Source organism: Mesorhizobium sp. M0590 (assembly GCF_040320905.1).
Classification (GTDB): domain Bacteria; phylum Pseudomonadota; class Alphaproteobacteria; order Rhizobiales; family Rhizobiaceae; genus Mesorhizobium.
Genome location: NZ_JAMYQN010000017.1, coordinates 1 through 115,343 on the forward strand (window position 1 = coordinate 1; position 115,343 = coordinate 115,343).

Annotated in this window: 101 protein-coding genes and 2 pseudogenes (1 of these 103 running past the window's edge); 47 read left to right on the forward strand and 56 right to left on the reverse strand. The window is 60.1% G+C overall.

Annotated features, from left to right (window positions below; genetic code table 11):
- Positions 1–433: 433 nt before the first annotated feature.
- Positions 434–1,615: a M20 family metallopeptidase gene (locus NKI52_RS24525; RefSeq protein ID WP_352700017.1), complete on the reverse strand. Its 1,182-nt coding sequence runs from the start codon at positions 1,613–1,615 to the stop codon at positions 434–436.
- Positions 1,616–1,829: 214 nt separating this feature from the next.
- Here NKI52_RS24525 and NKI52_RS24530 point away from each other — a divergent pair, with 214 nt between their 5' ends.
- Positions 1,830–1,970 carry a hypothetical protein gene (locus tag NKI52_RS24530; RefSeq protein ID WP_352700019.1) on the forward strand — a complete coding sequence of 47 codons (141 nt, stop codon included), beginning with the start codon at positions 1,830–1,832 and terminating at the stop codon, positions 1,968–1,970.
- 413 nt (positions 1,971–2,383) lie between these two features.
- Here NKI52_RS24530 and NKI52_RS24535 read toward each other — a convergent pair whose 3' ends face one another.
- From NKI52_RS24535 to NKI52_RS24550, 4 genes are all read right to left on the reverse strand, one after another.
- Entirely contained in the window at positions 2,384–3,313 is a 930-nt protein-coding gene (locus NKI52_RS24535; protein WP_352700021.1) for an electron transfer flavoprotein subunit alpha/FixB family protein, read from the reverse strand.
- A 20-nt stretch (positions 3,314–3,333) separates the two neighbouring features.
- Positions 3,334–4,083 (reverse strand): electron transfer flavoprotein subunit beta/FixA family protein, encoded by a 750-nt coding sequence (locus tag NKI52_RS24540; RefSeq protein ID WP_352700023.1) that lies wholly within the window; start codon positions 4,081–4,083, stop codon positions 3,334–3,336.
- Positions 4,084–4,192: 109 nt separating this feature from the next.
- The gene (gene purU, locus NKI52_RS24545) at positions 4,193–5,044 is read right to left on the reverse strand and encodes a formyltetrahydrofolate deformylase (protein ID WP_352700164.1); all 852 of its coding nucleotides are present in this window, start codon (positions 5,042–5,044) and stop codon (positions 4,193–4,195) included.
- Between the two features lie 419 nt (positions 5,045–5,463).
- Positions 5,464–8,013 carry a GcvT family protein gene (locus NKI52_RS24550; protein ID WP_352700025.1) on the reverse strand — a complete coding sequence of 850 codons (2,550 nt, stop codon included), beginning with the start codon at positions 8,011–8,013 and terminating at the stop codon, positions 5,464–5,466.
- Positions 8,014–8,239: 226 nt separating this feature from the next.
- Here NKI52_RS24550 and NKI52_RS24555 point away from each other — a divergent pair, with 226 nt between their 5' ends.
- Positions 8,240–9,661 carry an aldehyde dehydrogenase family protein gene (locus NKI52_RS24555; protein ID WP_352700027.1) on the forward strand — a complete coding sequence of 474 codons (1,422 nt, stop codon included), beginning with the start codon at positions 8,240–8,242 and terminating at the stop codon, positions 9,659–9,661.
- A 467-nt stretch (positions 9,662–10,128) separates the two neighbouring features.
- Here NKI52_RS24555 and NKI52_RS24560 read toward each other — a convergent pair whose 3' ends face one another.
- From NKI52_RS24560 to NKI52_RS24600, 9 genes are all read right to left on the reverse strand, one after another.
- On the reverse strand, positions 10,129–10,887 hold the full coding sequence (locus tag NKI52_RS24560; RefSeq protein ID WP_352700029.1) for a maleate cis-trans isomerase family protein: 759 nt from the start codon (positions 10,885–10,887) through the stop codon (positions 10,129–10,131).
- A gap of 141 nt (positions 10,888–11,028) precedes the next feature.
- Positions 11,029–11,499, reverse strand: a complete 471-nt coding sequence (locus NKI52_RS24565; protein WP_352672519.1) for an Lrp/AsnC family transcriptional regulator — start codon at positions 11,497–11,499, stop codon at positions 11,029–11,031.
- Positions 11,500–11,563: 64 nt separating this feature from the next.
- Positions 11,564–12,607, reverse strand: a complete 1,044-nt coding sequence (locus NKI52_RS24570; RefSeq protein ID WP_352700031.1) for a M20 family metallopeptidase — start codon at positions 12,605–12,607, stop codon at positions 11,564–11,566.
- A gap of 66 nt (positions 12,608–12,673) precedes the next feature.
- Entirely contained in the window at positions 12,674–13,855 is a 1,182-nt protein-coding gene (locus NKI52_RS24575) for a M24 family metallopeptidase (protein ID WP_352700033.1), read from the reverse strand.
- A 30-nt stretch (positions 13,856–13,885) separates the two neighbouring features.
- A complete protein-coding gene (locus NKI52_RS24580; RefSeq protein WP_352700035.1) occupies positions 13,886–14,851 on the reverse strand; it encodes a glycine betaine ABC transporter substrate-binding protein in 966 nt (321 codons plus the stop codon).
- The gene (locus NKI52_RS24585; protein ID WP_352700037.1) at positions 14,848–16,359 is read right to left on the reverse strand and encodes an ABC transporter permease; all 1,512 of its coding nucleotides are present in this window, start codon (positions 16,357–16,359) and stop codon (positions 14,848–14,850) included. The genes NKI52_RS24580 and NKI52_RS24585 overlap by 4 nt, the downstream gene beginning before the upstream one ends.
- Before the next feature lies 1 nt (position 16,360).
- Positions 16,361–17,491: a quaternary amine ABC transporter ATP-binding protein gene (locus tag NKI52_RS24590; protein WP_352700039.1), complete on the reverse strand. Its 1,131-nt coding sequence runs from the start codon at positions 17,489–17,491 to the stop codon at positions 16,361–16,363.
- A 742-nt stretch (positions 17,492–18,233) separates the two neighbouring features.
- Positions 18,234–18,692, reverse strand: coding sequence for a hypothetical protein (locus NKI52_RS24595; RefSeq protein WP_352700041.1), 459 nt, complete (start codon positions 18,690–18,692; stop codon positions 18,234–18,236).
- Positions 18,693–18,818: 126 nt separating this feature from the next.
- Positions 18,819–19,418 carry a hypothetical protein gene (locus NKI52_RS24600; RefSeq protein WP_352700042.1) on the reverse strand — a complete coding sequence of 200 codons (600 nt, stop codon included), beginning with the start codon at positions 19,416–19,418 and terminating at the stop codon, positions 18,819–18,821.
- 97 nt (positions 19,419–19,515) lie between these two features.
- Here NKI52_RS24600 and NKI52_RS24605 point away from each other — a divergent pair, with 97 nt between their 5' ends.
- A complete protein-coding gene (locus tag NKI52_RS24605; RefSeq protein WP_352700044.1) occupies positions 19,516–20,088 on the forward strand; it encodes a helix-turn-helix domain-containing protein in 573 nt (190 codons plus the stop codon).
- A gap of 111 nt (positions 20,089–20,199) precedes the next feature.
- On the opposite strand, the gene NKI52_RS24610 is transcribed toward NKI52_RS24605, so the two are convergent.
- The 4 genes from NKI52_RS24610 to NKI52_RS24625 form a co-directional block, all read right to left on the reverse strand.
- Positions 20,200–21,432: a sensor histidine kinase gene (locus NKI52_RS24610; RefSeq protein WP_352700046.1), complete on the reverse strand. Its 1,233-nt coding sequence runs from the start codon at positions 21,430–21,432 to the stop codon at positions 20,200–20,202.
- A gap of 80 nt (positions 21,433–21,512) precedes the next feature.
- Positions 21,513–22,058 (reverse strand): putative pterin-binding protein, encoded by a 546-nt coding sequence (locus NKI52_RS24615; RefSeq protein ID WP_352700048.1) that lies wholly within the window; start codon positions 22,056–22,058, stop codon positions 21,513–21,515.
- Positions 22,048–22,740: an FkbM family methyltransferase gene (locus NKI52_RS24620; protein WP_502897794.1), complete on the reverse strand. Its 693-nt coding sequence runs from the start codon at positions 22,738–22,740 to the stop codon at positions 22,048–22,050. The genes NKI52_RS24615 and NKI52_RS24620 overlap by 11 nt, the downstream gene beginning before the upstream one ends.
- A gap of 13 nt (positions 22,741–22,753) precedes the next feature.
- Positions 22,754–23,383, reverse strand: coding sequence for a response regulator (locus NKI52_RS24625; protein WP_352700050.1), 630 nt, complete (start codon positions 23,381–23,383; stop codon positions 22,754–22,756).
- Positions 23,384–23,524: 141 nt separating this feature from the next.
- Here NKI52_RS24625 and NKI52_RS24630 point away from each other — a divergent pair, with 141 nt between their 5' ends.
- On the forward strand, positions 23,525–23,869 hold the full coding sequence (locus tag NKI52_RS24630; RefSeq protein ID WP_352700052.1) for an SPFH domain-containing protein: 345 nt from the start codon (positions 23,525–23,527) through the stop codon (positions 23,867–23,869).
- Here the strand turns inward: NKI52_RS24630 and NKI52_RS24635 are convergent.
- Genes NKI52_RS24635 through NKI52_RS24645 form a run of 3 tightly spaced genes read right to left on the reverse strand, consistent with a single transcriptional unit; the run spans position 23,866 to position 25,174 of the window.
- Entirely contained in the window at positions 23,866–24,030 is a 165-nt protein-coding gene (locus NKI52_RS24635) for a hypothetical protein (protein ID WP_352700054.1), read from the reverse strand. The genes NKI52_RS24630 and NKI52_RS24635 overlap by 4 nt on opposite strands.
- Positions 24,027–24,575 (reverse strand): thermonuclease family protein, encoded by a 549-nt coding sequence (locus NKI52_RS24640; protein ID WP_352700056.1) that lies wholly within the window; start codon positions 24,573–24,575, stop codon positions 24,027–24,029. Before NKI52_RS24640 ends, NKI52_RS24635 begins: the two co-directional genes overlap by 4 nt.
- Positions 24,572–25,174: a hypothetical protein gene (locus NKI52_RS24645; RefSeq protein WP_352700058.1), complete on the reverse strand. Its 603-nt coding sequence runs from the start codon at positions 25,172–25,174 to the stop codon at positions 24,572–24,574. Before NKI52_RS24645 ends, NKI52_RS24640 begins: the two co-directional genes overlap by 4 nt.
- Before the next feature lie 129 nt (positions 25,175–25,303).
- Between NKI52_RS24645 and NKI52_RS24650 the strand changes: the two genes are divergently transcribed.
- Genes NKI52_RS24650 through NKI52_RS24675 form a run of 6 tightly spaced genes read left to right on the forward strand, consistent with a single transcriptional unit; the run spans position 25,304 to position 30,817 of the window.
- Entirely contained in the window at positions 25,304–25,912 is a 609-nt protein-coding gene (locus NKI52_RS24650; protein ID WP_352700059.1) for a lytic transglycosylase domain-containing protein, read from the forward strand.
- Between the two features lie 12 nt (positions 25,913–25,924).
- The gene (locus NKI52_RS24655; protein ID WP_352700061.1) at positions 25,925–26,239 is read left to right on the forward strand and encodes a TrbC/VirB2 family type IV secretion system protein; all 315 of its coding nucleotides are present in this window, start codon (positions 25,925–25,927) and stop codon (positions 26,237–26,239) included.
- A gap of 3 nt (positions 26,240–26,242) precedes the next feature.
- Positions 26,243–26,536, forward strand: a complete 294-nt coding sequence (locus NKI52_RS24660) for a VirB3 family type IV secretion system protein (protein ID WP_023720449.1) — start codon at positions 26,243–26,245, stop codon at positions 26,534–26,536.
- Positions 26,533–28,935, forward strand: coding sequence for a VirB4 family type IV secretion/conjugal transfer ATPase (locus NKI52_RS24665; protein ID WP_352700063.1), 2,403 nt, complete (start codon positions 26,533–26,535; stop codon positions 28,933–28,935). Before NKI52_RS24660 ends, NKI52_RS24665 begins: the two co-directional genes overlap by 4 nt.
- Positions 28,919–30,073, forward strand: coding sequence for a transglycosylase SLT domain-containing protein (locus tag NKI52_RS24670; RefSeq protein WP_352700065.1), 1,155 nt, complete (start codon positions 28,919–28,921; stop codon positions 30,071–30,073). The genes NKI52_RS24665 and NKI52_RS24670 overlap by 17 nt, the downstream gene beginning before the upstream one ends.
- Before the next feature lie 9 nt (positions 30,074–30,082).
- Positions 30,083–30,817 carry a type IV secretion system protein gene (locus tag NKI52_RS24675; protein ID WP_352700067.1) on the forward strand — a complete coding sequence of 245 codons (735 nt, stop codon included), beginning with the start codon at positions 30,083–30,085 and terminating at the stop codon, positions 30,815–30,817.
- Here NKI52_RS24675 and NKI52_RS24680 read toward each other — a convergent pair.
- Positions 30,814–30,987: a hypothetical protein gene (locus NKI52_RS24680; RefSeq protein ID WP_352700069.1), complete on the reverse strand. Its 174-nt coding sequence runs from the start codon at positions 30,985–30,987 to the stop codon at positions 30,814–30,816. The two genes, NKI52_RS24675 and NKI52_RS24680, sit on opposite strands and share 4 nt — an antisense overlap.
- A gap of 12 nt (positions 30,988–30,999) precedes the next feature.
- Here NKI52_RS24680 and NKI52_RS24685 point away from each other — a divergent pair, with 12 nt between their 5' ends.
- From NKI52_RS24685 to NKI52_RS24715, 7 genes are all read left to right on the forward strand, one after another.
- Positions 31,000–32,043 (forward strand): TrbL/VirB6 family protein, encoded by a 1,044-nt coding sequence (locus NKI52_RS24685; protein WP_352700071.1) that lies wholly within the window; start codon positions 31,000–31,002, stop codon positions 32,041–32,043.
- A 27-nt stretch (positions 32,044–32,070) separates the two neighbouring features.
- The gene (locus NKI52_RS24690; RefSeq protein ID WP_352700073.1) at positions 32,071–32,829 is read left to right on the forward strand and encodes a VirB8 family type IV secretion system protein; all 759 of its coding nucleotides are present in this window, start codon (positions 32,071–32,073) and stop codon (positions 32,827–32,829) included.
- A complete protein-coding gene (locus NKI52_RS24695; RefSeq protein ID WP_352700075.1) occupies positions 32,826–33,623 on the forward strand; it encodes a TrbG/VirB9 family P-type conjugative transfer protein in 798 nt (265 codons plus the stop codon). Before NKI52_RS24690 ends, NKI52_RS24695 begins: the two co-directional genes overlap by 4 nt.
- Positions 33,623–35,086 (forward strand): type IV secretion system protein VirB10, encoded by a 1,464-nt coding sequence (gene virB10, locus NKI52_RS24700; protein ID WP_352700077.1) that lies wholly within the window; start codon positions 33,623–33,625, stop codon positions 35,084–35,086. Before NKI52_RS24695 ends, virB10 begins: the two co-directional genes overlap by 1 nt.
- Positions 35,083–36,108 (forward strand): P-type DNA transfer ATPase VirB11, encoded by a 1,026-nt coding sequence (gene virB11 / locus NKI52_RS24705; protein WP_352700079.1) that lies wholly within the window; start codon positions 35,083–35,085, stop codon positions 36,106–36,108. Before virB10 ends, virB11 begins: the two co-directional genes overlap by 4 nt.
- A 12-nt stretch (positions 36,109–36,120) precedes the next feature.
- The gene (locus NKI52_RS24710) at positions 36,121–38,271 is read left to right on the forward strand and encodes a type IV secretory system conjugative DNA transfer family protein (RefSeq protein ID WP_352700081.1); all 2,151 of its coding nucleotides are present in this window, start codon (positions 36,121–36,123) and stop codon (positions 38,269–38,271) included.
- Between the two features lie 89 nt (positions 38,272–38,360).
- A complete protein-coding gene (locus tag NKI52_RS24715) occupies positions 38,361–39,314 on the forward strand; it encodes an IS481 family transposase (protein ID WP_352700083.1) in 954 nt (317 codons plus the stop codon).
- A 391-nt stretch (positions 39,315–39,705) separates the two neighbouring features.
- Here NKI52_RS24715 and NKI52_RS24720 read toward each other — a convergent pair whose 3' ends face one another.
- The gene (locus tag NKI52_RS24720; RefSeq protein ID WP_352700085.1) at positions 39,706–39,951 is read right to left on the reverse strand and encodes a hypothetical protein; all 246 of its coding nucleotides are present in this window, start codon (positions 39,949–39,951) and stop codon (positions 39,706–39,708) included.
- 84 nt (positions 39,952–40,035) lie between these two features.
- Positions 40,036–40,737 carry a Crp/Fnr family transcriptional regulator gene (locus NKI52_RS24725; RefSeq protein ID WP_352700087.1) on the reverse strand — a complete coding sequence of 234 codons (702 nt, stop codon included), beginning with the start codon at positions 40,735–40,737 and terminating at the stop codon, positions 40,036–40,038.
- Positions 40,738–41,167: 430 nt separating this feature from the next.
- Between NKI52_RS24725 and ligD the strand changes: the two genes are divergently transcribed.
- Both ligD and NKI52_RS24735 read left to right on the forward strand, forming a co-directional pair.
- Positions 41,168–43,066, forward strand: a complete 1,899-nt coding sequence (ligD, locus tag NKI52_RS24730; RefSeq protein ID WP_352700089.1) for a DNA ligase D — start codon at positions 41,168–41,170, stop codon at positions 43,064–43,066.
- Positions 43,067–43,173: 107 nt separating this feature from the next.
- The gene (locus NKI52_RS24735) at positions 43,174–44,835 is read left to right on the forward strand and encodes a DNA polymerase/3'-5' exonuclease PolX (RefSeq protein ID WP_352700166.1); all 1,662 of its coding nucleotides are present in this window, start codon (positions 43,174–43,176) and stop codon (positions 44,833–44,835) included.
- Between the two features lie 264 nt (positions 44,836–45,099).
- On the opposite strand, the gene NKI52_RS24740 is transcribed toward NKI52_RS24735, so the two are convergent.
- Positions 45,100–46,278, reverse strand: a complete 1,179-nt coding sequence (locus tag NKI52_RS24740) for a trans-sulfuration enzyme family protein (RefSeq protein WP_352700091.1) — start codon at positions 46,276–46,278, stop codon at positions 45,100–45,102.
- 40 nt (positions 46,279–46,318) lie between these two features.
- Between NKI52_RS24740 and NKI52_RS24745 the strand changes: the two genes are divergently transcribed.
- Together NKI52_RS24745 and NKI52_RS24750 are read left to right on the forward strand one after the other, a co-directional pair.
- Positions 46,319–46,978 carry a helix-turn-helix domain-containing protein gene (locus NKI52_RS24745; RefSeq protein WP_352700093.1) on the forward strand — a complete coding sequence of 220 codons (660 nt, stop codon included), beginning with the start codon at positions 46,319–46,321 and terminating at the stop codon, positions 46,976–46,978.
- A gap of 35 nt (positions 46,979–47,013) precedes the next feature.
- Positions 47,014–47,655: an FMN-binding negative transcriptional regulator gene (locus NKI52_RS24750; protein WP_352700095.1), complete on the forward strand. Its 642-nt coding sequence runs from the start codon at positions 47,014–47,016 to the stop codon at positions 47,653–47,655.
- Positions 47,656–47,903: 248 nt separating this feature from the next.
- Here NKI52_RS24750 and NKI52_RS24755 read toward each other — a convergent pair whose 3' ends face one another.
- Together NKI52_RS24755 and NKI52_RS24760 are read right to left on the reverse strand one after the other, a co-directional pair.
- Entirely contained in the window at positions 47,904–50,141 is a 2,238-nt protein-coding gene (locus NKI52_RS24755) for a relaxase/mobilization nuclease domain-containing protein (RefSeq protein ID WP_352700097.1), read from the reverse strand.
- A complete protein-coding gene (locus NKI52_RS24760; protein WP_352657815.1) occupies positions 50,138–50,545 on the reverse strand; it encodes a plasmid mobilization protein in 408 nt (135 codons plus the stop codon). Before NKI52_RS24760 ends, NKI52_RS24755 begins: the two co-directional genes overlap by 4 nt.
- A 498-nt stretch (positions 50,546–51,043) precedes the next feature.
- Here NKI52_RS24760 and NKI52_RS24765 point away from each other — a divergent pair, with 498 nt between their 5' ends.
- Positions 51,044–51,724, forward strand: a complete 681-nt coding sequence (locus tag NKI52_RS24765) for a nucleotide-binding protein (protein WP_352700099.1) — start codon at positions 51,044–51,046, stop codon at positions 51,722–51,724.
- A 44-nt stretch (positions 51,725–51,768) separates the two neighbouring features.
- Positions 51,769–52,131 (forward strand): hypothetical protein, encoded by a 363-nt coding sequence (locus NKI52_RS24770; protein WP_352700101.1) that lies wholly within the window; start codon positions 51,769–51,771, stop codon positions 52,129–52,131.
- Positions 52,132–52,249: 118 nt separating this feature from the next.
- Here the strand turns inward: NKI52_RS24770 and NKI52_RS24775 are convergent, their stop codons facing one another.
- From NKI52_RS24775 to NKI52_RS24810, 8 genes are all read right to left on the reverse strand, one after another.
- Positions 52,250–52,591 carry a hypothetical protein gene (locus NKI52_RS24775; protein WP_352700103.1) on the reverse strand — a complete coding sequence of 114 codons (342 nt, stop codon included), beginning with the start codon at positions 52,589–52,591 and terminating at the stop codon, positions 52,250–52,252.
- Between the two features lie 57 nt (positions 52,592–52,648).
- A complete protein-coding gene (locus NKI52_RS24780; protein ID WP_006339490.1) occupies positions 52,649–52,972 on the reverse strand; it encodes a DUF736 domain-containing protein in 324 nt (107 codons plus the stop codon).
- Between the two features lie 700 nt (positions 52,973–53,672).
- On the reverse strand, positions 53,673–54,206 hold the full coding sequence (locus tag NKI52_RS24785; protein ID WP_352700105.1) for a hypothetical protein: 534 nt from the start codon (positions 54,204–54,206) through the stop codon (positions 53,673–53,675).
- 298 nt (positions 54,207–54,504) lie between these two features.
- A complete protein-coding gene (locus tag NKI52_RS24790; protein ID WP_352442715.1) occupies positions 54,505–54,924 on the reverse strand; it encodes a hypothetical protein in 420 nt (139 codons plus the stop codon).
- Positions 54,914–55,174 carry a type II toxin-antitoxin system prevent-host-death family antitoxin gene (locus tag NKI52_RS24795; RefSeq protein ID WP_352443212.1) on the reverse strand — a complete coding sequence of 87 codons (261 nt, stop codon included), beginning with the start codon at positions 55,172–55,174 and terminating at the stop codon, positions 54,914–54,916. Before NKI52_RS24795 ends, NKI52_RS24790 begins: the two co-directional genes overlap by 11 nt.
- A 62-nt stretch (positions 55,175–55,236) precedes the next feature.
- On the reverse strand, positions 55,237–56,178 hold the full coding sequence (locus tag NKI52_RS24800; RefSeq protein WP_352700107.1) for a DUF2493 domain-containing protein: 942 nt from the start codon (positions 56,176–56,178) through the stop codon (positions 55,237–55,239).
- 251 nt (positions 56,179–56,429) lie between these two features.
- Positions 56,430–57,479, reverse strand: coding sequence for a DUF7146 domain-containing protein (locus NKI52_RS24805; RefSeq protein ID WP_352700109.1), 1,050 nt, complete (start codon positions 57,477–57,479; stop codon positions 56,430–56,432).
- Positions 57,480–57,490: 11 nt separating this feature from the next.
- Entirely contained in the window at positions 57,491–62,029 is a 4,539-nt protein-coding gene (locus tag NKI52_RS24810; protein WP_352700111.1) for a strawberry notch-like NTP hydrolase domain-containing protein, read from the reverse strand.
- Positions 62,030–62,214: 185 nt separating this feature from the next.
- Here NKI52_RS24810 and NKI52_RS24815 point away from each other — a divergent pair, with 185 nt between their 5' ends.
- Positions 62,215–63,408: a DUF1173 domain-containing protein gene (locus tag NKI52_RS24815; RefSeq protein WP_352700113.1), complete on the forward strand. Its 1,194-nt coding sequence runs from the start codon at positions 62,215–62,217 to the stop codon at positions 63,406–63,408.
- Positions 63,409–63,444: 36 nt separating this feature from the next.
- Here NKI52_RS24815 and NKI52_RS24820 read toward each other — a convergent pair whose 3' ends face one another.
- Complete coding sequence (locus tag NKI52_RS24820; protein ID WP_352700115.1) at positions 63,445–64,125, reverse strand: transposase; 681 nt, start codon at positions 64,123–64,125, stop codon at positions 63,445–63,447.
- A 227-nt stretch (positions 64,126–64,352) separates the two neighbouring features.
- Between NKI52_RS24820 and NKI52_RS24825 the strand changes: the two genes are divergently transcribed.
- Positions 64,353–64,811: a hypothetical protein gene (locus NKI52_RS24825; RefSeq protein ID WP_352700117.1), complete on the forward strand. Its 459-nt coding sequence runs from the start codon at positions 64,353–64,355 to the stop codon at positions 64,809–64,811.
- 188 nt (positions 64,812–64,999) lie between these two features.
- Here NKI52_RS24825 and NKI52_RS24830 read toward each other — a convergent pair whose 3' ends face one another.
- The 4 genes from NKI52_RS24830 to NKI52_RS24845 form a co-directional block, all read right to left on the reverse strand.
- Entirely contained in the window at positions 65,000–65,635 is a 636-nt protein-coding gene (locus NKI52_RS24830; protein ID WP_352700119.1) for a DUF1419 domain-containing protein, read from the reverse strand.
- A 95-nt stretch (positions 65,636–65,730) separates the two neighbouring features.
- Entirely contained in the window at positions 65,731–66,123 is a 393-nt protein-coding gene (locus tag NKI52_RS24835) for a hypothetical protein (RefSeq protein WP_352700121.1), read from the reverse strand.
- A 116-nt stretch (positions 66,124–66,239) separates the two neighbouring features.
- On the reverse strand, positions 66,240–68,390 hold the full coding sequence (locus tag NKI52_RS24840) for a ParB/RepB/Spo0J family partition protein (protein WP_352700123.1): 2,151 nt from the start codon (positions 68,388–68,390) through the stop codon (positions 66,240–66,242).
- A 322-nt stretch (positions 68,391–68,712) separates the two neighbouring features.
- Complete coding sequence (locus NKI52_RS24845; protein ID WP_352700125.1) at positions 68,713–69,909, reverse strand: DUF932 domain-containing protein; 1,197 nt, start codon at positions 69,907–69,909, stop codon at positions 68,713–68,715.
- Between the two features lie 332 nt (positions 69,910–70,241).
- On the opposite strand from NKI52_RS24845, the gene NKI52_RS24850 reads away from it, so the two are divergent.
- The 3 genes from NKI52_RS24850 (at position 70,242) to NKI52_RS24860 (ending at position 73,033) form a co-directional block, all read left to right on the forward strand.
- On the forward strand, positions 70,242–70,484 hold the full coding sequence (locus NKI52_RS24850; RefSeq protein ID WP_352700127.1) for a DUF982 domain-containing protein: 243 nt from the start codon (positions 70,242–70,244) through the stop codon (positions 70,482–70,484).
- Between the two features lie 99 nt (positions 70,485–70,583).
- Positions 70,584–71,957 (forward strand): IS30 family transposase, encoded by a 1,374-nt coding sequence (locus tag NKI52_RS24855; RefSeq protein WP_352700129.1) that lies wholly within the window; start codon positions 70,584–70,586, stop codon positions 71,955–71,957.
- Between the two features lie 614 nt (positions 71,958–72,571).
- Positions 72,572–73,033 carry a Ros/MucR family transcriptional regulator gene (locus NKI52_RS24860; RefSeq protein ID WP_352700131.1) on the forward strand — a complete coding sequence of 154 codons (462 nt, stop codon included), beginning with the start codon at positions 72,572–72,574 and terminating at the stop codon, positions 73,031–73,033.
- A gap of 252 nt (positions 73,034–73,285) precedes the next feature.
- On the opposite strand, the gene NKI52_RS24865 is transcribed toward NKI52_RS24860, so the two are convergent.
- Positions 73,286–73,498: a cold-shock protein gene (locus NKI52_RS24865; protein ID WP_027038889.1), complete on the reverse strand. Its 213-nt coding sequence runs from the start codon at positions 73,496–73,498 to the stop codon at positions 73,286–73,288.
- A gap of 756 nt (positions 73,499–74,254) precedes the next feature.
- Positions 74,255–75,073: a GGDEF domain-containing protein gene (locus tag NKI52_RS24870; RefSeq protein WP_352700133.1), complete on the reverse strand. Its 819-nt coding sequence runs from the start codon at positions 75,071–75,073 to the stop codon at positions 74,255–74,257.
- Positions 75,074–75,316: 243 nt separating this feature from the next.
- Between NKI52_RS24870 and bioB the strand changes: the two genes are divergently transcribed.
- The 5 genes and pseudogenes from bioB (at position 75,317) to bioZ (ending at position 80,342) form a co-directional block, all read left to right on the forward strand.
- Positions 75,317–76,321, forward strand: coding sequence for a biotin synthase BioB (gene bioB, locus NKI52_RS24875; protein WP_352700135.1), 1,005 nt, complete (start codon positions 75,317–75,319; stop codon positions 76,319–76,321).
- Positions 76,318–77,463 carry an 8-amino-7-oxononanoate synthase gene (locus NKI52_RS24880; RefSeq protein WP_352700137.1) on the forward strand — a complete coding sequence of 382 codons (1,146 nt, stop codon included), beginning with the start codon at positions 76,318–76,320 and terminating at the stop codon, positions 77,461–77,463. The genes bioB and NKI52_RS24880 overlap by 4 nt, the downstream gene beginning before the upstream one ends.
- Positions 77,460–78,100 (forward strand): annotated as a pseudogene (gene bioD, locus NKI52_RS24885) (dethiobiotin synthase). Before NKI52_RS24880 ends, bioD begins: the two are co-directional and overlap by 4 nt.
- Entirely contained in the window at positions 78,097–79,362 is a 1,266-nt protein-coding gene (locus tag NKI52_RS24890; protein ID WP_352700139.1) for an adenosylmethionine--8-amino-7-oxononanoate transaminase, read from the forward strand. Before bioD ends, NKI52_RS24890 begins: the two are co-directional and overlap by 4 nt.
- Positions 79,359–80,342, forward strand: a complete 984-nt coding sequence (gene bioZ, locus NKI52_RS24895; protein ID WP_352700141.1) for a 3-oxopimeloyl-[acyl-carrier-protein] synthase BioZ — start codon at positions 79,359–79,361, stop codon at positions 80,340–80,342. The genes NKI52_RS24890 and bioZ overlap by 4 nt, the downstream gene beginning before the upstream one ends.
- A gap of 400 nt (positions 80,343–80,742) precedes the next feature.
- On the opposite strand, the gene NKI52_RS24900 is transcribed toward bioZ, so the two are convergent.
- Positions 80,743–81,654 carry a DMT family transporter gene (locus NKI52_RS24900; protein ID WP_352700143.1) on the reverse strand — a complete coding sequence of 304 codons (912 nt, stop codon included), beginning with the start codon at positions 81,652–81,654 and terminating at the stop codon, positions 80,743–80,745.
- 136 nt (positions 81,655–81,790) lie between these two features.
- Between NKI52_RS24900 and NKI52_RS24905 the strand changes: the two genes are divergently transcribed.
- A complete protein-coding gene (locus NKI52_RS24905; RefSeq protein ID WP_352700167.1) occupies positions 81,791–82,678 on the forward strand; it encodes a LysR family transcriptional regulator in 888 nt (295 codons plus the stop codon).
- Between the two features lie 286 nt (positions 82,679–82,964).
- Here NKI52_RS24905 and panC read toward each other — a convergent pair whose 3' ends face one another.
- Both panC and panB read right to left on the reverse strand, forming a co-directional pair.
- Positions 82,965–83,858 (reverse strand): pantoate--beta-alanine ligase, encoded by an 894-nt coding sequence (gene panC, locus NKI52_RS24910; RefSeq protein ID WP_352700168.1) that lies wholly within the window; start codon positions 83,856–83,858, stop codon positions 82,965–82,967.
- Between the two features lie 16 nt (positions 83,859–83,874).
- On the reverse strand, positions 83,875–84,699 hold the full coding sequence (panB, locus tag NKI52_RS24915) for a 3-methyl-2-oxobutanoate hydroxymethyltransferase (protein WP_352700144.1): 825 nt from the start codon (positions 84,697–84,699) through the stop codon (positions 83,875–83,877).
- 330 nt (positions 84,700–85,029) lie between these two features.
- Here panB and NKI52_RS24920 point away from each other — a divergent pair, with 330 nt between their 5' ends.
- The 7 genes and pseudogenes from NKI52_RS24920 to NKI52_RS24950 form a co-directional block, all read left to right on the forward strand.
- A complete protein-coding gene (locus NKI52_RS24920; RefSeq protein WP_352700145.1) occupies positions 85,030–85,995 on the forward strand; it encodes an NUDIX hydrolase in 966 nt (321 codons plus the stop codon).
- Between the two features lie 65 nt (positions 85,996–86,060).
- The gene (nadA, locus tag NKI52_RS24925; RefSeq protein ID WP_352700146.1) at positions 86,061–87,035 is read left to right on the forward strand and encodes a quinolinate synthase NadA; all 975 of its coding nucleotides are present in this window, start codon (positions 86,061–86,063) and stop codon (positions 87,033–87,035) included.
- Positions 87,032–88,573: an L-aspartate oxidase gene (locus tag NKI52_RS24930; RefSeq protein WP_352700147.1), complete on the forward strand. Its 1,542-nt coding sequence runs from the start codon at positions 87,032–87,034 to the stop codon at positions 88,571–88,573. The genes nadA and NKI52_RS24930 overlap by 4 nt, the downstream gene beginning before the upstream one ends.
- The gene (gene nadC / locus NKI52_RS24935) at positions 88,573–89,454 is read left to right on the forward strand and encodes a carboxylating nicotinate-nucleotide diphosphorylase (protein WP_352700148.1); all 882 of its coding nucleotides are present in this window, start codon (positions 88,573–88,575) and stop codon (positions 89,452–89,454) included. Before NKI52_RS24930 ends, nadC begins: the two co-directional genes overlap by 1 nt.
- 48 nt (positions 89,455–89,502) lie before the next feature.
- The gene (locus NKI52_RS24940; protein ID WP_023693535.1) at positions 89,503–89,703 is read left to right on the forward strand and encodes a hypothetical protein; all 201 of its coding nucleotides are present in this window, start codon (positions 89,503–89,505) and stop codon (positions 89,701–89,703) included.
- Between the two features lie 92 nt (positions 89,704–89,795).
- Positions 89,796–91,184 (forward strand): NAD-dependent succinate-semialdehyde dehydrogenase, encoded by a 1,389-nt coding sequence (locus NKI52_RS24945; protein ID WP_502897797.1) that lies wholly within the window; start codon positions 89,796–89,798, stop codon positions 91,182–91,184.
- Between the two features lie 544 nt (positions 91,185–91,728).
- A pseudogene (locus NKI52_RS24950) lies at positions 91,729–92,028 on the forward strand (MFS transporter); the annotation flags it as partial.
- A gap of 206 nt (positions 92,029–92,234) precedes the next feature.
- On the opposite strand, the gene NKI52_RS24955 reads toward NKI52_RS24950, so the two are convergent.
- On the reverse strand, positions 92,235–92,759 hold the full coding sequence (locus tag NKI52_RS24955) for a DUF309 domain-containing protein (protein ID WP_352700149.1): 525 nt from the start codon (positions 92,757–92,759) through the stop codon (positions 92,235–92,237).
- A gap of 174 nt (positions 92,760–92,933) precedes the next feature.
- Here NKI52_RS24955 and pmtA point away from each other — a divergent pair, with 174 nt between their 5' ends.
- The 4 genes from pmtA (at position 92,934) to NKI52_RS24975 (ending at position 100,622) form a co-directional block, all read left to right on the forward strand.
- Positions 92,934–93,530 carry a phospholipid N-methyltransferase PmtA gene (pmtA, locus tag NKI52_RS24960; protein ID WP_352700169.1) on the forward strand — a complete coding sequence of 199 codons (597 nt, stop codon included), beginning with the start codon at positions 92,934–92,936 and terminating at the stop codon, positions 93,528–93,530.
- A gap of 1,055 nt (positions 93,531–94,585) precedes the next feature.
- The gene (locus tag NKI52_RS24965; RefSeq protein WP_352634111.1) at positions 94,586–96,664 is read left to right on the forward strand and encodes an ATP-dependent nuclease; all 2,079 of its coding nucleotides are present in this window, start codon (positions 94,586–94,588) and stop codon (positions 96,662–96,664) included.
- On the forward strand, positions 96,657–98,390 hold the full coding sequence (locus tag NKI52_RS24970; protein WP_352634113.1) for a UvrD-helicase domain-containing protein: 1,734 nt from the start codon (positions 96,657–96,659) through the stop codon (positions 98,388–98,390). Before NKI52_RS24965 ends, NKI52_RS24970 begins: the two co-directional genes overlap by 8 nt.
- An 81-nt stretch (positions 98,391–98,471) precedes the next feature.
- Positions 98,472–100,622, forward strand: coding sequence for a KAP family P-loop NTPase fold protein (locus NKI52_RS24975; protein ID WP_352634115.1), 2,151 nt, complete (start codon positions 98,472–98,474; stop codon positions 100,620–100,622).
- Between the two features lie 448 nt (positions 100,623–101,070).
- Here the strand turns inward: NKI52_RS24975 and NKI52_RS24980 are convergent, their stop codons facing one another.
- The 4 genes from NKI52_RS24980 to NKI52_RS24995 all read right to left on the reverse strand — a co-directional run bounded on the left by NKI52_RS24980 (position 101,071) and on the right by NKI52_RS24995 (position 105,760).
- The gene (locus NKI52_RS24980) at positions 101,071–103,308 is read right to left on the reverse strand and encodes a hypothetical protein (protein ID WP_352700150.1); all 2,238 of its coding nucleotides are present in this window, start codon (positions 103,306–103,308) and stop codon (positions 101,071–101,073) included.
- Positions 103,308–104,480 (reverse strand): sensor histidine kinase family protein, encoded by a 1,173-nt coding sequence (locus tag NKI52_RS24985; protein ID WP_352634119.1) that lies wholly within the window; start codon positions 104,478–104,480, stop codon positions 103,308–103,310. Before NKI52_RS24985 ends, NKI52_RS24980 begins: the two co-directional genes overlap by 1 nt.
- A gap of 13 nt (positions 104,481–104,493) precedes the next feature.
- Positions 104,494–105,432, reverse strand: a complete 939-nt coding sequence (gene thyX, locus NKI52_RS24990) for an FAD-dependent thymidylate synthase (protein ID WP_352625086.1) — start codon at positions 105,430–105,432, stop codon at positions 104,494–104,496.
- A 151-nt stretch (positions 105,433–105,583) separates the two neighbouring features.
- Positions 105,584–105,760 carry a hypothetical protein gene (locus tag NKI52_RS24995; protein WP_352625085.1) on the reverse strand — a complete coding sequence of 59 codons (177 nt, stop codon included), beginning with the start codon at positions 105,758–105,760 and terminating at the stop codon, positions 105,584–105,586.
- Between the two features lie 309 nt (positions 105,761–106,069).
- Between NKI52_RS24995 and NKI52_RS25000 the strand changes: the two genes are divergently transcribed.
- Positions 106,070–107,407 (forward strand): DUF4365 domain-containing protein, encoded by a 1,338-nt coding sequence (locus NKI52_RS25000; protein WP_352700151.1) that lies wholly within the window; start codon positions 106,070–106,072, stop codon positions 107,405–107,407.
- A 407-nt stretch (positions 107,408–107,814) separates the two neighbouring features.
- On the opposite strand, the gene NKI52_RS25005 is transcribed toward NKI52_RS25000, so the two are convergent.
- The 6 genes from NKI52_RS25005 to NKI52_RS25030 form a co-directional block, all read right to left on the reverse strand.
- A complete protein-coding gene (locus tag NKI52_RS25005) occupies positions 107,815–110,340 on the reverse strand; it encodes a S8 family serine peptidase (RefSeq protein WP_352700152.1) in 2,526 nt (841 codons plus the stop codon).
- The gene (locus NKI52_RS25010; protein WP_352700153.1) at positions 110,246–111,256 is read right to left on the reverse strand and encodes an AAA family ATPase; all 1,011 of its coding nucleotides are present in this window, start codon (positions 111,254–111,256) and stop codon (positions 110,246–110,248) included. Before NKI52_RS25010 ends, NKI52_RS25005 begins: the two co-directional genes overlap by 95 nt.
- A 127-nt stretch (positions 111,257–111,383) precedes the next feature.
- Positions 111,384–111,599 (reverse strand): hypothetical protein, encoded by a 216-nt coding sequence (locus NKI52_RS25015; protein WP_352700154.1) that lies wholly within the window; start codon positions 111,597–111,599, stop codon positions 111,384–111,386.
- A gap of 36 nt (positions 111,600–111,635) precedes the next feature.
- Positions 111,636–112,631: an RNA polymerase sigma factor gene (locus NKI52_RS25020; protein ID WP_352700155.1), complete on the reverse strand. Its 996-nt coding sequence runs from the start codon at positions 112,629–112,631 to the stop codon at positions 111,636–111,638.
- Between the two features lie 80 nt (positions 112,632–112,711).
- Positions 112,712–113,305: a hypothetical protein gene (locus NKI52_RS25025; RefSeq protein ID WP_352700156.1), complete on the reverse strand. Its 594-nt coding sequence runs from the start codon at positions 113,303–113,305 to the stop codon at positions 112,712–112,714.
- A 373-nt stretch (positions 113,306–113,678) separates the two neighbouring features.
- Positions 113,679–114,818: an RHE_PE00001 family protein gene (locus tag NKI52_RS25030; protein WP_352700157.1), complete on the reverse strand. Its 1,140-nt coding sequence runs from the start codon at positions 114,816–114,818 to the stop codon at positions 113,679–113,681.
- A 194-nt stretch (positions 114,819–115,012) separates the two neighbouring features.
- Between NKI52_RS25030 and NKI52_RS25035 the strand changes: the two genes are divergently transcribed.
- Positions 115,013–115,343, forward strand: the 5' end (the start) of a protein-coding gene (locus tag NKI52_RS25035; protein ID WP_352700158.1) for a hypothetical protein. 767 nt of this gene lie beyond the right edge of the window; only the first 331 of its 1,098 coding nucleotides appear in the window; the start codon lies at positions 115,013–115,015; its stop codon lies off the right edge, out of view.

The window sequence follows — 115,343 nt, forward strand, 5'->3', positions numbered from 1 at the left end:
ACGAGGTTCGCGGAAAAGCGCCCAACAGCGGCCACATCGCCGCTTCAGGCCGCCAAAACCTCATCGCCGTGCATCAAGGCGGCTAGGTTCCAAACAACTTGCGCTGGAGCCTTGCGACATCCTTCTTTTGACTGGCTGATAACCGGAGAGGACGGGTAGACCATCCAGTAGATAGTGACGACGGTGCCGCGCGAGAGGCTGTCGCTCATCTTCGACGACATTGGAGAATGTGCGAGCTGGCGAGCAAAACCAGCGGCTACTGCCGGAAAAAGATCGCCGCAAAGCGGACCGTGGCGACCATCGGCCCCAGAGAGACCTAAAAGCCATCACGGCGACAGCGCGCGAATTATCCACCAATCATGACGAAAACAACTCGCGATCGGTCGCTGCGCAATATTAAAGCCTGCTGCTCTTGTCTACTTGCGCAGTGCTTCTACGGATGAAGGAGTTCCCAACAATACCGGATAGCCAACTCTGTTGTCGGCACCAGAATTTCGTCGGAGACCCCGAAGGTAGGCGTGTGGATGCCGGACTCGTTACCTGGTTCTCGACTGCCAAACCAGAAATAGATCGAAGGCACGCAGCTTGAGTAAAAGCCAAAGTCATCGCTGCCGGTGATTGCCGCTCCTTCAACATACTTTTCGTCCCCCACCGACCGGACAACAAGCCGCTGGAAGTGTTCAACCATCGTGGGATCGTTGACCACGGCAGGGTCGCCCTCTTGAGACGTGAAATCCGCCTTGCCCCGATGCATTGTGGCGACACCCTCGGCTATTTCGCGGACGCGACGGACCAACAGCCGCCGCCGCTCGCGACTAGCTGTGCGGATCGTTCCTGTCATGACAAGCGACGAGCAGATGATGTTCCTCGCTTCACCCCCGTGAATAGTGCCGATCGTTACGATCGCGCGATCGTCAACCGGCATTTCCCGAGAAACCACCTTCTGGACCTCGTTTATGAACGCGCCAGCGATTGCGATCGCATCCACCCCAGCATTCGGCATCGCACCATGGGCCATGGTGCCAATAAACTCGACCTCAAACTTGTCAGCCGAATTCAACACAGCGCCCGCCCGTGCACCATAGGATCCCGCGGGAATATCCGTGTTGACGTGAAACCCAACTGCGGCGTCAAAACCGTCGAGCAGTTTCTCGTTCACAACGGAGCGACCACCGACCGGTTCCTCTTCTTCCGCTGGCTGAAAAAACACGCGCACTCTTCCGGAAAAGTTCTCTCGCATGCGGTGAAAGGCAAGAGCCGTGCCCAAGGCGATCGACCCGTGGATGTCATGGCCGCAAGCGTGCATCACACCAGGCACCTGTGACTTATAGGATAGTTCTTCGCGGCTCTCCTGGATCGGCAAGGCATCAATGTCCCCGCGCAATGCAATCGATCGATTTGCTCCGGTAGCAAGTCCCTGAATGTCCACGTAGACGCCGGTCTTGTGGAACGTCTTCGCTTCGGTCAGGCCGAATTTCTCTAGCGTTTCGACGATCCTTTTTTGCGTCTTCCACTCCTGGTTCGAGAGTTCCGGCTCGCGATGCATGGCGTGACGCATCTCGACCACCGCTTCACACTCGATTTCGGAGAGTAAATTATTGGTAAGAACGTTCATTTTGTCCCGCAATCACTCGTTGCCTTATGCGAATACTAACAATAGCGAAGCAGTGAAAAACGTCGATTTGCGAGTCCCCCACGCAGAGAATCTGCAAAGCGTTGAGAAAAAGCCAGCTGCCCCGGCGGTATGCCGATTGTGGAACACCGGCTTATGTGAGAGTTCATAACCTTGCGACAACAATCTGGACTGGCGGCCCGGCAGCCTTGTTCTGATGCCTGTGCACGCAGCCGCTCGCAACAATGCCCGCGCGCGTCCAAGCTCTGACGAGCCGGTCGGTCTTGCCGTCGTGAATGATATCCATCACTCCATAATCATCGCGCAGTTGATCGACATGGTGCTCGACGGAACGTAGAGTCCTGCAGGCCACCCGCGAGAGCGCACTGATATTTATCTATAAATCAAGAAGAGTCATAATTCGTTTGTACGTCACCGGAAACATCAATTTCGTACTCTATGTTACTGCGGAGAGTGTAGAGGGTCCCGAGCAGTTCGCCCGCCGTTTTTTCTATGAGAAGCCTGACATTAAGGGCAAAGCGCGATGGTGATACTCGACCGTCAAGGCCGGATACGCCGCGCCTGTCGTCGAAGACGCGTCTGATGAAACGAGCCCGCATGTCGGAGCACTTTAAAGATAAATCGCGGCGACGCTGGTCAGACGGCTCGAGATTCATTCAGCATCATGACGAGTGACGACGGTTTGAGACAGCACACCTATCGGCGACCCCATCCGCAGATATAATAAGTGGATAGTCATCGGGGCCGGGGTCAAAGCACCTTTTGCAGTTCCGGCAGGATGTCGAAGAGGTCGCCGACAAGGCCGTAGTCGGCAACCTGGAAGATCGGTGCCTCCTCGTCCTTGTTGATGGCGACGATGACCTTGGAATCCTTCATGCCGGCAAGGTGCTGGATGGCGCCGGAGATGCCGACCGCGATGTAGAGATCGGGAGCGACGACCTTGCCGGTCTGGCCGACCTGCCAGTCATTAGGCGCATAGCCGGCATCGACCGCGGCGCGGGAAGCGCCGACCGCGGCACCGAGCTTGTCGGCGACCGGCAGGATGACCTCCTGGAACTTCTCCGAGGAGCCGAGAGCACGGCCACCCGAGATGATGATCTTGGCCGAGGTCAGTTCCGGGCGATCGGTGTCGGAAAGCTTGTTCTCGACGAAGGACGATAGACAGGGGTCGGCTGCCGCCGAGATAATCTCGACGGCAGCCGCATTGCCTTGGGACGCGACGGGAAATGAGGCGGTGCGCACGGTGATGACCTTCTTGGCGTCGGTCGACTGCACCGTCTGGATGGCGTTGCCGGCGTAGATCGGCCGCTTGAACGTGTCGGGTGACACCACCTCGATGATCTCGGACACCTGCGCGACATCGAGCAGGGCCGCGACGCGCGGCGCGACGTTCTTGCCCGACGAAGTGGCGGGAGCGATGATGGTGTCGTAGCCGCCGGCGAGCGACACGACGAGTGCCGCCGTCGGTTCGGCGAGACACTCGGCAAGCTCGTCGGCTTCGGCGAGCAGCACCTTGCTCACGCCCTTGAGCTTGGCCGCGGCGTCGGCCGCACCCTTGGCGCCCTTGCCGGCCACCAGCACATGCACGTCCGAGCCGATCTGCAGGGCCGCCGACAGCGCCTTGGCGGTCTGGTCGGAAAGGGTGGCGTTGTCGTGCTCGGCGATGAGGAGAATTGCCATTTTATTCGTTCCTTCCGATCTCAGAGCACGCCGGCTTCGTTCTTGAGCTTGTCGACCAGTTCGGCGACGCTCTTGACCTTGACGCCCGCCTTGCGGCCGCCCGGCTCCTCGGTCTTGATCACCTTCAGCCGCGGCTTGACGTCAGCGCCGTAGTCGGCCGGGCTCTTCTCGTCGAGCGGCTTCTTCTTGGCTTTCATGATGTTGGGCAGCGAGGCATAGCGCGGCTGGTTGAGGCGAAGATCCGCGGTGACAATCGCCGGCATCTTCAACTCCACCGTCTGCAGGCCGCCGTCGACCTCGCGCGTCACCTTGGCCTTGTCGCCATCGATGACGACCTTGGAAGCAAAAGTGCCTTGCGCCCAGCCCAGAAGCGCGGCCAGCATCTGGCCGGTCTGGTTCGAATCGTCGTCGATCGCCTGCTTGCCGAGGATGACGAGACCGGGCTGTTCTGCCTCGACCACGCCCTTCAGCACCTTGGCGACACCCAGCGGCTCGGTCTGCTCGTCGGTCTTGACCAGGATGGCGCGGTCGGCACCCATGGCGAGCGCGGTGCGCAAGGTCTCCTGCGCCTGCTGCGGCCCGATCGAGACAACGATGATCTCCTCCGCCTTGCCGGCCTCCTTCAGCCGGATCGCCTCTTCGACCGCGATCTCGTCGAACGGGTTCATCGCCATCTTGACGTTGGCGAGTTCCACCGCCGAGCCATCGGACTTAACGCGAACCTTAACGTTCGCATCCACAACCCGCTTCACGGGCACAAGGATCTTCATCTCATCCATCTAATTGCATTATTCTAATTGCATTATTTTGGTACACCTTCCACGCTAGTGCCATTTGCGTGCAGAGTAACGGAGAGCAGCAGGCCGCCAAACAGACGTCTCAGCCTGGGAAGACGACGGTTGTGGTGCCGTTTACAAGTACCCGATCCTCCAAATGGCATCGTACTGCGGAAGCCAGTACACGCCGCTCTATGTCTCGACCTTTACGCACGAGCGCCTCGGGCGAGTCCGAGTGGCTGATCTGTTCGACATCCTGTGCGATGATTGGACCCTCATCGAGATCCGGAGTCACATAGTGTGCAGTCGCACCGATCATTTTGACCCCGCGCGCATGCGCTTGGTGGTAAGGCTTCGCGCCCTTAAAGCCTGGCAGGAAGCTATGATGAATGTTGATGCAGCGCCCTGATAAAAAAGACGAGAAATCGTCTGACAAGATCTGCATGTAGCGCGCGAGCACAACGAGCTCCGTGCCCGTCTCATCGACGATCCCCTTGATCCTTTCCTCTTGGTCAGACTTCGCATTCTCGATGATTGGAAGATAATGAAAGGGCGCATCTCCGAGATCACCAAAAATTTGGATTGGATGGTTCGAGACAATACCGACCACGTCCATATTCAGTTCACCTATGCGAGTGCGATAGAGCAGATCGACAAGACAGTGATCGAATTTAGATGCCAGCAACAGCACTTTACGTCGCTGATGGCGCGAACGGATCGCCCAGTTCATATTGAAGTGGCGGGCGACCACGCCAAAGGTCTCGAACAGGCTTTTGATCTCAGCGCCCGATGGCACCGTAAACACCACTCGCATGAAGAAGCGGCCTGTTTCGCTGTCCTCAAACTGCGCTGCCTCAACAATATTCGCGCGGTAATTGAAAAGTTCTGCTGTCACACGATTCACGATACCGGGTTGGTCCGAACACATGAGAGTTAGTACAAAGGGGAAATGCATCAACTAGTCGTGCTCCAGGACGAGGCCACAATCCGACAGCTTGCGCGCGATAAATTCCCGCTCAATGCCCGCGTCAAGCAAAATGATCTGAGTGAGCCGTGTCATAGGTAAAAGGGTGAAGGACTGCTGCCCGGTTCTCCACGATGGCGCTTCCTTATTCATGGGTAACCTTTGCAAGTATCTAGCTCGATCTTGGCCGAAATGAGCAGCCGCCCAGTAGTTCCCGTTACCTATATCCGCTAGGGCTGGGCTAAATTCTACGAATCTTGCAGGTCTAAGGATGAAAAGCTGCGTATGGACTGGGCCATCGAAGACGGTTTTCGTACGGCCAGGAGACGGAGCAATGTCTATCTTTCGCGGGGCAAAATCACGACACCTTTGAAATCGAACAAATGCGAATTTCCTGCGAATCAGTTTCCTCACGCTGTGTGCAAAGCGGTGCCCGGAGACACGCAATGGTCATGGCTCGGGACATATAAGGGCTTGGAGTTCATCAGCCCCTTCGTTCTGAGACCCTTCGGATCGAAAAACGCCTGGAGCGAAGCATCCGCGTCGAACAGCTTGCCAGCGATTTCGATCTGCCAGCTTCCCGAGTCGATCCACTCGCGACTGACACCACCAGCGTGGTTGACGTAGCCGAGTCCTATGGATGACCCAAGTGTAAAGCTCCGTACCCCGGAGGAGATGTAGCCGACAATGTCGCCGTTGTAACGAATAAGCTCTTCGCGAAAGAGCATGGGCGTGGGATCCCGCAGCTTGAATGACAGGAGCCGCTTGCAGGGCGTGCCGGCCGCTTTCTGGGCCGCCGTGGCATCCTTGCCTTGGAAACCGCCGGGCTTGGACCAGTCAATCGTAAATCCAAGTCCGGCCTCGAGCAGTGTGTCGACCGGGGTTAGGTCAAGCTCATACTCACGGTATGCACGCTCGGAGCGGAGGTGCTCCAGGGCGTGATAGCCGGCCGGCCTTAGCCCATGCTCGTCCCCGGCCTCCCACAAGATGTCGAAGACGTGCTGGGCCATTTCTGTGGGAATATGGAGCTCCCAGCCCAGTTCTCCGATGTAAGTCAGCCGGTTGGCGATAACCCGTGCGTAACCGACATCGATTTCCTGACTGGTGGCGAACGGAAATGCCTCATTTGAAAGGTCAGTGTCGGTGACTTTGGAAAGGATGTCCCGGGATTTTGGTCCCTGCAGCGACAACACCGCATAGCCCGAGGTAACATCCGTCAGCGTCACGTTCCAGTCGCTAGTAATATGCTTGCGAATCCAGGCGCTGTCGCGTGGATGGACGGTGGCCGACGATATGATGAGGTATTCGGTTTCCGAAAGCCGGTTGACGGTGACATCGGTCTCGATGCCCCCCTTTTCGTTGAGCATGTGCGTGTAGACGAGCTTGCCGACTGGTACGTCGACATTGCCGGCGCAGAGCCATTGCAGAAAGCGGCAGGCGTCTCGGCCTTGGACAAGGTGCTTGCCGAAAGAACTCTGGTCCAGCAGCACCGCATCGGTGCGCGCAGCACGGCATTCTTCAGCGGTGTTCTTGAACCAGTTAGGTTGCTCATACGAATAGACGTTCTCCGTAGGCTGGCCTTCTCCGGCAAACCACATCGGGCGTTCCCAGCCCATGCCCTCACCAAAACTTGCGCCAAGCTTCGCCCAACGATCATGGAGGGCGCTCTTGCGGACCCCGCGTGAGGTTTCTGGCTGATGACTCGGCCAATGCATCTTGTAGTGCAGGCCGAGCACCTCGGCTGTGCGATCGTGCAGGTAGCGCTGGTTGATCTGGAAAGGGTGGAACCGAGCCACGTCGACGAAGCTGATGTCCATCTGAGGCGATTTGGCGACGATCCATTCGGCCAACGCCCTTCCAGCCCCCGCTCCGTACTCGATACCTTCGGAGTTGTAGCCGGCCGAAACAAATAGGTTTTTCAGCCCCGGGACCTCGCCGATCATGAATAGCAAGTCTGGCGTAAAGCTCTCCGGTCCATTGAAGAACTTCGCAATTCCGGCATTGGCAAGGTCGGGCAGGATCTCGATTGCTTTTTTCATAGGCAGCTCGAAATGGTCCCAATCCTCACAGAGTTCGATAAAGGCCGTATCCTTCGGCAGGCGCTCCATCGCGACGGGCTTTCCCCAGGGCTCGAAGGCGCCGATCAGGAGCTTGCCCGCGTCTTCCTTAAGGTACACGTGACCGTCGGTATCGCGCAGGACTGGAAGCGTCGGCCGGATGAAGCCTATCGGTTCAGTGACCACGTAGAAATGCTCGGCGGCGTACAGGGGTACGCGGGCGCCTAACCGCGCTGCCAGGTCACGGGTCCAGAGGCCGCAGGCCAGAACCAAGGTTTCCGCCTCAATGACCCCATGGTCGGTCTGGAGCTGGTAGACACCATCCGGCGTTTGCCAAAGGTCCTTTACCTCTTGGTTCTCGAAAATGCGGACCCCATTCTGCTTGGCACCCGCCGCCAGCGCCATGCAGGTGTCGATCGGGTTCGTCTGCCCATCCCGGGGGATGAATACTGCGCCCTCGATAATCGAAGCGTCGATTGCAGGATAAAGCGCCTTCGCCTCCGCCGGGGAGATCATATGGGCCTCAAGTCCAAAGCTCTTAGCGACCGACGCGTTGCGGGCGGTCTCGTGGAGACGATCCTTGGTCCGTGCGACGCCGAGCGTGCCGTTGCGTTTGAAACCGGTGGCATGGCCTGTTTCGGCCTCAAGGGCATCATAGAGCTCGGCATTGTATTTTGCGATTTCGGTCAGCGAATGTGTGCCACGTGTTTGCATAATCAGGCCGGCCGCATGCCAAGTGGTGCCTGAAGTGAGAGTGTTCCGCTCCAAGAGCGCGACATCTTTCTTGCCCAACTTCGCGAGATGATACGCAACGCTGTTGCCGGCTATGCCGCCTCCTAGAATGACTATCTCGTGATGGCGGGCTGCCAAAGCGCGGGGGCGCACGAATGGAAAATGTGTCATGGAACCCTATGGTTGAATGAAGGAGCAGCTGCAACTGGCGCGCCTTCTGCAAATACCGTGGCAAAACTAGCCGGGTCGCTACGCGTATGTTCCGCGTATTTCTCGTCTAATGGACGTTTTTGCCGCGATGACTGGACGGCATTTGCGGCTATCAGGCGGCATTGGCTCTTAAGATGATGCCGTGCGCTCGCGACAATATCCGTTGTAGAGACCGATGGAGCCCAAGATGTCTGTGACCCGAACCCGCCCATACACCGTGCGGGACCGCCTAGTCGTACTCAGCCCATTCGACGGCGTGCGCGTTGGCGAGGTGGAGGTCGCCCATGCTGGAGAGATCGGGGAGCTTCTCGCTCGAGCACGTCAGGGGGCATGCACCGCGCGGGGTCTGCCCCGGCATAGGCGTGCAGCCATCCTGGAGGGGGCAGCCCGCCTCGTCGAGGATCGCATCGAGGCTTTTGCCCAGTTGATCGTGTCGGAGGCTGGTAAGACAATCGTCCAGGCCAGGAAAGAAGTTCGCCGCTGCATCAACACATTGAAGCTGTCGGCCGACGAAGCCAAGCGGAACGCTGGCGAAGTCGTGCCGTTCGATGCCTATGCTGGCTCCGAAGCCCGACAGGGGTGGTTCACGCGGGAACCCCTCGGCATCATTGTCGCGATCACGCCTTACAATGACCCGCTGAACCTGGTGGCGCACAAGCTCGGGCCCGCGATCGCCGGGGGCAACGCGGTCCTGCTGAAGCCATCCGAGCTCGCTCCGTTGTCTGCCCTCAGAATAATCGAAGCGTTGCATGAAGCAGGCTTGCCGCCGGATGTTGTCACGGCGGCCGTGGGTGGACAGGACCTCGGTGAAGCCCTCGTCCAAGCGCGCGAGGTCCGTATGATTTCCTTCACCGGCGGGTTCGCCACGGGCGAGCGGATTAGCCGTACAGCTGGGCTGAAGAAGCTTACGATGGACCTCGGCGGCAATGCTCCTGTGATCGTGATGGCCGACTGTGACTTCCAGCAGGCCGTCGATGGTTGTATCTCTGGATCATACTGGGCGGCTGGGCAGAACTGCATCGGCGTGCAACGCATCCTCGTCCAGCGACCAATCTACGACCGGTTTGCCAACGCGTTTGTTAACGGCAGTAAACGCCTGAAGGTCGGGGATCCCCTGCTTGAAGACACCGACATCGGGCCGATGATTTCCGCCGAGGCTGCGATGAGAGCGGAAGAACGCGTCGCGGAAGCGATTTCTGCGGGTGCGACCGTGCTTTATGGGAATCAGCGGAGAGGAAGCCTCTACTATCCGACCATCCTCGCGGATACGCCAGTACACTGCCTGTTATGGCAGGAAGAAGTCTTTGCCCCGGTCGTGACCTTGACTGCGTTCGACTCACTCGATGAAGCCATCGCGCTTGCCAACGACACGGAATACAGTCTGCATGCAGGCATCTTCACCAACAGCCTTCCGGACGCCATGAACGCGGCCAGCCGCATCGATGCTGCTGGGCTGATGATCAACGATTCATCGGACTACCGTTTCGATGGCATGCCCTTCGGCGGCTATAAATACGGCAGTATGGGCCGGGAAGGGGTAAGGTTCGCCTACGAGGACATGACGCAGACGAAAGTCGTTTGCATCAACCGCGTGGAGACGCGCGCATGATGCTTCCTATTCTCTTGGAGAGCCCGTTGTGCCTCACGCGCACCCGTTGCAGCTCCGATTGTCGTGAAATCCCCGGCGGAACTGGAGTTGACGACCTTACCTCACGCGACCACCACAGACGGCCGAACGTGCCAAAAGGTCGCCTACCAGTCGGCCACTAATGCGACTGGCATCAGGGTCAGCGAATGGAGCCCAGGTGAGTGGCCCTATGCGATGGCGGAGATGGAATTCTGCCAAATTCTCTCCGGCTGCGGTATTTTCACGGCCAACGGAGAGAGCCCATTCCCCTAAACACCGGGGACGCCATCCTGATGCATCCTGGCACGGTGGGACGCTGGGTCGTGGTGGATGCACTTCCAACGCTGCGCCGTGCATCGTAGTATCCAAAGTCGTTGCCATCAGAGCGGAGTTCCAGACTGCCGGAGGCCACAAATCAGCCGGACGGCATAGGGCACACCCCGCGTTTTTCAGCCCCGCCGTGCGTTCAATAGCTGGCCGAAGCCGGCAATGGGTGCCGCATATCCGGCGAGTCCGAGGGCGTGCCAAGCCATCGCCTGGGTGCTGGACATTACCGGAATACCAAGTTCCTGCTCAAATCGTGCAAGGTGGGGAACAACTGGCATCGCCGTGCATGACAGGAATAGAGCATCAGCAGCTGATTGTTTGACAAGTGCCTTGGCGGCACTGAGGACCTCCTCCACGTCCAGCTCGCAAATCTCGACATCGGTCTTGCAGTCGAAGACGCCATCTGCGGCGACATGGATGCCGGCTCCGGCCAGGAAGGGCAAGAACTTCTGGTGGAAGTCAAATCCATATGGGGTTAGCAAAGCTATACGTTTCGGGTTGAGGTGCTTGAGTGCTTCAATCATCGCGATTCCAGGAGACGTATATTTGACACCTGGACAGGCCTGCTCGAGCTCACGCAGCAGCGTCGGTATGCCGAGCGCGACCGTCCCGCTGGTGCAGCTGAAGGCCAACACGTCGAAACGGTCGCTGGGAGGAAGCGTATTAGCGATTTCTGTAAACGACGTTGGGGTTGTGAACCCGCCACCCGCATGGCTGTAGGCTGTTCTGGTTGTGTAGACAGCGACGTCTTCAGGCATCAGCAGTTGGAAAGCGCCTTCACCCACTTCGTCGGAATTCAAAAGGATGAAGCCGATCCGGGCGCTTACCGCTGCCGGGACAGTTTTCGGCGAAAAGACGATCGTAGATGTCTGAGCGTCCATGTTAGCCCTCTGTCTGAGCAATCCGCAGCGGTGTTTCGCGTGCAGTTTACGACTTGCACCGCGCTGGCAGACGGCGTTTCAGGGGATCGATTCGCGGCCAAACAGCATTGTTGCAGCAGAAAAGCGTGGGCGGCCTTCCGGTCAGTCTGTGGGGATTACGCTTCCGCGTTTGTAGAGCTGCAGACAGACACTTGTGTTGATGCGTTTGATGTTCGGGTTCATCTCAACCATCATTTGGGTGATATGGTCGTACTCCTCGACATCTTTCGCTGTGATAACCACGGTCAGGTCGGATGCTCCTGTGGTGTAGAATGCCTGCTGCACATAGGTCTCCCCCAGCAGCCATTTCTTAAGTTGCCCGAGCAAATCCTTGCGTTCTCGTTCAACCTCGATCGCAGCCAAGAACACTAGCGGACGGCCGACTTTCTTGCCGTCGACCACGGCAACCGTGGCGACTATTACCCCCAAGTCCTTCAGGCGCTTGATGCGACGCTGAACCGCCGAGGCGGACAGGTTCACCTCTTCGGCGATCGTCGACGCTGGAAGCTCGGCGTCCAGCTGGATGATCGCGAGGATTTTTCTATCGTAATCGTCGATGTCTTCAGTACTCAAAAGCTACCCCTGACGGAGCGGAAAAGTGCCCCTCGCGACTTCTAACCGGTGGTGGGATCGTCCGCTAGTACGTCCAAACAAAGACGCACCACCGCGTCTGTGGTTGGAGCCAGTAGGTTGTCCGATGCGCCAAAGGCCGGTGTGTGCAGAAACGACTCGTTGCCGGGCTCCCGGCTGCCGAACCAGCAGGCTCCCCGCGGATTTGGTCGACACGGGCCCTGCCGTTGTGAAGCTGAGCCAGGCCGTGGGCAAGATCTGAGACTCGCCTATTGATCTGCTCCCTTCGCTCGCTCATCCGTGTCCTGATCGTGCCTTCTACAGTCACTTCGGGACAAATGATGTTCGCCGCTTCGCCGCCCCTTATCTTGCCGATCGTGATGACCGTCGCATCCCGGGCTGGGAACTCGCGTGACACAACCTTCTGAACTTCACAGATAAACGCGGCGGCAATGGCGATGGCATCGACGCCCTTGTGCGGCATGGCCCCGTGCGCCATCTCGCCGATGAACGTGATTGAGAACTGGTCCGCTGACTTGCTCACTGCGCCGGGGAGGGCGTTGAAGACGCCGACTGGGAGGTTAGGGTTTATATGGATCCCAATCGCGTGGTCGAAACCGTCGAGCAGGTTTTGGCTCAAGACCGAGCGTCCCCCGACCGGCTCCGCTTCCTCAGCCGGGTGGAAAAAGACACGGACCCTGCCGGAAAAACGGTTCCGCTGACGGTGCAAAGCCAATGCTGTTCCTAGCGCCACCGACGCATGGATCTCATGGCCGCATGCGTGCATGACGCCAGGAACTTGTGAACGAAAAGGGACGTCGTCGCGCGTCCCCTGGATAGGCAAGGCGTCAATGTCGCCCCGAACGGCGATTGACCGCGACAAGCCGTTCGCCTGGCCGAGGATATCCATGTAAAGGCCCGTATTGTGGAAAGGGACGGACCCGCTCAGTCCGTGGCGTTCAAGGATCTCTCGAATTCGAGCTTGCGTTTTCCACTCGCACTTGGAGAGTTCCGGCTTTCGATGCATCGGCTGGCGAAGTTGGGTGATGGCGTCCCGCTCGGCACTGTCGAGCCCCGAGCCAAGACGTTCTGCTGTCAGTGGAGAAACCATGCAGATCTCATGTTTGGAAAAGGTGCCGCACCGCGGTGAGTATGCACGACGGTGCGGCCAACGCCTTCAATTTCGGGAGTAAAGGCGATGTGGAACGTGAGCTAGGCGTTCACCGCCGCTTTCTGTGACCGCAAAGGTCTCCGAAAGCGCGATGCCCTGCTTTTCAAGCCAAAGACCCGATTGGAAGTGGAAGCACATTCCCGCTTCCAACACAGTCTTGTCGCCATCCTGGAGGTTGGCTGTCTTCTCACCCCAATCCGGCGGGTAAGCAATGCCGACCGGATAGCCAACGCGGCTATCTTTGGCCAGATTGTTCTTTCGCAGGACATTCTGCCAGATATTCTCGACCTCTCCGCATGTTATGCCCGGCTTTGCAGCCTCCAGCGCCCGATCGACACCTTCGATGATGACATCGGCAAGTCGGCGCTGTTCCTCAGACGGCTTACCCAACAGGACCGTGCGGGCAAGTGGGCTGTGGTAACGTTTGCGGACTCCCGCCAATTCGAGAACCACCATTTCGTTCTCTGGCATCTCCCGGTCGGTCCAATAGAGATGGCAAGCATGGGCATTCTCACCCACCATCACAAAGGGAAACGCCGCAGGCGAGTCTCCGTAGAGCCCGTCAGTGCCCATGACTGACGTGCGCAGGATGTCGGCTGCCACCTCATAGCTCTTTTTTCCAGCAAGCAGGTTATCTATAGCCTCCTGCATAGCAACCGTGGTGAGTTCGCCGGCCTCTCGCATATAACGGAGCTCCGCAGGCGACTTGGCCAAGCGAACCCAGTTCACCAGACGACGGTTGTCGACGATCTTGGCGTTGGGCAAGCCCGCCAAAATGGTCTGGTGACAACGAGCGGTGTAGTAGTCGACGTCCATTTCAACGCCGATCGTCTGGTCGCCCCATCCCCGGGACTGGATATGCTCACAAAGTGCCTGGAACGGATGGACGTGCTGCTGGTGTAGCATCGTTTCCGGATAGGGCAGCAGGTTCTCCGCCGGAAGGCGGGTGGTGATCTTGAGCGCCGATGTGTCCATCAGGCGACCCAGCCAGAACGGTGCATCTTCGTCCTTGTGCACCAGGAGGACCTGCGGCACGTAGAACGAGAGCGCATCAAGACCCGTTAGGTAATTAATGTTCGCCGGGTCGGTAGAGAGCAAAAGGTCTATACCCGCGCCTTCCATCCGCTGCTTGACCTTGCGAAGGCGCGCCTCGTACTCGTCCGCGTCAAACGGAATTACATATGACATGTGTCTAATCTCTACTTTCTGAATCTGATACTATTTGGCTTTGCCTGCCATCCAGCCGAGGATTTTCGCGTCGTTCTTTGCGACCCAGTCCTTCGCGAAGGTGTCGGGATCAATTTTCTTGGTGCCAACCGCATCAATCCACTGGGCGATTTCAGCCGGATCAACCGTGATGTTGTTGAGGAGTGCGACCAGTTTCGGATCCTTTGCTTCCAGCTCCTTGGCGTAGGCGATGTTGATTGAGATCGGAGCCCAGGCGGTCGTGACCGATGACATCGCAAGCCAGTTCGGGTTCTGGTCGGGCTGTACAACCTTCCACTTCGCCGGGTCATGCGGCGGCTCGTCGAGCATCACCACTTCCTTGCGGGAGAAAGTCGGGTGCGGGGTGTAGCAGATGCCCACCCACGGCGTGTCTGCTCGTATCGCCTGGTCCAAGTCTACAATCGCAAGGCTTTCCTCGACGGTCGTCAGCTCAAACAGGTCGGCATATCCGTAGTCTCGGGCACGGATGAGATCGGTCTTCGAAGAGCTCCAGCCGGCAGGGCCGACCCAAAGTTTCGGCTTGCCACCTGCAGCCGACGTGAATACGTCTGCGATCTCTGGACGGGACAGATCATAGATCGACTTCACGCCGAATTTCTCCTGCGTATGCCGGGTGGTGCACATCCCGGAGAGCGTCTGGAAAGTCAAACTGCCCAGTTTGACAGTTTTCTTTTCCTTGATGTAGGCATTGATCAGGCTGTCATGGTTTGGCGACCAGATTTCTGGCAGAATGTCGATCTCACCTTTATCCATCGAGGCTAGGATAATAGGCAGTGTGCTGTTGACCACTTCGGCAGATGCACCGAAGTATTTTTCCGATATTTCCTTCAATACACTCGACATCGCCTGAAGCGACGGCCAGTTGGAGGATCCGATCTTGATTTTCTCTTGTGCCGAAGCTGGTGCGGCAAACCCCATTGCGACGGCGAGTGCGAGAATTGAAAGCTTGATCTTCATTGGTTTGGACTCCTTTTTCCCTGTATGAGCCGATCTAGGATGATGGCGCAGATCAGCACTGCTACCCCCACCAAGAAACCTTGTCCGACGGACGCGTACTGCAGTGCTTGCAGAACATCCTCACCCAGGCCGCCGGCCCCGATGAGCGAAGCAATCACCACCATCGACAGGCACATCAGGATCGTCTGGTTGACCCCTGCCATGATGGAGGGCATGGCGAGCGGCAGCTCGACCTTCACGAGACTCTGCCAGGGGGTCGCACCGAACGCGACCGCCGCCTCCCGGGTGCTGATCGGAATCTGCTGGAGGCCCAGTGCGGTCAAGCGGGCTACCGGCGGCATACCAAAGATGATCGTGGCCAAGACACCTGGCGTTTTGCCGATTCCGAAGAATGCGATGATCGGCACGAGATAGATGAACGCCGGCATCGTCTGCATTAGATCGAGGATGGGCCGGAATATGCGGTAGGCCCTGGAGCTTTTCCCGCAAAGGATCCCCAACGGAATGCCAATGCTGAGCGCCAACAACGCGGCCGTTCCCAAAAGCGCGATCGTGACCATGCTTTTCTGCCAAAACCCGAAGAGCGCCAGGTAAAGCAACCCTGCCGCAGTGAACGCTGCGGTCCCGGAGCCCGCAAGCAGCCAAGCCGCAAAGACCGCAACCAGGACCGTACAAATCCACGGAAGGCCCTGGAGCAGGCTCTCCACCAACGCGACCAATGTCGAGATGCTGCCCGTGATCGCGTCGAAAATCGACCGTCCCGATTGCGTCAGCGAGGAAAAGAACTGATCGAGCGCGGTCGAGGTGATGCCTGCGATGTCTGAAGTGTTCGACTGGATGGCCAACATACTAGCGAGTTGTGGAACGCGTGTGCCGAAGAGCGCGACGACGTAAATGACCGCTAGCAGTAACGCACAGGCAATGACACGCTGGAAACTGCGTCCCGACGGCGTCGCTCGGTGTCGCCGCCAGCGCATGTACTGGTGCGAATAGAGCCAATCACCTGCCACCGCGAACATCGACCGCAAACCCAGTAGGCCCGCCGCCGCCAATGCGATCAGCATCGTTGCGGCCCGTGCTTTATCATTGGCAAGAGCTCTTTCCCCCGCCGCTGACTGAGCAAGCGATTTCGAAAGCTCCTGCATCTGGTTTGCCGACGTCTCGTTGCCCTTTTGGCGCTCTTCATTCGCCTGGGCGAGACGGGCCTCGCTCAGTTTTTCGAGTGACTGGGCACGGGCTAGATTGTCGCCGCTGAGACCACCGGTGCTCAGGAACACAATTCCGATCACTAAAGCGATCTCAATCAGCCCGGTAAGGAGGAACGTCCCGAACAGACCGCGTGAGGCGGCCCACAATGGGCCTACCGCGGCGGCGGCAAAGTTGGGGCGGAGTCTGGCGCGACTGCCTTTAAAAATGTCCGAGAACTTGGCTTGGTAATAGGTACTGTTGGCACCCGTAAATTCAGCTATTGAACTTGACCAGTCCTGGTCCGTGTATGACCTTGTCATGTCAGCGGACCTCCTTCATCGACGACAGCATCGTCTCAATTGTCACTTTACCCACGGCACGCCCAGATTGATCCACAATCGTAATGTCCGACCGGGTTCGAGCGCCTGTGCCGATGAGCTCCGCTAGAGGGGTTTCGAGAGTGGCGACGGGGGTTTTAGCCGCTAGGGTCAGTTCGTCGGGACTTGCCGGCGTCATCACGTGGCGTGCAGTCAGGATGGGTACTCGGGAGATGCCGCGGACAAATTCTGCGACGTACGCGTCTGCTGGCGAGGTGATGATGTCTGCCGCAGTTCCAATTTGGACGATCGCACCGTCCTTCATAATTGCGATCCGGTCGCCCAGATGAAATGCCTCTTCGAGGTCATGTGTGATGAATAGGGTTGTTTTGCCAAGGTCGCGAGAGAGCGCGAGGAACTGGTCCTGCAGATCCCGCCGGATCAAGGGGTCTAGCGCCCCAAAAGGCTCATCCATCAGCAGGACGGACGGGTCGGCAGCCAGCGCCCGCGCGATGCCCACTCGCTGCCGCATGCCACCAGAGAGCTCTGACGGAACCCGGTCCTCCCAGCCCTTGAGATCCATTCTCTCGATGGCGGCCTGAGCCTTGGCCCAGCGCTGCAGCTTCGGGACCCCCTGCAACTCGAGACCAAAGGCGACGTTGTCCCTGACTGTCCAGTGGGGAAGAAGGGCAAAATCCTGGAAAACCATGCCGACCTGCTTCGACCGGATCGACCGAAGCTGCGCGTTCGTGACCTTGGACATGTCAACGCCATTAAGGCGAATGACCCCGCTGGTCGCATCGATGAGTCGGTTCACGTGGCGGACCAGTGTCGACTTGCCACTGCCGGAAAGACCCATGATCGCGAGGATCTCGCCCTTCCTAATCGAAAAGCTTACATCTTTGACCGCGACGACACATCCGAAGCGGGCAAGAACCTCGTCCTTGCCCAGACCTTCATTGCTAATGGCCGCCATCGCTTCCCGAGCGCGGGTCCCGAAAATCTTCCAGACGTTTGAACAGGACACGACCTCGTCGCGCTTGTCGACGCCCTGGTTGTTCCCGGCCTGTCGCGCCCCTTGATCGAATGTCGAGGAGGCTGATCTGCTGAGCGTAGCATCAGCGAATGTGTTCATAGTCGAATTTGTTCCCCTTATTTGGGTATCAGTATATTGAGCGCTCTGTGCGCTTCTTCCGCGTATTTTATGGAATTTGAGCGGCGAAGCCGCGCAGTTTCCGGACCAAGCGCCGAATCATATCGCCAGCCTCAGAACGGCGTTCGCAGAACGTCTTTGCCGCCCCTTGGTAGAATTAGCAACCGCCTGGAGAGGTCCGGATGCGGCCTCGACCATCTCGCCTAGAAGGTCAGGCCGCGTTCTCCGTCGAGCCAAAAGCCGCGGTACCGGGCGTCTATTAGCCAGGACAGAGCTCTGGTTCATTGCGCTACTCGCCAATTTGCGCAACCGTTCATGAATCCTAAAGGGTGACCGGGTTTGGAGGGTAGGGCTGTACCCGTCGAACACTGGGTACGGCAGTAGTCGTGGTGCTGCTCGTCAAACGCAGTTGCGTGTACATGCAATCTCATGCACGCTTTGGATCTTGGATATTATCGGTACAGAGATAAGTTATTGGTTTCAAACGGAATTTGGCAGTTCCATAATATATCTTATGTATTGGCACTGGTAAGAATGCAGTTGCACCGGGTCGAGGTCTTGTCGAAGCTTATTGCTCAGGTCAATGTTACTTTAGATCACCCTTGATCGCTGATGAAACACCTAGAACGGGAAGACGGTTACGCCGGAGTTTTCTGAAACGCCGATGGCTGGCGCTCGAGGTCAGAACATATCGGTTTTCGCTCGCCTTCCCCTCTCGGCTCACTCACTTGTGCGGCATACAATAGACGCCCTCGGATTCCATGAGTACCGCGCCGCCCTTCAACTCGCTCATTGCGCCGACCCAGGCTTCCGAATAAGTGCGGCTGGCATCCACGGCCGTCAGCCAAAGAACGCGATTGTCAGCCAGTTCGACTTTAACTTCCTGCTGCAAAGGGCTTGCCTGCACGGTCTGTTGATAGTGCCGTTTGATCCTGACATTGCTGGCCGGGAACTCAGCTTCGTTGCTGCCATAGTTCAGCACAAACCTAGTATGGTCCTCGGCCACTGTGCAACTGCCGTCACGCTCACACACGATTTTGGCGGCGGTCTTGCAGTCCCATTTCAGTGAAGCGGGCCACATCGGATTGTCCGCGCTCGATCGCGGCTTGTCGCTCTGGCTAGCCACCGCCAAGCCTGACCATGGGCCCATTATCGCAGTCGACAGGAGCAGCGCCTTCAACACTTATTACCCTTCCCTGATCCAGTATCCGTATTGCTGTCTCGAAGCTATCGCTGGCGTCGGCGTGAATGAACCGGACAGACACGCCTTGTGATCCTGATGGCGACTCATCCTGCGTGATCGCCTGGCTTATGGCATGTTGAGATTGAACCAGCTTTTCTGGCGCATGCCGTTCGCGTCGTCATACTCGATGAACCAGGGCTTTCCGCGCACCGGCCGAGAGATGGTGTAGTAGGTGGAGCCGTTACCAAGGGAATGCCCTCTATCGTTGCCCGTGATCTGGATTTTTGCCGTTACCAACTTACCGTTCATTTCGATTTGGGCCTGTCGAGATCCGTTGTCATGGTCTTGGCCGAGACGACTATTCGTGAAAGTGACGGGCAGCGTGAGCCTGTCGGAGCTGATGCGGCAGATGTTCCGTTCTTGCCCCATTCCGGGCCGGTCGGAATTGGCGCCAACTGCTTGCCAGCCAGATGGACAATCCTCATACTTCTCGAATCTAGCGGCGCTGGAGTTGGCTTGCGGACAGGTCGGCCAGTTAAAACCCGGAGCTTTCATCGCCGCAATCAGCTTGTAGATTGGCGGGTGGCAAGAAGGAGTGCCCTGCCAGTCACCGGACAGACAGAGGAGGACCTGACAGCCCCATTCCGATGCCTGTGATTGGGATGGAAGAGCCGCGGCGCCCGCGACGGCGGCGGCACCCACCAAGAGATATTTCAGTTCGATCATAGCCTTTTCCTCGCTGCGGATTCTGATACTTTACTATGGATCATCCGCGCGGAAAAGGACAGATCGAGAAGGCAGGTTTGTGCGACTACATCGATTTATGAAACGAGACATCGCGGGCGTGGTCGACAACCCGTTGCGTGTCAACATTGCGACAACGCTGGAGCGGGAGAGAGCCAGGCGTGGCCTATCCCATATGCACATGGCCGAGCTGTTCCGGACCGTCGAGGGCGAAAGGCTCGCCTACCGGACCTACATCCAGACCGTGCGACAGAAAAACAATGTCACCCTGACGACGTTGCAAATCATGGCAAGCGGCTTGCATGTGTCAGTTGCGGACTTGCTCGCGGGCGGAAAAAAACTTCCCGAATGGGCGCATCAGTTGGACGAAAATGCAATCCGCATGCGTCTGGCGCACATCATCGACATTGAGCGAAAACGACGCACTTTGCTCCGCTATAAGATGGCCGAGCTCATCGGCGTGGCGGAGGCGACATTCATGAAATTGGAACGCGCAAGCGGCAATATCAGCGTCGACACAATTGCGGCGATCGCCAAGGCGTTGAAACTTGATCCAGCGACGTTCCTCTTTTCCGATAAGGTCCCGCCATCAACTGATCTACCTGTTTCTGACGCACCCGGAGGCGTAGGTTCTCATTTCAGAGTGCCGTGAACTTCCAGCGTCATCATCCGTCTAAGCTGGGCTACACAGAGTGCCTGGCAGGTTTTCGCCGTGTTAGCGCATACCGGTGCAATTCAGGTGAAAATGGAGCAGAGCTGACAATTAGCCGCGCCACGTGTGTACCTTTTTTCGCCCGCGCCTGAGGAACGACTGCCATGAAGTGGCGGCAGTCGAATGCACCGGAATCCTGATCTCTACGGTTGTGCCGGCACCGGGAGCGCTGTTGATGATGAGCCTTCCTTTCAGCGTCGAGACCATCTGGGAACATGCGGTCAGTCCAAGGCCAGTATGATTTCCAGCTCGCGTTGAAAAGAAAGGTGTAGTTGCCTTCACAACGATTGCAGGCGACATGCCTGCGCCGTTGTCCGCCACATCTAGTACGAGGTAATTGCGCAGGAGGAAGGGGCGTCTCTTGACTGTCGCGGAGATGAGAATTGGGGCGTTTCTGGTGCCGGATAGAGCGGCAAGAGCGTTTTCTATCAGCTCATTAACGACCAACCGTAACGGCGTCGCCGGAACAGGTTGCAGACGTGCTTTAGGATCAACCAAAACTTGCACCAAACTGCTGCGATCGTGCGCGAGATCCTCAAGGAGTGGGCCGAGCGCCACGGTGCTGGAATCTTGTGGCGCATAGGCGATCTGAAGGACACTGTTGGTGATCGATTCCAGTTCGGTAGCAGCACTGCGCGCAGCCTCAAGCATTTCGCCGCTCGGCTGCTTGTCTGGTTGTGCGTGCTCAAGGAACAGCCTCAAGGCTGTAACCCGCGATCGGGTCATATGCGCAAAGAGCGAAGCGAACGAGCGCATATGCTGGTCACGGCGATTGGCCAAAGCATAGCGCTGATGGATAACGAGATAAAAGGTGGCACCCAGGCCAAGTGCGATGGCAAAGATGAACCAGTTGCGCGAGGCCGCAATGTCGATGCTGGCGGTCTGCTGCAAGGTGGCACTGTGATCAACGGTAGAGCTGGAAATCTCGTAAATTGACTGTTCCAGCTTGGCCATGTCGGCAATGGCTTGGGTGTAGTTTGTACGCGCTGACACAAGAGGGGCAATTTTCTGTTCGAGCGTTAGGCGAATCCGGCCCAGGAGTTCGGCATCGTGGTCGGGAAAAAAGCGGTTCAGATAGGGCAGGTTTTCCAACTGCGCGACGTTGACGTTCACCAACGCCATTTGTCGATCGATGTCCGCATCAAGCTTGCCCGTCTCCTCGGCAATGCGAAGATAGCCATAGACTCGTATAAGGCGCTCGCGAATCTGTGCCGCGCGCCACTGAATCTCGAAAGTCTGATTGAGGATGGCATCCGTCTCCTGACGGTAGCGGTTCGATTGCATGAATGTCCACGCACTCAGCCCAAGCGCTGCAGCCATACCGAGATACGGCAGAACAGTGAGCAAACGGCCGTTTAAGAACCTCATTGCGTGGCGCGCAGGATGACTGGGAAAAACACCCAGATCGAGTTTCTTGCGGGAACATATGAAGCGGGCAACTGGTCGAAGGGCCAAACAATGAAGATGGGGCCTTTCTCTACCATGCTGATCGGGCGGAAATCCTGGCCCGGCGGGCAATGCGAGCCGGCCTTGTCACTCTCGTTGCAACGACGTTCGATCGCCAGGATCGGATTATAAGACCGGATTTCGTCCATATGAATGTCGGAAACGAAGTTGTCATAGGCGACAACTTTGACCTCCTGCACGGCGGTGACTCCGGCCTTGGCAAGCACATTTGCAAGCAGCGGCCCACGATATTCGATTTTCTCGTTGTCGCTCGTCCAAGGCGTACGCGTGTCATAGGTCTGTTGTGGAAAGTCTGCCCGCAGCTGCTTTACTGAAAAAACGGCGACGGTCTTGCCGCTGGCGTCTTGAACTGACACTTCGTTGGGATCGAGCGGAATATCCTCGGCGGCGCTGGCGAGCGGAAGGGCTACGGCAAACATGACGGCGAGAGCATTACGCAACATCTTCCACATCCTCGTATTCGCGGGGGCCATCGTTCTTGGCGAAGAGGACGCAAGGTCCTCGGGAGCCCCGCGGATCGTAGGCAAATCCCTTTTCTGCTAGGGCAAGGGTGATGTTGCGGATGCCGTCAAGGCCATAGAGGTGGTCGTGCAGCTCAAGAAAGATGCGCTCGACGCCGGGCAGCTCGGCATCCTGCAGAAGTTCTTTCTCAGCTCCTTCAATGTCCATGACGAGGGCGTTTATTCGATGATCGGCGATGAAACGATCGACGTCGGCCGAGACGATCGAAAGTTCGCGCTCATATGGTCCTTGGTCTTTGTCCGTGGAAGACATCCAAAGGTCGCGGCGGACGTAGAAGGTGAAGGACCGCGGCGGGCCTGCTGTGAGGATACCCTGCGAATTTGTGACATTGTCGAGATCGTTGGCCGCTATCACGCGCTTCGCTAGTTCCGCTGTTGCGGGATTTGCTTCAAAAGCCCACACCTGAACGCCGGGGATTTTCGCGATCAGTGCGGTGATGATGCCGATACCGGACCCTAGCTCCAGTACGCGATCGCGCGCCTTGACTGCCCTGAAGATCCACTTCGCTTCCTTCGCCTCATAGCTCTGGCTTTGAAGCGCTCTCCAGATAACCGGCGAAACATCCTGTGGTGCGACAGGAACCTTGATTCCATGGACGATCATGGGCGCAATTGTCTCACAGACCTCGTGGGAGCGGATGGCCTTGCCGCATGAGCTTGGCGCGAGCCTGCTTGTAGTATTTCTCGGCCGAGCCGGCATCAATGGCCAGCCGGTCGGCCATGAGCGAAAAGATCTCCTTGCGTTTCACGCCGGGTTCGCGATGCGCCATCATGTCGATGGCCTCCTGTTCGCGCGGTGTAAGAACAGAAAAGCGATAATCGGGTTTGGTCATGACAACCCGCGACAGGCGCAACGAGAATCCCTTGGTGGAAATATCGTCCAGCACGTCCCTGAACACGCCGGGCGCAAGCCCGGTCTTGCCGAGATAGGCGGCAGCGCCGATTTGCCGGAAGCCATCCGCCTCGCAACGGTTGTCAGAACCGGTGACGACAACATGGACTGCACTGGGTGAAGCCTCGATGATCTTGTCGACGACAGCGACGCGGTCGCCCTGTGAGGTGGGATCAAAACCGGGCAAGCCAGGATCGATCACGACAAGATCGAAATGATTGTTTTGAAGCTCGGCAGTCGCGATGTTCAGCGTCTCCGCTCCCAGGACAATGCATTTTTCGAAGCTTGCTTGCACTTCGTTCATCAGTGCCAGACGCATAAGTGTCTGGTCTTCGACCACCAGGGCACGAAACATTGGAAGCCAATCCCTCTACGCAGGCGCCCACCGCCCCTGTCTCTCAGAATTGGTCGCTTCAAAAAAGGGATGATGTCATCCCTATTTTTCCTCACCTCCCGAGCTACCAGTATGTGACCGATGCACGCCAGGGCGAGGACGATGCCTATTCAACAGGTCTGCAGCAATGGACAGATGGAAGCGGCTGAAGACGTCGCAAAACTGATTGCGGAACATCGTCAGAGGCTCGCTGACCTTGAACGTCTCGGAAAGCGAGCGATGCAGGCCGAGGGTACGGACGCGATCTTGCTGGGTCAAAGGCTGGACGCGGTCATGGCGGAAGAGGCCACGGTGCGAAGGCGTGCTGCCATTGCTCCAGTAGCCACTATCGCGGAAATGAAAATGAAGGCTGCTTACTTCCAACGGCTGACGGCTCATGGCTGGTGCGAGATTGATGTCGACGATTGGCGCGCGTTGCTCGGTTCCTTCACGAAACTGCAGCCCTAAGAAAAGAGCGCCGAAATCCATGAGGCCAGGGTGTTCCAGGCTGCGTACATTCCCGCCGGCAGCAAGATGATTGCGATGAATGCGACAGCATCGCCAATGGCACCGTCAGTCCGTCCTTCCACGGGATAGTAATATTTTTGCCCTTCATCATCGTGTTTCACTGTTTTCTCTCCAACCCTTGGCTCAGCAACAGTTGCACAGGATGCTGAAACGTCGTGCCCCACAAACCCGCACGTTTCATCTTAGCGTTGATTTCCGCGACGAGGTAGTTCTGATTGACGGCTTTGCCCTTTGCTGTCGTCGCGGCAAACGCGTATCCGGTGGCTATGAGCGCTGTGCCGACGTCGATTGTTTCGCCATTGAGCTGCGCACCGCACACGACAAAAACCGCCTTGTCGAGGGCATAGCCGATTGGCTGGCATGTAACCGCCGCGCTATCGAATAGGGCTGCAAGGTGCGCCAGCGAGGTATTGCCGCAATCGATTTTGTTTCCATTTTGCTCTTCGGCTGACGTGCCTCGAAGACATGACTGAACGCCATAGAGGCGGAAAAGGTGATCTCCATCACGCCAGGTATCTCCGGTCAGCAGTTGAGCCGATTTCGATGCCGCTAAGGGCGTTGGCACGGCAGACTCGGATGCATCCTGGGCCTGGGCCGAAGCGCACAAACCAAATGCGGCCAGCACTGCGAAGCTCGCCTGCTTCATTCCTGGAACTGTCCACCGAGGTCGGCCGAATGCTCTAGATCGGGGCGCAGCGACTTGCCGTCCTTGTTGCGTCCGATCGCCGCCATGTCGAAAAAAACCATTTCGTCATCGTCGTAGGCGACGTTGTACGGGTCGTTTGCGTTGCCCGCACCCACGAGAGAGAAACACGACACGGCGTCGGGTTCACCCTTCGTGCTTTGCAGCACAAGTGTTTTGCAAAGCACGACAGATGCGCGATCGTTGTAGATTGCCTCTTCATAGTCCTGCGCGGCCTTCGTGCAGTCCCATTGCTGCGTCTTGTACGTGATCTTCGGTTTGGGGCAGGCCGCAAGGCCGCGCAGCCGGTACGTCACGCCGTTGATGACGCGCTCGGTCGCCGACGGCACCTTAACCGGCGAGATGAGGGCGGCCGCATCGCGCTGAAAAAGCGCGCCTTTACTATCGTAGCGTTCATAGACGAACACCTTCTCGCCCGACTTGGCAAACTGGAGCAGGTAGTGCTCCGACGGCTGCGCAAAGGCACTCGGGGCGTCGGCGCCAGCAGCATAAGCCGCGGTGCCCTGGAGCAGCAAAACCGTGCAAAGGGCCGTCTGTTTCATCGAAATCCGTCCTTGGGGTGCATATCGTGTTGACACTTTACTAGGGCTGCGTGTAGCCATAGTAAAGTGTTAAATTTTGGCGACAGTATGAACACTCGATTCGCTGTGCTCGCGCTGTGCGGCGCCACGATGCCGCTCAATGTGCACGGTCAGGACCTGGCATCAAACCGCGTCGCAGTTGCCTTTGCAACGCCGGCAAAAGCCATTGCCGCAGCCGAGGCGAATAGGCCGGGGGCGTGTAAGACCGGAAATCGGGCTGACGTCTCCCGACTTGTGCGTTCAATCGCACAAGACGAAGGGTTCGACACCGATCTGGCCGAGGCGATTGCATGGGCCGAAAGCGATCTCGGCGCCAGTCAGGGTCCGTCGAAGTCCGGAGCCCTGGGGATCATGCAATTGATGCCGGGCACGGCGACCGATCTCGGCGTGAGCGACCGTTGCGACACAGAGGCAAATGTCCGGGCTGGCCTGCGCTATCTGAAGTCACTCTATGACGAGTTCCAGGATCCGCTCCTGATGCTGGCGGCTTACAACGCCGGGCCCAACAGCGTCTACAAGGCGCAGGGCATTCCGGTAAATCCGGAGACTGCAGAATACATCGTGAAAATACTGAACCGCTGGAAGTTCGGCGGTGTCGTGAAGAAGTCCGCCCTGACCAAATCCGAAATGCTCGCGGCCGCTCCGCCAGCAAGCGAGGAAGCTTGGCAGGATGGTCATGTCATGGATTTCGGCAACTGAAAGGAGCCAAGGGTGGAATACAAGAAAGCGGGCATATTTGCCCTGAAACTGGCCTTGGCCTCGGCGGCCGGAATAGCTCTCGCGCCGGCCACTGCGTATGCCCAGTCGGCGGCTCCGGTTGAAAATGTGCTGGAGTGGTTTGTCGGAGTTCTGCAGGGCAACATAGCGCGCTCATTCGCCATTATCGCGGTCTGTTTTCTTGGTTTCCTCGCCATGACGGGCCGGCTGGCGTGGATGATGGCCTTCTCCATCATCATCGGCATCGCTCTGATCTTTGGCGCCGCCCAGCTGGTGGATGCGGTTCGCGCGACCGCAGGAGGCAGCTGAGGCATGGATGACGAAGAAGTCTATGTCGAGCCGGTCAGCCTGCCACTGACACGCCCCCCGATGAAATGGGGGGTGCGCTATGAGGTTTTTGCTCTGAATGGCATTCTTGCGGTGATCGGCTTCATTGCCACCAGCAGCTTCATGCTCGGCCTTGGCGTATTCGGCGTGGTGCATCTGGTCAGCGCATATCTGTGCCAGCGCGACCCCTATATGTTTCATATTTTCGAGCGGCGCGTCTCCAAACGCGGAGCAGTGGCGAACCTTACTTTTTGGGGCGCGAGGAGCTATTCGCCATGAGCCTCGATGCCGACCTGAAATTTGGCCGTGAGCGCCGCCGTGAGAAGCCCGCGGCGATGCACATCCCCTACCTTCGCCATGTCGATGACGATCTAATCGTGACGAAGAGCGGCTTTCTCGTCGGCGTCATCCAGCTCAGTGGCCTGCCCTTCCAGACGATGGACCAGGCCGAGTTGAACGGCCGCATGTTCAACCGCAACACGACGTTCCGCAATCTCTCGACCTCTCGCTTTGCGGTCTACACAACGATCATCCGCCGCCATGTGACGCCGGGGATCGAAGGCGACTTTGACAATCCTTTCGTGGCCGAGCTCGACGCCCGCTACATGGATGAGCTTGGGGCGAAAAACCTTTTCGTCAACGAAGCGTATCTGACGGTCATACGCCGACCGATGGTCGGCCGCGTCGGCTGGGTGGACAAGGCGCTCAATGCATTCCGCATCAGCACCGCAGGCGAAGAGACCCGCGAAGAGGCGATGGCCGAACTGCATGACATTCTCGAGGGCGTCGTCAAGGATTTTACCGCTTATGGTGCGCGTCTTCTCGGTGTCGTGAAGCGCCGCGACAGCTTCTTTTCCGAGCCTGCGGAATTTTTGGCGAAGATCCTCGCCGGCGGTGGCGACGTGGAAATGCCATTGCCGCGCATGTCCCTTAGCGATGTGCTGCCGACGCGGCAGCTGTTTTTCGGCAAGTCCGCGTTGGAACTTCGCGGACCGGACGCTGGCAAGCTCGGCGCCATGGTGTCGATCAAGGAATACCCTCCGTTCACCGCGCCTGGCTCATTGGACGGTCTCTTGCGCCTGCCGCATGAGTTTGTCCTGACGCAGAGTTTTGCGATCGAAGATCGTGTAACGGCGATGCGCAGGATCAACACCATCGCGAACCAGGTTGAGGGTTCCGACGAGGCAGGCACGACGGTCGAGGAGTCCGTGCACGACGGCGCCGACAAGCTTGCCGGTGGCGAAGTCGTCTTCGGACAACATCACATGAGCGTCATGGCATTGGCACCGGACATGGCTGGGCTCAACCGTGCGCTATCCGACATTACGGCGGAGCTTTCGCGCATGTCGATCGTGCCGGTTCGCGAGACATTGAACACGGAACTGGCCTTCTGGGCGCAGTTGCCGGGAAATTTCAGCTACATCGCGCGACGCGCTTTGATCTCGTCCCTCAATTTCGCCGGCCTTTTTTCAGGACATAATTTCCCGTCCGGCCAATGTGAGCGGCTGCATTGGAAACGGCCCATCGCGTTGCTCGAAACGACCAGCCAGACGGCCTACTATTTCAATTTCCACGTTCACGATGTCGGGCATTTTACGGTGTTCGGCCCGACCGGCTCGGGTAAGACCGTGGTGCTGTCGTTCCTGATGGCGCAGGCCATGCGCATCATGCCGCGGCCGCGATGTGTTTATTTCGACTATATGCGCGGCGCTGAAATTTTCGTTCGGGCGCTCGGCGGTCGCTACGAGGTGATGGAACCTTCTCAGCCGACCGGGTTCGCGCCATTGCAGCTCGAGGATACCGCAGAAAACCGTTCTTTCCTGGAAGATCTGCTCATCTACATCTTGACGCCGGAAGGTGGCGCGCTGGACGTCGCGGAGATGCGCGTCATCAACGCCGCCGTCGACATGATCTACAAGATTTCGCGCGAACAGCGCACCTTCGACCTGCTGCCGGAAGTGCTGCGGGGCTCGCTCATGCCCGGCATGAACGATCTGGCCGCGCGGATACAGCCCTGGCTCGACCCGAAGGACAAGGGCTGGCTTTTCAACAATCCCGTCGATCTGGTCGATTTCTCGAAACCCGTCGTCGGGTTCGACATGACCAAGATCCTTGGTGACCGAAAGCTGCGCTCGGCGGCGTTGCTCTACATCTTCCATCGTCTTGAGGACGTCATCGACGGCTCGCCGATCATGCTCTTCCTCGATGAAGGTTGGAAGCTGCTGGACGATGAGGTTTTCGCCGCTTTCATCAACGAGACGCTGAAGACCATTCGTCGCCGCAACGGCGTGGTCGGCTTTGGCACGCAGACAGCGGAAGACGTCGTCAATTCCTCCATCTCGTCGTCGCTGATCGAGCAAACGAAGACCAACATTTTCTTCCCCAACCCGAAGGCGAGCAAGGAGTCCTACATGGAGCGCTTCTCGCTGACAGCGAAGGAATTCGAGTTCGTGCGCCGAACCGCCAAGGAAACACGCACCTTCCTCGTCAAACATGACAGCGACTCGATCGTCGCCAAGCTCGATTTGTCGGCGATGCCCGATCTCATCAAGGTCTTGTCCTCGAACGAAGCCAACAGCAAGGAATGCGCACGGCTCCGGGAGACCTTCGGCGACGAGCCGGAGATGTGGCTGCCATACTTCTGCGGATGGGAGAACGAGCATGACGAAGCGGGTTAGCATCGCTTGTCTGGCCGTGGCTCTCGCGACGGGAAGCATGAGCGTGGCCGTCGCGCAAATCGCGGTCATCGACGATTCGAACCTCGACAAGCGACAAGAGGACGAGCAGCACAGCAAGAAGTCGGATGAGGCGAAGAAGGACGAAACCGACAAGAAGAAAAGTGTCGTCTGCACCTATTCGAACAAATACCGCTCACAGATGTTTCGCCGGTCGCCGGCCGACGCGTTGCAGCGCGACGCCGGCAACGTAAAGCTAATCCACTATTACGCGCAAAAATACGGCGTGCCAGAAGGCCTGGCGCTCTCCGTCGCCTATCAGGAATCGCGCTTCGACACATGCGCCGGCAGCCACACCGGCGTCAAAGGCGTCATGCAACTGACCAAGGGCACCGGCGAGTCCATGGGACTGGACCGCGACGTGAACGAGCAGAATGTCGAAGGCGGCGTCAAATATCTCGGAATGGGCGTGAAGCAATGCGGGGCGACAAATTACAGCTGTCTCGCCTCCTTCTACAACGGATCGAACGCAGGCGAGCAAAACCAATGGGCCGGCGGCGTCGGCCGTTGGAACAGTTACTTCAACGACTATGTGTCGAGCGGCAAGGCTCCGGCCGCCGCGCCGCCACTATTCTCGATCGTGACGGCCGACGGCGCAGCCGGCGCGGCCCAGGACGCGGCCATGGGCACGGTCAGCAAGGCGGCTGGCAGCCTTGATGCAAGCTCATCGCAGATGGGCGCCAACACTGCGGCGATCGATGCGCTGGCAGGCAACGTTGGCCAGGTGACCGAATACAAGGACGCTTGGGAGCTGAACTCGTCTGCTCGTGGGATCAACGTCGATGTTACCAACCAGTACCTCGCCCAAGGGGGCAACTTCACGGCGTTGCTGGCCCAACTTCTGTCGTTGCAGAACGTTCAGACATCGCAGTCGGCCAAGCTGGTGCAACAGCCGAAGGGCGGTTCTCCAAATCCGTTCTCTTGTGATCCCGCCGAACTGGAACGGTTGAAGATCGATCGCGGCCGGTGGTTACCGTGCGCACGTGAGAACGCGGGGGCAAGCTCAGCCGACAGCCACTCGATAATCATCACCACCGACCCTGCTGGCGCCGCCAGCGTGATCGATTCTCTACAGCAATAGGAGGCTGACATGAAGAAATGCGCGATTGCTGCCGGCATGGCGCTTTGGACGAGTGCGGGCTTTGCACAGATTGCGGTCATCGATGGCGCCAATCTCGATGTCGCCCGCAAGAATGCGGACAACACCAACTCCATCATGGACTCCAACAAGGATATCCTGAAAAAGAGCGAGGAGATCCTGCAGGCTCTCAGCGGCAGTCGTGACGGTTCGCTCGGCATCGGACAAATGGGCCTTGGCGGCAACCTGTCGATCGCCCAGGCTCCGTCGTTCGGATCGATCCTGAACGGCGGGGCTCTTTCGTTTGGTGGCCTGTCGCCCGAAATCCAGAAAATCGCCGGCGCGATCATCAACGGGCTGCAGCTAGTGAAGCAACTCCAGCAGATTGCCGGCAAGGAGACGAGCGCCGTCAACACGGCCTATGGCGGCAGCGTCAATGTGGCTTCGCTGCTAAGCGCATTGACCTCGCAGGCTTCCCAGGGCGTTACCCAGCGCCAACAGTCATTGCAGTCCGCGAGTGGGCAGATCGGGCAGTCACAGGACGTCAAGGGTTCGGTGGACCAGAACACACGAATGCAGCTGGAAAACGCGCGCGCGGTCAACGAACTGATCGGCGTCCAGAACGGTGCGGTCGCGGCCTTGAATGAGAAGCTGAAGGGAGATCTTCTGCGCCAGAGTCAGGTGCAGAAGATGATGACGCCGCGCAACGTCAATCCGTTCGCGGAATTCGGCAAGAGCGGGGGCTAGCACTTGTCGAGGCGGGCGTTGCGGATATGCACCGTGATTGGGCTCGGCGCAGTGCTTTTCGGTTGCGCAAAACGTGAACTGAAAGCGCCGTGCGGGCCTTTGGCGTATGCCCAGGCTGACAACTGCGGCGCGCTGAAGCCGGTCAATTCAACGCCGTTCGCAAGCATCATTGACGAGGGTCCATGAACGGTCTCGCCGCAAGCATCCTCGGTGGCATTGACAACATCGGTGAGGACTTCGTTCGCACCGTCTATATGCAATTGGGCAATGCGATGGGCAACGTCTTCACCCTCATGCTCACCCTCTATATCGTGTGGTGGGGCTATTCGATCCTGAGCGGGCGAGAGTCGATTTCGCCAATCGAAGCGGCTTATCGCCTGGGCCGCGCCGTCATCATCTATCTGCTGCTGACGGGATGGGGGACATTTTCCGCGACGATCTACCAGCTTGTGCAAAGCATTCCAGATGAGGTCGGAAAGGTGATCGTTGGCGCCGTGTCGCGAGCCACAGGCAATCAGCTCAGCGATCAGGCGGCAATTCCAGCGCTTATCGACAACCTCTACCAAGGGGCGCAGGACGTCGCCAATCAGGTCTATAGCGGATCCTTCTATGACATTTTTGGCGCGCTGCTGTCGCTGCTTGTATTGCTGTCGGCCATCATCTTCGCAGCGCTTGCCATTGCCGCGATCATCGCCGCCAAAGTGATGTTGTTCATCACGCTGGCCTTGGCGCCGATATGGATCATTCTTTGGCTTTACCGATGGTCCTTGCGCATGAGCGAAGGCTTCCTTTCGCTGACCACCTTTCTGATGATCCAGCAAGTCCTGATCTACGGCTTTCTCGGTTTCTACTTCTCGCTCGTCAATGCGGCGCTGAACACCGCGACATCCGGCGGAGCGACCATGGACAGCAAAATGTCGCTGGTGCTGCCGCTGGTGCTGGTGACGATCATCGGGATCTACGTTCTCATGCAGATACCCTCGATTGCTTCGATCCTGAATGGCGGCGGGTATCTCAGCACCGTGGGAGCTCGGTACTCATACGGGACGTTCGGCAGGAATGCCGTGCGCTATTCCGGCGCGCGACGGGCCGCCGGCCGCGCCGCTCGCGGCGCCGGGCAGCTCGCGGCAAACAGTTTTCGATCTTCGCGAGCAGCCAGGGCGGATGGCGCAACCCGGTCCGCCATCCAGCAAGGTGCGCGCGATAACTCCAGGCCTCTGGCCTAGGACACAAGAACGATCACCGATCGCGGCGTGGATCAGAATGCGTCGCGCAAACGAGGCAATAGTAACGTGGCAATGCCAGTGGAAACGGCTGCTGACCGCAGCAGCGAACTCGTCGACAAGCGCTATTACAGGGCGGGCGCGACCTGGGAAGACGACACGCACCGGTCAATGCGTCGATCGCGTACATTGGCCTGGATCATCAGCGGCGTTTCCGGACTGGTGGCGGTGCTGTCTCTGTTGGCGCTTGTGCTGATCCTGCCGCTCCGGCAGTTCGAACCGTACGTGGTGGAGGTCGACAAATCGACGGGCTACCTCGAGATCATGCGTGCGCTGAAGCCTGGAGATTTGTCCCAGAACGAGGCCGTCACGGCGGCCAATCTGGTGCGCTACATTCGTGCCCGCGAAACCTACGATTCGCGTGAACTGAAACAGAATTACGACCTGGCACAGCTCTACTCGACCGAAGCCGCGTCCAAGGATTTGACATGGCTTTTCACGCCTGCAAACCCACAATCGCTGGACAAGATCTATGGCCGCAATGCCACCATTTCCGTCGAGATCAAGTCTGTCTCGCTGCTTAATCGCAACACGGCCTCGGTGCGCTTTGCCACGACGACGCGGCGGGACAATTCGTCCACCGCCGACAATTGGGTAGCGGTGATAAAATTCCGCTACACCTCAACGCCGCTCAAGAACGAATGGCGTTTCGACAACCCGTTGGGATTTCAGGTTACGGATTACCGCCGCGACCAAGAATCGGCGCCGGCCGCGGGGAGCCTGCAATGAGATGGCGCATGGGCCTCACTCTGTCGGCCGCCCTTCTGCTCGGAACGATGCACGGCGCGGCCGCACGCGACGGCCGCATCCGGTATGTCACCTTCAACAACGACGACGTGACGTCGGTGCGTGCAGCTCTTGGCATTTCGACCATGGTCGAATTCAGCCCGACCGAAGTCATCGAAACCGTCTCGGCTGGCGACACGAAAGGCTGGTCGATCATCCCCAAACGCGGATCGCGATTTCTGTTCGTCAAGCCGCTGGAGCGCGATGCGTGGACCAACGTAAACGTGGTCACCAACCGGCGCGTCTATTCCTTGCTGCTGCAGGCAACCGACAATAGCCGTGACCGGGCATCCTTCCAGGTCCGGTTCAAATACCCGGACGAGGATATCAACGCGCGCCTGCTCTCACAGGCCAAGGAGAGCGCCGCCGATCCGGATTTGAAGGATCTGAATTATGCCGATCTCAATTACGACTACGCCTACAAGGGCGACGACAGCTTGAAGCCGCGCACCGTATTCGACGACGGCACCAAGGTGTTTCTGGAGTTCAAGGGCGACATTCCGGCGATCTTCGTTGTTGACGACAAGCGTCAGGAGTCGCTGGTCAACGTTCGCACCCAGGGTAAATACACCGTCATCGACAAGGTCGCACGGCAATTCACCTTGCGGGCCGATGGCAAGACGCTCTGCCTCTACCACCGGGCGCGACCCAACGAAATCGATCCGGTCGAGCAGGTCTACGGCCCAACGAAACTGACAGGCGGTTCCACCCTGTTCGGATCCAGCGGAGGGCGGTGATGACCCAGATCGACTACAACCAACTGGACGGCAGCCCGACGGTCGCTCGCCGCGGTGCGGGCGTGGGTACCAGGATCGCCCTGGTCGGCCTCGGCGTGGTGCTGGTTGGCGCGCTGATATGGCTGAACTGGCCTCGAGAGCCGGTATCGCGCGATGTTCGCAGCGACGGCGAGGAAAACTTCAACCCGCCCGAGTTCCGCCCGCCGGCGTTGAACGAACCGCCGCAACCTGCCGACGGCACGATCGACCAGATCGTGGTGCCGCCACCGGCCGCCGACCAGAGCGGCACGCAACAAGCCGATAATGTCGATCAGACGGTGCAGGAGGGGGCGGATCTCGATGCGCAGCGGCGGGCGCTGGAGGCGCAAATGGCGGCCGAGGAGGCTCGCCGCAAGGCCGAGGAGGACGAAGCCCGCCGCAAGGCCGCGGCTGAGGAAGAGGCTCGTCGTAAGGCGGAGGCCGCCGAGCATGAAAAAGCGGTGTGGGAACGCCTGCGGTCGAACCAGATGGTGACGAATGATCAAACCGGCTCGACAGATGCCGGCGCCCAGGCGGCGCAGGTCGAAATCGCGCCCGACGGTCAGATCATTCCCGTCCCCGGCGCCGACAGTGATCCCAACAAGGCATTCCTGGCACAGTCTGAGGCAAGTTCTTCCGGCATCGTCAAGGCCAGGGTCTTCCGGCGCACCGATGCGTTGATCCCTGAAGGAACGATCATTCGCGGCTATTTGGAAACAGCTGTTAACACCGACCTTCCCGGCGCCGTGCGCGCTGTCGTGCGCGAGGATGTCTTCTCGCTCGACGGCAGGCGGATCCTCATTCCGAAGGGTTCGCGCCTGACCGGCGAATACCGTTCGGGGCTCGCGCGCGGTCAAAAGCGTGTTTTCATCGTCTGGAGCAGGGTCATTCGCTCGGACGGCATTTCCGTTGATATTAAATCGCCCGGCGCAGACGCGCTCGGCCGCGGTGGCATGGGCGGCCGTGTCGATACGCACTGGGTTGAACGGTACGGTAACGCCATCATGCTTTCGGTGGTTGGCGGCGTCTCTGAATATCTGTCCTCGCTTGGCGATAGCGGGCAGGATGGCCAACAGCGCCAGGTGTCGACGATCGATCCCGTAACCGGTGAGACCACGACAATAACTTATGGTGGCAATGGCTCGCAGCGCGACGCGCGTAGCATCGCCTTCGACAAGTCATCGACCGCCTTGCAGCAACTCGCGCAGGAGGCGTTTCGTGATACGCAGAACATTGGCCCGACGGTCTACGTCGACCAGGGCACATCGGTTGTCGTGCTGGTGCGCCGAGATCTCGATTTCTCGGATTTGTACGCCGATCCTGTCCAGGAAGAAGTTGCACGCCTGAAGGCAGGCGGGCGGCCGAAGACGGCGATCGATCCGACGCCTCTATACGGCACGCCGAAGGATCATTTCTATCCCGGCTATCGGAGCGCGGTGAAATGAATGCCGTGCATCCCCTCCCCGACCCATGGGCGAGAGCCCCGGTCCTGCGCGCTCATCTGGAACCGATATGGCCCTATTTGAACGAAGACTCGGTTTCCGAGATTGCGATCAACAGGCCGGGTGAATTGTTCATCGAACGCCTCGGTGCAAGGGAAATGGAGCACGTCCTCAAGCGCGAGGTCACGCCGGGCTGGATACGCAACATCTCGACGGGCGTCGCCTCGGCGACCAATCAGGTCATCAACGAGGAAAAGCCGGTGCTGTCGGCCGCGCTACCCTCGGGTGAGCGTATCCAATGCATCTTGCCGCCGGCGGCTCCCGAAGGCGGGGCGATTTCGATCCGCAAGCAGGTCATCATGGATATGAGCCTTGATGCCTACAACGATCTCGGCGCATTCGAGAACACGGCGATGGGCAGCGGACTAGCGCTGTCAGCCGAAGAAAAGCGACTTGTCGAAATGCTGCACGACACTTCGCCGATGGAGTTCCTGCAGTATGCGGTACGCAACCGCGTCTCGATCGTTGTTTCAGGCGGTACGTCGACCGGCAAGACGACGTTTTTGAATGCCCTCCTGAAGGAGATCCCAGCCCATGAACGGATCATCACAATCGAAGACACCCGCGAACTGAGGCTGCCGGCCCCCAACAACGTTACCCTGATAGCCTCGAAGGGCGACCAGGGGCTTGCCAAGGTCTCCGCGCAACAGCTGCTCGAGGCCTCGCTTCGCATGCGGCCCGACCGTCTGCTGTTGGGGGAGTTGCGCGGCGCTGAAACCTTCGCGTTCCTCCAGGCGATCAACACCGGCCACCCGGGTTCGCTCACCACCGTTCATGCCAATTCCGCCCGGTCCGCCTACGAGCGCCTGGCGCTCATGGTCATGCAGGGCAGCTCGGGCCTCGCACGAAGCGAAATCCTCGACTACCTGCGCGAGGTCATTCCGGTGGTCGTGCAGATGGTTCGCACCGAAGGCGGACGGCGTGGCATCAGCGAGATCAAGTTCACCAAGGCGGAGACTATCTAGCGGGGCCCATCCATGCAGAAAGTCGCAACAGCAATTTTCATGGTGCTCATGGCGATGGCCCTGGGCGCCCTGGTCTTCACCGTCGCCTATGCCGCGACGGATTGGTACCAGACGGGCTCCCACGTCCTGTTCGACCAGCTGAACGCCAATCCCTTGCCGGTCGTTCGTCAGGCTTGGGCGGACACGATGGCGAGGAATTTTGGCCGGATACAATACGCCGTTGCGGCAGGAGCATTGGGGTTTCTCTTGCCACTGGTCAGCTTGTTTCTCATGCGTCCGAGAAAGCGCAATGACTCTCGCTTCATGACCATGAGCGACGTATCAAAAACCGGCCTGACGAAAGTGGGCGGCGTCTTCGTCGGTCGAGCCGGCGGCAGGCTGGCCGAAATTTTGTCGCCGCGCCGCGATCAGCGCTCAGGCAAGATCCGCTTGACGCAGCGCAGGCTGATTGGCGGCAAGAAATTGTGGATTGATGGCGATGATGTCGGCGGCTTCGTCATAGGGCCGCCGCGCTCGGGTAAAGGCACGTCTCTCATCATCCCGAACGCCTTGACCTGGCCGCATTCGCTCGTAGTTCTCGACCTGCGCGGCGAGACCTATGCGGCGACCGCCGGCTACCGTTCCACCATGAGCCGCGTGGTGCGTTTCGCGCCGGCAGATCCGGACAGCAATACCGCATGCTACAATCCGATGGACTTCATCTCGCTGGATTCGGCACAGCGCGACATCGACCTTCGCAACATCGCTGCGGCATTGTTTCCGCGGCCCCCGTCCAACTCAGACCCGTACTGGGTCAACGATGCCCGCCTCCTTTTTACCGGCATCGCGTCCTTCGTCATGGAATCGCCCGCGATCCCAAACGAGAAAAAAACCTTTGCCACAATCCTCGAGATCATGAACGGCGCCGAGCAGCCGCTCCTGGAATTCATTGGCTCACTGCGCGAGGAACGCCGCCGCGAATGTTCGTATTTTACCCTGCAAACCCTGCTGCCATATTTTGAGATGTCCGAGCGGCAGTTTTCCGGAATCTACGCTGGCGTACGCACCGGCATGGCTCCCTTTCTCAACGAGCGCCTGATGCGAGCTACGTCCCGCAGCACGTTCGATATTCGCAGGCTCAAGCGTGATCGAATTTCTCTTTATCTCGACGTGCGGCGCGAGCAGATTACGTCGCTTGGACCGTTGTTCAACGTCCTGATTACGCAGATGATGAACTTCATGTCGGAAAGCCTTCCGCAGCCGGGCGAGCATCCGGTGCTTGTGCTGCTCGACGAGTTCCAGAACCTCGGCAAGCTCGAGAATGTCACCGAAATGGCGAGCGTGCTCGGCGGCAACGGTGTTTCGATGTGGTTTTTCGTGCAGTCGCTGAAGGCTGTAGACGAGATCTATCGCCAGGAAGGGCGCAAGACGCTTATCAATGCCGCTCGCGTGCAGATCTTTTTCGGTGCGCAGGACGCTGACGATCTGCGCTACGTTTCCGAGCAGCTTGGCGAAACGTCGGACGTGCAAAAGGACGTGACGCGCACCAAGGCAACGTTGTTCGACACTTATTACACGCGCTCCGAACACCGCAAGGAAGTGCGGCGGCCCCTGATGCGGCCGGACGAAATCCGCACCCTCGACAAGAACAAGGTCATCATATTGTCGCGTGGTGAACTGCCAATCCTCGGCACCCGAAATTTCTATTTCGCCGACGGTCCGCTCGCCAAACGCGCGTTCATGCCCCTGCCCGCCTCTACCGACGCTTCGCGCACGAAAAGCCCTGCCGCGGACTCCTCTGCGGCGCTCCCATCTCCTGTGCTCCCGACGATTGTGCCGACAGCACCCGCGTACCGCTCAGGCCTCTTGCGGGCCCGCCTGCGGCGCGGCGCGACATTTGCCGCAAAAGCAGGCCGTATAGCTCCGCCGCCGGGCCGGCGCGAAATCGTAAAAGACCGGTTGAAAGCAACAGACGCTGCAGCGGTACCGGTCTATGCCGCCATAGATTTTTCCGCCTTGGCGGCCAAAGCGGTGACAACGCGCATAGCGCCCGACAAAGAAGCGGCGGTTGCCGCCATTCTAAACAAGGTGCGTTCTCTGCGCGCCAACGCGTCCGACGCCGAGACTTTCGATCGAAATCTGAGCATCGTCGAAGATACGTTGCCAGATGTAGTCGATGGGTAGGCTAGCTGTGAGCTTTCAGAGGGTTGTCCATTCGGACCGGACCGAGGAGACTGGAGTTACCAAGCTGCAGCACTCACCGGAGGGTCCGAATGAACATCCACAAGAATGCCCGTCTGACGCCGCTGCGTCGAGAGGAGATGGCGCTGTCGGTCATTGAGGGGCGTCTTTCCCAAGCCGATGCGGCGCGCACCTACGGCGTGTCGGCCAAGATCGTGGCGCGCTGGGTCGAGCGCTACAAGGCCGAGGGCAGCAAAGGCATGATCGATCGTTCCTCGCGACCTGCCCGTATGCCACAGGCCACCGCCACGTCGATCGCCGAGCGTATCGTGGCGCTGCGGCGGCAGCGTTGGACCGGCAGTCACATCGCCATGGAGGTCGGCGTCTCGCCCGCCACCGTCAGCCGGGTTCTCAAGCGCGCCGGGCTGTCGCGGCTGAGCGATATCGAGCCGGCCGAACCGGTCCGGCGCTACGAGCGTGAGCACCCCGGCGAGATGATCCATATCGACATCAAGAAACTCGGCCGCTTCAGCCAGGTCGGCCATCGCATCACCGGCGATCCGCAAAAGGGCAAGTCGCGCGGCGCCGGCTGGGAGTTCGTCCATGTCTGCATCGACGACGCCTCGCGCATTGCCTTCTCGCAGATCCTGGCCGACGAGAAAAAGGAAAGCGCCATCGCCTTCCTCAAGGCGGCGGTTGCCTACTACGCCAGCCTCGGCGTTTCGATCGCCCGCGTCATGACCGACAACGGCGCCTGCTACAGGTCGAAGGCCTTCGCCAAGGCCTGCCGCGATCTCGGCCTCAAGCACGTCACGACAAGGCCCTATACGCCCAAGACCAACGGCAAGGCCGAGCGCTTCATCCAGACCGCGCTCAGGGAGTGGGCCTACGCCATTGCCTATCCGACATCCGACCACCGCGCCGCCGAACTGCCGGTCTGGCTGCACAGATATAATTGGCATCGCCCCCACGGCAGCCTAAAGTCAAAACCGCCCATCAGTCGCCTCGCCTTAACCGAGGACAACCTGTTGAGGCTCCACAGCTAGCACTCCCATGCGGCGGAGAGGTCATTGTCTACCGTGACCTTGTCGCACACGTCATGGCCGCGGAGGACATTGCCGCGCGCTTCGGGCAGTACCATGTCTCAATCGAGAAGATCACACGGCGCGAACCGTCGACGATACTGGACCTCGACAGGCGTTTCAGGGGTCCACCCCGTCAAGTTCAATCGCAAATCCCGCGTCGATCGCGCTTTGCGCAATGAGATCGCCAAGTTCCCAATCCGTGAGTTCGCAAAGCGGAAATGTTCCCCTTACAGCGTGGCTAACCTCGGATATCGAAATGCACGGCCTGCCGACATTGCCGATCAAGTGCCGGACAATCGCTTGGCGAACGTCCGACAAGGTAGGCCCCAGCGCGAGCGCGGGCATGTATGGCCTACGAATGGAGCCGTGGTTCTACGCCATCGGCTGTTTTTGCATCGAAAGCTACGGGCACACCGTGAATGATGGATGCCGCTGCCAGCAACTCCTCCAACTCGTGGTCGGTAGCCTTGCAAGCCGGTATGAGTGTTCGGATGGCGCGGATCGCCTGTGCGATGGACAGGAACTGGGCCTTGCCTCTGGAGCGGACATAGGCTTCTGCCGCCTTTTCAACCGTGACTGTGTGAAAAGTGCTGGTCATCGAGAATGCCTCCCTGAAATCCTGACCAACACGATTTACGGCACGAATTCGGCAGCCTGCAAGGGTTTGTCTGATTCAGGACAATCAGGCGGAGGCAAGGCCGAAGTGACTTTGCTCCTCCTCGCCGTAAGCGCCATGTGTGAGTTGTATCATTCCGGCGCGGTCGACAATCGTGATCTCGCCGCGCTTGGCGTGAACCAGGCCCCGATATTCAAGCATTTGGAGTGCGATGGTAACGCCGGGACGCCGAGCGCCAAGCATGGTCGCCAGAAATTCATGCGTCAGGTAGATCCTATTTCCTTCGACGCGGTCTTGGACCATCAGCAGCCAGCGGGCCAGCCGCTCCTCGATTTTCGAATGGCCGTTGACCAGTGCCGTCCGGGAGGACTGGACAAGGAACGCATGGGCATAGCGAAGCAGTGACTCGCGAAGGGATTGGCTTGCCGCAATCGCAGAGCGAAGGTTTTCAACCGAGAGAATCCAGCCATTGCCTGCGACCTGGATATAGGTTTCATTGGGAGACCTGTCCTGGCCGAGGATAATGGCAACCCCTGTCATGCCGTCGTGGCCGACGATGCCGACCTCGCTTTGCCGCCCACCGGTCATCGTGGCGACCACCGACGCGATGCCCATCTCTGGAAAATACACACGCTCGATCGGCTGATATGAGACCTCAAGCTGGGCTTTGATGTCCAGTTCGACGTTATGCATTGATGGCTGCAATAGCGCGAAATCCTCCGAGGAGAGGGTTTTCAATACATGGTTGCGAAGAAGGGATTGGGGCATGGCTCTCTCCCTGACGGGCAAGAGCGCGTACCTCTTACTGTCGGCTGCGTCCGAAGGATCTGGCGGCCGATGCGACAGCATAGGCTTCAAATGCGCGACTAGCAAAGAATCCGCCTCTGGCGAAAAGTTGGAGAAAGTCGGCTCCCTCGGTGGAGGCCCAACCGGGCTTTTAAGGCCGATGGCAGAAAGCGGATACGCTGCGGCGGCATTTGAGGGCACGTTCCTGCTCTTAATTATTGCCAGTGAGCTGTGTGCGCAGATTGCGAAGGTGGAAGGGCCGGACCCAGGAAGCAGGGCCTCAGGCCGAGGCGCTAATCAAGCGGGTCGGCAAATGATCGCGAAAAGCTCAATACGGCCGGCAACGAAACTAAAGAAGTAGTCGCGCGTTGGACGCGGAACGCTATTCGTCTCTGATATGGTTTAGGTCAGGGTGGTCAAGCCAACGTCGCGCAAGGCAATCAATGGGTCGAGCGCTAGTCCAGCGAAGTCGCTCGCTCGTGACGAGGTCACTTTAGCGCCACCCGCTTTCCGGCCGCTCCAGCTCGCAACGCTCGTGGACAGGGTCCCTGCCGGCGATCGTTGGATCCATGAGATGAAATACGACGGCTATCGTGTTCTCGTTGCCGTCGGCGGTGGCAAGGCGCGAGCCTACACACGATCTGGTCTGGACTGGTCTAGCCGTTTTCCCTCGATCCTCTCCGAGGCTCGCAAGCTCAAGGTGCGCTCCGCCCTGATTGACGGCGAGGCCGTGGTTGTCGATGCGGAAGGAAGATCTAATTTCCAGGCGCTTCAGAATGCATTGAAGGGTGCCCCGGCGACTATCGACTTTTATGCGTTCGATCTGCTGCAACTCGACGGCGAAGATCTGACTAGGCTTCCTCTCCTTGAGCGCAAGGCGAAACTTGAGGCGATCTTGCCCGCGAAAAATCCGGTCCTTCGTTACTCCGACCATATCCTCGGTCGCGGAGAAGAGTTGCTCGATCGCTTCTGCGCAGCCGGCCTTGAGGGCGTCATTTCAAAGCTCGCGGATTCGAGTTATGTGGCGGCCCGCGGCGCAAGCTGGCTGAAGATCAAATGCATCAGGCGGCAGGAATTTCTGATTGTCGGCTGGACGCCGTCCGACAAGGTCCGCGCGTTCCGGTCCTTGATCCTTGGCGTTCATGACGGCGGCAAGCTGCGTTACGCCGGGAAAGTCGGCACCGGCTTCGATACAGCTGAACTTCTTCGTCTCTTGAAGATCATGGCGCCGCTTGAGCAGAAGGCCGCGACCGTCGACGCACCACGCGCCGAAGTGCGCGGCGCACACTGGCTCCGTCCGAAACTGGTCGCTGAGATTGCCTTCACCGAAATGACAAATGAAGGGACGTTACGACATCCGAGCTATCTTGGTCTTCGCGAAGACAAGAAGCCGGAGGCGGTCGTGCTCGAGACGGAACGTCATGCGAGCGACATCGCGGCGTCTGCGACGACCGCCATCGCGATAAGCAACCGGGACCGCGTCATCTATCCGGAGTCCAACATCACCAAGGGACAGCTCGCCGATCATTACGCAGCGGTCGCGGCGATTATGCTTCCTTGGGTTGGCAGCCGGCCGATCAGTCTGGTTCGATGCCCACAGGGCCGCGCGAAGAAGTGCTTCTTCCAAAAACACGACGCCGGCAGCTTTGGCGACAAAGTCCACCACGTCGGCATCACGGAGAAGGACGGGCACGAGGAACCATATCTCTATGTCGACGATGCGGACGGACTGATGACTTGCGTCCAGATGGGAACGATTGAGCTGCATGGATGGGGGTCTCGGATCGAGGATGTCGAAAAGGCCGACCGCCTCGTGTTCGACCTCGACCCCGATGAAGGCCTCGATTTTGAGGCCGTCCGCGCCGCTGCCTTTCGGTTCCGCGCCATCCTTAAATCGCTCGGGCTCACGACTTTCCCGATGCTGACGGGAGGCAAAGGAGTGCACGTCATCGCGCCCCTCACCCCTGGCGCCGAGTGGCCAGAGGTGAAGGACTTCGCGTCTCGCGTGGCGCAGGCGGTCGCCCAGACCGATCCGGCCCATTTCACGGCCGTGTTGTCAAAGGCGCGCCGCAAGGGTCGCATCTTTGTGGACTATCTACGCAATCAGCGCGGGGCGACCGCGATCATGCCCTACAGCGCAAGATCACGTCCGGGCGCTCCTGTCGCGGCACCGATCACGTGGGCGGAGATGAAGACAATAGATGCGCCCTCTCATTTCCACGTGGGCGATGCTCCCGAATTAAAGAAACGCGCAGCCTCCAAAGCTCTGGCGGGATGGGGTCGCGCCGACCAATCCTTGCCCCATCTGTAGCGTCTGGCGCGGGAAGAGGCAGCAAAGCCAGCATTCAAAGGGCAACGCGGCACTCATGGCCTTGCCTGATTGGAACCTGCGGAGATCAACCTCGTTTGGCTGAAGCCATGGCAAAAATCGATCCGATGACCGTCGCCAATCTTTTGAGGGAATATGCGCAACGGGCGTCCATGCGCGGCGACAATCCCTATCGCACAAAGGCATACTTGCGCGCGGCAGACAGTCTGACGGCGCTGTCGCAGCCGCTTGGTCGGATCATCGCCGCCGGCGCCCTCACCAAGATCCCGGGGATCGGTGATGCGATCGCAGACATCGTGACCAAGCTTTACCAAACCGGCACGCACCCAAGCCTTGAGAAGCTGCGCGAGGATGTTCCAGCGGGCGTGATGGAGCTGTTTGCCATACCCGGGCTTCGTCCCGATAAGATACTCAAGCTTCATCAGGCGCTCGGCGTGAACTCGCTGGCGGAGCTCGAGGCCGCAGCAAGAGAAGACCGCATACGCCCAGTGAAAGGCCTCGGCGCCGCGCTTCAGGCAAAACTCCTGCAGAACTTGGCCATCGTGCGAAGCGGCGAAACACAACTTCACCTGCACAAGGCCGCCGCGCTTCTCGAACATGCGGTCATATCGGTGAAGCAAGAGCATCCAGAGTTTTCGCGCGTCGAGATTGCAGGTGACTTTCGGCGCGGTTGCGAGCTCGTTTCCGACTTCGCCCTGGTAGCGCAGGGCAGAAAGTCGACTGGATCCGAGGATACGACCCTCAGGCTTGTTGTCACTGACAGGAAGCACTTTGGGGCGAGCCTGCTCGAAGCAACCGGTTCGGCAGACCACCTCGAGCAACTGAAGACGTTCGCGGCCGAAAAGGGATTCACCCTAGACGCCGACGGGCTTCATCGCGGGAGAAAGCTGATCGCGTCAGCGACAGAAGAAGAAATCTACCAAGCGCTAGGCTTGCAGTTTATCGAGCCTGAATTGCGCGAAGGCAGGGACGAGATCGAGCGAGCCGCAAAGCGGAAGCTACCCGTTCTCGTTCGGGATGAAGATCTGCATGGCATCCTGCATTCCCACACGACCGCATCCGATGGAACCGAAACGCTTGAGGCAATGGCTGAAGCCACGCACAAGCGCGGATTCGAATACTATGGTGTCGCCGATCATTCGCAGTCCGCTCATTACGCCGGCGGCCTTTCGGTGCAGGAGATTGCTGAACAGCACCGCGAAGCTGACCGGCTGAACAAGGCATACAATGGAAAATTTCGCATACTGAAGGGCATCGAGGCGGACATCCTGGCGGATGGTTCGCTCGATTACCCGGACGATATCTTGGAGACGTTCGATTTCGTCGTCGCGAGCGTGCACAGCCGCTTCAAGTTGCCAAAGAAGGAACAGACGGAGCGTATCATTGAGGCGATCGGAAATCCTCGGACGACAATCATCGGGCACATGACCGGTCGCCAGCTGTTGCGCCGGCCCGGTTATGATCTCGACGTCGACAAAGTCCTCAAAGCGTGTGCGAAACACGGCGTCGCTGTCGAAATCAACGCACATCCGTGGCGACTCGACCTCGACTGGCGCTGGCATCAACAGGCACTCGATCAAGGTTGCATCTTCAGCATTAATCCGGACGCTCATTCGATCCGCGAGCTCGACCACATGCATTGGGGTGTCGAGATGGCGCGCAAGGGCGGTGTCCCTGCGAAGCGGATCCTGAACGCGATGCGTTTGGCTGCCCTCCTTGCGCATCTCGCACGCCGCAGGCAAACGCCATAAACTGCTTGTGCGCCCGGCCTATCAGCGCAGGAGTCCGTCCTTCTCAAAAAACTTCCCAGCCGCGCGAAAGGGAATGTGAGTTCTCATCCGGGCCATAGCCAGCTGAAGCTGCAGTTCCGCGACCGCTTCTTTGCGCGCGTTTCATAGCGGCCTTCCCCGCGGCTCGCCGCCTATTCTCTGCTGTCGCTGCCCGTGTTCGCCAAAGATGGCCTAGGTTATGGCCCATCACAGATCCTTCGCCAGACGAGGGCTATCTGGCCTCGCTTACACAGTTGCGCCTAGGGCCTGCATCAGGTCGTCGATAATGTCCTGAGGATGTTCAAGCCCTACAGAAATTCGCAGCAATCCGCCTGGCGCTTTGGACTTCGCACCTTCAACGGATGCGCGATGCTCTATCAGAGAGTGCGTCCCTCCAAGGCTTGTCGCACGGACAACAAGGCTGAGGCGGGCAGCCACGGCCATTGCAGCATCGGCTCCGCCCTCGACGATAAAGGATAGCATCGCTCCGTAATGGCTCATTTGCCGCGTAGCAAGATCGTGTCCCGGGTCAGTTTGCAGACCAGGAAAGAGCACTTTTTCGACGCGCGGATGAGACGCCAGGGCCTCGGCCACTTTCTGGGCGCCTTCGCAATGGGCGCGCATGCGGACCGGCAATGTCTGCAGGCCCCGCAACGCCAGCCAACAGTCGAAGGGCGCTGCGACGCTGCCCTTGTGTTTCTGGACCATCCGCAATGGGCGACCGAGGGGTGACGCGTTTGGGACAATGACGACACCGGCCATCAAATCCGAGTGGCCGCCAATGTACTTTGTCGCCGAGTGCATGACCGCGTCCGCCCCAAGTTCAAGCGGGTGCTGAAGCACGGGCGTTGCCCACGTATTATCCACCGCCGCGATGGCGCCGGCATCGTGCGCGATTTTGCAGATGGCCGAAATGTCGACAACGCGGATCATCGGGTTAGACGGCGTCTCGACCCACACGAGGCCAGTCCGCTTTGAGGTGACCGCATCGCGCACCGCATCCAGATTCCGCATATCGACCGCGGCGAAGTCGAAGCGAGAGCCGATATCCGTTTCGTCCATCAGCGAGCGGATGCCAAAATACATATCATCAGGAAGGACGATCCGTCCCGTCGAGGGATGGCTCTCAAAGACCGAAGCGATTGCAGCCATACCCGACGCAAAGGCTATTCCTTCGTGTCCGCCCTCGAGCGCGGCCATCGCCGACTCGAATGCATTGCGTGTTGGATTCGCATCACGCGTGTACTCGAACCCAAACGGAAACGAGCCGTCGGCGCCTCGCTCGAACGTCGTGCTGGTATGAAGCGGTAATGAAACCGCGCCCGTGGACGGATCGACAGCTCGACCGCTATGGATTGCCTTCGTTTCAAAGCGCACTGGCCAATTCCTCAATTTAAAGCGCGGTTGCAATTTCACGCCGGTCATTATATTGACCGTAAGCGAAGCGCGAGGCCAAGTCAATATAATGACCGACACCCCCACACCTTTAGAGACCGAGCAGGAGCTGGGCCAAGCGATTGCGATCCGGATCCAGGATCTGAGACGCGACCAAAACCTGACCCTTGATCGACTGGCCAAACTGACTGGCCTGTCGAAAGGGACGGTTGTCGCGCTTGAGCAGGGTAAGGCAAACCCGAGTATCGGCATCCTTTGCCGCCTGGCGGCGGCGTTCTCGCTATCGGTTGCCGATCTGCTGAACGACGAACCTTCCACAGCACCCGACCACCCGATCGAACGGAGTACTTCCAGGACGCTTTGGACGAGCGCCAAAGGCAGCCGGGCACAGCTTCACACATCGACCTCGGGACGCACGATGTTCGAACTCTGGAGCTGGGTCCTTATGCCGGGTGATGCGTTTGCCGCCGATGCGCACAGTCCCGATACGCGCGAACTCGTCTCGGTTACCCAAGGCTCGCTCAAGGTCACTGTGGGCAGCCAAGAGATCCTTCTAAATGCAGGCGAGAGTGCGCGCCTCGTTACAGATCAACCCCACTCGTATGCCGCGGCATCTGACGTGCCCGCCCACTTCTCGATGGCGGTGCTTGAGCGCGGTGGACAGCGGGTTACGGCGCCCTCTTCACAAGCAGCGACGTCGCCCCTGGCTGTTTCGCCAAGACCTCGCTGACCACTGACAACTGCTTCACGATAGGAGATCCACCTTTGTACGTTCCTCCACATTTCGCCGTACCCGATCAGAACGCCCTCTTCGATCTTATCGAAAAACACCCGTTTGGTATCCTGATCACCCACAGCAATGGCTCCCTCGACGCCAACCATATCCCTTTCGAGCTCGACCGCTCAAAGGGCGACAAGGGCATCCTCAATTGCCATGTCGCCCGTAAAAACCCTGTCTGGGAGGAAGTTGCCAATGGCGATGAGGTCCTCGTCGTCTTCCGAGCGGCCGACGCCTACATCTCGCCGAACTGGTATCCAAGCAAACACGAATTCCATAAGCAGGTGCCGACCTGGAACTATCTCGTCGCCCACGCCCATGGTCGCATCACTGTCCGGGATGATGAGCGCTATGTGCGCCGCAACGTCGCGAAGCTCACTCACATGCACGAGGCCAACCAGCCGGACCCGTGGAAGATGGGCGACGCGCCGAAGGATTTCATTGACACGATGGCCAAAGCGATCGTGGCCTTGGAGATCGAGATCACCAGCCTGGTTGGAAAATGCAAACTCAGTCAGAATAAAGAGCTGCGCGACATTCAGAACGCCGGGGAGACGCTAACTGCTCAAGGCGCTGTTGAAGTGGGACAGGCGATGCTCGCAGCGGCTGCGGCGGCCAAATCCCAATAGCAACTGTCCGACAAAGCACAGGTGCTGGATTTCCCAACGGTTGACCTTGAGAGACAAATGCTTCGGCTCGCCGGAAAGGGGACCAGCATCTGACCACCCGCGATGCGGCAGGTAGCACATTTCAATATCATGCCCCGCAATGACATGCGTGGCTCTTGATCCTGAACCTCCGACGCACGAACGAGCCTCGGCGACATTTTGGTTCCCTGCACTCTTCCGCGCTTCAGAGGGCCGGCACGTAAATTTGCTCAGCGCTCGTAATCGTTATCATTCGAGCGCTGGGTCTTACGGTCCTGCTCTTCCGACTGCCGTGCCTTCTGTTTGTTGACGTCCTTCTGCTTGGCTCTCACCTTCTCCTGCTCGGTGCCGGTGCGCGGCTCCTCCGGCTGGCGGGGATCGTCCCGAGTTGGGAGGTCTCGCCCTCGCGCTTCGCGCTCGGGGATTGGCTCCTCACCGCCACCACCACGACGCTGCTGCTGCCGCTCGAATTGCAGCCGCGCCAGACGGTCGTGCATCTTGTCGTTCACCTCTTCACGATACTGTTCGAACTGTCCTTGATGTGCCGGCGGCAGCGTCTCGCGCATGTTGTCGAGAGCCTGATTGACGCGGGCCATCTGACGCCGCATTTCCAAGGGGGTTTGCGCCATGTTCAAATCTCCTATCAGTGCATTCAATTCTCTCATACCGGGATGGGACAAGAAAGACTTCTGCCCCGATTGATCAGCTCCACGATTCGCAGGAGCTGGCTGCCCCTCCCCTGTCCGATCGCCACGGAACCGCAGAAAATTGTTGCCGATCGATTCCGCTGCCGTGAGAGCCTGTCCGACTATGCCCGCGGTCCGCATCGTCGTCACAGTCTTTTGCCATACGGCAGCGATTGCATCGCCGTTTACGACAAGGAACTGTCCATCCAAACGCCGTTGCCGCTTGGCCTCCACTCGCTCGATCGTCCTGGCGCTGACCTGATAGCGCGGATCGCTCTGGGCGCGGCTGTAGGCCCCGGCATGCTCCTTCGTGAACGGCCGCGTCATCGCATGATCCATGCGCCGCGTCGCCACCATCGCAATGCCGTTCTCGCGTGCTTTTTCCGCAAAGGTCTCGCGCCAGGCTGCGAGATCCGGCTTGTAGAATTTCAGGCGTTCGCCGTCGGCTGACCGTGCCTGCACCATCGCGTGGATATGGACGTGCTTGGTGTCCTTGTGATGCGCCAGGACGAACTTGTATCCCGGCGCGCGTTCCTCGAGCACGGCGCGCGCCGCGGCCATGACAGCGTTGGCATCAGTGCCGGCTCTTGCCGAAAAAAGCAGGTGATAGGCATTGCGGCGCTCACGCCCCGAAAACTGCGGGCGCCATTGTTCATAGACCGAAGCCGCCGCCTTGGTGGAATTCTTCACCCCGGGCACGGGCTCGCCATTTGCGTGGCGAACTTGGCCGTGGATGCGGATGAACTTCTGCAGGAAATATTTTGCTTTGGGTTCACGGATCACAGCCGCCGTTACCTCTGCCCTGGCGACCACCCCCGCCGCGCCCATAGCTTCAGACAAGCGCGCCTCGATCTTGTCGAGCGCCTTGCTGCGCGAATTTTCCCGACCTCCGGCCAGGACTCTCGCAAGCGGTCCAGCCCGCTCATCGGTGTGTGCGTAAACCTGCACCGTTTGTCCGTCCTGCGCATAGATGAACGGTTTTGCACCGAAGGCCTTGTTCAACGCCTCGTTCAAGGCGGCACCGGTGACCTCGCCGGCGAGCTCGAAACGAACCTCCAGAAAATTGGTGTTTTCCAGGGGCGGTTCGAACGTCTCGCAAAACGTCTCCAGAAACGCTTTTCGTGCGCCGCCTGTCGCAAGGACCTGCCCATCCTCGTCAAAAATCTCAATGTCATGTTTCTCGCCTTTTTCGTCCTCGCGCTTCCCGATGTAATTGAGCAGCCGAGCGGCGGCTTCCTTGGTCGATGGCGGATTTGGCATGACTTTAAACACAGCAGGCTGCGCACCCGCCGCATAGCCTGCCCGTGCCGCCACAGCGCGCGCCTGAGAGCCCGCCCGCGCCGCTCGTCCTGTACCGCTCGGGCGATCGGTACCACGGCCGCCGCCGCCGCGCCGCTTCCAGTCTTCCTCCTCCTCTTCCGGCCGGAAACCGGCGAGCGTGGCGCCATAGACCATGATGGGCGCGCTTGCGGCCTTGGGCGAGCTCGCAGCAGCAGTGGACTTCGGTGCCCTGCTGGACATGGAAGTCCCTGCCGCCCCCAATCCTCCCGGCGAAGAATGAGGAGCGCTCCTGCCGCCACCTACGGTCGAGCCGGCTTGTCCTTGCCCGAGGCGTCCGCCGCCACCGGTCAGCTCATGACTCTTCATCGCCTGGAATTCGCTGGCCTCGCGTCGGCCGCCCGTCAGTGACTTGTCGTCGTCCAGGTCCTCGCGCTTCACGCCGGACTCGCCCCGCAGATAGCGTTCGATATCGGCCGCGTAGCCAGCAAGACGACCGCTCATGGCCTGGCCTCCCTCGCCTTGCGAGAGCCGACGGTCATCGTTTTCAGTTCATCGCGAAACTGCCGCACCAGGTCGCCCACGGCAATCAGCGCCTGCTCAAGGTCCTCATCATGGGCAACTCGGCCGTCGTTCATCGCGCGCACGGCCTGATTGAAATTGATGCCGACGCGACGCAGCTGGTCGGTCATGTCCTCGATTGCCGGCCGCAACGCCTCTGATGCGATAGGCAGATGCCCGGTCTCTGCCCGCACAAGACGCCGCACGACCTCGCTGACGGTCACGCCGTCCCGCTCCGCAACGGCTTTGAGACTGGCCAGCTCGTCAGCCGAAAACCGGATGTGCGTCACCTCGCTATAGCGTCGTGACGCGCTCTTGACCGGTGCCTTCTGGGCGTCTGCATCCATCTTCTCAAGCCCGCTTGCGGGCGCTAAGGCCCGCCAGGGCCGCGCCGCCTATTTCTGTGTATCACAAAATAGGCTATCCTGCCAATAAGAAGTGAGGAGGAAAGGAAATTCTGGGCGCGTCTTCTCACCAGCCTAGTTGTCAGCGGCAGCGGCGCGGGCGAAATGTTCCCAGCGTGATTTGATGCGATGTGTCTATGATGCGTTGGCGACTTGTTTCCATATTAACATGGAAACATCAGCCCTCTGATGCGCAGCCCGAAAAGCTTAGTCGGAAAATGCGAGGTCGACGGGCCACTGGACCCCTTTTTTCCTGAAGATAGCAACTGCGCAAAAACTGCCCCTTTAGCGAACCCTTATCTATGCGCGCCTGGGTTGCCAAACCAGGCTTCCCCGTCGACTATGTCACCATGTTTCGGCCGTGACATTATTCTATGCATTCATGATGACTTGTTTCCATGTTAACATGGAAACAAGGAGATAACGCCGGAAGGAGGCCCCATGATCATCTCCGCTGCGATCCCAAAGGGCGGCACTGGCAAATCGACGATGCTGCGCACCCTCGCATCCGTCGCGCTGCATCGGGGTTATTCGGTCACTCTTATCGACGGCGACCGGCGGCAGAACATGAACCGCTGGTTCCAGATGCTGGGCGAAGCTGGCAATCGTCCTGACAGGCTCCAGATGGTGAGCGCGATGACCCCGCAGGAAATCCTCGACGCCGCAGCCATCCACAACGGTGAGCGCTCAGTCGTCCTGATCGATACGGAAGGCACCACAAATGACAACCTCATGGCCGGGCTCTTCGCCGCCGACATTGTCGTCGTGCCAGTCTATTTTGCGCTGGACGATGTGACCGCCGCCATCCAGATCACCGACCACTATATCCCGCTGGCGGTCGAGAGCCGGGGTAGACCGCTGCCTGCGATATTCGTGCTGACCAAGCAGACCATCATCGATGGCAGGGCGCGAGCCCTGACCGAACTGCGCGCCATCATCCAGGCCAACGGCACGCCTATTGCAGAACACGTCTTGCACAATCGCGTTGCCTACCGCGACCTTCAGACCGGGCAGACCCTTTACAGCTCCGAGGTGCCTGACGCGAAGGCGGTTGCCGAGAGCGAAGGGCTCTTCGACGATCTTCTGCAAACCTTCATCGAAGCCACGAGGAACGCGGCATGAGTGAAAGAACCGCACCGAAACCCGGTGACGACAAGAAAGCCCGCATGATGAAGGCGATTTCCACGCAGCCGCCGGCGCTGCCGAGCATGTTCATTTCATCAGCGAAAATCGAGGGGCAGAAGCTGGAGCCAAATGCCGGATCGGCCACGTCGAAGACGCCCGAGCCGGCATCGGGTGCAACGCCTGACTTTCGCAAGCTGCTGCGGCAGGGTCAGAAAAAGGACCCCATCGCCGGGAAGAAGATTCGCGAGGAGGAGATGATCCGCTGCGGTTACTACCTGACGGCTGCGGAGCAGCGGCAGTTCAAGTTGCTGGCGATCAGCAACGGGCACAGCATGACCGAACTGCTGCGAAAGGCTGTCCAGGACTATATCCGCATTCATAAGCACAAACTGCCGAAGGAATAATCGACAGTTTGGAGTCGCTATCGCATGCTGTAGGCGGGTGATGTTCGTGGCTCTTTTGCGACGCGCAAAAAAAGGGCCCGCGACGGAACACTCCGTCGCGGGCCCTAAGACGTGTTGCCTACTTGGGTTGGTTGAGGTGTTTCAGCACCTGGCCGAAGATTGTGTCTCGCACCGGACGCCCGCTGGCTGCAGCTTTGTCGTCGACCAGCTTTGCGGCCAGTTTGGGCGACAGCGGCATGAAGCCGTAGCCGTGTGCGACGGCTGCGCGGTGAAGATCCTCAAGCGTTTCGAACGCGCGATCGTGGGTGCCGAGCCAAAGACCGGGCTCGTCGGTTTCTTCGTGCGGGAACGCTTGCAGGAAGTAGGTCCGAAGCGGTGGGTCGTAGCCGATGACAGCGTCGGGATCCGAGCGGACCTGTCCGGGGACGGTGCCAGTGACAGTGATGGTGTAGCGGCTCATTGCAACCTCCTTTTGCCGGTGGGGTGCCGGCCCCTGGCGGGGCCGGCCACCGATGCCTCACTGGGGGTTGTTCCAGAGGATGACCTTCTTGTTTTCCTCGCCACCCGGGGCGGGAGCGAGATTGCCGAAGATGACGCCGATCTCGGGGGCTTCCAGCTTGACCGAGAGGTACTCCTCTCCCGAACGCTGGGAGATGCGGTGCCAGCCGGCTCCGATCTCGAAGCCCGTGCGCTTGTTGACGATCCGGTAGTCGGGGGCGTCCTCGCGCGACTTGTTGGTGTTCGGGATCAGCGTGATCGGGGCATTGACCCGGAGCGTGGCAAAGACGCCTTCCATCGAGCCGTCGGACTTGGTGGTGAGGTTTGCGATCGTGGTGGCCATGGTAGTTCTCCTTCGGTTGCATCGGGACCATTCCCGATGGCGCCAAAGGAGAGGGCCGTCCTGCTGCGGTCATCTCGGCGAAAATTCTGGAAAATTCTATTTGCCGAAAAATAGCGGGCAGGCCCTTCGCCTGCCCGCAGACAAAAACAGAAATCGAATTTTCCTGAATATTCGCCGAGTGTACCCCCAACGGGGGTTGACCGCACAAAGCAGGCGGTCGTCTACAAAGGCGACATGAAACGGGAATGGCCCCGGATGCGACCGAAGGAGAAGAACTCAGGCCGCCATTGCTTGGCCGACGCAACGCTGCCGGATCGCAGGAACATGCTGCAGCCTCTCGGGTCATGTCGTCGGCACCGCCAACACATCGAACAGCAGCCCGGCGCGTGGCCGCCTTGCATGTTCGGTCTCGTGGCAGAGTGGTTTCGAGATCGGAGCCGGCTGGCAGCGGCCTTCACGCTCCTCGGGGACGATGCCGCGCAGTCAGGTTGGATGACCCGGCAAACCAGGATGTTGTTCGGCACGCTTGCACCCGCTTCAGAGGCGAGAAGCGTCAAGATGATCATCCGCACAACGGCCCGCGGCTCTGCGCGTGGACCGGTTTCGAAAGGGGCCGGCTCCGTCCGCACATACAGTGGATTAGGTGTGCGCGGAGCCGGATCAACATATCGGATTGAACCCGCCGGGCTGTCGGCAGCCATCATCCTGGCAACGTTAGACGCTCCTCCGGCATCATGCGGGCTTCGGCTTGGCGGCGAATGTCCGAACCGGCATGGCGGAGCATGGCGCACCAGTCCTTCACATTGTACGTCGTTGCCATCCGGCCCCTGGCCAGATCGTAAATGACGCACGGCTTGTTTGCGATGGCGAGCCGAAGCACGTTGACGGCCGTACCGGGTGATGCGCCGTCCCAGACCATCATGCCAAAGTCGGCGCGCCGCGCCATCTCCCGGTCCTTGGCGGCGTCGTACCAAGATCCATGAGTGCCTCCAGGTGACGGGACATGGTAGGCGGCCCAGTCGCCCAGATTGTTGCGGGGTTCCTTGCCGGCATGGAAGACCCCGACATGCTCGTACTTGTAGCCCGCGAGCAGGCCCTGCGCCTCGGCATCGGCTCCCGACGCGTCGCCAACCAGCACGCCGTGCTCGGCAGCAACGATTGCGCCGATGCGAGCGATGGCAGGTTCCGGCAGCTCGAATATCTCGCGTGATCCACCTATGAATAGCATCGACATGGTGACTTTCCCTTCTCTCCCGCGTCCCCCGCGTCCCCCGCCCCGCGCCGGCCGCCCTCTCCCCTGGCCCTGCGCGAGGGATCGTGACCCGAAGGCCGAGACGGCAAAGCCGGCTCGGGAAGCGGCGGGACGCCGCGACGAGAGCCCGGCCGGCCGCAGGCCGGCGCGCCCGGATCCTGCAGCTGCCGGAGGCGCTACGCGCATCTGGCTAGTGGCGCTTCGCGCTGGAGCTAGTGGTCTTGTCGGCCAGCCAGAGGCTCCCGTCCTGGATCGAGCGCATGGCCGCGAAAAGAGAACGTCAATCCAGACGGCTGACGCGGCGCCCCTCGCTGCGCGCTTCGATAAAGGCGCCTGCGATCTTCATCATGAATGCCTTGCTGAAACGACCGAGGGGCTTACCGTCGGCTTCGATGTACCAGGAGCGTTCGGCAATATCGTAGTTGTATTCGTCAACCACTATCCAGCAGCGTTTGAGATCGGTCAGACCGGCGCGGCGGCACTCGATAGCGGAGACTTCCAAACCGACCCGATCGCTGGTCGGTGGCTGGGTGGTTATAGCCAGGAGCGCGAGATGGGTCAGGCCATCTCTTGCGCCGCGGACAGCGATGACCACGCAGGTCGGCCGGCTCTTGCGGCCTTCCGTTTCGCCGCGCTCGTATTGCCATGCCCAAAGATAAGGATAGGAGATCACCTGACCGGGCAGAAATCTACCGCTCATCATCGTATCCTTCCCCGCGCGCCAATCGGTCGATCTCGGCGGCGAAGAGTTCCGTGTGTTCCTCCGGCATCTCGGCGACATGGTATGCGCGGCGGGGATCGCCGCCGATGCGCATCCGTTCGTAGTGCTCGTAACTCATCAGCACGAACCGGGGTTTCCGGTGCTTGGTAAGAATAACGGGTTCGCGGCTGGCAACGTCGGTGACGTCGCCAACCTGCTTGTTGAGATCCCCCGTCGTGAACTGGCGCATGGCTAGACTCCTTATCGATCTCCATATTATCCAGATTTCCCTGATTTGCAAGAAAACGGCGCTCACGCGCCGCCCTCCGCGAACCGCCAGACGGGGATGCCGAGCCGACGGGCCTTGTCGGCAAGGTTGTCGGTAATGCCGGAGCCGGGAAAGACGATTAGGCCGTAGGGCACCACGGAGAGAAGCTGGTCGTTGCGGCGGAACGGGGCTGCCTTGGCGTGCCGGGTCCAGTCCGGCTTGAAGGCGATCTGGGTGACCTTGCGGTTCTCGGCCCAGCAGGCGGCGATGCGTTCGGCGCCGCGCGGGCTGCCGCCGTGGAGCAGGACCATGTCGGGATGCTTCTCGCGAGCCTTGTCGAGCGCGTCCCAGATCCGGTCGTGATCGTTGCAGTCGAGGCCGCCGGCGAAGGCGATCTTGGTCCCGGCTGGAACGAGCACCTCGGTTTCGGCGCGACGGCGGGCGGCGAGGAAGTCTCTGGAGTCGATCACCGACGCGGTCATCGCCTGGTGGCTGACCTTGGAGCCGGTGCGCGGCCGCCATCCCGATCCGGTCTGCGCCTCGTAGAGGTCGGCGGCCTCTTCGCGCATGATTTCGAGCACGTTGCGGCGCTCGATATAGCTGATGCCTTCCGCGGTCAGCCGCTCCAGCTCGACCGACTTCACCTCCGAGCCGTCCTGCTCCTGCTGACTCGAGCGCTGCGCCTCCTCGTTGCGGTCGAGGCTGCGGGCGACACGCTCGGCGGCACGGTGGAAGACGTTTGCGAACGACCAGAGCAGGTCGTCGAGATCGGGTTCGAGCCTGGTGCCCCCGAGCATGCCGGCGAAGGTTTCTGCGATCCCGGCGAGGCCGGCCCGGATCACCTCGTCGTCGGGAAGCGGCCGAGGGTCAGGTTCGTCCTGATGCGGGCGATGGCCGTACATCTGCAGTTCGAGGATGACGCGGTCGGTCGGCGAGGAGGCGTGGGAGGGCTCGTAGGCGTCGTCGAGAGGAATGTCGTAGGTCATGGCGGTGTCTCCGTCGATTGTGGCCGCGCCTATCGCGGCCTGACAGCGCATCCCGGCCGCGCGCCGGGCGCGGCCGCACCGAAGGCCGGAGCGCGAGCGCAGGACGGCGAAGCCGTTGCGGCCGTGACCGGGGGGTGGCAGGGGTCGCCTCTCAGGCAGGCCGCGGGCGCGGCCTCTCCGGTGGACCGCCGCCATGTCTGGAGGCTTATCCGGCGACGTCGCGCCCGGGCCCGTGTGCCGGCCCGACCTGTTCATCCGGGCGGCAGGAAGCGACGGGCATCCTCCGGGATGAGCTGACCGCTGAGCGATGCCGCGAGATGGGCCGGGCCGAGATGACGCAGATCGTCGTTGAAGTCGCCGAGCTGCGGCCGCAATACCAAGGCGAGAATCCCGGCCTCGGCTGCGCGCTGGCTGAGACGATCGATGCCGTGCCGGCCGGCGGCGTCGGCATCGGCTGCGATGTAGAGGCGACGGCAGCCAGGCGGGAAGATCAGGCCGGCGAGGTGATTGGCCGAGGTGGCGGCGGCCACCGGCAGCGCCGGCATCACCGTCCGGATCGACGCCATCGTCTCGAGGCCCTCGCCGGCGGCCACGACCGGGACTGGTGCACCGGGCTCGTGGCCTAGCCAGATACCATTGCCAAGCAGGTGACCCAGCGAGCGGCGGGGGTCGATGAGCTGCGCCTTGCCGTCCCCAGAAGAATCGAGCCAAGTGCGCTGCAGGCCTGTAATCTGACCATCAAGGCTCGTGACTGCCGCGATCAGGGCAGGAAGCGCCTGCGTCTCGCCCGATACGAGATCCCGGTAGTAGCAGCCGGGATGGAAGCGCAGCGCGTGCTCATGCCAGGAGAGCAGAATGTCGCGACCGGCGAGATAGCGTTCGGCCAGCGTGCCGGCGATCGGCTGCGACATGACGAACAATCGACGCGCGGCCTCAGGGGAGCCGCGTTTCGCGGCTGGCTGGCCCTGCGCGCCAAGAGGCTGGGGCTGGGGCGGTGGCAGCGGCATGGAGAGGAAGCGACGTGCTTCATCCGCGACCTCCCGGAAGTCGACCAGACCACAGCTCTGCTCGATGACGTCGAGCAGGTCGCCATATTCCCCCGACGACTCGTCGACCCATTTTCCGGCTGCCTTGCCGCCAACCGCCTTGAGCCGCACATGCATGGAACGGCCGCGCGTGTTGCGGACATCGCCGACCATCCAGTAATTGCCGGAGCGACGGCCGTTGGAGAGATATTCGCGGCACACCGCCTCGGCATGTTCGCCAAGGCGGCGTGCCAGTTCGGAGGCCGAGCCGGTCATGATCGCCTCCCTCAAGCCGCCGACGTGCGGTCGGTGACGCCGACCAGCGTATGGCGGTCGAAGAGGGAGGCGAGGATGGCGGACCCTTGCGCGGTCGTCGGGATGAACAGTCGGAGCTTCCAGGAGATGATCTCGGAGATCAGCCCCAGCGCCTTCAGCCGAGGGACCATCGCGTCGGTGAAGCCGATCAATTCGACACGGTGGTCGTTCATGACGCGGCTGCGGCGCAGGATCAGGCCGTCGGCAAGCTGCAACCCGATCCGCCCCTGGATCAAGCCGGTCCATGCCTCGTCCGGAGCCAGGGTCGGAACATCGTCGACGCCAAGATTGCGCAACATGGTCGCGACCAGCGTCGGCGCGATGTGGCGGCCGATGATGCGTTCGCCGGCATCGGACTGGATCCGGTAGACCTGACAATCATGGTCCGGCAGCCGACGCCAAATCGGCAGCAGCAGACCCGTCACGATGTGAAAGGTGCTGGTGGTGAACTCCGGGACGGCGGCGACTTCTGCCTGCCACAGCTCGCAGAACAATTTTCGGTCGGCGGGCTGCCAGTGGGTTTCGGCAAGCGCGTCGAGACCGAAGCGCAGCTCGTCCGTTGGCCGCAGCAGGCGCACTCGGTGTTCGACGGTTCCGTCGTCGAGCATCAGGCTCGCCGTCGGCAGCCGGATCGCCGCGCGGTTCGACCGCGTGTTCACCAACAGAACCGATTGCGGCTCGGCCCGGACGATGGCCAGCGCGTCGACGAGACTGAGCGGCAGAATCCGGTCCTTGCGCGCGACGGTCAGCACATGCGACTGCGCGCCCGAGACCGGATGCGTGTAGACCGTGCGGCGATCGGTGACAACGATGCTTTCGGCCGTGATGGTCTCCAGTCCCTTGTCATAGTTTCCGGCGGCGATCGCGCCCTCGACCTTCGCCGTCATCAGTTGCTCGAACACTTCGAACAGCAGGTTCTGGGTCTCGATGCGCAGCGCCAGCAGGCGATTGAGCCAGGTCGTGATCGGCGGCAGCTCGTCGCGCAACCCGCCCTCGTCGGTCGTCAAAGACAGCCCGGTCACGGTCTCGAAGGTCGCGAGCGAGCAGCCCTCGATCTTGCCTTGGTGCAGCAGCATATAGAATTGGCGAAGTGCGGCCCGTGCATAGGGGCTTTCCAGATTGTCTTCGGCCCGGAAGAGCCCTGCCCCGCCGGTCTGGCGCTGGCCACGCGTGATCGCGCCCAGCGTGTCGAGCCGTCGTGCGATGGTCGACAGGAAGCGCTTGCCGGCTTTCACGTTGGCGGCCATGGGCCGGAACAACGGCGGTTGCTTCTGATTTGTGCGGTGGGTCCGTCCGAGACCCTGGATGGCGTTGTCGGCGCGCCAGCCGGCCTCGAGCAGATAGTGTTTGCGCAGCCTCTGGTTCTTGACGCCGAGATCGGCGTGATAGGAGCGGCCGGTGCCGCCGGCGTCGGAAAAGATCAGTACGCGCTTGTCGTCATCCATAAAACTTTGGGTTTCGGCTAGGTTGGCCGAGCCAGGGCGGTTTTCCACGGCCAGCCGGTCGATGCCGTCGCGGCCGGTCTTCTTCACGATGCGCCGGGAGCGGCCGGTCACCTCGGCAACCGTGTCGGTCCCGAAATGTTGTATGATCTGGTCAAGCGCGCTGCCGACCGGCGGCAGCGATGCGAGTTTTTCGATCATCTCGTCGCGCCGGCGAACAGCCTCCCGGCATTGAACCGGGTTGCCATCTTCGTCGTGAACGGGCCGCGAATAGACATTGCCCTCCGCGTCCGAATATTCCTCGAACAACTGGGTGGGGAAGGAATGCGTCAAGTACCCGCCGACGTACTCGCGCGGCGTCACATCGACATGCAAGTCCGACCATTCCTCGGTCGGAATTTCGGCAAGTCGCCGTTCCATCAGCGCTTCGCCGGTCGAGACGATCTGCACGACCGCCGAATGGCCATCGGCAAGATCCTGTCCGATCGCGCCGATCAGCGTCGGCGTCATCATCGAGGTAATCAAATGCGAGAAAAAGCGCTGCTTGGTGCTCTCGAAGGCCGAGCGCGCCGCAGACTTGGCGTTACGGTTCAGCGTGCCGGACTCACTGGTGATGTTGGTCGCCTCGAGTGCGGCGGTCAGGTTGTTGTGGATGACCTGGAAGGCGTCCGCATAGGCGTTGTAAATGCGGATCTGTTCGTCGGTCAGCGCGTGCTCGAGAAGGTCGTATTCGACACCGTCATAGGAAAGCGAACGCGCCGTATAGAGGCCGAGCGCCTTGAGATCGCGGGCGAGCACTTCCATCGCCGCGACACCGCCGTCCTCGATCGCTGCGACGAATTCGGCGCGGTTGGCGAATGGAAAATCCTCGCTGCCCCAGATGCCGAGACGTTGCGCATAGGCGAGGTTCTCGACGGCGGTCGCACCGGTCGCGGAAACGTAGACGATGCGGGCGTCAGGCAGTGCGTGCTGCAGCCGCAGTCCCGCCTTGCCCTGCTGCGAGGGCGCGACGTCGCCACGCTCGCTTTTGCCGCCAGCGGCGTTGGCCATCGCGTGGGCCTCGTCGAAGACGATGACGCCATCGAAAGATTTTTTGGCCCCCGACAGGTTTTCTCCGGCCCCCGTCTGGCTTTCTTTAATCCCCGTCGGGCTTTCGGCCCTTCCCGTGTCTTGTCCGATCCAATCGAGGATTTGGGCGATCCGGGATTTCTTGCCCTCCCGTTCCTGTGAGCGCAGCGTTGCGTAGGTCGTGAACAGGATGCCCTCGGCAAGGCGGATCGGTGTGCCCTGCCGATAACGTGAGAGCGGCTGGACGAGAAGTTTTTCCTGGCCAAGTGCTGCCCAATCGCGCTGGGCATCTTCCAGTAGCTTGTCCGACTTGGAAATCCAGATCGCACGGCGGCGGCCCTGCAGCCAGTTGTCGAGGATGATGCCGGCGACTTGCCGTCCCTTGCCGCAGCCGGTCCCGTCGCCCAAAAACCATCCACGGCGGAAACGGACAGCGTTCTCGGCACCTTCTGGCGCGGCCGAGACGACATCGCAGGTCTCGTCAACCGTCCAGGCGCCGGTGAGATGGCCGCAATGGGCCTCGCCCGCATAGACGACGCTTTCTAGCTGGGCGTCCGACAGCAGGCCTTCGTCGATGATCGCATCAGGTAATAGCGGCCGATAGGAAGGTTTTGGTGGCGCGACGGCGGCCATTGCGGCCGACTGCACGAGCGGCGTCGGATGCGGCTTGGCGCGGGGAATGTCGATCGACTGGAGCGCGTACGGTTCGTAGATCGTGTCGGTGAGGCGGCCGCCCTCCTCCGGGATCCAGTCGCGCAGCTCATAGGCGAGCGGGACGGCAGGCGCGCTGCTTGCCATGACCCGGCGAGCGGGCCTCGCCTGCACAATCGGACGGACCGATCGGATGGTCTTCGGAGCAGCCGTTGAGACACCGAGGGGTGCGGCTCTCGCCCCCGATCGGGCACCCATGTGCATGGCGGCATTGCGCAGGATGCCGCTGGACAATGCACCGATCGAGTCCGGAAAGCCGCCCGGGGCTCGGGGCGGCAGGGCGGAGATCCAGGAGAGCAACGTCTCGACATCCATGGCCTTGCCCGGCGAGCCGGAGAAGCTGTTTGGGTCGGTAGCAGGAACTTTGTCGATGATGGTCAAGCGGGTCTCAGTGGTGGTGCCATGGCGGGCGTAGACACGGCCGTCGATCGCCGCGGTGAAGACAATGGTGCCCTGCTGCTGCAGGCGTTCGAAGGCGGGCCGCCACTTGGGATTTTCCGGAGACAGGCCGGTGCCGGTGATGGCGACCAGGCGCCCGCCCGAGCGCAGGCGTGCGAATGCGGAGGAAAGATGCCGCCATGCCGCGTCAGTGACGTGGCCGTCGACATAGGCGCCGACGCTGAACGGCGGATTCATTAAGACGACGGACGGCTCAATGGCCGTGTCGAGATGATCGTCGATATGGGCGGCGTCGTGCCGCGAGACGGGGACCCTTGGGAACAGCAGGCCGAGGAGATCGGCCCGCGTCGCGGCAAGCTCATTGAGGGCGATCGAGGCGCGCGCCATTTCGGCATGAACGGCGAGCAGGCCCGTGCCGGCCGAGGGTTCGAGAACGAGGTCGCAAGATGCGATCGCCGCGGCGTGCGCCGTGACGAAGGCCAGCGGCAAGGGTGTGGAGAGCTGCTGCAGGGCCTGGCTCTCGTCGGACCGTCGCGTATGGGTGGGAAGTAGTTCGGCAATGCGCTTAATCATCGCCAGCGTTGCCCGCGGCGTGGTCGACCGCGACAGGATCGCAGGGCCGAACCGGCGCAAAAACAGCACCTGGGCAACTTCGAGCGCTTCATAGGCGTCCTTCCAGACCCACAACCCTTGCGCATCGCTGCCGCCAAAACTTGTCGTCATGGCGGTGCGCAGTGCGGCGGTGGTGACAGGATTGCCCTGTTCGAGGAAAGGCAAAAGCAGCGTTGCCGATTGATAGATTGCCTGGGCGTTGTTGATGGAGGCGTGCGTCGGCGCGGCGAGGGAAGCGGCCGTACGTGCGACGGTCGAGGTGGTCGAAACAATGTTCATCGAAATGTCCTTCGCGAGAGGGGGTGGCGCCCGCGCCGGCACTCTCTCCGCGCCAGCCGGGCCACACTCCTCCCGGCTCCCCTCTGCCTCTGGCGCCGATGCACCAAAAGGGGTTGCGCTCTGTGCAAAGCCATGACTTGAATGCGCGCACAGGGATGCGGCGGCGACCTGGAGCTGTGGAGGTGATGCGACGGTTCAGAATTGGCAGTGCGGTCTTCGAGGAGGCAGCGCCTGACCTGCAGGCGGCGCTGGCGAGCGCTTATGCCCGCACCGAGCGTCCGCTATGCCTGTGCCGCGAGCTAGGCTGTCCGATGTACATCGCCCGCATCGGCGACCTTCACCTGATCAAGCGCATGCCGCTGAGCGGCGGCGGGCATGATCCATCCTGTGAATCATATGAAGCGCCTTACGAACTGTCCGGCCTGGGCGCCTTGATGGGCAACGCGATACAGCTCGATCCGCAAAGCGGCATGGCGGCCCTCAAGCTGGACTTCAGCCTGTCGAAGACGGGGAGCCGCGCGGCATCGGTGCCTGCCGGCCCAAACTCCGCCAGCGTAACCGCAGACCCCAGGAGGATGTCGCTGCGTGGTCTCCTTCACTATCTCTGGCACGAGGCCGAACTGACGGTCTGGACATCGAGGTGGGCCGGGAAACGACATTGGTGGAATGTCCGCTGGCATCTGCTCGAGGCTGCCGGGCAAATGACGGTGAGGGGCGGATCGCTCGCCGATATCCTGTTCGTGCCCGAGCCATTTCGCGCCGAAAACAAGCAAGCGATCGAAAATCGTCGCAACGCGGTTCTCGGCACGGCGCTCCCGCCGAAATCAGGTCCACGAAAGTTACTCGTCCTTGTCGGCGAGATGAAGGAGATGGTCCCTGCCCGCTCCGGTCAGAAACTCGTCATCAGGCATTTGCCCGGTTTTCCCTTCATGATCGACGATGCATTGCATCGCCGCTTGCAGGCACGGTTCGAGAAAGAATTATCGCTGTGGGGATCAGATTCCAGCTCACATCTGATAGCGATCGCGACCTTCGGACTGAACCCGGCCGGCCTCGCCATTGTCGAGGAGGTCGCGTTGATGGTGGTGTCCGAGAACTGGATTCCTTATGAGACGGTGCCGGAGAAAAGGCTCGTCGAGAGCCTCGCCCGCCTTCGCGAGAAGAGTGTGAAGGGATTGCGCTACGACCTGCAAACCGACCAGCCGATCGCCAACGCTTTGCTCCAGAACAGGCAAGAACCGATTGCGCTCTTTGTCGTTCCGGCCGGAGCGGACGAGAACTACGAAGCGTCGCTAAACGAAATGATCGCCGCGCGTCCCGAGATCGGCTCCTGGGTGTGGCGGGTCGGCGAAGGCGATATGCCGCCGCTACCGCCTTGAGCGTCGGCGGAATTTCCGTCGATGCTTCAGTATGCCTTAGGCCAGGCCCAGCTTCTTCTTGAGCTCGGCATTTTCCTTGCGCAGACGGTCGGCTAGCAGGTTCTTGAGGCGCTTGTTTTCTTCTTCGAGTGCGACAAGATCGCGAAGATCGCCGCTGTCTGAAGAAGGTGCGGCAGCCCTCTTCCAATAATAGTAGGTCTGCTCCGATATGCCGGCCTGGCCGACCGCAATCTTGCTGGTCGCGCCGCCAGCGATCGATTTCTCGATCTGGGCAAGTTTCTGCGCGCGTTCATTCTCGGAATATGTCTTGCGGGCGGTCTTCGCTGCCACCGGAGCTTCCGCGGCCTGGGGCGCAGGTTTCGCTCCGTTCTTGCGGACCGGCTTGACGAGTTCTGCCTTCGCTTTCTTTGCTCGCGGAACTTTCTTCTTCGATTCAGGCACTTCCACTTTGGCTGGCGCTACTGTCTGAACAGTCTGAGCGTCCTGAAAATCGGCCATCATATACTTCGCTTGTGGTTTATCCCCTTCTTCAGCATCAAGGGGTCTTATACTGAAGTCAATGACCTGGGAATTTGGGAGCGGAGCAGCATAGCCCGGCTGCGTCATCTCCGTGGCAATCTTGGACAGGTCGAGATCGCCCCAGATCGAATGGCTTGGCTTCTGCTTACCGCGCCTCTGTTTCAGCTCCACGATGAATGGCCGGATCTGGCGCTTCATAGTCCGTTCCTTGATGTGAGCATGACTTGCTAGCCAAGTCGCAGTTTGGGTTAGCGAGTACCCGACGTATCATATCGCTTTCGCCGTGCTTTATCGGAGAAGCCCCGCAACGAGCAAGCGGAGTGTCATGGGCCTAGGGCAATCGGCTCAATCAACGGGGGCAAACACGCCAACAGAGAGAGCTGCCTCATACACGCGATGCTCAGGCGTCTAGCGGGCGGTGTGCGATGACTGTGCACAATCCGGCTGGAGCGATTGCAATCCCAATTTTCTTGGGAACTAATCTTCTCATGGCGGCGGATGAGCTGGACGCGCTTGTTTTCGGGATGGCGGTCGACAGCGTTCGGGCGCTTTCTGTTCCTTTCGCGGAAAAAGTCGCGGAAATCGCCCACAGAAGCCTCGGGGACCTGCTTTTCAATTTGCGCATCGATGGCGACATGGAGTTTCAGCGCGTTGCCGCCATCCGGTATCCAAGCAATCAGACAGCGGTTCTGATGCTGGATAAGCAGGGCTTGTCGACCAGCCATTGCATGGTCAATGGCACTTTCTCCAGCTTTATCGCTCCGTTGGAGGACTGGAACACGCTGCCGCTCGCAACGCAGGCCAGGACGAGTATCGCCGGCTCGGCCAGCCTGTTCATCGGCGCTTTGCGCAATGCCGGATACCTGCCGCGTGGCAGGCACTGACGCCACGTTTTGCTGAGGGCCAGATGCTTGTATCCTCGGGGCAGTTGGCCATACGGCCTCGCATGTCTCAACAGCTTGAGGATGGGCCGTACGCGGGTGCATCCATTGAGCGAAACTCGGTCACCGGATTGGAGACGCTTCGCCGCCGAAGCGCGGTTCTTATAGATGCCCATCGTCGTCTTTCTTCGTTAGCTCCGACGCAATCGCACTTTGGACAGGAACTCGTCGATCTCGAGATCCGACAGATCATCGAGCAGCTTGAAGGCAGCATCATGCCTTCCGGCGTTGACGAGAATCGTGCGTTTGCCGCGATGTTCGGCCCACCCGGTCTCGGGGTCTGCGTTGCGGGCGGTCCCCCTGAGTTCGACAGGGGTTATGTTCCAGATCGCCTCGAGCTTTTCCGAGCGGGTCATGCTGTCGCTCGCGCCGGTCTCGTGGGCGATGATGGCGGCGCGCATCTTGTCTGGCGACTGCCGATCCGTGAGATCGCAGAAGCCATGAAACCAGCGCTCGCGGCCCCGGATCCGGATCGCGAAGAATACGCTGGTGACGTTGCCGGCCTTATACTCCGACATGCCGAACATGCCCGTGCGCATGAAGAGCGGCGGCAACAAATCGAGCATGAAGTGGAATTCGGACGCGGTAATCTCGAACCACTCGGCTGAATAGGGAGTGCCGGAAAGCGGATCGATGCCGGGAGTGTCTTTCTGTCGGCTGAACAGTTGAAACATCTGCTCGCGGGTGGCAACGCCGTCGAGCACCTTCCTGAAGGGTGGATGTGCGGTCATGGTGTCTCCTGAAGCCAAGTCGGCCACGCGCAGCATCACCGCGCCATGGCAACTGCTTGGTGTGTTGTGGTTGGCGACGGGCCGAGCCCGCGGCCGGCGCGTGCATCGGCGATGATGGGGTTTGCAGGGGTTCAGGCGGCGCGTCGTTCGGAGGAACGCGAAGCGTCTCGACCAACCCCGGTGATGGCACGGACGGCGGCGGCGAGCGCCGGGATATCGTCAAGCATGCCGAGCGCAACGAAGTGGTTGGCCCCGCCAGTATAGTCCTTGCGGCCCTTGCAGGTGCGGATCAGGATGCCGTGACCTGAGGACAAACCGAACTGGCCGACCTGGATGTAGGCGCGGTCATGGTGCAGGGTAATTTCACCGGAAACGGCTATGCCCGCCTTGTTCGAGCGCAGGTCAAAACTTCCCTGCGGCAGGGCAAGTTCGGCGGCGAGTCTCTTCAGCCGTGAACGGGCTGTGGTGTGGAAACGTCTCTTCTGCTGCTCGTCATAGGAGCAGCTTCTGTTCCAGTCGAACATGTCGATCTCCATGAAACGCAAGCGCCCGGGGTCGCGATGGCGATCCCGGGCTCGAGAGTGAGTGGAACTGAATGGGTCCGGCGGGAGTGCCGGGCCCGGTGCGAGCGTGAGGCCGGTTATTCGGCGGCCTGGAGGTGGTCTGCCTCGTCGCCATCGATGGTCACCGGCTCATCGGAGGACGGATCCGCATCGTCGGCGAGGAAGGCCGGCAGCTCGGCTGCATCGCCGTCGAGAGCCGCCTCGTCCGACATGTCGCCGGCGACCACGTCGCCAGCGTCGGTAGCCACGTCATCGACCTCAAGGCGCAGCGGCTCGGGCAGCCAGTTCGATCCTTGGAGAAGCCGGGCGGCTTCGCGGGCCATGATATCCTTCTTCATGTGGTCGATCAGCTGCGCGGAGTCTGCGCCACGCGCTTCTCGGACAGCCTGCAGAATCCGCGCCTTGGTGAGCCGTCCGAGGAACTCGACCGTAGGCGTCCAGCCGGCGTCGACCATATCGAACTGGAGCGAGCGGCCGAGCACGTCTGCATGCTCGAGCGCCTTCGCTCGCCTGTTCCAGGGTTCGACCACCGCATTGAGGGTCAGCGAGACGCAGTGCGCGAACAGCGCCTTGCGGCTTGCCTCGTCGAGGCCGAGAAGGAAGTCCCAAAGGCCATCCGCCTCATCGGGCAAATCGCGGTCCCAGGCTTCGTGCCGCTCGGCGATCTCCTTGGCCCAGGATGTCTCGGCAAGACCGTCGACCTGGCTGAAGCTGCCGCTCTTCAGGCTGATCTCCAGGCACGTGTCCGGCGCGAAGCGATAAAAGACCTGCAGGACGAAGGCATGGAGTGCGGCGACGAAGGCGATGTCGACGTCACCGGCGAGTGCGTTGCGCAGTGCCAGCGTCCGCTGCGCCGTCAGGTCGAAGATGAGCCGGTCGGGCAGTAGCTTGATGCCATCGTCCTCGCCGTCGTCACTAGCGCTGTCGTTCACCGGCTTGCCGTTGACGACAACATCATCGCCAACGTCGTCGCCATTGGATCGGGTTCCGCCGTCAGCGCCCCCTTCCTCCCCTTCATCGATGCCGCCGGTTTCGGTCCGCGGCTCGTCCTCGGACCGCACGAAACCGGCGTCGACCTGGAGCTTGGCGTTCGCGGCAAGCGTAACGAACACACCGGCAATGGCCTTCTGGGCGGGATCGTAGCTTTGAGGACGATCATCGATCGCATCGAGCTCGGCACCCAGCTGGTCGAGCTTCGCCTCGATTGCTTCGTCGGCATCCTCGGCCCGGGCATAGTCCGCATCCAGCTTGTCGTATTCGGCCTTCAGCGCGTCGTAGCGTTCGATCTCCTCGGCGCTGAGCTCCTGCGCTTCGGCATAAATGCGCCGCATGCCGGAGGTGTGGCCATAGGGAAAGCTGATCGCCGCCTCGACCCATTTCCAGCCTTCGGCGCGGATCGCCTCGGCATCCGTTTTCAGCCTGTCGAAGACAAGCTGCTCGAGAAGTGCGGCATCCTGGAACCAGCCGCCGGCATCCTGCTCGAACAGGTCGCGCAGGATGACGCCGCCAGCCGCTTCATAGGCTTCGGCGCCGACATAGACGGCCCGGCGATCATCGGCCCGGACCGTGGTCTCCGTCAGCAGGCGCCTGATGTAATAGGGTTCCTGCATGTGCGAGCTGGCAATCCGCTCCCAGACCTGCTCCTGGCGCGCGTGATCGTTCGAGATGGAAAACGCCATGATCTGTTCGAGCCGGATTTCGTCCTTCCCGTAGAGACCGAGAAGTTTCGGCGACACCGATGCCAGTCGCAGGCGCTGCCTCACCGTCGCAGGCGATACGAAGAAGCGGGCACCGATCTCGTCGGGATCGAGGCCCCGATCGCTGAGCGTCTTGAAGGCCCGAAACTGGTCGAGCGGGTGCAGGTCGGCGCGCCGCAGGTTTTCGGCAAGAGAGTCCTCCTCGGCCGAGGTCTCCTGCCCGCGGTTGACGATGCAGGGGATTGGCTCGTTCTTCGCCAGGCGCTTTTGCTTGATGAGGATGCCGAGCGCCAGATAACGCCGCCCGCCGGCGGGCACCTCGAACATGCCGGTCTCCTCGCCCTCGCCGTCGAGCACGGGACGGACGTTCAGGCTCTGGATCAGCTTTCGCCGCCCGATGTCTTCGGCCAGCTGCTCGATCGACACGCCGTCCTTGATGCGCCGAACATTCTTCTGCGACAGCATTAGCTTGTCATAGGGAATATTCTCCGCGGCGTTCATCGCGATCTTCTGAATGGCGTTCTTTGCCATGGTCAGGTTCTCCATGACGGGCGGCCCGGGGCCTCTCCCCGAACCTCCAAGCCCGTCAGCAACCCTCCCCTCCCCCCTCTGCCTCCAGGCCTCACGCCAGCGCCGCCTCCCGACTTGCAGGCTCGACATGAAGCGCTGCTGGTTTCGGCTCGCGGATCTAGGCGGCCGAGCCGCGCCCGAGGCGCCTTCAGCATGTTGGCGTCACCGCGTCCTCCCACGAAAAAAGCGCCGTCCTCTTGCTTCGAAGGACCGCGCTGGGATTGATGGAGACGCCCCGGAGGCAGGCCGGCGACGAGAGTTTTCGTTGCCGGCCTGCGCAGGATCAGGCGGCGAAGTCGAGAAGCTTCTTGGCTTTGCCCTCCATGTCCAGGCGGACATCCTGATGCGGCTTGTCGCGCGCGACCCGCGTGATGCCCTGCACGAAATCAAAAATCGATTCCGGTGGTCTGCCTTCCTCCATGAGAACAGTATCGATGATCTTCGTGGTCTCGGACTTGGAGAAGCCGCGCTTGCGCAGGAAGCCCTGGCGATCTTCGTCGTTTCTGGCAACGATCCGTTGCCGCGCCGTCTTGATGCCGTTGACGAATGGCATGGGCGACGATTCCGCGAACTGGATCAGCGCTGGCTCGGCTTCCAAGGCGAAACGCGAGGCGGCATATTTGGAATGCCGGATGGTGATTTCTTCGAAATCTTCGACGCCCCATAAATTACGATTCTGGCATACCGCGCGTAGATAGAAGCTGGCAATCCCGAGGGTGCGGGCGCCGACTTCAGAATTCCAGCAGTAGAAGCCGCGGAAATAAAGATCCGGTTCCCCATTCGGCAGCCGCCCTGCCTCGATCGGGTTCAGGTCGTCGACGAGGAAGACAAAGACATCGCGATCTGACGCGTAGAGCGTCGTGGTGTCGCGGGAGATGTCGACGTTCGGGTTGTAGATTCCCGTCGACCAATCGAGGACTCCCGGCACCTTCCAGCGCGTGTCACCGGTACCGTTGCCGGCTATCTTCTGCACGGCGTCGACCAGTTCTGAGTCAAATATTCTGCCATAGTCCGGACCGGTTACGGCTCGCAGCTCGAGGCGTCCGTTCTCGATTTCCAGCGTCTTCACCTGCTCGGCGCGGTAGTTGAGGAGACCGTGCTGGAGATTAATCGCGGCGAGCGGGGCTGGAAGCTGCCGCAGATAGGTGGCCGGTGCGCCGACCAAAGAGGCGAGTTGGCCAAAACTCCAATGCGTGGGGGCAACAGGGGCAGGCGCATCGGGCAGCATTAGCCTCAGGCGCTCCGGATCGTCGCGGCTGGCCTCGACGCGGATCAGCTCACTTTCGACGATGCGGGTCTTGCTGCGCTCCGACCGGCTCTTCACCGCATTTCCAAGGTCGTTGAGCGACAGGTATCGCTCGTCCGCCGGCCGGTTGAACCATTCTGACGACACGCGGCCAATTCGCTGGCCGCGGCTGGGGTCGACCTTGTAACCGGCACGCTGGTTGCGCTCGGGCGCAAGAATTTCCATCTGGGTCATGGGTGTTGCTCCTTGGCGGGCGCCGGGAGACTCTCTCCCGGACCTTTATCCGCCACCGCAACCCGCCCGCCCTCTTCCTCTCTCGGCACCCGCGCGCCACTAGCAGCGTCGCCATTGCGGCAGCGGCCGCGTCAAGGCTGGCACCCGCCGCTTCACGTTCCGGACGCGACAGAATTCCGCTGTGCCTTCTTGCGCAACAAGGCCGGAACATAGCGGCCTGCTTGATTGGGCAACTGCCAGTTCTGCTCTGGCCCTAGTCAGAAATGTATAAATTGTCCCAACGTCATGATACGCGAAAATCGTGTCATGGTCGGAACAGAGAGTGTAATTGCATGTCGAGCAGGTTCGCCCGGCCCGTGGTGGTGCAAGTTGGCCGGCATGACCGTGAGCGCGTCATATTCGATGTGAACGACGCAGCCTCGATCCTGCTGCGGAGTTTCCCTCATCAGACGAAGAAGCGAAAACTGGCTATGGATGCATGTCTTCAGGTTTTGCGTGGAGAAGCCCAGACACCGGCAGCGAGACGGGCTTTCGTTGCAGCGGCGTTAGAAGCGAAAATTCTACGCAGCGACTGAGGTCCAAATTGATCGTAGCCCTCGATGGCTTCCAAAGTGACTGGGGGAGCAGAGGCGGATTCAAGCGGTCGTCGCAACACCTGAACGAAGGAGGTTGCGATGCGCATTGGCAAGCGACGATCCCACCGTTCTGGACGGGCGCCGTTGCCGTCACCGGGACGTCCGCCAGTGGCGGGGCGATCTGAACTCCAGCGATTCTGGTTGGGGATAGCGCAGGGGCTGACCAGCGAAGATGCTGCGCTGGCGGCTGGTATGTCGCAGCCTGTTGGAACCAGATTGTTCCGACAGGCGGGCGGCATGGCACCAGCGATGTTCAGATCTTCCACCAAGCCGCCGTCAGAGCGATACCTTGCGTTTGCGGAACGTGAGGAGATCGCACTTCTTCGCGTTCAGGGCCTTTCGAGACGCGAGATCGGACGCCGACTTGGCCGATCCGCCTCGACCATCTCCCGTGAGCTACGACGCAATGCCGCGACGCGCAGCGGCGGGCTGGAATATCGTGCATCGACAGCCCAATGGCACGCCGACCGATCGGCCCATCGGCCCAAACCGACCAAGCTTGCGCTCAACACAACCTTGCGCACTTATGTGGAGCAGCGACTGGCCGGCGTCGTCATGACCCCAAGTGGCGCCGCCGTTCCTGGTCCGGCCGTTCGGTGGAAGGGCCGCCGGCACGGTCCGCGAAAGGATCGGCGATGGGCCAGCGCGTGGAGCCCGGAGCAGATCGCCCGACGCTTGCCGATCGACTTCCCGGACGACAAGACGATGCGCATCAGCCACGAAGCCATCTATCAAGCCCTCTTCGTTCAGAGTCGGGGAGCGCTAGGCCGCGAACTGTCGGCCTGCTTGCGAACGGGGCGCGTGCTGCGGGTCCCCAGGGCCCGCGTACGCAGTCGAGGTAAGAGCTTTGTCTTGCCGGAGATCATGATCAGTCAACGCCCCGCCGAAGCGGCCGATCGCGCGGTGCCGGGTCACTGGGAAGGAGACCTCATCCTTGGTCTTGGCAGCTCGGCGATCGGCACGCTGGTTGAGCGTACGACACGCTTCACGATGTTGCTGCATCTTCCCCGGCTTGCGGGGCATGGCGAAGCTCCGCGCATGAAGAATGGCCCTGCTCTCGCGGGACACGGGGCCGAAGCCGTGCGCGACGCGATTACGCGCACCATCATCACCTTGCCCGAAGAACTGCGCCGTTCACTGACCTGGGATCAGGGAGCCGAAATGGCTCAGCACGATCGTCTCAAGATCGACGCGGGTGTCCAAGTCTACTTCTGCGATCCGCAAAGCCCCTGGCAGCGCGGCACCAACGAGAACACCAATGGGCTGCTGCGTCAGTACTTCCCGAAGGGCACCGACCTGAGCGTCCACAGCGCCGACGAGATCGCCGCCGTGGCCGCGGCCCTTAATGCCCGACCTAGAAAAACCCTTGGCTGGAAAACGCCGGCAGAGGCGCTTGACGAGTTGCTGTCGTGAGTGAACACAATCAGTGTTGCGACGACCGCTTGAATCCGCCAGAGCTTCAGCCATCGCAGTGGTGACCGGGATTTGTGCAGCTGGCAGCAAGCAACGAGTCCTGCCGCCGGGGGGAACACCCGCCTTTCATCTGCTTGACTCGACAACCGTCAGGAGGAGAGTCGGCTTCTCGATGAGACCGAGGATCTCGCGTGCATGAACTGGCCAAATCGGATATCTACGACGTTGCAGACCCGCCTTTCCGGTAAGCAATCGAAGAACCGTCAATCTTCCACAATACGCGACCGACGTCGTCGGGCGACCCCACCAGCGCAGTACTAGACACTGCACGCCGCGCCCTGCTTAAGGGGGACCGCCTCGAAACCAAATTTGTGCTGTGGTACCCGGCGGGGGCGTGGAAATTGTTTACGATTATCCCCTCCTCATCGAGTGGAGAGCAGCGGCCGCTCGATCAGGACCGGGTCTGACCACCGGATCAATACGCGCGCAAAGTCAGGATGTAGCTGTTTACCGCAGCACGCAAAGTCTGTCGGGGAATTATTGCTTCCACCGACAACCACCACTATGAAGCAACACTTCGCCGACTATCTTTCAAGCTACCCCGGAGAGTTTTCATGGCAGAAGATGCCGACAACACAATCGACGCCCTCATCGAGCTCACCGCTGATGTGGTCTCAGCCTATGTCTCCAACAATCCGGTCCCGGTGGGCGATCTCCCTGCCCTGATCGGCCAAGTGCACGCAGCACTGAAAGGCACGGCCGGCAACGTTCCCGCAGAAATCCCTGAGGTTCTCAAGCCTGCTGTGCCGATCAGGAAGTCGGTGACGCCGGACTACCTCATCTGCCTTGACGACGGGAAGAAATTCAAGTCGCTGAAGCGCCATCTTTCGACCCGCTACGGGCTGACGCCGGACGACTATCGCGCCAAATGGGGTCTGCCGGCGGATTACCCCATGGTCGCGCCGAATTATGCTGCGTCGCGCTCGGCGTTGGCCAAGACGATGGGTCTCGGCCGCAAACCGAAAGAGGCGGAAGCGCCGGCGCCTAAGAAGACCGGCAAGAAGGCCGCAGCCTGACGTCAATCTTTGGGCTTTGTTCTGATGGGCAGCACCCACTGGCCTAATCTGCGCGAAATATCAAAAGGCGGGACCAGCCCCGCCTTCCCTTCGAACGACTCAATTTCATAGGAGTTCGCAACGCCCTTGCAGCAATCTGCTGCCCAGGCCTTGCAGTTTACCCACGTTCTTGCTCGCTCTTGTCGAGCGGTCGCCAAAACATCCGGGACCTAGCCGCGTCCTTCCGACTCTTGCCGGGACGCAGCAGAAAAATCAACCAGCTTTGCTGAGATTGCCCGCGGAGGACTTGCCAGTCCGCCGGTCCTGTTCAATCTCGTAGTTGATCTTCTGCCCATCAGCGAGGGTCGAGAGGCCCGCTCGTTCGACAGCGGAAATGTGGACGAAAACATCCTGACCACCATTGTCGGGCTGGATGAATCCAAATCCCTTGGTGCTGTTGAACCACTTCACGGTGCCGGTCGCCATATGTACGTATTCCTTCGTAACAATTGCAGTGTGGCCTGGCAGTTGTGCCAGGCGGGTTCAGATCAAGGCATTGGAATTAGACGCAGCAAAGAAAAAATTGCAAGACCGGCATTCTCGGATGGCGTCACGACCGGCCAGTTAAAGACAACATCGCGACCGTGCGCAATTGCTGGGCAGCCGTTTGCCGGGTAACCGAACATCCCGCGTGGCGGAGCTGGATTGAAAGCAGCGAGTGGCTGCCGATCCGTGGTCATCGTTCCCCATGAACTCGAGTTAGGCGATCTATCTCGCCGACAGGGTGCTGCGATAAGGGCGGCGCGGCGCGGCTTCATCACCGTCGACTTGCCGCGGCCGCGCGAGCGCAGCGAAAGCCGGTTTATGCGCTATCGCGAGGGGAGGGATTGCGCGAGTTCGGCCTGCATTGAGCACCAGCCAATTCGCAAGCATTTGGCGGCTGGCGAGGGCCTTCAACGGCCACCGGGCGGCACTGATCTTCAGTCGGTGTTTACCATTCGCTCCTATCTTTCGCGTAGCGGCAAGGTTCTGAGTACCGCGCACACAAAGCCTGCTCCAGACAATGGAGCGGGCTTTTTTGTGTCACTTGGGAGACGGCTCCAACAATGCTGTCTACAGGAAAAACGGCCCGCAAGGCTGTGCGGCTTGTGATGTGGCTGGGGCTGGTCGTGCAGATGGGCAGGCCGAAAGCAGGCCCCATCAGGCAACACTCTGCCCGCGTCAGGCTGGGCCCAAACTGGGTTATGGCGTCACCGCCCGCAATTTGGCCGATTCATAGTCGAACGAAACACGATTTCGTCCACGCTGTTTCGCTTCAAAAAGGCATCGTCCGGCGGTGCGAAGGACGTCTTGAGCATCTGCATCGGGAGAGATTTCCGCGCCGCCGATGCTGACAGTCACTTTCACGCCATCCTGTTGGCCTTTCGCCATCGGGCCCGCCTCGACAAGACGGCGTATGTTTTCCGCGATGGTAGCTGCCTGTTCTTTACGCGCGCTGCGTAACAACACACCAAACTCTTCTCCGCCAAGACGACCGATCGAGTCTCCCGGGCGTGTCAGATAAACGAGCGCCTTTGCAATTCGAACCAAAGCCTCGTCACCTTTGGAATGGCCGTGTTGGTCGTTGATCAAGGAGAAGTGATCCGGATCGATCAGGAGCAGTGTGTCGCATTCACCTTCGTCACGCTTTCTGTCCATCCTTGCGATAAATTCACCGCGACTGAGAAGGCCTGTCATCGGGTCGTGGCTGGTCACGAAGGTGAGCCTGTCGTGCGCCTCTCTCAGGGCTGTGTATGATTTCTCCAACTTGTCACATGTTTCCTGGATCGTTTCCCCCTGGGTGAAGATAAAGGCGCTGACGGGCAATCCGATCAGGATGGGGATGAAAGTGCATTCCACCCAACTCAGCCAGTCGATCGGCATCTGCAGGCCAAGTCTTGCCGTGAACGACAGCCCGAAGGTCGCGACGACTGCAATTATCGTCACGACTGTAGATTTGCCCAGAATACGTTTGCCGCGCGGCGTCATATTGTTGCTATAGACAGTCCGGCTGAATGACATGTTACCAGCTTGATTAGGATTGTACTGGACACACCGGCGAGGAGCCGAACCGGCGCGGTCCTCAAGGCCAAGTCGAGCAAATGCGCCCGCGTCCTGCCGACACCACGCCTCGGTCGGTTCTTGGGCCCATTATGCTGGCTGCGAGGGAAATGACATTTTGACCCGCAGTGAATTTCAGATTTCGGCTGGAAAAACCCGTCGCGTCCTGTAACAGCGCGGGCCTGCTCACGGATAGGGGAAATCATGACGCTTGTTTCGCCCACGGAAGGTTCGACCGCAGATAGGGGAGCTGCCAGAAGCCGCCGCCTGTGGAGCCAAGCCGAAGCCAGGGCCCTCTACGAGTCTCCCTTCAACGAACTGCTGTTTCGCGCACATTGCGTCCATCGTGCGAACTTTGATCCCAACCGCGTTCAGCTCAGCCGGCTGCTGAGCATCAAGACCGGCGGCTGCCCCGAGGATTGTGGTTATTGCAGCCAGTCCGCGCATCACAATTCCGGACTGAAGGCCTCGAAGCTGATGGCGGTCGAACGCGTCATCGAGGAAGCCCGCAAGGCGCGCGATGCGGGTGCGACGCGCTATTGCATGGGCGCGGCGTGGCGCAGCCCCAAGGCGCGCGACATGGAGGTCGTGGTCGCCATGGTGGAAGGGGTCAAGGCGCTCGGCATGGAAACCTGCATGACGCTTGGCATGCTCGATCCTGAGCAGGCGCAGCAGCTAAAGACAGCGGGCCTCGACTACTACAATCATAACATCGATACGTCCGAGCGCTACTACAGCGAAGTCATCACGACGCGCTCGTTCACTGACCGGCTCGAAACATTGGCCAATGTCCGCGACAGCGGCATGAAAGTCTGCTGCGGCGGCATCGTCGGCATGGGCGAGGAAGTGGTCGACCGCGTGGATATGCTTGTGACGCTCGCCAATCTCCCCGAGCGGCCCGAGAGCGTCCCGATCAACATGCTGATCCCGATTGAAGGCACGCCGCTTGGTCATGAGCGGCCGATAGAGCCGATCGAATTCGTTCGAACGATTGCGCTCTCCCGTATCCTGATGCCGCAATCTTATGTGCGCCTGTCGGCCGGCCGCACGGCAATGAGCGAGGAGATGCAGGCGCTGTGCTTCTTTGCCGGAGCCAATTCCGTGTTTGTTGGCGATACGCTGCTGACGGCGGACAATCCAAGTGAGGACAAGGACACGGCGCTGTTTCGCAAGCTCGGTATTGAACCAATGGAGCTTTCGAGCTTGTGAGCGCAGGGGGCTTGCTCGACCGCTATGAGACGACGCTAAGTGGGCTCGCGCGCAAGAACCGATTGCGCGCGCTATCGCCGCGGGCCGGTCTCGATTTCGCCTCCAATGATTATCTCGGCCTGGCAGCCTCCCCGCGCCTCGCCAAAGCCGTCGCAGCAGCACTCGCAGCCGGCACGCCGATCGGTGCCACGGGGTCTCGCCTATTGCGCGGCAATGGACCCGAGCACGAGACCCTCGAAGCCGAGGCGGCACGTTTCTTCGGTGTACGTGCACTTTTCTTCAGTGGCGGCTATGTAGCGAATTTCGCCATCCTGACGACCCTTGCGCAAAAGGGCGATCTCGTCGTGCTTGACGCACTCATCCATGCCAGCGCCCATGAGGGCGCGCGGGCTGGCCGGGCGGCGGTGGCGGAGGTCCCACACAATGACATCGGCGGCTTCGAAGACGCCATCTTGACCTGGCGGCGTTCGGGCGGCACGGGTCGCCCCTGGATCGTGGTCGAGAGCCTCTATTCCATGGATGGCGACCGCGCGCCCCTTGCCAATCTGGCAGCACTTGCCGACCGTCATGATGCATTCCTCCTGATCGACGAGGCGCATGCTACCGGCGTCTATGGTCCAGGGGGACGCGGCCTCGCGCACGACCTCGAAGGCCGCGACAATGTTGTCGTGCTGCACACTTGCGGCAAGGCGCTTGGCGTCTCCGGTGCGCTGGTGACCGCACCCACGGCAATCATCGACTATCTCATAAACCGTTGCCGACCGTTCATCTATGCCACCGCCCCTTCGCCGCTTATGGCGGTCGCTGCAACCGAGGCGCTTGCCATCCTTCGTGACGAGCCCGAGCGCTGCGAGCGGCTGGCGGCACTCGTCGCCTTCGCCGGCCGGGAGATCGAAGCTCGCTGCGCAATCACGCCCAGCGGCTCGCAGATCCTGCCGGTGATCGTCGGCGACAACGCCGGCGCCATGGCGCTCGCCAGCGCGCTGCAGGCGCGCGGTTTCGATGTGCGCGGTATCCGCCCGCCAACGGTGGCCGAGGGCACCGCGCGGCTCAGGATTTCGCTGACGCTCAATGTCGAGCAGGCTGACGTCGCTGCGATGATCAAGGCATTGTCAGAGGAATGGGAGCGAATGGCGGCATGAGCCAAACCTTCGTCATCACCGGCACGGACACACCGGCATCGGCAAAACGGTTATTGCGGCTGGTCTGGCCGGCCTGCTCCAAGGCGCCTACTGGAAACCGGTGCAGTCGGGGCTCGACGGCGAAACCGATACCCAGACGGAAGTGAGGCTCGCGGAGCTGTCGCCCGAGCGGATCATCCCGGAAGCCTGGCGGCTGGTGCGACCGCTCTCGCCGCATCGCGCCGCCGAACTCGATGGCGTTTTGATCGATCCCGACCGCCTCGTTCTGCCCGTAATGGCGCGTCCGCTGATCGTCGAGGGAGCCGGCGGTCTCATGGTGCCGCTCAACCGCAACTTCCTGTTCATCGATGTGTTCGCCCGCTGGCGCGCGCCGGTCGTGCTTTGTGCGCGCACGGCTCTTGGCACGATCAACCACACGCTTCTGTCGATCGAGGCGCTGCGCCGCCGCGACATTCCGCTTTTGGGCGTCGCATTCATCGGCAACCCTATGTCCGACACGGAATGCACCATCGCTGCGATCGGCAAGGTGCGTGTGCTTGGCCGCTTGCCTTTCCTCGATTTGCTGGGGCCCGACACTCTCCTGTCGGCCATGGCAGCGCATTTCGACATGGCGCCTTTTCAGCAGGCCAGCGTATGAGCCGCTCAGCCGTCTGGCATCCCTTTACCCAGCACGCCGTCGAACCGGCTCTGCCGAAGATCGTTCGGACCGAAGGCGCATACCTGCAGACGGATGACGGAAGGCGCATTCTCGACGCGATATCCTCATGGTGGGTGGTGACCCACGGCCATCGCCATCCGGCGATCGTCGAGGCAATCCGCTCAACTGCCGAAACGCTCGACCAGATCATATTCGCCGGTCTCACCCACGCGCCGGCCGAAGAACTGGCTAGCGCGCTCATTGGCCTGGCGCCGAAGGGTCTGGACTGGGTCTTTTATTCCGACAGCGGCTCGACCAGCGTCGAAGTGGCGCTCAAAATGGCGCTCGGCTATTTCCGCAACATCGGCGCGCCGCGCTCGCGTGTCGTTGTGATGGAATCCAGCTATCACGGCGACACAATCGGGACGATGAGCGTCGGCGCCCGCGGCGTCTTCAACGCCGCCTACGAACCCCTGCTCTTTGACGTCGATACCATCCCCTTCCCTGCCAACGGCCGCGAGCAGGAAACCCTCGACGCCTTCGAGGCGTTCAGCCGTGATCGCAAGGCGGCGGCGCTGATCCTAGAACCGCTGGTCCTGGGCGCCGGCGGCATGCGGATGTATTCGCCAAAAATCCTGGCCGAATTGAAACGTATCGCCGAGGCCTCCGGGACGCTGTTCATCGCCGATGAGGTGATGACCGGCTGGGGCCGAACCGGCACTCTGTTTGCCTGCGAGCAGGCAGGCATTGCGCCCGACATATTGTGCACGTCGAAAGGGCTGACCGGCGGCGCGATCCCGCTTGCCGCCACGCTCGCCACCGACGCCATCTTTCGGGCGTACTATTCGCCGGATCGCAGCCGCACCTTCTTTCATTCGAGCTCCTATACCGCCAATCCGATCGCCTGCGCGGCGGCGCTGGCCAACATCGCAGTCTGGCGCGACGAGCCGGTCATCGAGCGCGTCACAACCCTGTCGCGACTGCAGGCCGAAGCATACAATCGCTTTGTGGGAGATCCCCGCTTCGCCGATGTCCGGGTGACCGGCACGATTGCCGCCTTCGAACTGGCGGTCGCCAGCTCCGGCTACCTGGCTGAAATCGGCCCGAAGCTGCGCGCTTTCTTCCTTGGGCGTGATCTCCTGGTACGCCCGCTCGGCAATGTGATCTATCTCCTGCCGCCCTATTGCGTAACTCCCAGCGAGCTTGGTCGCTTGCACGATGCGATCGACGAGGCCGCCGACGTTGTTGGGCAAGCCGGATGATCCGAGGCGCGAAGATCATCGGTCTCGGCCACCACGCACCGGCACGGGTCGTGCCGAATGCCGACATTGAGGCCTCGCTTGGCCTGGAGGCCGGCTGGATCGAGAGGCGGACCGGCATCCGGTCGCGCCGCTGGGCCGAGCCTTCCGACACCTTGTCGGGCCTGGCCGGGAAGGCGGGAGACATGGCCCTGGGTATGGCCGGCATCGACCGCAGCGAGATCGGCCTTCTGCTGTTGGCAACATCGACGCCCGATCATCTGCTGCCGCCAAGCGCGCCGCTGGTCGCTCACCGTCTCGGCCTTGCTAATGCCGGAACCGTCGATCTTGCCGGCGCCTGCGCCGGTTTCGTCTACGCGCTTACCTTCGCCGACGCCTTCGTGCGCATGCACGGCAAGCCGGCGCCGGTCATCGCCGCCAACATTCTGAGCCGCCGCATCAACCCGGCCGAACGCGCCAGCGCGGTGCTGTTCGCCGACGCCGCAGGCGCGCTTTTGCTGGTCCCCTCGTCCGACCCCAATCACGGTGTCCTCGGCGCTTCGCTGGATTCCGACGGGTCCGGTTATGGCCTGATCCAGATCCCGGCGGGCGGCAGCACCCGGCCGTTTGCCGGAGATTTCGACATAGCCGAAACCCGCATGACGATCGCCGACGGACGCGCCGTGTTCGCCAAGGCGGTCGAGATGATGGCGCGGTGTTCGGCCGAGGCGCTGGAAGTTGCGAACGTTTCAGCTCAGGCCGTGGATCGGTTTGTTCCACACCAGGCCAACGCCCGCATTCTCGATGCCGTGGCCGACAAACTCGATATTGGCCCTGAGAAGGTGGTGAGAAGCATTGCGGAGTTCGGCAATTCCTCTGCCGCGACAATTGCGCTGTCGCTGTCCCTCTCCCATCAGGCCAAGCCGTTTTTGGCAGGCGAAAGGCTTCTGCTCGCCGCGGCCGGCGCCGGGCTTACCGGCGGCGCACTCGTGATCGGCGTCTAGGGGCAATGACTAGTGCGCTTGCAAGAAGTGACGGCGAACGGCTCTCTGGGCGTTGATGTTTGCCTAGTAGGAAGAGAGCGGTCAGCTGTCATCCTGCACCATAAGGAACAGCGAATGTCGGTCGGAAGATACTCCTGGAACAGTCTGGCGCGGGCTCCCGGCATCCACCAATCGCCTGGCAAAATGTCTGCTTCGCGCGCGGCCGTCACAAACGCGCCTCGGGCGGCGGTGGAATGAGCTTCACCCCGCAGCACCTTCAGGCAAACCGCCTGCAATCAATTGTGAGTCTGGCTTTGGGCGCACCTCGGCCGCGTTCGTTGCACCGTCGTCGGTGCAGGTGCAGCGGTGCCAGCAGCGACCGTTCCAACCGAAGATCGCTGAACTGGGTGCTCCAGTCCGGCTAACGTCGAATGACGATGATGCCGGCGAGTGCGATGAGACCTATGCCGAGCATGGAAGCGCCGTCCAGACGTTCCGAGAACAGTAGGACGCCCCACAACACCGCAAATGCCAGATAGGAGAAGTCGCAGGTTGAGATCATGGCCGACGGTGCCCACTGGTACGCGACAGCAGTGCCGACGCTGCCGATCAACATTGTGATACTTAGCAGCACCATCAGCCCCCATTGGCTCCAGCCTATCGGTACCCACTCGCCTATCGTCAGACTCTGCCCGCCATCGCTGCCAGCAATTATTGCCGCCAGGCTTGCCCCACCTGCCACAATGATCGCGATCAGATTGAATGTGAGTGCCAGAACGAACGGGTTTTCAGCACGGGTCCTGGTCCGCGTCAGCACCATCGCCAGGGCATAGAGAATGGCAGCCGCCAGTGGCATGAGGGTGTGGATACTGATGTCGCCGGCCTGCGGCTTCAGCATGAGTAGTACCCCTACAAACCCGAGCGCAACTCCGAGCCAACCTTGCAGGCCGACAGGCTCGCGGACCCAGAGTGCCGAGAATAGGGTAATGAACAGCGGGATCGTATAATAGACCGCGGCCGCTATCGAGAAATCGAGGCGCGAAAGCGAAGCGTAGTAGATCAGCAGACTGGACAGAAGCAGGCTGCTTCGAACCGTGGCCCAGCCAGGTCGAGCTGGGCTCAGCGATACCCGAGGCAACCTCCATTTCATCATAAAGATCAACAAGGGGATGGTGACGCAGGACCGCAAGAAGATGAATTGCGACAGTGGCATGTCCGAGATCGTGATCTTGATGATCGCATCTGCGATCGAAAGCGTCAGATCAGTCAAGATCATCGCCGCCACGGCCATGCCTACTCTGTCGGTCCCGATGGTCGTCTGACGGATCGACATGTCCACCTTCCCTTTTCGCTACCACTTCCACGCTACCCAGCCGAGAGCGTTCCAACAATTCCGATCGCACGGACACACTGTCCGTGTCATTGTACAATCGCCAAGAACACCAACAGGGATGCGTCGCTTGGATAGCGTGGACGACATGATACTTCTGGCCGAAGTCGCTGAAACGGGCAGCTTTACGCGCGCCGGGGAGCGGATTGGGATGCCTAAGTCTACGGTCAGCCAGCGTATCGCCCAGCTGGAGGCACGTTTGGGACTGCGGCTCCTCAATCGTTCCACCCGGCACGTAAGCCTCACCGGCAGCGGTCAAGTCTATCTCGAATACTGTCGCCGCGTTCGTGCACAGGTTTCGGCCGCGAATATGGCGATGACCAATCTGAGGGAACAGCCTGTCGGGAAGCTGAAGATCACCTGCCCGGAGGTGACAGCGACGTATTTCATGCCGAGCTTTCTACACGGATTTACTACCCAGTTTCCCGGCATCGCCATCGAGTTGATCGCCACAAACCGGCATCTCAACATCATCCGCGAGCGGGTTGATTTCGCCTTTCGCATTGGCACAACCACAGGTCAGGACATAATCATTCGGCGTATCTCCTCCATAAAACGGGTGCTTGTGGCCGCGCCAGCATTTCTGGCAAGTGGCATTCCTCTTCGGGAACCGACCGATCTGCTCCGGCGGCGCTGTCTGGTGCATGATGCGCAACCCGAATGGGTATTCTCGTCGGACGACACACCGCTCGTTCTACGGCCACCGCCTGCCGCGACCTCGGATTCAATGGGATTCCTATTGCAATCCTGCATCGCCGGAGAAGGGGTTGCACTCCTGCCCGCTTATGTGTGCCAGTCGTCCGTGGCCGTCGGCCGCCTCGTAGAATTATTCCCGGGCTGGGAAATCCCACCCTATGAAATGATGCTCATTTTCCCGCACCTGAAGAACCATTCCAAGGCGCAAGTGGCATTTCGCGATTATGTGAATACCTTCGATTTTTCACGGCTCGCCGCTGGGGCACCCTGATCGACTTGGCCGCGATCCCAAAAAAACTCACGGGCAATTCGGATCAGGGAAGCCCCCCGCGGCGGTCACTGATTGCCGCATGTAGTCGGCTTTCTGGATTACACCAACAAGTGAACGGTGCGGCCTGTTTTGCAGCGAGACGCTCTGGTGGTGGGTGCCTACTTCAAGGGCGCAGCTAGTCAGACCCCGCGTGGTGCGTGAGATCGTTCCGCCGGTGGCTGCTAGGGTATTCTGTTCGTGACCAGCTTGCAGGCGCTCCTATTGTGCCTCGAGCAAAAAAGGATGCTTACGCGGCGGCCGCGGCCTCCACGAAACCTTCGACCCTGCCTCGTGGCGACCACACTTCGACATTGTCGATCAGCCGCGTCTGGCCAAGCCAGGCGGCGACGAGCAGTCGCGCCGGTCGGTCCGGGGCGGCCATCATGGCGAGGTCCTCGTCCGCACGCAGCTCAAGATACTCGACCTGCGAAAAGCCTGCAGCAAGGATGGCCTGCCGTGCCTCATCGAGCACACGATCGATGCAATCTTCGCAGTTCAGCCGCCGGGCAGTTTCGAACAAAATTTCGGCAAGGCGGGGTGCCGCGCTCCGTTCAGGGGCGGACAGCCGCGCGTTGCGCGAAGACATCGCCAGCCCGTCACCTTCACGCACCGTCGGGCAGGCGACGATCTTGATGGGAATGTCGAGATCGCGAACAAGCCGCCGCACCACATGCAGTTGCTGGAAATCCTTTTCGCCAAAGAATGCCATATCGGCACCGGTCTGGAGAAAAAGCTTGGTGACGACGGTCGCCACCCCGTCGAAATGGCCAGGCCGGAACGCGCCGCAAAGCCCCTCGCTCACCGCACTCACCGAAACCGTCGTGGCAAAACCTTGCGGATACACATCCGCCGCGTCGGGCGCATAGAGGATGTGGGCGCGGAGCGGCGCCAGTTTGGCGGCATCGTCATACTCGGTTCGCGGATAGGCGATCAGATCCGCCGGGCTATTGAACTGCTTCGGATTGACAAAGAGCGTGACGATTACCCGATCAGCCTTTGCGAGGGCGGCACGCACAAGGCTGAGGTGACCCTCGTGGAGAGCGCCCATGGTCGGTACGACCGCCACCTTCAAACCATCCCGGCGCCACACGGCTACTATGCTGCGCAGTTCAGCAACTGTCCGAATAATGGGAATGCCCACGTTGGATCTCCTCTTTTCAGGTCTTCGGCTCGTCGCCGAACACGTGTTCTGCCGCTGGAAAGCGGCGCTCACGAACGTCGTGCGAGTAGGCCGAGATGGCCGCGGAAGCCGCTTCGCCCAGCTCGGCGTATCGCTTGACGAACTTTGGACGAAAGGCGCCGAACAGGCCCAGCATGTCGTCAACGACGAGGATCTGGCCGTCGCAGGCCGGCGAGGCGCCAATGCCGATGGTCGGGATCGCAATCTCCTGCGTGATCCGCAGCGCCAGGGCTTCAGGTGTCTTCTCCAGCACGACCGCGAAGGCGCCAGCTTCGGCCACCGCGACCGCATCACGCTGGATGCGGTCAGCATCGTCGCCCCGCCCCTGGACGCGGTAACCGCCGAGTGCATTCACCGCCTGCGGCGTCAGCCCGACATGAGCCATCACCGGCACGCCACGCGCAGCAAGGAAGCGTATCGTCGCGGCCATGCTTTCGCCGCCTTCGAGCTTGACCGCCGCGCAGCCGGTTTGCGCCATCACGCGGGCGGCATTGTCAAAGGCCTGCCCAGGACTTTCCTCATAGGTGCCGAACGGCATGTCAACGACCATCAGCGCCCGTTCGAGGCCTCGCCGCACCGCCTGTCCGTGCATGATCATCATCTCAAGCGTAACGCCGAGCGTCGAAGGCAGGCCGTGAAGCACCATGCCGACGCTGTCACCGACAAGCACCACATCGCAGTGAGGATCGACCAGTTGTGCAATGGGCGTTGTATAGGCAGTCAGACAGACCAGCGGCGTCCCACCCTTGCGTGTCGCAATGTCCGGTGGGGTCAGGGCCCTGTTTGCTCGCGTTGCGCTCACCGACTTCCCTCACCTAAGGTCAACCCGAAGCCATCTGCCACAAATTTGTGCAGCTGCGAAGAAGAAATTGCAGTGCACAATAATTTGCTGACTATTTATCCCGCAAGCTGCGACGCCGCTTCGAATGAGCACGAGTGCGAAAGCGGACTCTTAATCTCGCGCCCAGTCCACTTCCCTAGCGTCACTGCCGAGCGGCTTCGCGTTTGCGACACTCTTGTGTAGACCGAAGGTCTAGGCCTTTATGGAGAGTGTGGTGTTGACAGGCTAAAGGGGCTGCTACACGCTGGTTAAATCGATTGAGAAGCTTCTCACTGCCCAACCCAGGCAACCATGGACGATCACCCAAAAGCAACACGCAACGGTAGGGCCGCCGCCAAGGCCAAAAAAGTCGAAGCGGAGCTGATTGCCGTTGTCGTGGCCGTCAATGACGGTGAACCAGCGGTCCTCACCATCGGGCAGGGGGATTGCCTGCCCTCGGGGCCGTTCGCGCTGGAGCATCGATCGCTGCAGTCAGGTCTTAGGGCGTGGGTCGAGCAGCAGACTGGTCATCCCCTCGGCTATATTGAGCAGCTCTATACGTTCGCTGATCGCGACCGCGCCGACGGGCGCCAGCAGCGCGTCATTTCCATCAGCTATCTCGCTTTGACCCGGAAGGAACATGCCACCGGCGCATCCACCTGTGCCTGGCGGAGCTGGTACGATTATTTTCCGTGGGAGGACCACCGCCTCGGAACACCGAAACTGATTGCGGATGTTCTGAAGCCGCGTCTGCTTGCCTGGGCGGCCGATGCCAAGCAAACTGCGACGCGCAGTGAGCGGCGGCGGCGGGCTGCCATTGCTTTCGGGCTCGACGAGCGCCCCTGGAATGAAGAGCTGGCGCTTCAGCGCTATGAGCTGCTTTACGAGGCGGGTCTGGTGGCAGAGGCCACCCGCGACGAACGGTCGATCGCATCCGACTCAACAGCCGGGACAACGATGGTTGCCGACCATCGCCGCATCGTGGCCACGGGCCTTGCGCGCTTGCGCTCGAAGATCAAATACCGGCCAGTCGTCTTCGAGCTGATGCCGCCGGTGTTTACGCTGCTGCAGCTGCAACGGACCGTGGAAGCCCTGGCAGGCCGGCTGATCAACAAGCCTAACTTTCGCCGGCTCATCGAGCAGCAAGAACTGGTCGAGGAGACTGGCGAGACGTCTCTGGATACGGGCGGGCGCCCGGCCAAGCTCTATCAGTTTCGCCATGTCGTGCTGGATGAAACTGCCGTTGCGGGGACAAAATTGCCTCTGGCCCGGGGTTGACACGCTTATAGTCAACCTAGATATATACCCCTTATAGTCGAATGGATTATAAACGGGAGGCGCCGGTGAGCGGGACGATACCTTCGGCCGCGTCCCTGTATCAGCGCGTCCAGCGCGTCATCCCCCGAGTGGAATGGGCGGCTTTCAGCGACGACGTCGAGGCCATTCTGGCGCTAAAGCGCGAGCGCAACGCCGTTATCCTGGCCCACAACTATCAAACACCCGAGATCTTCCACTGCGTGGCCGATATCGTTGGCGACAGCCTGGCGCTGGCCCGCAAGGCAATGACCGTCGATGCGGACATCATCGTGCTCGCCGGCGTGCATTTCATGGCTGAGACGGCGAAGCTCCTCAATCCGGACAAGGCGGTGCTCATTCCGGATCTTGGCGCCGGCTGCTCGTTGGCGGACTCGATCACGGCGGACGACGTGCGGCTGATGCGGCAACGCTACCCTGGCGTGCCGGTCGTGACCTACGTCAACACGTCCGCTGCCGTGAAGGCCGAGGCGGACATCTGCTGCACCTCCGGCAACGCTTTGGCTGTGGTGGAGTCGCTTGGCGTTGAGCGGGTGATCATGCTGCCCGACGAATACCTGGCCAGGAACATCGCGGCACAGACTTCGGTCGAGATCATCGCCTGGAACGGTCATTGCGAAGTGCATGAGCGCTTCACGCCAGCCGACATTCGCGAGCTGCGGGATGCCTACCCTGGCGTTACCGTGCTTGCCCATCCTGAATGCCCGCCGGAAGTTGTCGCGGTTGCCGATTTCGCCGGCTCGACTGCGGCGATGTCGGATTTCGTCGGACGGCACAAGCCTGCGCGCGTCGTGTTGATGACCGAATGCTCAATGAGCGACAACGTGGCCATCGAGCATCCCGACGTCGAGTTCGTGCGCCCCTGCAATCTCTGTCCGCATATGAAGCGTATCACGCTCGCCAACATTCGCACGGCGCTGCAAGAAACCCGCCACATCGTGACCATCGATGCTCGAGTGGTTGATGGTGCTCGGCGTGCGGTCGAGCGGATGCTTGCCGTATGACGCCAGACGTCGGCGACATCAGGGGAGCGCCCGTGATCATCGGCGCTGGCGTTGCCGGGCTGGCGACCGCGCTTCATCTGGCGCCGCATCCCGTTTACCTTCTGTCCCCGACGCGGCTCGGGAACGAAACCTCCAGCACACTCGCGCAAGGCGGGCTGGCGGCAAGCCTCGGCGCTGACGACAGTCCAGACCTCCATCTTGCAGACACGCTTGCTGCAGGTGATGGCCTCTGCGACGAGAGTGTGGTCAGACGCGTTGCGAATGCGGCGGACCGAGCCATCGAGAATTTGATGGACTTGGGCGTCGCCTTCGACTGCTCGTGGGACGGGACACTGCGGCTCTGGCTCGAGGCAGCGCATTCCCGTCGCCGGATCGTCCATGCCGGGGGTGACTCTACGGGCCGCGAGCTTGTACGCGCGCTCATCATCGCTGTGAGGCGAACGCCTTCGATCACAATTCTGGAAGGCATGGAAGCCCGCCGGCTCATTGTGGAAAATGGGGCGGTCAGCGGCGTTGTGGCGGCAAAAGGTGGACAGGCGATTATATTTCCGACGCGCCGCGTGGTTCTTGCGAGCGGCGGTATCGGCGCCCTGTTCAGAGACACGACCAATCCGGCCGGCTCATTCGGGCACGGCCTGGCGCTCGCCGCATGCGCCGGTGCGGAACTCGCCGATCTGGAATTCATCCAGTTCCACCCGACGGCGCTCGACGTTTCGCATCGGCCTATGCCGTTGGTGAGCGAAGCGGTCCGCGGCGAAGGCGCAGTCCTAATCGACGAGTGCGGGCACCGCTTTCTGTGCGATACGCCTGGCGGCGAGCTGGCATCGCGCGACGTCGTGGCACGGGCCGTATGGCAGCAGCTTGGCACCGGACATCGTGTTTACCTTGATGCCCGGCAGTCCCTCGGCCAGAAGTTCGCCAAGCGCTTCCCAGCTGTGACCCGGCATTGCCGGGACGCCGGAATCGATCCTGCCGTTGAGCCGATTCCGGTTCGCCCGGCGGCACATTATCACATGGGCGGCGTGGCCGTGGATGCCGCGGGCCGCAGCACGGTGTCGGGCTTGTGGGCTTGCGGTGAGGTTGCCTGCACCGGTCTGCACGGGGCGAACCGGCTTGCCAGCAACTCGCTGACCGAGGCCGTGACGACCTCGTTGTGGGTCGCGCAAAGCGTAGCTGCCGCTCCTGCGGGCTGGCAGTGGCCAAGGCTTGTCGCAACGGCACCCCCGCGGCCCGACCCCTCCTCCGTTCGCGACGCGGTCTCTAATGGGCTCGGTGTTATACGGGACGGGCAAGCACTATCCGACACCGTGGAAACGCTGCTGCCGATCGCGGTTCGCAACACAGGCGCTTCCGACCCTGCTTTGATCGCGCTGATGATCGCCATTGCAGCGCTTCGGCGCGAGGAAAGCCGCGGCTCGCATTGCAGGTCGGACTTCCGCACACGCAGGGCGCAGGCCCGGTCTTCGCGCTTGACCCTCGCCTCAGCAATGACGGTTGCGGCCGAACTTAGTCTGCGGCCCGCGGAACGGAGTGCCTGATGACGTCACCTCCACCTCTTCCCGGTATCGTAATCGAGCCGATCGTGCGTAGCGCTCTTCTGGAGGATCTGGGAAAAGCCGGCGATCTCACGAGCGATGCCATTGTGCCCTTTGACTGCAGGGCCACCTTTGCATTCAGAGCACGGCAGTCTGGCGTTGTTGCCGGTCTTGATCTGGTAGCCTACGCTTTCATGCTTGTTGATCCGTCGATCGACATAAATTTTGGACGTCTGGACGGCAGCAGGATCGCGGCGGGTGAGACCATTGCAAGGGTGAGTGGACCGGCGCGGGGAATGCTTGCGGCCGAGCGTACAGCGCTCAATTTTCTCTGCCATCTCAGCGGCATTGCGACGGCAACGGCCGAGATCGTCGAGGCGGTGCGCGGTCAGAAAGCACGGATCGTCTGCACGCGAAAGACGACGCCCAGCCTACGCGCGCTGGAAAAATACGCCGTGCGCGCCGGCGGCGGCGCCAACCACCGCTTCGGGCTGGATGATGCCGTGCTCATCAAGGACAATCACATCGCCATTGCCGGCGACATCCGCACGGCCATTGAGCGGGCGCGCGCCGCGGTCGGCCATATGGTCAAGGTCGAGGTCGAGGTCGACACGCTCGACCAGCTCGAGATCGCGCTAGGCGCCGGGGTCGACGCCATCCTGCTGGACAATATGTCCGTCAAGCAACTGACCCGAGCGGTGGCAATGGTCGACGGCCGCGCGACCACCGAGGCCTCGGGTCGCATAACGCCGGCAACGGCACCAGCCGTAGCGGCAACCGGGGTCGACCTCATTTCTATTGGGTGGCTTACGCACAGCGCGCCAATCCTCGACATCGGCATGGACGTGCCTATCGAAGCATGCATCCAGAAGCATCTGAACTGAATAGAGCGCGCTCCATATAGGAGCAATCTGCGGAAGTGGGGACGTACGATGATCGACAAGGGATTGAGATCCGACCGGGCCAAGGCGCTTGCCTTCATCAGCGCAATGCTCAGCGAGCTGAATCAGATCGCGGGGTCTCACAGGCTGCAGTTCCTAGGATACCTTCTGGAGATGGCGTATATCGAGTCGTACGACATGGTCCGCAAAGAGCGCTCCCACCATCAAAGCAAGGCCATAGATCAGGGATAGCCCTGCTGAACTGAGCGCTGCGGCAGCTTCAAATCTGACCTCGGCACTTCTATTTTCGCAAAAAAGACGCGCAGTGCTGTGATCCTGCCGCGCTGTCAGATAGTCCAACTGGTTTTTGCAGTCCAACCGCCCGTGAACGCTTGGCGGAATTGCCCGACATGGGTGTCGAGGAGACGCGCGCGGCGATTGACAAAGCTTATGTGGCGCAACCTGAATGGGCCGCACTGACCGCGCGCGAGCGCAGCGACATCCTCTGGCGTTGGCACCAACTGATCGTCGACCACACCGACGATCTTGCAGCGATCCTCACTGCGGAGATGGGCAAGCCGCTAGCCGAAGCGAAGTCTGAGGTGGCGCATGCGGCCGCGTATCTGCAATGGTACGCCGAAGAGGCTAATCGCATCTATGGTGAGACGATCTCGCCGCCCTCTACAGACCGTCGCATGCTGGTGATCAAACAGCCGATCGGCGTCGTTGGAACGATCACGCCCTGGAACTTCCCCGCCTCAATGGTTGCGCGCAAGATCTCGCCGGCTCTCGCCGCCGGCTGCACCATCGTGCTCAAACCTGCTGAACAGACGCCCCTGGTGGCAGGTGCAATGTTTGCTCTGGCCCATCTTGCCGGCTTTCCCGAAGGCGTCGTCAACCTCATCTACGCCTCCGAAGGCGATACGGTCGGCCGCGAACTCTGCTCGAACGCCAAGGTCCGCAAGATCAGTTTCACGGGCTCCCCCGAAGTCGGCCGGTTGCTCATGCGCCAGTGCTCGGACCAGATAAAGAAAGTCGGTCTAGAGTTGGGTGGCAATGCGCCTTTCATTGTCTTTGATGATGCCGACGTCGATGCTGCCGTCGACGGTGCGATCCAGGCCAAGTTTCGCAATGCCGGCCAGACCTGCGTTTCCGCCAACCGGCTTTACGTCCAGTCGGGCGTTCATGACGAATTCGTCGCCAAATTCGTGGAGCGTGTCCGTGAGCTTCAGGTCGGCGACGGCTTCGATCCAGGTGTCGCCATCGGTCCGCTGATCGACGGGCATGCACTGGCCAAGATCGAACTTCACATTGCCGATGCCTTGGCCAAAGGTGGCGCGATCCGATGTGGCGGCGGCCGGATCGGCAGCGATGGCAACTTTTTCCAGCCGACGATCCTCAGCAACGTCTCAAGGGAAATGATCGTGGCGCAAGAAGAGACCTTTGGACCCTTGGCGCCGATCATTCGCTTTGAGGATGCTGATCAGGCCGTGCGTGAGGCCAACGATACGATATACGGCCTCGCCGCCTACTTCTATGCTTCGAACCTGAAGCGTGTCTGGCGTGTGGCCGAGGCGCTGGAATATGGCATGGTGGGGATCAACACAGGACGCATGTCCTCAGAAGCCGCGCCTTTTGGTGGGATAAAACAGTCCGGCATCGGGCGGGAAGGTTCCCGCCACGGCCTCGAAGACTATCTTGAAATGAAGTACCTCTGCATGGGCGGCATCTGAGGCGGCGGGCGGCGACTGCCGCGATGAAGGCCAGCGGTCGGCCGGACGCCACGGAATGGACCCACAGTTTTCAGATTCGCGGAACAATCCGCACCCAGTCTGCCTCATAAAGGGCCCGGGTTTTCCGCCTATTTTTTGGCGGTCGAACGTCGTCAATTGCCTTCGTCACTGTGGCGGAACGCGGCGCGATAGCCGGTTAGCAACAAGCTTTGGGCGTCATTTCTCTCTGGCGGAATCGACCCCTTCCGACAAAAGCCTGACCTTTGCCAGTCTTCTACGGGCCAGCGTTCGCGCCAAAAGTTCAAAGCCGCGTCCGTAACATTCAACAATGAAAGCCAGCGTTATCAGGTCGAGCAGAAAGTCGTCTATCGCATGCATGAGCGCATCAGACCTTTGTTCGAATCGAAATAGCAAGGCGCGCGCCTCTTCGATCGCGGCCCGGCAATCGTCTGCGCCTATCAGTGAATCGATCGTTGTCGAAGATCTGCAAGCGTCCTCACTCTCCCTAAGCCACACGCAGCGCATCGAACGCCGCTGATGGTAGGCTTTCCTCGACCTCATGCGGCAGCGGCGTCATGTACACAGCCGGGTCGGTGCTCGGAATTGGACGCTCCAGCGGAACTTGCAGAAGCCTATGCATTGGACGGAAACGTTCCGCACGCCGACCTGGACGGACTACCTTCGCCTCAATCATCGTCTGACGGAAGTGGACAAGGAACTGGACGAGCGTGTCTTCCAGTTGCACGCGGGAGAGGAAGCGCCTCAGATGACACTTTCCATCGAGCGACCGACAAGCTCGGCCCGCAAGCCCGAGCACTCAGCTTTTCGCCATCCCCGTCATTGAAGCCCGGCCGGCATCTCTGCCATCAATCGATTGGCTACGAGCGCCACCGGTCAGCCCCGACCCTCAGACCATCGACATCGAAGCGGCCGCGAGTTGCCTATAAACATTACTGCACTCTTATTGTTTGTGACGCATGCGGGTGGTGAGCGGTTTTCAAAGGCCCCGTTTCCTGCTGACAAAGTTAGCTTGGACCACTGAATTGCCGATCAAACGCTCTCGGATACTGGTGCGAGTATGAAATCAAAGACGGGCTCAGGCTGGGCAGGCTTTGGCTCCCGCAGAACAACCGGGTAAGCTACGATCGCTTGGGCATGTTCAGCGAGCGCGGCGGGTGTCATTCCCAGTGCTCTCTCAAACAGGCCGCCCGGCACTCTCACCACCTGACGAAAAAGCCCTGCAGCTCTTGTCGCATGGCGCGCCGCAGCGACCCGCTTTCCCTCACGGATCTTCACGCCGGCCGCCGCCAACAGGATCAGTCCCTTGAAGAACAGGCGGTGCTGAGCGCTTTGTTTCGCAGCCTGCCAGAGAGGCTCCCAGGCTTCATGGGCTTCCCAGTAGTAACCGTGGTTGAAAAGGTCGATTCCCCATAGAAACACATCTGAGCCGAGCGCTTCGCCAACGGCGACGGTCACCGGATCTGATCGGTAACTGTGGCCCAATGGATCACGCACCGGATGCGGATATTTGCCGGGCAGATACGCATAGCTCGGGAAACTTTTTTCGGGCAGCAAGCGAGGGCCAGACATAGGCCCAGCAAACATGAAAGTGCGTTAAGGGGCAATTCATGCTGACCGCGTCGTGACACGCAAGCAGTCTTAACGGGCTTGTAAAGGGTGTCGAGATTGGCCAAAACGCGCTTTGCCAAATTCATGACGTTGGGTAAGCGGCTGACGCAAGGAGAAGATATGATTTTGCGACTGAAGGAGCGGCTCGGCAAAAGGTTTGAGGAAGAAGTTGAATTCTTCAAAGGCTGGCAGAAGGACAAGAAGGGCGTGGGAGCCCTTATTCCCACTTCGGTTTATGCGGCACGCCGGATGGCAAGCGTGGTGAACCCACGGTCAGGATTGCCGATTCTGGAGCTTGGCGCGGGAACCGGTGTCATCACAAAGGCGATCCTGGCTAGGGGAATCAAGCCGCGCCAGCTGGTTTCAGTCGAATATTCCAGGATTTTCTACGACGGCCTGGCGCAACGCTTCCCGAATGTGGACTTCAGATTGGGCGACGCATTTGCGCTGGACGAAGCTCTGGGTGAGCGCAAAGGTGAACAGTTCGATTGTGTTATAAGTGCAGTCCCGCTGTTGAGCTTTCCAATGCAACAGCGTGTCGCGCTGGTTGAGGATCTGCTTGCCCGTATTCCTGCCGGCCGGCCTCTAATTCAGATCACGTATGGACCTCTGTCGCCGGTGATCAAGATGCCAGACCGTTACGTGGTTTCCCACTATGACTTCGTCGTCCGCAACATACCGCCGGCACAGCTCTGGACTTATCGTCGAACAGTCTAGCCAAATCTGGAAGGTTCCCTCCCAGATGGTCCGTTGGCAACGCCATCCTGGCACACTGCGACGCACACGGTGGCATCCACCCATCATGCCGTGGATGCGGACGAGCAGAGCACCGCATGAACGGGATTGCTAATGGACGCGTGGGCCACCGGGCTGCCTGGGGTGCGTAAGGCACGCCCGAGTCCAATCTATGCCGAAAAGGACGCATGCCGCGACCGGGGGTTCCGGACTGCCATTTATGCGACTTTCGAAGCACAAACCATGAACATCCATTAGGCCTGAACTCGCTACCTCAAGGTCAGCTTTGCGCCTGCATATCGTCATTGAGCTGACTGTTGCCGCTGCCCGAAAGCCGACGTTGTTGGCGGACTCAGCTCGCTGAAGTCGCCGAACGGGCAGGTCGCGGGTTTTTCTTTGCCCCCACGCCGGGAGTTACTGTGATCGAGCTTTGACCCTGGCGTGGATGATCGGAAAGCAAATGATATATATCGAAGTTGTGCCGGAAGCCCCGTCCGTCGATGACCCACAGGTTACCGTAGAAAGTCTCGCGAGCGATGCGTTCGGCATCAGTCATGGCGGAGTGCTGGACGTGACCGTGATGCCGTAGGTGTTTTGATGTCCGCCCGATGGATTTCGCCGTCCGGGGCGACGTGCGAAATCTCTCGGCACTCCTCCGGAAACAAGTTCTTCCAGTCAGGATGCCACTGTGTCTCGTTTTCCCACCAAGGATCACAGTTGCGGCGGCCAAGATGAGCCCAGTGGTGGAGTACGCGTGGGCCGCATTTTGAACTCATTCCGGAGCTGCAGGTCGGGCAGGTGCCCTTGCCGCCGGGGGAACGCCTCGCGGCGAACATTATCAATCAGGGCGTATTGCATGCCGGACCTTTAGCCCTTGAATTGTTTCGAGCACGGATAGGCGACGCCCCCGCTCCACTCGGCTGCCATGCCGGTCCGTTCAAATTTACCGGTTGCTTTAGTAGCAAAGTATCTTGCGGTCTCGCTTCAATTAAGTCATTCGTTTTGCGGGGTCTGGAAATGTAAAACTTAGGGTAATTATGCGCATTCAAAAGGTCGCAATCAAGAATTTTAGACTGCTGTCTGACGTAAGTCTCGTTTTAGAAGCCTCCGAAACAGTAATCGTGGGGCGAAACAACAGCGGCAAAACTTCGCTTTCCGAGGTCATGCGCCGGCTTCTCGATGATGGCCCCGTGAACTTCCAGCTTGAGGACTTCTCCAGCGCCTGCTACCGCAGGTTTTGCGATGCCGTCCATGCGCATCTCGCAGGCCAGCCTGAAGACGAAGTCCGTGCTCTCCTCCCAGCCATCGAATTGCGTCTGCATTGCAGGTATGATCCCAACGCCCCGGAACTCGGTCCGTTGGCACCGTTCGTCGTCGATCTCGACCTCGCCGTAAGCGAGGCTTTGATCGTGCTTCGCTACGAACTGAAGGACGGTGGAATAGGCGCCCTTTTCGACGAGCTCCTTGATGGGTCGCTGGACGATGCGTCCCGAAAGGCGTTCCTTGTCGCGTTGCGCGAAAGGATTCCGGTCAATTTCGCACTCAGGATTCGCGCGGAAGATCCGAACGACCCCACAAACTTCCGGCAACTGCAACCAGCCGCCCTGCGTAGCTTGGTAAAGACCGGCTTCATTAACGCACAGCGCGGTCTGGATGATGTGACATCGCGAGAAACGGACGTTCTCGCTAAGATTCTTGAGGGCCTCTTCGTCACGGCTTCCTCGCCGACCGCGGATGCAGCAGACCGGGTTATTGCAGAAGCCCTCGCCACCGTTGTGCAGGGCATTCAGACCCAAATTGACGGCAATTTCGGAAATCAACTGCAAAACCTGATGCCGACGTTGACCAGCTTTGGGTACCCAGGATTGGGCGGCCAGGAGCTCCAGACAGAGACAATTCTCGATATCCGCAAGCTCTTGTCGAACTTCACCAAAGTTCGATACGCCGGGTATGGCGGGGTGACGCTCCCCGAGTCGTATAACGGGCTGGGTGTGCGCAATCTGATTTTCATTTTGCTCAGGATCGTGGAATTCCACAAAGCATTTAAGGCCGAGCCGAAGACGCCTGGCATTCACCTTGTTTTCATTGAGGAGCCCGAGGCCCATCTGCATCCTCAGATGCAGGAGGTCTTCATCAAACAATTGAGCAAGATCGCCGCGCAACTGGCTGGCGCAGGTGAGGGCGCTGTCCCTTGGCCCGTTCAGTTTGTGGTGTCCACCCATTCGTCACATATCGCGAACGCAGCAGGTTTCGAGAGTATCCGATATTTTCTTGGCGCCGACGTGCCGGGCGCCGATGCCGGTATTCGACAGACCCAAATCAAAGATCTGCGTGAGGGGCTGGCGGGCACGCCGGCACCTGGCAGGCAGTTTCTGCACCAATATCTTACGCTCACGCGCTGCGATCTATTTTTCGCCGACAAGGCCATTCTCGTTGAAGGTCTCAGTGAACGGCTCATGTTGCCGGTTGTCACCGGGAAAATAGAAGCCTTGGAGCCGGCGGTTAAGCTCTCAAGCCAATATCTCACGATCATGGAGGTCGGCGGGGCATATGCGCATCTATTCTTTGCTCTCCTCGATTTCTTGGAATTGCACTATCTCATCATCACCGATCTGGATTCTGTCGTGGCGCCGGGCGGTGTAGCGTGCGCGGTCCACCTGGGCACTGCCTCTAGCAATGCCTGTTTGAAGAACTGGTTCAGTGACGACGATCCCTACACCCTGGCAGGGCTGACCGCTAAAACCAGCGACGACAAGATCGACGGACGTGGCCGCATTGCCTATCAGGTTCCCGAGGTCGCCTTAGGCCCCTGCGGTCGGACTTTTGAAGACGCCTTTATTCTGGCCAACCCCGTACTTTTCGCGCTGCCGGCGGGGACACTACAGGAGCAGGAGCTGGCTGCGCGTGACATGGCAGCGGACCTGAAGAAATCGGAATTCGCGCTGAAGTACGCCATTCAGGAGACAGGCTGGGTAACGCCAAAATATCTTGCTGACGGCATTCGCTGGCTGGCAGTCGACTACGTGCCTCTCGTCGATCCGGCACTGGCGATCGTGGCTGCTGCTGCGGCAGTGGCGCCGGCGGGGCCTGTTCCGGAAGGCGACGCCGTTGGCTAATCTCGAATCCCCGGCCGAAGCGGCAAGCCGCATAGCGCTGGATGAGGTCTTCGCGTGCATCCGGGCTGGCCGCAGTTTTCGCCTTGAGGCCGGTGCTGGCGCCGGGAAGACCTACTCGCTAATCGAGGCGCTTAAATACCTGACGAAGCGGCATGAGCGGGACTTTTCGCGGCGTGGACAGCAAATCGCCTGCATCACCTTCACCAACGTCGCAAAGGATGAAATCGAAGCTCGAACCGATCGGCATCCGATAATTTATTGCAATACCAACCATGCCTTCTGCTGGCTGCTTATCGGCGGCTTCCAGAAGCAGCTTAAGGCCTTGGTGCAGCAATTGCCGATTTGGCAGGAAAAGCTTCTGGAGGCTGGCGGCATAGGTAGCAGGGGTGTCGAATACAGTCTGGGCCACCGCGCGGTGCGCGAACATGTGCTCTCGCTCCACCATGATGACGTCATCCCGCTTACCATCTCGCTGATGGAAAATCAGAAGTTTCGAAAAATCATGGCCGACCGCTTCCCCATCATCTTGATTGATGAGTATCAGGATACCGACAAAGCCTGGGTTGAGGCGCTTAGGGTTCGCTTCCTGGGCCAGCCAAATTCACCGCTTTTTGGGTTCTTCGGCGACCACTGGCAGAAAATTTACGGCAACGGATGTGGCGAGCTCAACGACGCCGCCGTCACACCAATCGGCAAGAAAGCGAACTTTCGCTCCGTGAATGCGATTGTCGAATGTCTCAATCGGATGCGCCCGGAGTTGCCGCAGTTTGTCAAAGACCCGGCTGACCCTGGCCGGGTCCGCATCTTCCATACCAACGGCTGGGTTGGGCAACGGCAAGGAGGCCAACATTGGCGCGGTGATCTGCCGTCTAACGCAGCGCACCAGGCTCTCGAAACCACGAAAGCCAAGATGGTTGTCGACGGCTGGGACCTAGCCCCCAGCCAAACCAAGATCCTCATGTTGACTCATCGGGTCCTTGCGAGTGAGCAGGGCTATTCAAACCTCGCCCAAGCGTTTCAGTACAACGACTCCTATCTTAAAAAAGAGAACCGGCTAATCGCGTTCTTGGTCGATGTACTTGAGCCCGCCGCCGACGCCTATGCAGCAAAGCGTTACGGCGCCATGTTCGAGGCGCTGGGAGGAACAGTCCCGGTCCTGAAGCGCCAAGCGGACAAGGCCGCTTGGACCGCCTCTTTCGATACACTCATGGCCCTGAGGAACAACGGGTCTGTTGGTGACGTTGTCGACCACTTGATAGCGTCCCAGCGTCCCCGCTTGCCGGATCGGGTTGAAGACTTGCAACATGAGTTGGCTGCATTCGATGTGACTGCGGGCGTCGAGATGCCGCGGCCGATGGCAGAGCTACAAAAGCTTCGCCCGGTTGCATATGCGGAGGTCAAAGCGCTGCGAAGATATCTCGACGGACATTCGCCGTTTGAAACCAAGCATGGGGTCAAAGGTGCTGAATTCGAGAATGTTCTGGTTGTCCTCGGTCGGGGCTGGAATCAATATAATTTCGAGGAAATGCTGGAATTGGCGGGAGCGGGGGCTATTCCCGCCGCCAAACAAGCAACCTTTGAGAGGAACCGCAATTTGTTCTACGTGGCCTGTTCGAGGCCCAAACGGCGCCTCACGCTGCTTTTTACCCAAGAACTATCGAATGCGGCCTTGGCAAAGCTTCAAGGGTGGTTCGGTGCCGGTTCTATTGAAGCGTTGGAGTTGTAATGGAAGCTCCAAAGCCAGCCTCAGATTACAGCTCCGCCTACGAAGGCCGCTGGAAAGCGGCCAACGACGCAGGATAAAGAAATGGCCATATCGAGCGACTTGCCTATAGCCTTGCCATCCGAGGATCGATACGGCCTCACCCCTTTCGCGAAAGCGCTCGCGGGCAGTATTGCGGACATGGTGGTTCCTACGGGGGCGGTTCTGGCCATCAATGGGCCTTGGGGCGCAGGCAAGAGCAGCGCCATCAATCTGATTGAGCATCATCTGAAACCATCCGTCGAAAGGGGTGAGATGGTTCTCGTGCCGTTCAATCCCTGGTGGTTCGCCGGGGCTGACACGTTGATCCTGGCGTTCTTCCGGGAACTTGGCAAGGCGATCGAGCCGTCGCTACCCTCGAAATTCAGGAAATCCATAGCCTCCCTAGGACAAGGCATTTCCTCGTTGGGGACCATCGCGGGCGCCGTCGCAGACATGAAAGCTCCGGGTATTGGCGCCATCGTTTCGGGGGCGGCGGGTTTTATCGGTAGGGCTCTGGCGTCGGACAAGACTGTGGAAGAGGAACACAGGCTAATTTCTCAAGCGTTGGCCGATCAAAAGAAGCGCTTCGTTGTCGTGATCGATGACATCGACCGCCTCAGCCCGGACGATGTGCTCACAATTTTCCGTCTGATAAAATCGGTTGGCCGGTTGCCCAATGTAATCTATCTGCTGGCTTTTGATCGACAGATAGCGGAGCGCATTGTCGCGGAACGCTTTCCATCCGAGGGCGCCAGTTACCTCGAGAAGATCATTCAGGGCTCCTTCGAATTGCCCCCACCGCGTCTTGATTTCCTCCGGTGGCATTCCGCAGAAGTCGCAATGAAAATCATGGGTGAGCCTGACGAAGCAAAGAAGACGCGCTTTTGGAATGTCTTCTATGACATCGTAAGCCCGACGATCCGTACGCCGCGCGATGTGGCGCGCATCGGTAACCAGCTGTCAACCACGTGGGGTGCAGTCGCAGGGAACGTCGATCAGGCGGATTTTCTAGCCGTCATTGCGATGCAGTTGTCAGAGCCGACCATCTATGCTGCGGTCCGCCAGAACCCGGATCTGCTTTGTGGCATCGAGCATATGGGCAGTCACCGTCGGGAAAATCAGGCCGAGGACTACGACGCTCTTTTTAGCCTGAACACTAGGAGCGAGCGGGACCGAAAGAGGTTGCGGACGGGTCTCACCCGTCTCTTCCCACGTCTGGACGCCGGGTGGGCCAACACTTATCACCAAGGTGAAGGCTTCGACCGGGAACGCCGGATTGCCTCGGAAAAGCATTTCCAAAGCTACTTTGCGTTCTCCATTTCGGAGGACGTTATACCCGCCGACCAACTCGATGCGCTGGTTGATCGCGCCGATGATACAGCTTTCATCCAGGACGCCTTCCGCACGGCACTCGGCGTCAGGCGCGCCACAGGAGAGACGAACGTCCCATTGCTGCTGGATGAGCTCTCAGTCCACGCGCCGGAAATCTCTAATCCAAAAATCCCGCAACTTGTGGCCACTTTGTTCACGATCGCCGACGACCTCAACGTCAAGGGCGATGCGAAGCAAGGTTTCGGCGGATTCGGCAACAATCATCTCAGACTTCACTGGTTGCTGAACCGGCTCGTGCATGATCGGTTTCCGATCGAGCAACGTGATGCAATTTACCGTGGTGCGATGGCAGTTGGTTCCCTTGCGTGGACACTGGATTTTGCGCATCGCTGCTTGGCCTACTTCGCGCCACCGGAGGATGGGAAGGAGCGCGGTGAGCCCATTGTCGGCGAAGCCGTCGCGGAGGATTTCAAGAACATTGCGCTTGCCCGATTGAGAGACGCGGCTAGCGAGGGATCATTGATCCGCAATCAAGAAATGGCTTCGCTCCTGTTCGAATGGAGGCGGTTTGCCGGCACCGACGGCGCCCAGGAGGTTCGGGCCTGGACGGATTCTGCCCTCTTAGAACCAGACTTCCTTCTCGCGCTTGCGGAGCAGATGCCTTCCTCGTCATGGTCATTCGGCATGGGCGATCGGGTTCAGCGACAAACCGTTAAAGTCGACACCAGAGCCTACGAGAAACTGATCGATATCCCTCGACTTTACGCGCGCGTCGACGAAGAACTCTCTTCTTCGCGGTTACCGCCGGAAGAGCTTGAGAAACTTCGGAGTTTCAAAGAGATTCCCCGGGGGTCACATGGCGACCGAGATGGTGCCGATTAGAGGCGGGCCGTTTCCATGGTTCCCTTTCGATTCTCTATTCTTCCTCACCTAAATCCGTGAACGACTGAAGCAGGAAGCAGGATCGCGGCCGTGACTTCATCTCTCACAACGGCCATTTCTGCGGACGGCTCGGCCTTAAAACTCCCGCGTAGCGCAAGATACGACTCAAACGGCTCAACCCGCGAGGCAGCGGTCGTCATCTGTCTCAAGGCAGCATGGTGGCGATCGTAATCCCCGGCCCGCACCATTTGGGGCAGCATGTCGATCACGGGAAGCATCGGCCCGTCTACGTCTAGATCCCCACGACATCCCCGTTCTTGCGGCGAATCTCTTATGACGGTTCAGAAGTTCGCGGATCAGCGCATGCATCATTTCGGACAGCGCAAGGAGGCGGTCATCGTCGCCTTTCCAAATAGGGTGACACAAGATTTCCGCAGTCGCGTTTCCCTCATGCCGGCGGATCGACCGCGCCTTCGTCAGTATGGTCGACGGCCTTTCCCACCGCATAAGCGAGCGTGAGAGCAATCAAGTCTGGCAGACCAAGCCTGGGGTGGCCCGCAAGCCTAGCGACATCACCAGACGCTAGGCTAATGCGCTTCGTTGCAAGTGCGACGAGGAATTCAAGGCAGGCTTCCGCTTGAGTGTCCTGTGCGTCGCTCAGCATCTTGAGGATCATGTTGCAAATCTTCACGCTGTGCTGTGCAGTTTCAGCATGCGCGAAATTAAGTTCATGAGGGAAGGCTGCACGCAGGAAACAAGCTTGGATGATCCCGTCATTGAATCGTGTGAAATTCTCACTCGCGAGCACGGCGTAGTGAAACGGCGATTGCGCGAGAGGCGCTTTCGTCTGTCCTGCTTTCGAGACCTTCCGACAGCTTTCAAGAATTGAGGATATTGTTGCAAACACATCGCCCTGGGTGATCGTGCCATCATAATCGGGATCCCAAAACGCGAAGCTGGGTCGAAGCCGAAGCGCGAAGCCGGCTCCGGTGGGCAGAAAAAAATGATCTGCGCTGATATCTCCGGACAACACAACGATCCGTTCTTCGACTTTGGGTAGAGCCGGATTGATGGGATCATTCATTCTCAGGTCGTTCGCTACTGCGTGCCAAAAGCGCAGTTCGGTCGCCCACGCGGAGAATTGGTTCGGGTGAGGAAGCGTCATTTCGTCCACGACGCATATGACGTGCTTGGGAGCATCGTTGTTGTGCTCCAAGTCACGCTGCAATGTCGTCTGGTGGGTTGCGACGGCGTGTTTTCGGAGACCTGCAAAAAACGTTCTGGGCAGGCTTTTGAAGGGCTCACGAAGATCTCGGCTTGCGTCCTGCAGGGATTGTCCGGCGCCTATGCTGGCCGAAACGACGATAACACCGTGGCGATCTTCATCCTCTTTGATTAGGTTGTTCGCGTCGAGTTGTCGCGGTCGTGGCAAACCGAAATTGGCAATTTCATCGGCCACGATCTCGGCAAACTTCCGGCTATCGTTTTCCCCAACGGCCAAGACATGGCTAGTTGAAGCTGGAGCGTGGCGCCGGAGGAGAATTCTGATCTGATCGCGGGCCTCCTCGTCAAGCAGGGTCTTGTCCAGATCGACATGAAGGCGATGCACATTGCGGACAGGATCTCGTTTCAGGCTGAAGGCACGCTTGCCACGGTACTTCTTCATGACCTTTTTCAACGACGGCGGCGCATCTGTGTGCACGACGATATGGGCCGAAACCGTTGCGGCATCGGCAAGGAATTGATCTCCGACGAAGGTGATTGTGCGAGAGCCGTCTCGGCACCACTCGCAGTCGGTCTCTTCATGCACTCTCAGCGCGGCAAGCTCCGCCTTGCTCATTGCCGCTCTCGCGTCGAAAATCAGTGTTCCCGTCACCTCCTCGGCTGTCGAAAACAGAGTAATGACGCGATTATCCGGCAGCTTAGTGAGGTTCGAAACCTCCTTCGGCAACGAGCCAGTTGCTGTTGCCGAGATCAATACCACTTCACGCTCGGGATCCTGCACGGTTAGGTTCTTGATACCCTCGTATGATGAAAAGCTTTCGATCCGAGGGGTAAGGAACGTTCCATTTAGGCGGCTCTTCAGCAGATAGGCGGAATAGACGAGGGAGGCTATCGACGAAGAATCAACCCAGATCTTTTGGATGTTGTCGTTTAGGTGTGGGAGCAAAACCAGCGACAGGAAACCGATCTCTTCACCTTGGATAAGCATATTTGCGGCCCGCAGGAATGCGGCCGAGTGACGTTTGCGGGGATGCACGAAATGATGTCCCGGCGGTGCTACGAGGACCGCCTCTCGCTTTTGGGCGAGATTGACGATTCCCGCCTGGAGCATGCCCTTGAAATCATTGTCTGTGAGCGAGATGGTGCCCTGGATCGCGGAAGATTTGGTCACTTTGAGTCTTCCGCGAGGATCAAATTCCACCACTAGCACTGGGATAGTCGCATTCGCTAACCGAAGGGTTGGACCCGAGGCGATCGATCTCTTGACACTGGTTTTCACTGCTGCGGCAACATCTTTTGGAGCGATCACGACAAGAGCATCCGGATAGGGATGTTCGCCGAGCGTCTCTTGGTCCACGATATTGGTCAGGTCTTGCTGATTGAATTTTTCCTCGGTGGTCACCACCACGAGGATGTCGCCGATGCCCGGCTTGGTCCAACGGAAGTGATATAACGATGCCATCAGCTTCCCAGGCCCATCGGAATAAGGATCGAAAACACTGCGCCAACAACCGGCGCATGGGGGCGTATCGTCAAGCCGCCTTCAGAATCATAGAAGGAGGTATCTTCCTCCTCAAAGCGCGGGACTTTCAGCCCAGGCGGAAACCATTTGTAAAGCGATAGGCGGCCGGTGCGTAAACGGAGAAAGCCGCCACACGCCTTGAGAGCCAGCATCACTCTAGGGAGCCCCAGCCCATGTGCAGGATTCGACTGTGTCGTCACGTTCTTCAAGAAGCAGCTGCGAACAAGTTGATATTCCTGGTCAATGGAAAAATCGTCGGGAATCGCCGCGCGGTTTGCGCGAGCCGCGAGCCCGGGTCCGCTGTCGAAGACCGAAATTTCCAAGAATTCAACGCGCGGCCGAATGGCTAAGCGCCTCATGCTGGCAAAGTATTGTCGAAGAGAATTGGATCCGGCGGTGTGCTTTTCAAAGGGGATGTCGACCGGTCTCAATGCAAACACGATGCCGCGCGCGGATCGGCGATACAACGCATCACGGAGATCGGTGCGCGCATGAAGATGGGTGTTGGAGAATAGTTCCTTCAATAGACTGGCCAACGCCTCGGTGTCGATCTCATGAAGCGCCAATCTGTTACGGGACAAGAACCGGCCGACTGTCTGTTGGACAACGCCCAGAAAATCGCTGCGAACCTCACCGGTTGTAGGGTGGTAGAGAAGTGGATTGGGGCCGTCTGGTTCCAGATGGTCAAGGGAGATGAGCGGCAGGACCTGGCCATGGATCATCTGGGCAAAGTCGCCACTGTACAGCGCATGCCGCCTTCGATTCACCAGCTTTAGCATAGCTGATGTCACATCGCGCTCGCCATCTCGGCCGATGATGCGGTCGGCGAACGCGGCGGCGATAAGGCCATACGTTCTATTCAAAAACGTGACAGCGGCGATATTGGGCTCTTCATCCGCAGCTAGCCTTAAGGTCGCAGGCTGGTTCGCTCTGGCCCAAGTGACAGCCAGTTGTGCGCCTGTTACCGATCCTCCGGCTCGAGCCTCCAATGGCCACTTGTTCGGAAGCGTTAGGATGCTACTGCGGCGGGCAAAGTCGCCCATTGCTCGCTCGCATTCTATGTAGCCGGCATTGCGGCCGAGTTCATCGTGATCTTCTGCTGGGTGTTCCATGCGGCTAAGGATGCTACGTCCGATTCAACGTTGCCAGAAACTCGTCCCATTCTCGCTTCGACATCGCCGTGTCCGAATGCTCGACTTTTTCGCCGGCAAGCATCCGGCGCAAGGCCTTGAACGCTTCGCCTGAGAAGGTTGCTGCTTCCAGTCGGTGTTCACGAAATGCCTCGAACGTCATTGGAACCCATTTCCTCATCACGTCTAGGATGACCTCGGCATAGGCCCTGATCTCATATTGAGCATGCGGATCGACGCGCAGCCTGAGGAAATTCATGAGGTTGTGCAGGTCTGTCTTCCAGTACCACTGGGTATAGAAATTAAGCGACAGGTTCATGCGCGCAAGTTCGCGGGCCAGCCCCTGACGGTTTTCATCTAGTTGCTCGCCAGCCTCGTTATGATTGAGCATATCAAGATAGTGATCGTAGTTGCGCTCTGCGTCTTCGCTTAAGATTCGGAGCACATGTTTCGCCTCCTCCGGTCCGACGACCTCGCCCCGCCCCTGTCGGTTTTGCACTGACTGTGCTGCCAACTGATCAGGCGTAGGCACGTAAAATTCGCGGTCAAGGATCGAGTAGCGCGCTGAGTACTCGTTCACGTTGGCCATTCGGTGCCTGATCCACTGCCGCGCAACGAAGATCGGCATTTTGACATGGAGTTTAATCTCCGCCATCTCGAACGGCGTCGTATGCCAATGACGCAGCAGATAATTGATAAGGCCACGATCCTCCGAGACCTTTTTGGTCCCGCGACCGTACGATACTCGGGCGGCTTGGACGACGGCTCCATCGTCACCCATGTAGTCCACAACCCTTACAAACCCATGATCGAGGACCGGAATGGACTGGTACAGAATGGCTTCCAGCCCCTCCGAGACGGTGCGACGGGTGGGTATGATCGTCTCTCGTGATTTTTCGATTTCGAAAGACTGGTCACTAGAGAGATTGCTCATTTCTGATCCTTCGTTCGCGGCGGAGTGAAGTGCTTGTATTGCGGCTCGTCTATAAATTGAAGCGCTGACTTCGGGCGTTTGCCTACTTCGCTTTGCACCGCAGATGGGGCTGGAATGGCTCCGTCCTGTTCCATCGTTAGGCGATTTAGACCTAAAATAGGCTTTCGATCTTCCTCCTTATGCCGTCGATCACCGATCGAGAACAGTCTTTCCGGAATACGCGCATCACCGTGATCTCGCAGGCCCGCAGCACGCAAGCGGCAAAGACAGCGGCCGTCGGGCAACGGCTTCCCTTCGGTGTGACGGCGCGCACGACATCAATGTCCATGTCACTCGTAGTAGGCGTTGGCTTCTTTTTTAAGGCATCGGCCTGCCGACGCCGAGTGATCGCAGCGGGCAGCGGCCCCTTGCAACGCTCCCCACTCTGCGTCAGGGATGGTCCCCGCAAGGGTAAAGACCCTTCAGCTTGGGCAACAGCCCGACCCGCAGGACGACGCCTTCGGGATTCCCAGTCAGGCACGCGCTTGCCGGGCGGCGGATCAAGAGTATTGGATGTAAGTGGATGCACACGACAACGCACCGCGGATAGTTCGTCGCGGGCGCACACCGCATTTGTGCGGCGAGGAGGGGATATCTTGTGAAGAAACGGAGCCGCACAGCAAAGCAGGGTCGAGCGGGAGTCATTGCCGTCGAACAAGCATGCAACGAGCTGGACCTGATCTGGCGCAGCTTGATTGAAGAGGACGTTGGCGTCGACGGCACCATTGAAATTGCACTGGGGGAATTTCCGACCGGCAAGATCATCGGGGTCCAGGTCAAGTCGGGCGGAAGCTATATCCGCTCGGAGACCGAAACATCCTTCAGATTCTATCCGGACAAGGATGATCTGGACTATTGGCGCAAGCTTTCTATCCCACTCTTCCTGCTGATCCATAACCCCGGAGACGGCAACGTGTATTGGGTCGATGTGAGCAGCGCGTTCTCCGAGGAACGGCACGATCAGGACGGTGTCGTGAGTATTTCGTTCTCGAAGACGAACAAGCTCGACAACGCGTTCCAAGCATACCTGCACGGGCGCTTCGATCTGACTGTCTATTCCGGCGCTCAGTACGCTGAACTCCGCAAGGAGCTCGAAGCATTGGTGCATCGGGACGGAAGCGGTCATAGCCTCGTCGAGGTGACCGCGCTCGACCTCTTCGTAGAAGGTCTGTGGGGGCTCTGCAGCAAGCTTCAGTTCCATTCGAGCTTGCTGGCCGACATCATTCGCAAAACGGTCCGGGAACGCGACGGCCGGATTCCGATCACCTACACGTTCAACCGCGCGGGGCTCTACCCTTTCTTCTCGACCTATTTCAGTCTGCTTGCCCGGCATCATATCGCGCTCTTAGACGTGGCCGATATAAGCGAATCTCTCTACGGCAAGCTTGAATATCCGACATTCATCGCACCGCTGACGACCAATGGGCGCCGGTTCGTGAAGTATCTGCAGGCTGCCGGATTGCCGCGGGTGCGCGACAACCAATACATGACTCTGTCGCTTCATCCTCACATCCAGATCGAGGTCTACGCGGGCTTCGATCTTGTCGACGGTGAGGCGGAGTTCGGTCCCTACACCGATGTCCTCGCGATCAGCTTCAATGCCTATCTCGATTACTACCATCTTTCACACTGGCACCGTGCGCGGCCGGAACAACCGGTTGTCGAGATGGCTCGCCAGAACATTCACTATCATGCGCTTCGCGATTACATCTCAACCAGGTTCAAGGACACGCCCAAGAACAATGTGCTGTTCCGTCATCGCGATATTCCGCTCAGTCCGCTGATATGGCTGGCTGATGGATTGGAACGACGATCGTCACGGCGTGCCGAGCTCCTGGCTTCGCGGGCGGTCGGGGACGGAGACCATGGGATTCGCGGACGAAATGATGGCGATCCTAGGCCCTATGGGGGTGGCCACCACAGGGGAGCCGCCTGAACCGACCTTTCCGAATCCGAACCTTGGGAATGGCGAGTACCTCGATCGCATCGACGCCGGCGGAAATAACGGGGCCGCGCTCTGATACGGATTGAACGACGCAGCAGCGTCATCGAAGAGACCAAATTCAGGTCGGCCGGCGAGCCGTAGATCTGCTGCAGTGAATGCGACCTGCGGCCTGGTTTCGAGATATTCGGGCGATTGAGCGGCTCCTGCAAAAGCTGCCGCCGCCAGGAGTGGTGGGCGACGCGGATCGAAAGACCCAGCTAGAGATTAAACTCCATCCATCTATCGGAAATCCCGCGCCTTCACCTTGAACCTTCGGCAAACTCCGCGGATCGATACCCGGCGCGCAGTGATGGCTTGGTCACCTCAACCATGCGGCAGCGGAAACGGCGTTGCGCGGTTTACGGTCTCACAGCCGCGGGGCGCACTCGTGCGCGAACCTCGTCGTAGAGCGCAATTTGCCCCGGCATGGAGATCGTGACCGCAAGCCCGAACGGAACCAGTTCGTCGATGTTCTCGCCCGTGCTCGGCTCGCGCTGAATCCTCAGCGGAAGGACCATGTTGGCCGTCACAACAGCCGCACGGTCGCCACTCCAGCAGCGTGTGCAGACTGTTCCGCGATTGATTTGGTTTCCGTCGGGCTGGTTTCCGTGCGCGGCAACGCCCAGGCCCTCGATATCAGCCGGATCCAGAATTTTCATGCGGACCGCCCTGTAGGCCTTGCGGCCGGGCAAGACAGGCGTGAGCCAGGCAAGCGTTGCCGCAATATAGTGCGGCTGCGCCCTCCCGCCGATCGCGGCTGGTATCGGAACCGTTATGTCCAGGCTCCGCTCGTCGCCCAACGATCCAACTGCCCAGAAGGTGGCCCGGTCGGCAGCGCAAGCCACCGTGTCCTCTGGGTCGAGGGCGCCATAGCCGATAAAGCGCCGAATATTATCCTTCTGACGCGGCGCTTGCCCTCTTCCGAAGGGCCCAAGAAGATCCCGGACAAGTGACGCGGTAGAGTCGGGCCAGCGCGCGGGATGTACCAACAGGGCCTTGATCAGGACGGCACGCTGCGCGTTCGACAGCTGGAGAAACTCCTGGCCGTATTCCTGCTCAAGCGCATCATGAATCCTGTGAGCCGTCCTGGAAGCCAGAGCGGCGGCGGCGCTCGTCCCATTTGTGTACGCCTCGGCGCCCTCGACTCCCGCCAAAGCCGGAGGCGCGGCAACCTTCAGGCCGGCTCCCCTGCTTGCGCGGGCTGGAGCCACCACGATCTCGCCGCCGCCACTCCGCATCACGCGAAGATGCTCGCGAGCGCCAGGCATGAGAATGTCTGGCTTTACGGCATCGGCGAAACCCGGACCGAGCGCGCTTGATGGATTCGAGGTGTCGAGTGCGGGAAATGGATTGATATTCGCTCGCGCATGAGGCCTGTCGGCTTGCGGCACCCAGTCAACGTTCCGAGCACCAATCGTGAGCCCATTCACCGTTTCCGCCGGGGACAGGAGCCGGCGGTCGGCCTGAATGTCGGCGAGCGCCCGAACGACAGCACGGGCTCGGGCGTCATCCTGTGCATTCTCGAATTCCAGGCTGGTGGGAAATGCACGCATGGGAAATTCGTCGGTGACATTGCCGGCGCTTACGAGGAAGAGAATCCCGAACTGGTAGGCGAGCCGATCCAGAAGTCGGGCCCACGGCGACAGGTGTCCATGAAACGGCCGGCGAGCGTTGCCGAGCGATATGTTGATGATGATTACGTGCGGCGCTGAGGGATCGGCTGGGCCTCGCATGCGCAGCACTGCCTGATAGATCAGGTCGACAATAAGCCGGTCCGGAGGAAAGCGATCGGCAGCACCAAGCACCGGAATAAAATGTATCTGCCGCGGCAACGGCGCCTCCGGTCGGTTGCGGTCGCCATGCACGATGAGGGAGGCCATCGCCGAACCGTGAACACGTTGTGCCACCAATGTGTTTGGCTCGAGCCCGAAGAGATCCTCGACGCTGACATGTTGCCGAAGAAGTGGGTGGCCTACCACCGGCACGCCGTCGAGCACCGCCAGAATTGGATCGTTGACGACGGCCTGGGGAGCAATGGGGGCAAGCGGAACCGTATCGGCGACGTTGATTCCGGAAACGACGCTTTGAGGCCGGATATACATGACCTGCTCGATCCCGGCCAAGCTGGCGGCCGATCTGTCCACAATAGGCCTGATGGCGGCGACCGGCAGTCGCGCCAGAATTGCGTGATAGGCGATATCGGCCAATCGTGCCCGGCTGAGGACTGTCCCGCCATACGCCCCGATCGCCCGTGCGACCGTTGCCTCATTCACCGCAGCGGCGTCAGCATTCGACCTGAACACGATCTCTATTTCGAGCGGGATCTGCTCGTCCTCCGCTTTGCCGAAAATCTCCTCGTCCAGGATTGACGCGTCTGCCGGCTGCACTCGATCTTCGGGCCCCCAGGGCCGCAGATCCCTGAGACAGGCGAAGACATCGCGCCAAGCGGTGTGTCCCTCCGGAAGGTCCCTTCCGGCGACCCAGGTTCGCCAAAGGCTCTCGATCTGCCGCAAGGCCCGTACATCGGGAACAAGCAAGTACGCGACGGGCGCCACGTCTTCATCGCCCGGCAATTCCTCTTCGTCGATCAACTCAAGACCCGCAACCCTGCTCACCGCCTTGGCGAAAGCAGCGATACTCCCCCTCACTTCAAAGACGAGAAGCCGCTCGGGAGCCAAGGCTGCGGGATCGGCCCGTAACTCAAGAGCAGCGGGGTCTCGCGCAAGCACTTCAGCAAGGCGGGCGAACCTTTGGCCGAAGCGCTGCTCCTGATCTGCTCGCGGGTAGGCCTCAGGCCGCGGAATGACCGCGCGTCTTCCCGGCAGCCTTGGCTGGGGTTGACCGGTATTTAGCCTGAGAAGGGGTTTGGTCGGATCGCTCGGCATTTGGCACCTCTGGTCGCACTCGAGATGCCCAGAGATCTATTTCCGCCCGCAATGCGTCATTGATCGAAAGCTCCCCCAAGCCCAATATTTGTCGTCGTCGAACATTCTGGCAAAAATCGATTGCCTCTGCGTAGCTCACCAGACCGAGCTTGCTTCCCACAGAGCGTACCGGGAGACGCGGTTGGTCGGGCCACTGAGACATCACGCGATCGAGGAAAATCTCGATCTGCTTCTTGTCCGGAGCAGGAAAACCAAGGCGAAGCTGGAACCGGCGCCAGACAGCGCGATCGAGGAGTTCGGCGTGGTTTGTTGCAGCGATGACGATGACGTAGCTTGGAAGCTGGTCCAGCTGCATCAAAAGAAACGATACGACCCGCTTGATTTCGCCGGTCTCGTGCGTGTCGCCGCGCTCCTTTCCGATGGCGTCGAACTCATCGAAGAAAAGCACGCTGGGTCGGCTGCGGACATAGTCGAAAAGCTTCCTGAGACGCGCGTTCGTCTCGCCGAGATAGCTCCCGATGAGAGCATCGTATCGCACCATGAAGAAGGGCAGGCCCAAGGCCTCTGCAACCGCTTCGGCAAATGAGGTCTTTCCGTTTCCCGGCGGTCCTGAAAGCAGAACGCGATGGCGAGGTTCGTAGCCATGGGCGCGCAATACATCGGCACGGACGTGCTCTTCGATCAACTGGCGACCGCCCTCCTGAACAGGCAGCGGTAGAAGCAGTTGCGACATCTGCGTCCGCGGCTCGAGCTCAAGAATCGCATCCTTGCCGGCACCGGCCAAGGTGGCAGCAGTGGTCAACGGGGAAGGCGTAACCGGAACGGACGACAGAGCCCTTTCCAATCTATCTGCCACGATGTGGTGGTTTTGGGCGCGCTCCTCGGCCACGATGGCCTCGGCGGTCGACCTCAGCATCTCCCGGTCGCCGGTAGCACCGGCGCGCACCAAGGAAACCAGGAGGTCACTACGAGCCATAATTCGCTACGGTCTTTCGCCATTTCTCGGAACAGAGTTCCATCGCCGAATCGTACACGAAAAGTTCTTAACTGTCTTGCAATGGGGCGCACCAATGCGGGTACTGCTGACCGAAATCAACCGCTTTACGGCCTTTCGCCAGTTCATAGCAGCCCCCAAGCTCGAAACCGACCGTCCCCGTCATCTCGCGCAGACCGAGCTCGCCCGACGAGGTTGCATCAGCGCTCAAGATGTCGATCACCCCGAGCGAAGTCTGCACTAAAAGGCCCAACGGCGTCAGCACTTCCGCTTGATGTCAGCGCCCTTCACGATCTCGATCCTAACCCTTTCCGAATAATCCGTTCAGGGGTGCGGGGTCCAGAGAGCACCGCTTTTCGGACGGGCTCAGGCGTATCGGGCCAAAGCACGCTGTTGAGAAACTTGGGCTGCAGCGTAGTAGCGGCGGCCTCAATTCGTCTTCGTCTTCCGCCGCCGACCGGCTCCTCGGGCTTGCCTGAAATCCGGGGCGGGCTGCGAAGTCGCGCTGAGCTTCGGAAAACCCAGCGATCCCCCTCAGCAGGCCGATCGCTACGATGATCACAATCGTCACCACCCCTGCCGTCGTCCAGAAACCGCTCGACGTCCATCCGGCCGATTCCACGGACGGCCCGCTGGTGGAAATCACGTCAGTGAGAGCTTTCTCACCTGATAGGAGTTGCGACCTCACAGTGGACTTGGGGACACTCTCCAACGCGGCGATCTCGGGTACGGTCTTCTCCTCCACCATCCGGCGGTAAAGCGCTCGCAGCTGAGCGTCGTTGAGCTTGTCCGAAAGGCGGCCACCGAAATCGAAGAGGAGAGGCGCTGTATCGAGATCGTAAATTGTCCGCAGTTGAATCGCCATCGACCCAGGGACCAGCTTGTCGAGTGGATCGCGCGCCGGATCGAACCGGGATACCGGCGAATTGATGCCTGGGACACCTTCGCGTCTGTCCTCATCGAACGCAGCCGTTTCCTTGCGTAGTTTGAGACGGTCGTCACGCAGAAGGTTAATCAGCTTGCGATGGCTTGTGGTCTTGAGCCACGCAAAGTTGTTATGGATCTGGACGCCATCCAGGCACCGCCTGTGGTAGGCGATCATAGCCTGCTGAATTGCATCGTCGGCGAACGACGTATCAACTCGATGCAGTGAGCGGATGAGGTCGCTGCGCTCCAGATCGCTCAATCGTGGTTCGCATGGAGCGTCCCCGCCGGCAAAGGCAGCAGCAACTGACATTGAGAGTGCCAAAAGGGCCGCCAGCGGACCGATGCCACGCAGGTTCGGATAAATGTTCACGGAAATTCCTCCCGTTGCGGTATGTGAGAACTCACTGAAACGAGTGCAAGGGGCCCGGCCTGTAGCCGGCCCCCCCGTCATCAGCACTTCCGCTGGAACGTCGCGCACCTCCACGGATCGCGAACGATGTTCGCGATCGTGCCGCGGTCACCGCCGAGGATGAACTCGCGGACTTCCGGTGCGATGGCGTGATCGCCACCGAACGGCTTGCCATGTGCGATTTCTCCGACGTCGACGTTGGTCATCCGATCCGGCAGGAGCAGAGCGAGGCCGTAGGTCGCCCAGATGGCATAGGTCTTGATCGCGCCGTTGACGAGCAGGTTGGCGGGCGCAATCGCTGCGGCGCAGCCTTCAGCTTCCCCCGAGGCCTGTGACATCCCCGTGCGATAGCTCACGGCGATGTTGTTCGCCTTCTGAACCAAGGTGACCAACTCGCCCCGGTACTCGACCAGGTATTTGTCGGGATCCAAGCCCGCCTCCTGTACCCGCTTGATTTCCGCATAGACGGAGGTCAGCAGTGGGTCGAACTTCGCCTGCGTAGCGCTGGCCGAGGCTGCGTACTTGTTGGTGCAGTAGTCCGCGGCTTGGGCACCTGAGACCGCGAGAGCCAGGATGACGCCGACAGCGCCGACGCCAGCGTATTTGCTAAAAATGTTTTCCATTTCGATCACCATTGAGCGGTTCGTGAGCAAGGCCCCATGCCTGTCTCTTTCGCTCCCTTGCGACCTAAGGACCCGTGCCGATCTCCAGAGTGCGCATTTGCGGACGATATTCCGTCAGATTCCGCATAACCCTTTGAGAATATGGGAGTCTTTTTTCCACACTTCCCGTCTTCTGCCATCCCCCCTTCCTCAAATAGCCCCGGGGGCGGGCGGCAGAAAACCGCCATGTTGATCCTGCCGACTACGTGCCTTCCGCCATGCAGGTCTTCGAAAAGCGAAAATCGATGGTAGCTCAATTTGGTCGACAGGATTGGCTTCCTCGGCTTTCCAGCCGATCGAGGGCACCGGCCCACTCGACGTGGAACGACGTGCCTTCAGTTGCGGGTTAGATGATCCCCCACGCACGAAACCTTCCCCTGCCCGTCATCTCGCGCAGGCCAAGCTCGCCGATCAGGTTGAGCGCGCCCTGTTTTGTCACTTTTAGCCGCTCCTGGATCATGCCTGCCGAGACGAGTGGCCGCGACAGCACGAGTTCGACCACATCGGCCAATTTCGAGTTGGCGCGGCGGCCGCGGAGTTTTCGCTCCATCTGGCTTTTTGCCAGCACCAGCCGATCGTGTTCCTTGAGGCCAGCCACTGCTGCGTCGTGAATGGCATCGAGCAAGGCGAGCAGCCGATCGCCGCGCTTGCGCGCCCGCCGCCGCTCGCGCGGAATGTTTTTGGCACCGAGATGCAGGCAAGCGAGATGGTTGGCGGCAAGACCCTCCTGGCGCAGCAGTGCGGCCACGAGCAGCTGCCCGAGCCAGGCGGCATGCTGCAGCACCTCGATGTCGGACCAGGCCTCGAGCAGGATTGTGGCGCGCAGCACCGACGGCCACTCCCGCGTGTCGGCGAGCACGGCCTGCCATTCGGCCAGCCGTTCTTCTTCATTCCAGTCGAGATCGTAGATCAGGCCGTTTTGCGGCTCCGGCCGGTCGTCCAGCCGCGCCGCTTTCGCCGGCACGTCGGCGCCGCTGAGAATCCTGGACGAGCGTGCCAGGACGGCATCGATCTCGGCAAATTCTTCGGCCAGCAGATCGGCCTCAGCGTCGTCGCGATCGTCGGCTTCCACAGAGGCAGTTCCAGCCCCCTCCCCGTCCCGGCTTTTTTGGCCCGCCGCCGGCATGGCGCCGCCGCGACCGGTCAGCGCCAAAAGACCGTCGCGGCTGAGCGCCCAGTCCGGCTTTTGCGCAAAAATCCGCCGGCGGGTTCGCAGCACCGCGTGCGCCCGGGTGAGTTCGTGGGTCGGGGTGCGGATGTCCATGTGGGCGTCGTGCAGCACGAGGTCCTCGAGGTGGACGAGTTCACCCTCGAGCCAGAGCGCGGAAGCCGCGTCGGCAAAATGCTGGCGCTCGACAAAGCCGTCGCGGACCGGCGAACGGGCGACCCGCTCGTCGAGGCGGACCAAAACCGCGGTCGCGCGGGCAACCGGCCCGATCAGGGTTTCCAGGGGCAGTTTGTCGAGCGTGTAAGCCATTGTTTTCATGATGGCTGATTCGCGTTGGTCAAGCTAGTGATGTGATCACTGGACTTACATCGTATCTCTTCAGGGAGCAAAATGACTATCGATAATGACCGCTTATCGATAGTGATTGTTTTCGCCGCCCAAATCAGCCAGAATCGTGCTCGTGCGGCCGGCGTTCTGGACGGCCTTTCCCGGCCGATAGAAAGGCAACCTGCATGTCCGAGCAAAAACCCGTCCGCCTGCCCGACGCCGCTTCCGTCGTAACCGTGCTCGCAGCGCTGCAGCCGCAGTCGGCCGACGCCGAGCTCGCCCCGGCCCTGAACAAGGCCTTTGCGGGCTTCGTCTTTACCGTCGCGCGGATCGACGATCCCTACTGGCGCAACCCTCATGCTGTCGTCGCTGCCGATGGCACGCGCCTCGGCGACCATCGCGCCTGGGTCGAGCGCGCACTGGCCGATGTCGGCGGCGACCTCACCGCCTTCTGGAACCGGCATCGCGAGAGCGGAGAAAAATTCGCCGAATGGCGCGGCGCCAGCGCCTTCGCCT

Coding starts and splice junctions, on each gene's coding strand:
- NKI52_RS24525 (WP_352700017.1), bottom strand. CDS start 1,615: ATGAACGTTCTTACCAATAATTTACTCTCCGAAATCGAGTGTGAAGCG.
- NKI52_RS24530 (WP_352700019.1), top strand. CDS start 1,830: ATGCCTGTGCACGCAGCCGCTCGCAACAATGCCCGCGCGCGTCCAAGC.
- NKI52_RS24535 (WP_352700021.1), bottom strand. CDS start 3,313: ATGGCAATTCTCCTCATCGCCGAGCACGACAACGCCACCCTTTCCGAC.
- NKI52_RS24540 (WP_352700023.1), bottom strand. CDS start 4,083: ATGAAGATCCTTGTGCCCGTGAAGCGGGTTGTGGATGCGAACGTTAAG.
- purU (WP_352700164.1), bottom strand. CDS start 5,044: ATGCATTTCCCCTTTGTACTAACTCTCATGTGTTCGGACCAACCCGGT.
- NKI52_RS24550 (WP_352700025.1), bottom strand. CDS start 8,013: ATGACACATTTTCCATTCGTGCGCCCCCGCGCTTTGGCAGCCCGCCAT.
- NKI52_RS24555 (WP_352700027.1), top strand. CDS start 8,240: ATGTCTGTGACCCGAACCCGCCCATACACCGTGCGGGACCGCCTAGTC.
- NKI52_RS24560 (WP_352700029.1), bottom strand. CDS start 10,887: ATGGACGCTCAGACATCTACGATCGTCTTTTCGCCGAAAACTGTCCCG.
- NKI52_RS24570 (WP_352700031.1), bottom strand. CDS start 12,607: ATGGTTTCTCCACTGACAGCAGAACGTCTTGGCTCGGGGCTCGACAGT.
- NKI52_RS24575 (WP_352700033.1), bottom strand. CDS start 13,855: ATGTCATATGTAATTCCGTTTGACGCGGACGAGTACGAGGCGCGCCTT.
- NKI52_RS24580 (WP_352700035.1), bottom strand. CDS start 14,851: ATGAAGATCAAGCTTTCAATTCTCGCACTCGCCGTCGCAATGGGGTTT.
- NKI52_RS24585 (WP_352700037.1), bottom strand. CDS start 16,359: ATGACAAGGTCATACACGGACCAGGACTGGTCAAGTTCAATAGCTGAA.
- NKI52_RS24590 (WP_352700039.1), bottom strand. CDS start 17,491: ATGAACACATTCGCTGATGCTACGCTCAGCAGATCAGCCTCCTCGACA.
- NKI52_RS24600 (WP_352700042.1), bottom strand. CDS start 19,418: ATGATCGAACTGAAATATCTCTTGGTGGGTGCCGCCGCCGTCGCGGGC.
- NKI52_RS24605 (WP_352700044.1), top strand. CDS start 19,516: ATGAAACGAGACATCGCGGGCGTGGTCGACAACCCGTTGCGTGTCAAC.
- NKI52_RS24610 (WP_352700046.1), bottom strand. CDS start 21,432: ATGCAATCGAACCGCTACCGTCAGGAGACGGATGCCATCCTCAATCAG.
- NKI52_RS24615 (WP_352700048.1), bottom strand. CDS start 22,058: ATGTTGCGTAATGCTCTCGCCGTCATGTTTGCCGTAGCCCTTCCGCTC.
- NKI52_RS24620 (WP_502897794.1), bottom strand. CDS start 22,740: ATGATCGTCCATGGAATCAAGGTTCCTGTCGCACCACAGGATGTTTCG.
- NKI52_RS24625 (WP_352700050.1), bottom strand. CDS start 23,383: ATGTTTCGTGCCCTGGTGGTCGAAGACCAGACACTTATGCGTCTGGCA.
- NKI52_RS24630 (WP_352700052.1), top strand. CDS start 23,525: ATGCCTATTCAACAGGTCTGCAGCAATGGACAGATGGAAGCGGCTGAA.
- NKI52_RS24640 (WP_352700056.1), bottom strand. CDS start 24,575: ATGAAGCAGGCGAGCTTCGCAGTGCTGGCCGCATTTGGTTTGTGCGCT.
- NKI52_RS24645 (WP_352700058.1), bottom strand. CDS start 25,174: ATGAAACAGACGGCCCTTTGCACGGTTTTGCTGCTCCAGGGCACCGCG.
- NKI52_RS24650 (WP_352700059.1), top strand. CDS start 25,304: ATGCCGCTCAATGTGCACGGTCAGGACCTGGCATCAAACCGCGTCGCA.
- NKI52_RS24660 (WP_023720449.1), top strand. CDS start 26,243: ATGGATGACGAAGAAGTCTATGTCGAGCCGGTCAGCCTGCCACTGACA.
- NKI52_RS24665 (WP_352700063.1), top strand. CDS start 26,533: ATGAGCCTCGATGCCGACCTGAAATTTGGCCGTGAGCGCCGCCGTGAG.
- NKI52_RS24670 (WP_352700065.1), top strand. CDS start 28,919: ATGACGAAGCGGGTTAGCATCGCTTGTCTGGCCGTGGCTCTCGCGACG.
- NKI52_RS24675 (WP_352700067.1), top strand. CDS start 30,083: ATGAAGAAATGCGCGATTGCTGCCGGCATGGCGCTTTGGACGAGTGCG.
- NKI52_RS24680 (WP_352700069.1), bottom strand. CDS start 30,987: ATGATGCTTGCGAACGGCGTTGAATTGACCGGCTTCAGCGCGCCGCAG.
- NKI52_RS24685 (WP_352700071.1), top strand. CDS start 31,000: ATGAACGGTCTCGCCGCAAGCATCCTCGGTGGCATTGACAACATCGGT.
- NKI52_RS24695 (WP_352700075.1), top strand. CDS start 32,826: ATGAGATGGCGCATGGGCCTCACTCTGTCGGCCGCCCTTCTGCTCGGA.
- virB10 (WP_352700077.1), top strand. CDS start 33,623: ATGACCCAGATCGACTACAACCAACTGGACGGCAGCCCGACGGTCGCT.
- virB11 (WP_352700079.1), top strand. CDS start 35,083: ATGAATGCCGTGCATCCCCTCCCCGACCCATGGGCGAGAGCCCCGGTC.
- NKI52_RS24710 (WP_352700081.1), top strand. CDS start 36,121: ATGCAGAAAGTCGCAACAGCAATTTTCATGGTGCTCATGGCGATGGCC.
- NKI52_RS24715 (WP_352700083.1), top strand. CDS start 38,361: ATGAACATCCACAAGAATGCCCGTCTGACGCCGCTGCGTCGAGAGGAG.
- NKI52_RS24720 (WP_352700085.1), bottom strand. CDS start 39,951: ATGACCAGCACTTTTCACACAGTCACGGTTGAAAAGGCGGCAGAAGCC.
- NKI52_RS24725 (WP_352700087.1), bottom strand. CDS start 40,737: ATGCCCCAATCCCTTCTTCGCAACCATGTATTGAAAACCCTCTCCTCG.
- NKI52_RS24735 (WP_352700166.1), top strand. CDS start 43,174: ATGGCAAAAATCGATCCGATGACCGTCGCCAATCTTTTGAGGGAATAT.
- NKI52_RS24740 (WP_352700091.1), bottom strand. CDS start 46,278: ATGACCGGCGTGAAATTGCAACCGCGCTTTAAATTGAGGAATTGGCCA.
- NKI52_RS24745 (WP_352700093.1), top strand. CDS start 46,319: ATGACCGACACCCCCACACCTTTAGAGACCGAGCAGGAGCTGGGCCAA.
- NKI52_RS24755 (WP_352700097.1), bottom strand. CDS start 50,141: ATGAGCGGTCGTCTTGCTGGCTACGCGGCCGATATCGAACGCTATCTG.
- NKI52_RS24760 (WP_352657815.1), bottom strand. CDS start 50,545: ATGGATGCAGACGCCCAGAAGGCACCGGTCAAGAGCGCGTCACGACGC.
- NKI52_RS24765 (WP_352700099.1), top strand. CDS start 51,044: ATGATCATCTCCGCTGCGATCCCAAAGGGCGGCACTGGCAAATCGACG.
- NKI52_RS24770 (WP_352700101.1), top strand. CDS start 51,769: ATGATGAAGGCGATTTCCACGCAGCCGCCGGCGCTGCCGAGCATGTTC.
- NKI52_RS24775 (WP_352700103.1), bottom strand. CDS start 52,591: ATGAGCCGCTACACCATCACTGTCACTGGCACCGTCCCCGGACAGGTC.
- NKI52_RS24780 (WP_006339490.1), bottom strand. CDS start 52,972: ATGGCCACCACGATCGCAAACCTCACCACCAAGTCCGACGGCTCGATG.
- NKI52_RS24785 (WP_352700105.1), bottom strand. CDS start 54,206: ATGTCGATGCTATTCATAGGTGGATCACGCGAGATATTCGAGCTGCCG.
- NKI52_RS24790 (WP_352442715.1), bottom strand. CDS start 54,924: ATGAGCGGTAGATTTCTGCCCGGTCAGGTGATCTCCTATCCTTATCTT.
- NKI52_RS24795 (WP_352443212.1), bottom strand. CDS start 55,174: ATGCGCCAGTTCACGACGGGGGATCTCAACAAGCAGGTTGGCGACGTC.
- NKI52_RS24800 (WP_352700107.1), bottom strand. CDS start 56,178: ATGACCTACGACATTCCTCTCGACGACGCCTACGAGCCCTCCCACGCC.
- NKI52_RS24805 (WP_352700109.1), bottom strand. CDS start 57,479: ATGACCGGCTCGGCCTCCGAACTGGCACGCCGCCTTGGCGAACATGCC.
- NKI52_RS24810 (WP_352700111.1), bottom strand. CDS start 62,029: ATGAACATTGTTTCGACCACCTCGACCGTCGCACGTACGGCCGCTTCC.
- NKI52_RS24815 (WP_352700113.1), top strand. CDS start 62,215: ATGCGACGGTTCAGAATTGGCAGTGCGGTCTTCGAGGAGGCAGCGCCT.
- NKI52_RS24820 (WP_352700115.1), bottom strand. CDS start 64,125: ATGAAGCGCCAGATCCGGCCATTCATCGTGGAGCTGAAACAGAGGCGC.
- NKI52_RS24825 (WP_352700117.1), top strand. CDS start 64,353: ATGACTGTGCACAATCCGGCTGGAGCGATTGCAATCCCAATTTTCTTG.
- NKI52_RS24830 (WP_352700119.1), bottom strand. CDS start 65,635: ATGCTGCGCGTGGCCGACTTGGCTTCAGGAGACACCATGACCGCACAT.
- NKI52_RS24835 (WP_352700121.1), bottom strand. CDS start 66,123: ATGTTCGACTGGAACAGAAGCTGCTCCTATGACGAGCAGCAGAAGAGA.
- NKI52_RS24840 (WP_352700123.1), bottom strand. CDS start 68,390: ATGGCAAAGAACGCCATTCAGAAGATCGCGATGAACGCCGCGGAGAAT.
- NKI52_RS24845 (WP_352700125.1), bottom strand. CDS start 69,909: ATGACCCAGATGGAAATTCTTGCGCCCGAGCGCAACCAGCGTGCCGGT.
- NKI52_RS24850 (WP_352700127.1), top strand. CDS start 70,242: ATGTCGAGCAGGTTCGCCCGGCCCGTGGTGGTGCAAGTTGGCCGGCAT.
- NKI52_RS24855 (WP_352700129.1), top strand. CDS start 70,584: ATGCGCATTGGCAAGCGACGATCCCACCGTTCTGGACGGGCGCCGTTG.
- NKI52_RS24860 (WP_352700131.1), top strand. CDS start 72,572: ATGGCAGAAGATGCCGACAACACAATCGACGCCCTCATCGAGCTCACC.
- NKI52_RS24865 (WP_027038889.1), bottom strand. CDS start 73,498: ATGGCGACCGGCACCGTGAAGTGGTTCAACAGCACCAAGGGATTTGGA.
- NKI52_RS24870 (WP_352700133.1), bottom strand. CDS start 75,073: ATGTCATTCAGCCGGACTGTCTATAGCAACAATATGACGCCGCGCGGC.
- bioB (WP_352700135.1), top strand. CDS start 75,317: ATGACGCTTGTTTCGCCCACGGAAGGTTCGACCGCAGATAGGGGAGCT.
- NKI52_RS24890 (WP_352700139.1), top strand. CDS start 78,097: ATGAGCCGCTCAGCCGTCTGGCATCCCTTTACCCAGCACGCCGTCGAA.
- bioZ (WP_352700141.1), top strand. CDS start 79,359: ATGATCCGAGGCGCGAAGATCATCGGTCTCGGCCACCACGCACCGGCA.
- NKI52_RS24900 (WP_352700143.1), bottom strand. CDS start 81,654: ATGTCGATCCGTCAGACGACCATCGGGACCGACAGAGTAGGCATGGCC.
- NKI52_RS24920 (WP_352700145.1), top strand. CDS start 85,030: ATGGACGATCACCCAAAAGCAACACGCAACGGTAGGGCCGCCGCCAAG.
- NKI52_RS24930 (WP_352700147.1), top strand. CDS start 87,032: ATGACGCCAGACGTCGGCGACATCAGGGGAGCGCCCGTGATCATCGGC.
- nadC (WP_352700148.1), top strand. CDS start 88,573: ATGACGTCACCTCCACCTCTTCCCGGTATCGTAATCGAGCCGATCGTG.
- NKI52_RS24940 (WP_023693535.1), top strand. CDS start 89,503: ATGATCGACAAGGGATTGAGATCCGACCGGGCCAAGGCGCTTGCCTTC.
- pmtA (WP_352700169.1), top strand. CDS start 92,934: ATGATTTTGCGACTGAAGGAGCGGCTCGGCAAAAGGTTTGAGGAAGAA.
- NKI52_RS24965 (WP_352634111.1), top strand. CDS start 94,586: ATGCGCATTCAAAAGGTCGCAATCAAGAATTTTAGACTGCTGTCTGAC.
- NKI52_RS24975 (WP_352634115.1), top strand. CDS start 98,472: ATGGCCATATCGAGCGACTTGCCTATAGCCTTGCCATCCGAGGATCGA.
- NKI52_RS24980 (WP_352700150.1), bottom strand. CDS start 103,308: ATGGCATCGTTATATCACTTCCGTTGGACCAAGCCGGGCATCGGCGAC.
- NKI52_RS24985 (WP_352634119.1), bottom strand. CDS start 104,480: ATGGAACACCCAGCAGAAGATCACGATGAACTCGGCCGCAATGCCGGC.
- thyX (WP_352625086.1), bottom strand. CDS start 105,432: ATGAGCAATCTCTCTAGTGACCAGTCTTTCGAAATCGAAAAATCACGA.
- NKI52_RS24995 (WP_352625085.1), bottom strand. CDS start 105,760: ATGGACATTGATGTCGTGCGCGCCGTCACACCGAAGGGAAGCCGTTGC.
- NKI52_RS25005 (WP_352700152.1), bottom strand. CDS start 110,340: ATGCCGAGCGATCCGACCAAACCCCTTCTCAGGCTAAATACCGGTCAA.
- NKI52_RS25010 (WP_352700153.1), bottom strand. CDS start 111,256: ATGCTGAGGTCGACCGCCGAGGCCATCGTGGCCGAGGAGCGCGCCCAA.
- NKI52_RS25025 (WP_352700156.1), bottom strand. CDS start 113,305: ATGGTGATCGAAATGGAAAACATTTTTAGCAAATACGCTGGCGTCGGC.
- NKI52_RS25030 (WP_352700157.1), bottom strand. CDS start 114,818: ATGAAAACAATGGCTTACACGCTCGACAAACTGCCCCTGGAAACCCTG.